The following is a 90187-nucleotide window of genomic DNA, read 5'->3' on the forward strand; positions in this document are numbered from 1 at the left end:
CAGAACATTGGAACGTACGGCTTTGAAATGCAGTGGTCTAACACGTCCGGTCGTTATGGCGGCTGGTTCCACTGGGTGGCAGACGCGGAGATTTAATCATGTACCAACTCACTGAAGACCCCGATGTGATTCGCTGCGTCGTGACCGGCGCGTTCATTCCGCGCGGTCACTACCTGTGGCCGACCGAATGGCTGGAGCAGAACACGCCGCTGCCGGCGTCATCGCCCGGCCTGGGCTTCGAGCTGCACACGCCCGCGCACTACCGCTACACCCGTGATCAGGCATTCGCCTGGATGCGCGCCGAGGCGGTAGAGCGCGGCTACGACAGCATCGAGTCGTGCGCCAGCTACTACAACAGCAGCGTGGCCCGATATCGCGAGGAGGCGCGGGCGATGGTCGCCTGGCGCGATGCTGTGAACCAGGCGCTGGAGCAGCTGGTGCTGGCGCCGCTGGATGGCATCGAGACCTGGGAGCAGGTGCGCGCACTGTTGCCGCGGCCAGAGACGTTCGCCTGGCCAGACAAGGCGGAGCTGCCGCTGGATGGACTGGCACCGCAGCCCGTGACTTGATCCTCACGCGGCGGCAACGGCGCTTGCGGCGAGATGTCAGCCATGTGCTATTCCGCCCAGATCACCCCCGCCTCCCTTAGGACGGCCATGGCCATCGTTGAATAGACCGGCTATCGAGACACGGGGGCGGGTTTGGCGTAAGGAGGTGGGCTTTGCCAGATGATGGATCCGAGTATCGTGGAGGATACTCAAACCGACTGTGAGCAAGAGGATCAACCGTTGAGCGCTTCCATGCTTCCGAGAATTGTCGGTTTCGATGTGCCGCAGCTACATGAGCGCGTCGATTCCTCTACTGATGAGGCCATCATTGCGTTGTTGGATCTTGCGCCAGGAGCCCGCTGGACTGAACTCTTCGTGAGGAAGTGCGAGGCGCTGGCGTCTCAGCTCTCCTTGGCAGAAGTTCGGGTTGAAGGCTCCAGGATCTATTTTTACGGGTCAATCAGCGACTCAAGAGCGCTCGCCGATGCGGTCATGTCCATCGTTCACGTGCTGAATGATCAACTCATGCGAGAAGGGAACGACGCAGCCTCGCGGGAAGAAAACTCCTAGGAGCAAGAGAGGCGCGACCAGCATTGACCTGCAATATCCGCTGCGCCAGGGTGACCACGAAGACTGGATCGGGCCGCAAGTCTGCCCTCGAGGTCGTCCAACCATTCTGCGCGGGTTCCATGCGGATCCCTGACGTAGATGTCACATGCGATCCGGATGACCGGGTCAACCTCATGGCGAAAGCTAACAGCAGGTAGGGCACCAGAGTTGAATACCAAACTCCAGTGGGTGAGCTCGCGTTCGACGTCAACGAAATCCTTGTTCCTCATGCGTTCCATGTTCTGCTCCTATCGGGACTGCACTGTACACCCTTCAGAACATCGGCCTGTTCATGACACTTGTTCATACTTGCGCCAATCCGGCACGGCTGCGTAACGCTCTGGCGAGCACTGTGGGTTGGCAGCAGATGGCTGCATCGGAGTAAGACATGAACAATTCTCCCCAGAACCAAAACGACCGCCCCAACTCGGATGGCGAGAAGAAGCAGCCAGGCCAGCAGGGTCAGGTGGACGGGAACGAGCTTGGCGGTGAAGATCTCGCCGGAAAGCAAGGCCAGCAACAGCAGCAGCCGGGAAGCAAGGAGCGTGAACAGTCGACCCACGGTCAGGACCAAAAGAGCAGTGCTGGTCGCGATAGCCGCCGTTGACGTCTAAGGAGTGGCCGCGCCCAGCGCGGCTCCTTCTGTATCAATAGGAACGTTGATATGTCGTCCCATGCTCAAGCTGTGAACTTGATGACCAAGATCATGTATCAATCGCGCCCGGCGAGCACGACGACGATGGCTCAGTGCCGAACCTGTCACGGAGAGAGTCCTGGAGGGATGGAGTGCGCGCGGTGTTTGACTGAAAAGCTGGGAAGGGTGATCGCCAATCGAGGCGCTGCTCTTTGCTGGCTTGAGTCGTTCCTGAAAGTTCAGCGAGACGAAGCACACGTGTTCATATGTGCAAAGAGAGTTGATGCGTCAGCCTTGTAGCAGTCGCATTCCGGCCTGACATTGCGCAAGCGTATGCTCATTACATCTAGGAGCAACGCTATGAATTTCCCGATATGCATCTACGATCGAACGGGTACTGGGCTCCGGCTTCCTTCCGAGTGGTGGATTGATCTGCAGTCAGATCTCCCCGCTCTAGTGAACGGTAGTGAGCGCATAGATTTGCCACGTTCCTCGAAAGATGAGCGCCCTCGCCTGGATCCTCAAGTTCTCAATGATCTATCCAGACGAATCCGGGGCTCGCAATGGCTAGATTAGATCCAGCTCAACCGCCAGGCGTGCGTTGGCTTTTCTTCCGACTTCGCAGTGGGCAGTCGATCAGCCCGGCTAGGCTAATGTCTGTCTGGCGCGAAGCTACGGAATCAACCGAGTGCGCAGTCCGCCGCGAAATCATTGACGGCGCTGGCTACGTATATGCTCTCTATGCACCCAATGGACTGCGCTCCCCCCGTCGTGTGGAGCTGCGCATGAGAGCACTTCTGGAAGAAGCCGGGTATGCCTTCACGATGGGGAGTTTGGCTGGGAGGCACCCAGCCGACGGCTGAGGTGCGACGCTGATTATGTCACCCGATTTGGCCAAGAAGATTGGCCCTGACAGCATGTGTTGCCGGGTCGTCGAGCCTTAGGACGTGGTCGAATTCGACCAAGCGCGCGTTACTGACCGCTTGACGCTTCCCGCATCCTGCGCATGCGAGCAGGGTGCCTCCTGGCATGGTCTCCAAGCCAGGTGTTTTGGAATGCGTGATGTGTCGGCAGTGGTTGCAGCGGATGCTGATTGTGTTCACGCGTTCGATATTGCCTTCGTCGCGGCGCACCACATGTATATCCAGAACATAGAAAAGACCAGTGTCGGGCATTGCTTAGTACCGAGAACGTTCGTGCATGGTGCATGTCGCTGGGCCTGCATCATGTGACGAAGTTCCGAATTCAGCAACATGCGAACCTGACGCGTTCAGGGCTCGTCCGCCACCTCGCGCTGACATGAATCCGTTGCTAGTAAGCTGGTCCCTCGTCAAGGAGGTGTGCCATGCCCATCAGGGCTGTCGTATACGTGAGCAGCGCTGGCGACGAGATCGCCGGCGACAGGCTGGGCCTGTCCAACGGAAAGCTGGATCAAGTTGTGGACGACGCGGCCCGGTTCAACCGTAATGCTGGGGTTACGGGGGTGCTCCTCTTCGATGGCGAACGGTTCCTCCAGTATCTGGAGGAACCGGAAGACGGGCTTTCGGTGTCCTATTCCCGAGTGCTGGGCGCCAGCAGCCACAACGGTGTTGTCGAGCTGCAGAGGGGCAGGGTGGGACAGCGCCGACTGCCGTTCTGGCCCATGAAGTGGCTTCCCGTGGAGCCGGAAGAGTTGCGGCGATTGGCCCACGCGGACTGGACCCGGTTCAATCAGCGCGGCAACGCGGACGACACGAACGCAACGGCGATGGATCTACTGACAGCGTTCGTGACGCCATTCGCCGTGGCAGCTTAGGAAGGCATGCTCTCGGCGCCTATCTGCTCAGTAAGAACCGTCAGAGATTGTTGGAAGGCGGCAGCGAAGAGCTCGCCGCCGTCATCTTTGTGCCTCTCAGCGATGCTGGGCAGCAGCTGGAGCCACGCTAGGTTCAACCGCTCGGGCTCTGGATGGGTGAGTACAGAAATCCGCAGCGCGTATTCCATTGCTTTCAGATAGCCACGGTGGACTTCAATCGCAACTTCACAGGAGTGGAGGCGGTCCAGAAGTTCAGAGACGGCATCGTTCATTTCGGGTCCTCGGTATCGAGTGGATGGTCGGGCGTTGGGTCGAAGAGCGCCAGTAGTCGTTCACGACGGCATTGCTCAAGCCAGTGATGCCAGATCTCTATTTCATCCATCAATCCTGTGGATCCGCAAGCTGGGCACTTCAGGGTCGTGCCCCTGACGTCCGTATGGAATCCAGCATCGTGGCCCAGTGATGACCTAAGCCCACAGTTCTTGCAGGTTGAGCGCACCTGCTCCAGGCGGATGATTGCGCCATTTGGCGCAAGCAGGGGCAGTATCGAGTGGATCCTGAAGGCATTGGGAGGATGCATAGCCGTGCCGCTGAGGGGCTGGACACGGGGGCAAGGGATATTGCACCGGAGAAGAGCCGTGAGACAGCAGTGTCTACTACATGATGTGAGCCTCGCATCACACCAAGCTCAAGTGGACGCTCGCGCTTACTTCCCTGAGCCTCGTGGCTGGTGGACTCGAAGCGCTCAAGCTGCGATATTTCGCAGAACTTCCGGTTGCTTTCTAAATGAGCATCCTCAACGTTCTGCTCACTCGCGAACACCTAGTCGTCGCTGTAGACACGCTGGCAGAGGATGCCAGGACAGGGGCGCATTCCGCGGGGGCGAAGCTGCTGCTGATCCCTCAGCACAACCTGGTACTGGCCACTCGGGGTTCCACCCAGTTCTTTCTTCGCATATACGAGCTGGCACTGCAGGCCAGCTTCCGTGCGGACTTCACGATGGAGCAGTTGTCCGCCGAGCTGGGGTTGGTGGTGGATCAGCTATGGCCGAACTACGAGAAGGCGGCAGCGGAGGCCGGGCTGCCGCTCGACCAGCTCGGGACCGAGTTGGTGCTGGGCGGCTGGTCGCCCAAGAACGGCCGGATGATGGCCACGGGGTATGCCAAGAGCGACAGTCAGCGCCCGTGTACGGTCCAGGCGATCGACGGGCAGCTGGCGTCCCCCGGGGAGCCGCTCCAGGCTTTGACGCCGAGCATGGCTCAGGCCGATCTCATGGCCCATGCGCGTCTGCAGGCTAGTTACCTCAATGAGCAGATGGGCCGGCAGGTGGCGGGAGGCCGGCTGTTAGCCGGCTTCCTGCAGGCGGGGCAGGCCGTGATCAAAGATCTAGGTGAGCTTTAGATCTTCGGGCGTTAGCCCGGCCAAGGCGAGGATCCTGTCCTGCCTCATCTGCTCGGCCCAGAGAATCCACGCTTGGTCTACGGTCAAAATCCCTGTCACCTGGCATGCCGGACACGTGAGCTCTACCCCTCCTTCCACCTCGGCAAGGCCATATCCTCGGGACATACGTGACTCGTCGCCGCATGAACCGCACTTGGCGTGCAGAGTTTCGACTTGCTCGATCGTTCCGTTGACGCGCAGCAGCGGGCGGATCCGAAGGACCCGGAAAGCTGTTAGGGGTGTCATGTGTCGTGCCTGTAGGGGGCTAGACACGGGGGCGAAGGATTTCGCGCCTGAGAGGAGCCAGATGGGTCAACCATACAGCATGAATCGTTAAGAACTTCGTGCTGGACAAATTCTCTACGACGGATGCTTGGCCGGCAAGCAGCTCAACCCGGAGCGGATCAACTGCGCCACGCCAGTGGCCATCCCAAACGATTCAGACATGTGCCCGGCGCTTCGCAGGATCTGCGACGGCCAGCCGTATCCTTCCGGCCATGCAGTACTCCCACGGCTTCCGCACCGCCCCGATCCCCTCTGGCTGGATCCAGACCGGTGAACGCTGGGCGCTTTGGTACAACGGCCGCGAGACGGCCAGCGTCACGCCCGATGGCGGTCCCGGCGTCCGGCTGTGGATGGAAGGCCAGAAGATGTGGCAGGTGAAGGAAGTGCGCGCGGCCAACGTCCGGCAGGCCAAGCGGTACGCCGAGCGCTGGTGTGCGGCCAGGCTCTATCCCGATCTGCCCCTGCGCCAGGCGGTTGCCCGGCTGACCGACAGCACCGCGATCCAGCCTGAGCCGCCGCTGCCCGGCCTGCCGCCGACCCGTGAGCAGCAGCAACAGGCTCGGCGCCTGGCCGAGGCCGGGGCTGTGGAACTGGCACGAATTAAGGAGGCGCTGGAGCCGCGCCCGCCGCTGAAGGAGACCAAGCCCAGGGCGAAGGATCCGATGAAGGCTAGGGTGAGGGCAGGGCTGCAGCAGATGCGGCGCGGCGTGTAGGCGTCATCCGGCCCGCAGCTTCACCACGTTGCCATCGCGCAGGCCATCGAGGTAATCCGCCCAGACCTGCATCATCCGCACGCGTTCCTGCAGGTGCGATGTGCGGTTGTAGGCCCGGCCGTTGGGATCCTTCACTGCGTGCGCAAGCTGGTGCTCGATGATGTCCGGGCGGAAGTGCAGGACCTCGTCCAGAATCGTGCGAGCCGTCGCGCGGAAGCCGTGGCCGGTCATCATCGTGCGGTCGTAACCCATGTTGCGCAGCGCTGCGGTAACGGCGTTTTCCGACATCGGGCGTTTGGCGTCGCGGGCGCCAGAGAACACCCACTTGTGCCGGCCGGTGATCGGCTTGATGTCCTCCAAGATCTGCAGCGCCTGCCTGGACAGCGGCACCAGGTGTGCAGCACGCATCTTCATCTTGCTGGCGGGGATGGTCCACACGGCCGCGCCGAGGTCGAATTCCTCCCATTCCGCATGCCGCAGTTCGCCAGGACGCAGGAACACCAGCGGCGCCAGCCGCAGCGCCGAGCGGGTAATGGCGGATCCGCTGTATGCCTCGATGGAGCGCAGCAGGCCACCCAGCTGCACGGGGTCGGTAATCGCCGCATGGTGGGCCTCCTTCGGTGGCGCGAGCGCCCCCTTCAGGTCAGCAACGGGATTTCGCTCGGCGCGGCCGGTGGCCACGGCGTACCGCATGATCTGGCCGCAGTTCTGCATGATCCGGTGCGCGGATTCGATCGCGCCGCGGTCCTCGATGCGGCGGGCCACCCGGAGGAAGTCGGGCGCGGTGAGGTCAGCTACAGAGCGCGCCCCGATCCAGGGGAGGACATCGTTCTTCATCCACGCTTGAACCTTCTCCGCATAGCTGGGCACCCAGGGGCGCGTGGCCAGCCACTCATTGGCGATGGTCTCGAAGCTGTCCGAGCCGAGGGCGGAGTGGGCGAGAGCAGCAGCCTTCTTCTGCGCGCCCGGGTCGACGCCTCGGGCCAGCAGCCGGCGGGCTTCGTCGCGGGCCTCGCGGGCGCGAGCCAAGGAGACATCCGGGTACAGGCCGATCGACAGCAGCTTCTCCTTGCCGGCGATGCGGTACTTCCAGCGCCAGCTGCGTGCGCCGGTAGGGGTGAGGTAGAGGTACAGGCCGCCACCGTCGGTGATCTTCCGCGGCTTGTCGCTGGGCTTGGCGCGCCTGATGGCTGCGTCGGTCAGGGGCATTGGGGGTATCGCTTCAGTGGGTGCGGTCGGATACCCCTTGATATACCCCCACCGTCTCATGGATTGAAACGGATTGCCCCGGTCTGCTGCGGACAATAAAAAAGCCCGAAAACCCTTGTGATGCGGGGGTTTCCGGGCTTCTCCGGTCCTTGACGAACCGTTCGTTGGTGGAGGTGGGCGGAATTGAACCGCCGTCCGAAGGCACTCCATCCCCAGCACTACATGCTTAGCTCACCGTTGGATCTCGTCCCCGAACAGCACGGTGCGCAAAGCGCATCCGGGAACCAGCCTGTTGTGTTCTAGTGCCGGACTGACAGGCAGCCGTCCAGCGCGATTCCATGATAGTGACTCTACACCGCGAGCATGGACACAAGCGGTTTCGAGGCTTAGGCCTTAAGCGGCCAGAGCGTAGTTGTCGTCGTTGGCAACTAGAGTTTTGCAGCTGGATTTACGAGGAAAGCTACCCCCTCGGCATGCGCCAGGCGACTTCACAACCCCCGTCGAAACCAATGCACCCCCGGTTTCTTCAAGTTCTGCAAGGTACAAGGCCTGTTCGTGTCGCCACGGCCAGTGCCTGCCCAACGCTGCCAATGCTACGCCAAAACAGCTGAACAGTCACCGTGGCAATCCACAACATGTTGTAGAGCCAGCGGCATAGCGGATTGGTAACGTCATTGGCACGAATTTGCGACACACTGGCGGCGACCATCCGGGCCAGGACAGACACGGAGACTGTGGGTGACCGATGCAAGCCAACAACGCAGCCTGCGGCAACTGATCGGGCCGGTCGGTGCCGACTACCAGCGGCGCGCGCTGCCGCCCGGCTGGGTCTGGGCGGTGCTGGCCGTGTTGCTTGCGGCCACCGGGCTGACCGAACTGCCGGCCACCGCGGCCGCGGCACTGGTTGCCAGCGCGGTGGTGGTGCACTGGTCGCAGCGCGGTCGCATCCATTGGCTGGGCTGGCGCCTGCCGGGCCTGGCGATGTTGGCGGCCCTGCTGTGGGGGCCGGAAGTGCTGTCGCAGTGGTTCGAGCACGGGCTGGCCGTGGCCCTGATGTCGCTGGCCAGCCTCAGCATCGGCGTGCATGTGTGGCAGTCGCGGCAGATGGCGCGGCAACTCCAGGGCGCGGCCGATTCGCTGGATGACGCCCAGTTGCTGGCCCTGCTGCCGGCCGACGCGGCCCAGCTGGCGCAGCGGTGGCGCGCCGGCGATGACCGGCATGCGCCGGAACTGGCGGTGGTGATGCATCTGGCCGTGATGCACGCCGCGCTGGCACCGCGCATGCGAGGGCAGGGCGTGCTGGCGGGGTGACCGGCAGGCAACTCCAGCGCCGACACGACTACGACCCCGACAACGTCTTGCGCAGGTAGATCCGCTCGTGACCGGGTGGGCAATCGGGCAGCCGCCCATAGACGGTGTAGCCCTGCCGCAGGTAGAAAGATTCGGCCTGCCAGTCGAAGGTATCCAGCATCACGTTGCGGGCGCCAAGCTGGCGCGCGGCGGCTTCCGCTTCCGCAAGCAGGCGCTGGCCGATGCCTTGCCCGCGCAGTTCCGGATCCACCCACAGCACATGCACCTGCAGCCAGCCGGCACAGACGTCGGCCAGCACACCACCGCGCAGCGCGCCGTACTCGTCATGCCAGGCCAGGCGGACTGGGGTCTCATCGAGTGAATCGCCGCCGTGGGCCTGGTTGAAGGCCAGCAGGCGCGCGCACAACGTGCGCGTTTCATCGGCGCTGGCAGTCACCAGGGCGCCGATGGGGGCGGTCATGCGTCGCGGTTGCCGCGACGCATCACGCGCTGCTTCTCGATCGCCCAGTCGCGGTCCTTGGCGGCATCGCGCTTGTCGTGGGTCTGCTTGCCCTTGGCCAGCGCGATCTCGAGCTTGATCTTGTTCTTGCTCCAGTACATCGCGGTGGGCACGATCGTGTAGCCATCGCGCTCGACCTTGCCGACCAGCTTGTCGATCTCGCTACGGTGCAGCAGCAGCTTGCGCTCGCGGCGATCTTCGGCCACCACGTGGGTCGAGGCCTGGATCAACGGGGTGATCTGTGCGCCGATCAGGTAGATCTCGCCGCGCTTCACGTAGGCGTAGGCGTCGATGATGTTGCCGCGGCCAGCGCGGATCGACTTCACCTCCCAGCCCTGCAGGGCCAGGCCGGCCTCGAACCGTTCTTCGATGTGGTATTCGTGGCGGGCACGCTTGTTCAACGCGATGGTTTTGTTGGCCGTCGCGCTCTTTGCTTTATCCTTGCCGCTGTTCTTGCTCATTTCCGTATTGTCTCCGATTCGGGCCCGCCCGGTCGATTGCCGAAACGTCCTGTATTCATGCCAACTATCCGCCGCAGCGCCCTGGTCGAACATTCGGCCGCGCGCATGTTCGACCTGGTCAACGATGTCCAGGCCTATCCGAGCCGTTTCCGCTGGTGCTCGGCTGCCCAGATCCTGGAGCAGGGCGAGGACCGCCTGGTGGCGCGCCTTGACCTGGGCCTGGGTTCGTTCAGCACCTGGTTCCAGACGGAAAACACGCTGCGGCGCCCGTACAGCATCGATATGCAGCTGCGCGATGGCCCGTTCAAGCAGCTGCACGGCCGTTGGGAGTTCCATGCGCTGGCCGAGGACGCCTGCAAGGTCACTCTCACCCTGGAGTTCGAACCCAGCTCGCGCCTGCTTGGTCCTGCGTTGGCGCTGGGCTTCCAGAGCCTGGCCGACCGCATGGTCAACGACTTCATCCGCGTCGCCGACGAGGCCTGAGCGATGATCGAGGTCGAGGTGGTACTGGCCTGGCCACAGCGGGTGCTGTCGCGCCGACTGAACCTGGAGGAGGGGGCCACCGTGGCCGACGCCATTGCTGCTGCGGCGCTGGAAGGCAGTGCCGATTGTCCGGCCGCCGCCGTGCACGGCGTCCTGGCGCGTCCGCAGCAGGTGCTGCTGGATGGCGACCGCATCGAACTGCTGCGCCCGCTGCTGGCCGATCCAAAGGACAACCGCCGGCGTCGCGCGCTCGGCGGTTGATCCCGGCAACCCGTCGTTGCGGACGGGCAGGGGGCTCAGCGGCCCTTCTTCTTCTTGTCCTTCGGCAGGTTGCGGCCGAACTGGCGCACGGTCTGCTGGGCCAGGGCCTTGTCGTTGCCCGGGAAGTAGTCGCCTTCCCAGCGGGTCACGGTGTCATTCTCGAAGAAGACCACGAAGTTCTTCACTTCGGTGCGGCCCAGGCGGTTCACGCGCTGGCTGGACGTGTAGTCCCAGCGTTGGGCGTGGAACGGGTCGGGAATGGACGGGGTGCCCAGCAGCGCGCTGACCTGCTGCTTGCTCTGCCCGACCTGCAGCTTGGCCACGGCATCTTCCCGGATCAGGTTGCCCTGATAGATGGGTTGCTTGTAGATGATGCCGCACCCGGTGGTGGACAGGGCGACGGCGGCGACCAACAGGAGATTGCGCATCGGGACTGGCGGTTGGGGAAATCAAACCGATGATACACTCCCGGCGTGCCACCGCGACCCAATCCGAGGCAGCTGGCGCTAAATCGCCAATGAACGGAGACCTATGGAAACCCACGACCTGCGTAAAGTCGGCCTGAAGGTGACCCATCCGCGGATGCGGATCCTGGCGCTGCTCGAACAGCGCAATGCCCAGCACCACCAGCACCACATGACCGCCGAGGACATCTACCGCCAGCTGCTCGAGCATGGCGACGAGATCGGCCTGGCGACGGTCTACCGGGTGCTGACCCAATTCGAGGCCGCCGGCCTCGTGCTCAAGCACAATTTCGAGGGCGGCCAGGCCGTTTACGAGCTGGACCGTGGTGGCCACCACGACCATATGGTCGACGTGGACAGCGGCAAGATCATCGAATTCGAAAGCCATGAGATCGAGGAGCTGCAGCGCAAGATCGCGGCCGATCACGGCTATGAGCTGGAAGAACACTCGCTGGTGCTGTACGTGCGCAAGAAGCGCAAGTAAGCCGTTCCGGCCAGCCGCTAGCGACGAAACCCCGGGCCTGCCCGGGGTTTTTCGTTGATGGGGTCAGAGCCCTTTCCCTTCAGGAGAGGGGGTCGACCCCGGGCGCTCCGCGGGGGCGGACCCCTTGCAACCCAGCAGGATCTCCAGGTCCACCGCCTCGGCCATCGCCCGGTTGCCGGCATCCCCCGGGTGGAGGTGGTCGCCGGAGTCGTAGGGGGCGGCCATCCGCGACGGGTCGGCCGGGTCGCGCAGCGCCGCGTCCAGGTCGATCACCGCGTCGAACGGGCTGTCCGAGCGCAGCCAGGCGTTGAGCTGCTGGCGCAGGGCATCCTTGTCCGGATGGTAGTAATCGTCCAGTGGCGTGCCGGGCAGGGCGCCGGTAAACGGCGGCAACGTGGCGCCGACGATACGCACGCCCCGGTGGCGCGCACGTTCGGCCAGGGTGCGATAGCCCGCCTGCAGTTCGGCCAGCGTCGGTCGGGCCTGGCCCCGGGCGAACGCGGTGCCGGGCCAGCTGATGTCGTTGATGCCGATCAGCACGATGACGCTGGCTACCCCGGGTTGATCCAGTGCATCGCGCTGGAAGCGGGCCAGGGCGGACTCACCCATGCCGTCGCTCAGCAGCCGATTGCCGGAAATGCCCGCATTGACCACCGCCACCCCGCGCGGGGCCAGCCGCGCGGCCAGGTGGTCGGTCCAGCGCTGGTCCTGGTCGAGGCTGGCCGTGGCGCCATCGGTGATCGAGTCGCCGATCACCACCACGCTGCGCGCGCTGGCGTTGGCCTCGACCTCGATACCGGCCAGGAGCAGGCGCGCGGTGGTGCTGCTGGCAGCGCGCAGCATCTGGGCCCGGCTCTGGTCGCCAGCGGCGATCCAGCTGGTCTGGCGACCGTCCCAATGGAACGTCTGGACCGCTGCCGGCCCCGGCACGAAGACACTGACCTGCAGTGCCTGGCGGTCGTCGGTGGCAAGCGCGAGCGGGTCGCTCAGCCGCTCCTGGCCGGGGCCGATCAGCACGCCGGGTTGGCCATCGAAGCTGAGTGGCCGAGGGGCGCCGTCCATGCGTGCGGAGACGCTGGCGGCGCCGATCCGCAGCGGCTGCGTACCGTAGGCATTGCTCAGGCGCACCCGCAACCGTGCACCGCCCAGGCTGATGCGCGCGGTCTGGCGGAACGTCTGGTCGTGCAGCGTGGTCGGGACCAGCGTCGGGAACAGGAAATCCGCGCGCCAGACCGGTTGCGGGCTGGCCTGCCAGCTGGCGACCCAGTGCGCAGTGGGCGAGGCGCCGGCCGCGCCGGACAGGGCGAGCAGGACGGTGGCAGTGAGCTGGCGCAAACGGGTCATCGGTCGGTCCGGAGGAAAGGGACGGCCATGGTGATTCCGGGTTCACCTGTGAACTAGACTGCGCATGGACAATCATCTGTGAACTGGATTCATCGCCATGGCGCGACCCGACATCAACCGATCCGGCGAACTGGAAGTGTTCGTGCGGGTGATCGAGACCGGTGGCTTTTCTGCCGCCGCCCGCAGCCTGGACATGACGCCCTCGGCGGTAAGCAAGCTGGTGGCACGGCTGGAGCAGCGGCTCGGCACGCGCCTGCTGCAGCGCTCCACCCGCCAGCTGCAGCTGACCCCGGAAGGCTGCGCGTTCTACGAGCGTGGCCTGCGCGTGCTGGCTGACCTCGAGGAAGCCGAGCGCTGCGCCAGCGCCCATGCCGAGCCGCGCGGGCGGCTGCGGGTCAACTCCAACGTGCCGTTCGGCCAGCATTTCCTGTTGCCGCTGCTGCCGGCGTTCCTGGCGCGCAACCCGCAGGTGGGGGTGGACCTGACTCTCAATGATGAAGTGATCGACCTGCTGGAGCAGCGCACCGACGTGGCGGTAAGGGCCGGTCCGCTGAAAAGCTCCAGCCTGGTCGCGCGTCGGCTGGGCGCGACGCGGATGATGATCGTGGCCGCGCCGGCGTACCTGCAGCGGCATGGGATGCCGCGCAACGCCGAGGAACTGCAGTCCCACAACCGGCTGGACATCGGTCATGCGCGCGCGATGCAGGGCTGGCCGCTGCTGCAGGACGGGCGCGAGCGGATGGTGCTGCCCAGTGGCAATGCCCGTGCCAGCAACGGCGACGCGCTGCGCCAGCTGGTGCTGGGCGGGCTGGGCATGGCCCGCCTGGCCGCGTTCCAGGTGCAGGACGACATCGCCGCCGGGCGCCTGCTGCCGGTGCTGGAAGAGGCCAATCCGGGTGACCTGGAAGAGGTGCACGCGGTGTTCCTGGGGCAGGGGGGCTACCTGCCGCTGCGGGTGCGCGCCTTCCTCGATTTTCTGGTGGAAAACGTCGACCTGACACAGCCACGGGGGTAATGCCGGCCGCTGGCCGGCAACCTCCCGATCTTCGTCCCCGTGTGTTGGGTTGCCGGCCAGCGGCCGGCACTACCGTCCGGAAGCCGGGCCCACGCGCTGCTCTGCCGGCCTCAGGCCTGCAGCAGCTTGCGTGCGGCGGCGCGCGCTTCCTTGCTCACTTCCACGCCACCCAGCATGCGCGCCAGTTCTTCCTCGCGGGCCTTGCTGTCCAGCTTTTCCACTGCGCTCTGGGTCATGCCTTCCACCGGCGCCTTGCTGACCCGGTAATGGGCGTGGCCCTTGGAGGCGACCTGTGGCAGGTGGGTCACGCACAGGACCTGGCGCTTCTCGCCAAGGGCGCGCAGCTTCTGGCCGACGATGTCCGCCACCGCGCCACCGATGCCGGAGTCCACTTCGTCGAACACCATCGTCGGCACCGCGTCCAGGTCGAGCGCGGCCACTTCGATGGCCAGCGAGATGCGCGACAGTTCGCCACCGGAGGCCACCTTGCGCAGGGCTCGGGGCGGCTGGCCGGCGTTGGCCGCCACCAGGAATTCCACGCGCTCGGCGCCCTGCGGATCGGGTTTGCCGGCATCCTGCGGCTCCAGTTCGATCAGGAACTGGCCGCCGCCCATGCCCAGTTCGGCGATGATGCCGGTGGTGGTGGCCGACAGCTCGGCGGCGGCACTGCGGCGGCTGGCCGTCAGCCGTTCGGCCTGCGTGCGCCAGGCAGCGGCGGCCTTGTCGATCTCGCCGGCCAGGCGCTGCAGGCGCTCGTCGGCGCCGCGCAGCTGCTCCACTTCGGCATGCATGCGCTCGCGCTGCGCGCCCAGCTCGTCCATCGGCACGCGGTGCTTGCGGGCCAGGTCGTGCAGGCGGCCAAGGCGGCGCTCGTTCTCCTCGAACTGCTCCGGGTCGGCGTCGAGATCGTCATGCACGCGGTCCAGCAGCGACAGGGCCTCGTGCAACTGGATCGAGGCGTTCTCGATCAGGCCGTCCACCTCGCCCAGCCGCGGGTCGTGTTCGATCAGGCGCGACAGCTCGTGGCGCACCTGCTGCAGCAGGTCCAGGGCGGAACTGCCGTCATCGCCGTTGAGCTGGTTGCTGGCGGCCTGGCAGGCGCTCAGCAGGGCGCTGGCATGCGCCTGGCGGCGGTGGCTGGCGCCCAGCGCGGCAATCGATTCCGGTTCCAGGTCCTCGCGGTCGAGTTCGCGCAGCTGGTGCTCGAGGAAGCCGATCCGGTCACTGACGTCGCCCTGTTGTGACAGCGCCAGCGATTCATCGACCAGTGCCTGCCAGGCGGCGGCGGCGCGGCGCACCTGGCGGCGTTCTTCCTCGTTGCCGGCGTAGGCGTCGAGCAGGGCCAGCTGCGACGGGCGTGCCAGCAGGGCCTGCTGTTCATGCTGGCCGTGGATCTCCACCAGCCGCGAGGCCAGGTCGGCCAGCTGTGCCAGGGTCACCGGGCGGCCGTTGATCCAGGCCCGCGAGCCACCGTCTGCGCGGATCACGCGGCGCAGCTGGCATTGGTCCTCGTCGTCCAGCTCGTTGTCGGCCAGCCACTGGCGCGCGGCCTGCAGCTGGTCCAGCACGAACTCGGCCGACAGCTCGGCGCGTGCGGCGCCGTGGCGGACCACGCCGCTGTCGGCGCGCAGGCCGGACAGGAAGCCCAGCGCGTCGACCATCAGCGACTTGCCGGCGCCGGTCTCGCCTGAAACCACGGTCATGCCTGGCCCGAACTCCAGTTCGGTGGCGCGGACGACGGCAAAATCCTTGATCGAAAGATGTCTGAGCATGGGTAAGGGGGGTATCAGCAGCCGCGCAACGCTAGCACGCGGGCGCGGGAGGTCCAATGACTTGCCAAGGTGATGCGCCGCCATTATCTAGTGTCCGTGTCTCACAGGTTGATTCCATGCACGGTTCTCCCGACCAGCTTGCCCCGCGTGCGCGCCATCTGCTGCGCACGCTGATCGCGCGTTACATCAAGGACGGTGAGCCGGTCGGCTCGCAGACGCTGGCGCGCGTGGCCGGCCTGGAGGTCAGCCCGGCGACCATCCGCAACATCCTCGGCGACCTGGAAGACCTGGGCCTGCTGGCTTCGCCGCACACGTCGGCCGGGCGCGTCCCGACCGCGCATGGCTACCGGGTGTTCGTCGACAGCCTGCTGCAGATGCAGCCGCCGGGCGAGGGCGAACTGGCCCGCCTGCGCCAGGAACTGGCCGGTGGCGGCAGTACCCAGGCCCTGCTCGGCAGCGCTTCGGAACTGTTGTCGGCGATGAGCCACTTCGTCGGCGTGGTCAGCGCGCCGCGGCGGGAGCAGTTCGCCTTCCGCCAGATCGATTTTGTGCCGCTGGACGGACGGCGGGTGCTGGCGATCCTGGTGTTCGCCGACAACGAGGTGCAGAACCGGGTCATCGAGACCCGCCAGGAGTTTGCGCCGGGCCAGCTGGAACAGGTCGCCAACTACCTCAATGCGCATTTCGCCGGCCTGCCGATGGCCGAGATCCGCACCCGCCTGCTGCTGGAGCTGCACGACGCCCGTTCCGAACTGGAGCAGCTGCTGGCGCACAGCATCGAACTGGCCGAGCAGGCCCTGCAGCCGGCGGCTGACGACATGCTGGTGGCCGGGCAGACCCGGCTGATGGGGGTGCAGGACCTGTCCGACCTGGAACGCCTGCGTGAACTGTTCGAGCTGTTCTCCAGCAAGCGCGAGATCCTGCAGTTGCTGGAACGGACCATCCAGGCTCCGGGCGTGCGCATCTTCATCGGCGAGGAGACCGGGATGATGCCGCTCCAAGGCGTCTCGCTGGTGACCGCCCCCTATACCGCCAACGGCCAGGTGCTGGGCGTGCTGGGGGTGATCGGTCCCAAGCGGATGGCCTACGACCGCGTGATCCCGCTGGTCCAGGCCACGGCCGATGTGCTCGGCGCGGCCTTTTCACCGGCCGGGCGCACGCCGGGAACATCCGACGCTTGAAACGCAGCATCCCGCCCACACTAGGGTGGTTGGAGGCGGAGTTTGACCGCCAGGGACCCAGACATGAACCACGAACAGCCAGATATCGAATCCCAGCAGAGTGCCGCCGATGCGGCCGCCACCGCCGGCGTCAACGACGAAGTCGAGCGCCTGCGCGCCGAAATCGAACAGGTCAAGGCCGATGCCCTGCGTGAGCGCGCCGACCTGGAGAACCAGCGCAAGCGCGTTGCCCGTGACATCGAACAGGCCCGCAAGTTCGCCAACGAGAAGCTGCTGGGCGATCTGCTCCCCGTGTTCGACAGCCTGGATGCCGGCCTGAAGGCCGCCGGCGACGACCCGCACCCGCTGCGCGAAGGCCTGGAGCTGACCTACAAGCAGCTGCTCAAGGTCGCTGCCGACAACGGCCTGGTCCTGCTGGACCCGATCGGCCAGCCGTTCAACCCGGAACACCACCAGGCGATCAGCCAGGCCCCGACCCCGGGTGCCGCCCCGGGCAGCGTGGTGACCGTGTTCCAGAAGGGCTACCTGCTCAACGAGCGCCTGCTGCGGCCGGCGCTGGTGGTGGTGGCCGCTGAGTGATCCCGCGGGGCCGGGCGGCGGACAGACACCGCCACCCGACCCGACGCTGAACGCGCCGGATGACCGGAAACACAGCGTTCGGAGGATGGCTTGAATGTTCCACGAGCCTCCCCCACATCGTATTCATCCACCGGCCGAACGGCCGGACTGACCCCAACTAGCATCCTCAGGAGTCTCCCCCATGGGCAAGATCATTGGTATCGACCTCGGCACCACCAACTCGTGCGTGGCGATCATGGACGGCGGCAAGGCCCGCGTCATCGAGAATTCGGAAGGCGATCGCACCACCCCGTCGATCGTCGCCTACACCAAGGACGGCGAAGTCCTGGTCGGTGCCTCGGCCAAGCGCCAGGCCGTGACCAACCCGAAGAACACCTTCTACGCGGTGAAGCGCCTGATCGGCCGCAAGTTCACCGACGGCGAGGTGCAGAAGGACATCGCCCACGTCCCGTACAGCATCCTGGCCCATGACAACGGCGATGCCTGGGTGGCCACCAGCGACGGCAAGAAGATGGCGCCGCAGGAAATCTCGGCCAAGGTGCTGGAAAAGATGAAGAAGACCGCCGAGGACTTCCTCGGTGAGAAGGTCACCGAAGCGGTCATCACCGTGCCGGCCTACTTCAACGACAGCCAGCGCCAGGCCACCAAGGACGCCGGCCGCATCGCCGGCCTGGACGTCAAGCGCATCATCAACGAGCCGACCGCGGCCGCGCTGGCCTATGGCCTGGACAAGGGCGACAACAAGGATCGCAAGATCGTGGTGTACGACCTGGGCGGCGGCACCTTCGACGTGTCGGTGATCGAGATCGCCAACGTCGACGGCGAGAAGCAGTTCGAAGTGCTGGCCACCAACGGCGACACCTTCCTGGGTGGCGAAGATTTCGACAACCGCGTCATCGAGTATCTGGTTGAAGAGTTCAACAAGGACCAGGGCATCGACCTGCGCAAGGATCCGCTGGCCCTGCAGCGCCTGAAGGACGCCGCCGAGCGCGCCAAGATCGAGCTGTCCAGCGCCCAGCAGACCGAAGTGAACCTGCCGTACGTCACCGCTGACGCGTCGGGTCCGAAGCACCTGAACATCAAGCTGACCCGCGCCAAGCTGGAAGCACTGGTGGACGACCTGATCAAGAAGTCGATCGAGCCGTGCCGCGTCGCCCTGAACGATGCCGGCCTGCGTTCGAGCGACATCAGCGAGGTGATCCTGGTCGGCGGCCAGACCCGCATGCCGAAGGTGCAGCAGGCGGTGACCGAGTTCTTCGGCAAGGAACCGCGCAAGGACGTCAACCCGGACGAAGCCGTGGCACTGGGTGCGGCGATCCAGGGCGGCGTGCTGGGCGGCGACGTCAAGGACGTGCTGCTGCTGGACGTGACCCCGCTGTCGCTGGGCATCGAGACCATGGGCGGCGTGTTCACCAAGATCATCGAGAAGAACACCACCATCCCGACCAAGGCCTCGCAGGTGTTCTCCACCGCCGAGGACAACCAGTCGGCCGTGACCGTGCATGTGCTGCAGGGTGAGCGCGAACAGGCCCGCTACAACAAGTCGCTGGCCAAGTTCGACCTGTCCGGCATCGAGCCGGCCCCGCGCGGCCTGCCGCAGGTGGAAGTGTCCTTCGACATCGACGCCAACGGCATCCTGCACGTGTCGGCCAAGGACAAGAAGACCAACAAGGAACAGAAGGTCGAGATCAAGGCCGGTTCGGGCCTGTCCGAGGAAGAGATCGCGCGGATGGTCGCCGACGCGGAAGCCAACCGCGAGGAAGACAAGAAGTTCCAGGAACTGGTGCAGGCCCGCAACCAGGCCGACGCCCTGATCCACGGCACCCGCAGCGCCATCACCGAGCACGGCAGCAAGGTCGGCGGCGATGTCATCGGCAAGGTCGAGGCGGCCCTGGCCGACCTGGAGACCGCGATGAAGGGGGACGACAAGGCGCAGATCGAAGCCAAGTCGAAGGCGCTGGAAGAAGCCGGCCAGTCGCTGTTCGCTGCGGCTTCGGCCGACCAGGGCGGTGCCCCGGGTGCCGATGCCGGCAATGCCGGCAAGGGCAACGATGACGTGGTCGACGCCGAGTTCACCGAAGTCAAGGACGACAAGCAGTCCTGATCCGGACCGACGCGGGACGCTGCCAGCCAGCGTCCCGTTGTCGCATCAGGGTCCTGACCGCCCACCGGCGTGTCGGGGCGCCCGACGCAAGAGCGGACCTGGTTCCGCTCTTCCGCTTTGACGAATCCCGACGTTCCGGAACCCGATTCACGATATGAGCAAGCGCGATTACTACGAAGTGCTGGGCGTTGCCCGCACCGCCACCGACGAAGAGCTGAAGAAGGCCTACCGTCGCTGCGCGATGAAGTTCCATCCGGACCGCAACCCGGGTGATGCGGCGGCCGAGGCCTCCTTCAAGGAGTGCAAGGAAGCCTACGAAGTGCTGTCCGACGGCAACAAGCGCCGCATGTACGACAGCCACGGCCACGCCGCGTTCGAGCACGGCATGGGCGGCGGCGGTCCGGGTGGCCCGGACATGAACGATATCTTCGGCGATATCTTCGGCAACATCTTTGGCGGTGGCGGCGGTGGTCCACGCCAGGCCCGTCGCGGTGCCGACATCGGCTACGTGATGGAACTGGACCTGGAAGAAGCCGTGCGCGGCGTCGAGCGCCGGATCGAGATTCCGACCCTGGCCGAGTGCGGCGACTGCGATGGCAGTGGCTCCGAGGACGGCAAGGTCGAGACCTGCAACGTGTGCCATGGCCGCGGCCAGGTGCGCATCCAGCGCGGCATCTTCGCCATGCAGCAGGCCTGCCACAACTGCGGCGGCCGTGGCCAGATCATCGCCAAGCCCTGCAAGACCTGCCATGGCAACGGCCGCGTCGAGGAAGACAAGGTGCTGTCGGTGAAGGTGCCGGCCGGCGTCGATACCGGCGACCGCATCCGCCTGCAGGGCGAAGGCGAAGCCGGCCCGGCAGGAACGCCGCCGGGTGACCTGTACGTGGAAGTGCGGGTGCGCGAGCATGCGATCTTCCAGCGCGATGGCGACGACCTGCACTGCGAAGTGCCGATCCGCATCTCGCAGGCGGCACTGGGCGACACCGTGCGCGTGGCTACCCTCGGCGGCGAAGCGGAGATCCGCATCCCGGCCGAGACCCAGACCGGCAAGCTGTTCCGCCTGCGCGGCAAGGGCGTGCGTTCGGTGCGCAGCCGCAGCGAAGGTGACCTGTACTGCCGCGTGGTGGTGGAGACCCCGGTCAACCTCACCAACGAACAGCGCAAGCTGCTCGAGCAGTTCGAAGCCACCTTCGTCGGCGAGGAAGCACGCAAGCATTCGCCGAAGTCGGCGACGTTCATGGATGGCGTGAAGGGCTTCTGGGACCGGATGACGTCCTGAGTTTTTCAACGGAAGCGTTGGGCGGTAGCGCCGGGCCATGCCCGGCGTTTTCGTTTGCGATCATCGGAAAAATGCCGCAGGCGTCTGCCCCAGCTGGCGCTTGAACATGCTGCTGAACGCGCTGGGGCTGTCGTAACCCATCGCCAGCGCCACATCGATGACCTTGTCGCCTACCGCCAATCGTTCCAGGGCAGCCAGCAGCCGCGCCTGCTGCCGCCACTGGCCGAAGGTCATGCCCAGCTCGCTGGCGAAGTGGCGCTGGATGGTTTTCACGTCCACCTCCAGCGCCTGCGCCCAGTCCTGCAGCGTGGCTTCATCGCCGGGGTGCTTCTGCAGGTGTTGGCAGATCCGCAGCAGGCGCGGGTCGCTCGGCGCAGGCAGGTGCAGCGGCAGCACGTCCATGCGGTGCAGTTCGTCCAGCAGCAGGCGCACCACGCGGCCATCGCGGCTGTCCTCGATGTGCTCGCCCTTGACCAGCGTGGCGGCCTGCAGCAGCTCGCGCAGCAAGGGCGACACCTGCACCGCGAACGGCTCGGTCGGCAGGTGCGGGGCGAACGACGGGTCGATGTACAGGCTGCGCATGTGCACGGCGGCGATGCAGTCCACCGCGTGCACCATCCCGGCCGGCATCCAGATCGCGCGGTTCGAGGGCACCACCCAGCGGCCGACTTCCGATCGCACCACCATCAGGCCGGAGATGGCGTAGACCAGCTGGTGGCGCTGGTGCTTGTGCCCGGGAATGTGGGTGCCCACCGGGTACTGGGTGACCCGATAGGTGACCGGACGGTGCAGGGGAACCTCCCGCCAGGGCGCGGCCGGATCGACGTCGCCGGCGATGTCCTTTTTGCGATAGGGCATGACCTGAACGCGGCAGAAGGGAGGGGAGGGCAACCGTAGCATGCGGGGCTCGCCCCCAACCTGACTGCGTCCATGTCGACCCTGGCTTCTCCCGCAACGACCTCGCGCCCGGTAGCTCCCGGCGTGCTGGCCGCCATCTCCACCTCGCATGTCGTCAACGACATGATGCAGTCGCTGATCCTGGCCATCTATCCGGTGATCAAGGGCGGCTTCAACCTCAGCTTCACCCAGATCGGCCTGATCACGCTGACCTATCAGCTCACCGCTTCGATCTTCCAGCCGTTGATCGGCATGGCCACTGATCGCCGCCCGGCACCGTACTCGCTGCCGATCGGCATGGCCTCGACCCTGTGCGGCATGCTGCTGCTCGGTTTCGCACCGAACTACGCGGTGGTGCTGATGGCCGCGGCCATGGTCGGCATCGGCTCGGCGATCTTCCACCCGGAGGCCTCGCGCATCGCCCGGCTGGCCTCGGGTGGCCGGCACGGTTTCGCGCAGTCGGTGTTCCAGGTCGGCGGCAACTTCGGTACCGCACTGGGCCCGCTGATTGCGGCCGCAGTGATCGTGCCGTATGGCCAGCATGCCGCATCGTGGTTTGCCGGCGCCGCGCTGATCGGCATCGCGCTGCTGACCTATGTCGGCCGCTGGTACGCGCTGCACCTGGGCACCCCGCGCCCGGCCAGCACCGCCTCGATGGCCCCGCGCCATCCGCCGCGCACCGTGGCCAAGGTGCTGGCGATCCTGCTGGTGCTGATCTTCAGCAAGTACTTCTACATGGCCAGCATCGGCAGCTACTTCACCTTCTACCTGATCCACCACTTCGGCATTCCGGTGGCACAGGCGCAGCTGCACCTGTTCGCGTTCCTGGTGGCGTCTGCGGCCGGCGGCTTCCTGGGTGGCCCGCTGGGTGATCGCATCGGCCGCAAGCCGATCATCTGGACCTCGATCCTGGGCGTGGCGCCGTTTGCGCTGATGCTGCCGCATGCCGATCTGCTGTGGACCACGGTGCTGGCGGTGCTGATCGGTTTTGTGTTGTCCTCGGCATTCTCGGCCATCGTGGTCTACGCGCAGGAAATGATGCCGCACCGTATCGGCATGGTGTCCGGTCTGTTCTTCGGCTTCGCCTTCGGCATGGGCGGGCTGGGCGCGGCTGTGCTCGGCCTGCTGGCGGACAAGACCAGTATCGAGTACGTCTATCAGCTGACCGCGTTCCTGCCGCTGCTGGGCATCGTCGCGGCGTGGCTGCCGCCGTCGCGGCCTGCTGCTCACTGAGGAGTTTGGGTTTTGCAGGGCTTGCAGCCCTGCACCTGCCGAAGCAACGTCAACGTCAACAGCAGAAGCTGGCTATCCGTGGGTTGGCGGGGTGGGTGCGGTTACGGGGGACGCCGTAAATACGTCCATGTAGGCTCGGTCGCCGCATCCATGCGGCTCACGCCCCCGCAACCGGACCCACCCCGCCTTCGACAGTTTTCCGCGATCTGTCGGAACAGCTCGTGGGGTCAGATCCGTTTTCCGAAGAAAAACGGATCTGACCCCGATTTATTTCGGTATCCCACAGATGTGCCGACCAACGGTCGGCACCCACCAACAGTCGCGGGAATCTGTCAGAGGCGGGGCGGTGTGGGTGGGCAGGACCGTTGGCGCCATGGATGGCGCCATCGAGCCCCCATGGATGGGTTTACGGCGTGTCCTGACCACCCACACCGCCCCGCCATCCCACGGAATGCGGCTCCTGATCTTGCTTCGGCTTCGCCTTCGGCAGGTGCAGGGCTGCAAGCCCTGCCGAAAACCCCCTTGGGCGTAGAATGCGGTCATGAGCGAATCCCTTGATAACCATCTGGTCCACGGCCGCCGCCAGCGGCCGGATGGGCCGTCGCCGATCGATGTCATCTCGGTCCAGTCGCAACTTGTCTACGGCCATGCCGGCAACAGCGCGGCTGTACCGCCGATGCGCGCACTCGGCGTGCGCGTGGCGGAAATCCCGACCGTGCTGCTGAGCAATGCCCCGTTCTACGACACTACGCGGGGCCGCGTGCTGCCGGTTGACTGGTTCGCCGACCTGCTGCTCGGGACCCACGAGCGTGGCCTGCCGCAGCGCGCCAAGATGCTGGTGTCCGGCTATTTCGGCAGTACCGCCAACGGCGCGGCGTTCGCCGACTGGCTGGACGGGATCCTGCCGGCCTGCCCCCAGTTGCGCTACTGCCTGGATCCGGTGATCGGCGACACCCACACCGGGCCCTATGTGGAACCGGGCCTGGAAGCGGTCTTCGCCGAACGCCTGTTGCCGCACGCCTGGCTGGTGACGCCCAATGCCTTCGAACTGAATCGCCTGACCGGCATGCCGGCGCTGGCCGAGACCGATGCCATCGCCGCCGCGCGCACGCTGCTGGATCGTGGCCCGCACTGGGTGATCGCGCACAGCGTGGGCGGCAACCCGGGTGAACTGGTGACCCTGGCCGTTGGCCGCGAGGAGACCTGGCGCTGGACCTCGCCACTGCTGCCGGTGGACGTGGCCGGTACGGGGGATGTGCTGATGTCGCTGGTGGTGTCCTTCCTGCTGCGCGGCGAATCGATGCAGCTGGCCATCTCGCGGGCGATCGCCGGCACCCACGCGGCGCTGGAGGCGACCCTGGACAACGGCTTCGAGGAATTCGACGTGGTCGCCGCCGCGCCGGCGGCGCTGGCCGAAGGAACGCGCTTCCGCGCCGAACGCGTGGCATGAGCGGCCTGGATCCCCGCACGCCGCGCGCGGTCGGCATCATCGGCAGCGCTGGCGCCTACGGGCGCTGGCTGACCCGCTTCTTCCAGCAGCACATGCAGCTGCAGGTGATCGGCCATGATCCCGCGGACCCGGACTCGCACACGCCGGAGCAGTTGCTGGCGCAGGCCGATGTGCTGGTGTTCTCGGCACCGATCCGGCACACGCCGGCATTGATCGCCGAGTACGTGCGGCAGTCGGCCGGCCGCGAGCAGGGCAGGCTGTGGCTGGACGTGACCTCGGTGAAGGAAGCACCGGTACAGGCGATGCTGGACTCGCAGGCCGAAGTGGTCGGCCTGCATCCGATGACCGCGCCGCCGAAAGCACCGACGCTGAAGGGCCGGGTGATGGTGGTCTGCGAAGCTCGGCTTCAGCATTGGCAGCCCTGGGTCGACACGCTGTGCGCGGCGCTGCAGGCCGAGTGCGTGCGGGCCACGCCGCAGCACCACGACCAGATGATGGCGCTGGTGCAGGCGATGGTGCATGCCACCCATCTGGCCCAGGCCGGCGTGCTGCGGCAGTACCAGCCGCAGCTGGGTGACCTGGCCGCGATGATGCCGTACCGGTCGGCGTCGTTCGAACTGGATACCGCGATCATCGCGCGCATCCTGTCGCTCAATCCGGCGATCTACGAAGACATCCAGTTCGGCAATCCCTACGTGGCGCCGATGCTGGAACGGCTGGTCGGCCAGCTGCAGGCGCTGCGGGCGCAGGTTGCGCAGGGCGATGACAGCGCGCGGGCTGGATTCCGCGAGCAGCTGCTGTCGGCCAGTCGCAGTGCCTTCGGCGAGCAGGCGCTGGCTGACGGCAACTACACCTTCGAACGCGTGGGGTATCTGCTGGCTGACCTGACCGAGCGCAACGCGCTGTCGGTGCACCTGCCGGAAGACCGGCCCGGCTCGCTGCGTGCGCTGCTGAATGTGTTCGAGCAGCATGGCGTCAGCCTGGCGTCGATCCATTCCTCGCGCACGCCCGGTGGCGAGGTGCACTTCCGCCTTGGGTTCGTGGCCGGCAGCGATCCGGGGGCGATCACCCGCGCGGCCGCCGAGGTGGACGCCAGCGGCATCGGGCGCGTGTTGGGCTGACCACATTCATCCACAGGCGGTGTGGATGGATGCTGAGCAAACATGTGGATAACCGCGTGCGGCCCTTGGCGGGCAAGGCTGTCAAGATGGTTGGTCAAAAATTGATCACGCTTTTTGCAGGGTCGAGTCATGCTCGACTGCCCTTGGCAAAAAGCGAGTCGACGAGGGGCGACACCTACCCAGAGAGGGGCGATAAAGCCAGTGCCCACCAAGGTGGGCACCCGCCAGGCGGGGTGGCAGTGCTAGATCGTCAGCCTCAGCTCACCACCGCTGGTGGTGAACTCGCGGCCATTTCGCACCAGATGACGGCCATCATCCAGTTCATAGCGAGGCGTGGCTTCGGAATGGTGCCCGCTGCCATTCGCCTCGGGCTTGAACTCGATGATGATGTGGCTTTCGCCATTGCTGTCGACGGCAGGGAACTGACGGAACGACATCGTGGACCTCCTTCAGCGGATGCTGCTGATGCGAGGCCAGCTTGGTCCGGCCGATGTTAGCCGGCCGTCATCAATCGATGAACTGCAGGCGTGCCAGTTCAGCGTACAGTCCGCCTTGGGCCAGCAGCTGCGAATGGGTGCCTTCGGCCACGATGCGGCCCTGGTCCATCACCACGATGCGGTCGGCCTTCAGCACGGTGGCCAGGCGGTGGGCGATGACCAGCGTGGTGCGGCCAGCCATCAGGCGCTCCAGTGCCTGTTGCACGCCATGCTCGCTCTGCGCATCCAGTGCGCTGGTGGCCTCGTCCAGCAACAGGATCGGCGCATCCTTCAGCAGCGCGCGGGCAATTGCCACGCGTTGCTGCTGGCCGCCGGACAGGCGGGCACCGCGCTCACCCAGTTCACTGTCGTAGCCCTGCGGCAATGCGCGCAGGAAACCATCGGCCTCGGCCGCACGTGCGGCCGCCTCGACCTCGGCGTCGCTGGCCTGCAGGCGGCCGTAGCGGATGTTGTCGCGTGCGCTGGCCGCGAACAGCGTCGGCTGCTGCGGCACCAGCGCAAGCTGCGCGCGCAGTTCGGCCGGGTCGACCTGGCGCACGTCGATGCCATCCACGCAGATGCGACCGCTGGCCGGGTCGTGGAAGCGCAGCAGCATCGACAGCACCGTGCTCTTGCCGGCGCCCGACGGGCCGACCAGGGCCACGGTCTCACCCGGGCGGACATGCAGGTTGAAGTGGTCCAGCGCGGCCTGGTCCGGGCGCTGCGGATAGTGGAAAACCACCTCGTCGAAGCGGATTTCACCCCGGAGCGGTTGCGGCAGCGCAAGCGGCTGCGCCGGCGCACGGATCTCGATGTCTTCCTGCAGCAGTTCGCCGATGCGGCCCATGCCACCGGCCGCACGCTGCAGCTCGTTCCACACTTCAGCCAGGGCGCCGACCGAGCCGCCGCCGATCAGCGCGTACAGCACGAACTGGCCCAGCGTACCGGCGCTGAGGCGCCCGTCGATGACATCGTGCGCGCCCAGCCACAGCACGCCGACGATGGCGCCAAACACCAGCAGGATGGCGCTGGCGGTGACCAGCGACTGCGCACCGATGCGGCGGCGCGCGGCACCGATGGCATCGCCCAGCGCCTTGTCGAAGCGGCCGCGCTCGTAGGGCTCGCGTGCATGCGCCTGCACCGTGCGGACCGCGCCCAGCGTCTCGCTGGCCAGGCTGTTGGCATCGGCGATGCGGTCCTGGCTGCTGCGCGCAACTGCGCGCAGCTTGCGCGCGCCGATGATGATCGGCAGCACCGCCAGCGGGATGCCGAGCAGTGACCACGCGGCCAGCCGCGGGCTGGTGACGAACAGCATCGCCAGGCTGCCGACCACGGTCACGCTGCTGCGCAGGGCCACCGACATGGTCGAGCCGACCACGCTGCGCAGCAGCTCGCTGTCGGCGGTCAGGCGCGAGACCAGCTCGCCGCTGCGGCTGCGGTCATGGAAGCCGGCGCCGAGCTGGATCAGGTGTGCGTACAGGCGGCTGCGCAGGTCGGCGACGACCTTTTCGCCCAGCAGCGATACGAAGTAGAACCGCGCGGCCGTTGCCAGCGCCAGCACGACCGCCACCAGCATCAGCAGGGCGAAGGCACGGTTGATCTGGCCCCCACTGCTGAAGCCATGGTCGATCATCTGCTTCACTGCGGGGGGCAGGCTCAGCGTGGCCGCCGACGATACCGCCAGGGCCAGCAGCCAGGCGGTGAACAGTCCACTGTGGCGGCGCACGAACGGCCACAGCGTGCGCAGGCTGCCGAGGCGGCGCAGCGGCGGGGGCGAGGCGGCGGCGTCGTCCTTGTCAGTCATCCTGGTGGTCGTCCTGTATGCGGATACGGTCACGGGTGGCGTCGCGCAGTCGGATTTTCAATGCGTCGACCTGATCTGCCGGCAATTCGATCCGCAGGCACACGCCATTGGCATCGAACCGTTCATCGCGCTTTTCGGCGCCGAAGGCGGGCAGGGTGGCATGCAGGGTCCCCAGCTCCTCGAACCCGGCCAGCAGCTGCAGCCGGGCCATCGCCACCAGCGGCAGGCGCGGCGCGATGCGCAGGCACTCCGCAGCGGCGCCGCCGTAGGCGCGCACCAGTCCGCCGGCGCCGAGCTTGATACCGCCGAACCAGCGCGTCACCACCACCATCACCCGGTCAAAGCCCTGGCCGTCAATCGCGGCCAGGATCGGACGCCCGGCCGTACCGGCGGGCTCACCATCATCACTGGAGCGGTAGTCCTGGCCGTGGCGGTAGGCCCAGCAGTTGTGGGTCGCATCGGCGACCGCCACCTGCTGCAGGAACGCCAGTGCCGCCGCAGCACCGTCGATCGGCGCGGCGTGTGCAATGAAACGGCTGTGTTTGACTTCCAGCGTGTGGCTGACCGGCTGGGCAAGGGTATCGAGCATTCCCGCCATTCTACGGGGTTGCCACAGGTGCCCGCCCGTTTCAGTCGTCCAGCAGCGGACGCAGGTCGCGCGGCAGGCGGGCCTCCGGATACTGCTGCACATAGCGCTCCAGGCTGGCGCGGGCCAGGTCGCGCTGGCCGTCGTCGCGGCGCGCGCGGATCTTCTGCAGCCACTGCCGCCGGGGCAGCCTGGCATCGGCGTCCACTTCGGCCTGCACGGCATCGGCAGTGAGTCCGGCGTCGCTGCCGCGCCGCATGACGCCCGGTGCGGAGCGGCTCGGGGCCGGCCGCTTCATCGAGGTGACCTCGACCCGATCCAGTGACTGGGCCCGTTCGGCATCGGCAGCGCTGGCCACAGCCGCTTCGGCGCTGCGAGCTTTCAGCGCGCCCTCCGGCGCTGGGGCCAACACCGGCGCAGGCACCAGGTAAGCCGCCGGTGCGGCAGGTGCGGGCGGTGCCGCTGCCGGCGCAGGCGCGGGAGCCGGTGCGTGAGGCAGCGCGGCAAATGAGGTATCGGCGGCGACGTCCGCCGCCTTGGCTCGCGCTGCTGGTTGCGCGGGCGGTGCTGGAGCGTCGGCGGCCTGGGCCGGTGCAGGTTCTGGCGCGTGCGCGACGGCCGGCGTTGCGGGTGCCGGTGCAGCAGCCGGCGCGGCCATCGGGGCTGCCTGCGCCGGTGCGGGTTCCACAGCGGCAGCGGTCGATTGATCGGCGGCACGGCTGTCCGCGCGCTGCGTCGCGGCCGCGTCATCGGCTGCCACACGGGGTGCTGCGATCCCGGCTTCAGCCGCAGGAACCGGCGGGGGCTCCGGGCGCAGCTGCCAGGCGATGCCGATGGCAAAGACCATCGAGGCGGCGATGCCGAATACGGCTGGCCAGCGCGGACGCGGGCGCGGCGCGCGTGGCGCCTCCGGTGAGGCAACAGCATCGGCGGGCGGCGCGTCCACGGCAGCGCGTGCGGCGGCCAGGATCGCCGCGTCCAGCGCGGCCGGTGGGCCCTGTTCGGCGCGGCGGCCGAGCAGGCGCGCCAGCTCGCGTTCTTCCGGCGTCAGCGGTTCGTCTCGGTTCATGCGTTCAATCCCGCACGCAGCTTGTCCATCGCATAGCGCAGCCGCGATTTCACGGTTTCCCGGCCTACGCCGGTGATCTGGCCGATCTCCTCCAGGCTCAGTTCCTGATCCAGCCGCAGCTGCAGCACTTCGCGCTGCTCGGGCGGCAATTGCTCCATCGCCCGCTGGATGCGGCGACGTTGTTCGAATTCGGAAAGCTCTGCTTCCGGCGTCTGTCCATCCTCGATCGCGGCCAGGCGCAGGTCGGCGTCGGCCGGTGCGGCAGGGCGATGGCGCGCCGCGCGCCAATGGTCGTTCAGCCGGTTGTGGGCGATGCGGAACAGCCAGGTGCTGAATGCGGCTTCAGGCTGCCAGCCGGCGCGCGCGCTGATCACCCGCTGCCAGACGTCCTGGAAGATCTCCTCGGCCAGCGCGGTGTCGCGTAGCTGCCGCAGCAGGAAGCCGAACAGGCGCTTGCGATGGCGGGCGTACAGGCTTTCGAACGCGCGCAGGTCACCACCGGCCCAGGCCAGCATCAAGGCTTCATCGGTTGGCAGTGCGCTGGCTTCCACGGCGTACAGGGTAAGGCCTGCGGGCGGTGGCGCATAGCCGGTGACGGGGGCGGGCAGGGCGAGGTTCATGGCGTGGAAGCGGCTGCGGACAGCAGGAAAAACGTACGGGCGCACGATTCGGGGTTTACGGGCTTCCATTGCCCCCCGGGTGGCGCGCTATGCTCGGCGGCTCAGGGGAGGCGACGCACAGACGGCGCCAAGAGATTGTCATTTGTCCACGCACGTTGAACCGGCGGAAGAGCCACCACACGAGGCCGTGCTGAGCACGGCGCTGGTGCGCGCATTGCATGCGCTGCTGCCGGATTCGGCCGTGGTCCGCGTTGGCTGGGACGACCCTCAGCTGGGGCGCGGCCAGGGGGGCTGGCCGGCGGTCGTGGCGGCCGGCGCGTTCGCTTCGCCCGGCGTCGGTGACGGCTGCCATGGCTGGGACTATGACGGCGCCCGCCTGCAGTTGTCGGTGGAAGGTGCCGTGCCATCGGCGGCCTGGTGGGGGCTGGCCCGGCAGGCCATTGAACTGGCCCTGCAGCGTGGCCGCCAGGCCGGGCAGATCAAGGCGCTGGAAGAGGCCGAACGGTTGCAGCAGGCGCTGTTCCAGATTGCCGATCTGGCCGGCGCCGACCTGGAAATGTCGGAGATGCTGCGCCACGTGCACGGCGTGCTTGGCACGCTGATGTACGCGGAAAACTGCTACATCGTCGAATACGACGATGTCCGCGACCAGATCCGCTTCCTGTACTTCGCCGACCAGGTCGACGACTTCGTCGCCGATCCGGCGCAGAGCCATGCTGCCGAAGAAATGCCGCGCAGCCTGACCGTGGCCCTGCTGCGTCACGGCAAGCCGCTCAGCGGGCCCTCGCGCGAGCTGCTGGCGCGCGTGGTCGAGCAGGAGCACGATCCGCAGCGCGGCCCGGAGAGCCTGGACTGGCTGGGCGTGCCGATGCTGCGCGATGGCCGGGTATGCGGCGCCATCGTCGTGCAGAGCTATGAGCTTGCGGCCCGCTATGGCGAGGCCGAGCGGGCACTGCTGGGCTTTGTTGCCCAGCACGTGCAGACCGCGATGGATCGGCGCCAGGCGCAGGTCCGGCTGGAACAGCAGGTGGAGCGGCGCACGCTGGAGCTGCAGCGCGCCAACCACAGCCTGCAGGAGGAAGTGGCCGAGCGCCGTCGCGCCGAGCAGCTGCAGACCGCGCTGTACAACATCGCCGAGATGGCGATGTCGGCCGACAGCCTGGCCCAGTTCTACGGGCAGGTACACGGTGTGGTCGGGCGCCTGCTGGATGCGCGCAACTTCTACATCGCGCTGGTGAACGAAGCCGGCAACGGCCTGGACTTCGTCTATTCGGTGGATGAGCACAACGCCAGCCGTGCGCCGCGGTCCTTCAGCCGCGGCCTGACCGAGTACGTCGTGCGCAACCGGCGGCCCCTGCTGGCTTCGCGCGCGCAGATCGATGCGCTGCTGGCCAGCGGCGAGGTGCGCGAGTCCGGTGCACGTTCGCACTGCTGGCTGGGCGTGCCACTGCTGCGCGATGACGAGGTGGTCGGCGCGATCGTGGTGCAGAGCTACAGCGAGAACAGTGTCTTCAGCGTGCACGACCAGCGCCTGCTGACCTTCGTCGCGCAGAACATCGGAACCGGCCTGGCGCGCCAGCGCGACCAGCAGCGGCTGCGATCGGCGCATGCCGAGCTGGAAAAGCGCGTGGAGGAACGTACCCGCGAGCTGGCCGAGGTCAACGAAAAGCTGCTCGGGCAGATCGGCGAGCGCCTGCGGGCCGAGCAGCGCCTGACCCATCAGGCCATGCACGATGCGCTGACCGGCCTGCCCAACCGCCTGCACCTGCTCGATCGCCTGCAGGATGCGCTGGCGCTGGCCAAGCGTGAGGGAGGGCCGGTGTTCGCCGTGCTGTTCCTCGACCTGGACCGCTTCAAGCTGGTCAACGACAGCATTGGCCACGCTGCGGGTGATCGCATGCTGGTGGAAGTGGCCAAGCGCATCGTATCGATGGCCGGCCCGGAGGACGTGGTCGCGCGGCTGGGGGGTGACGAGTTCGCGGTGCTGCTGCACTGTCCGCAAGGGTTGGCGCAGGCGCTGGATTTCGGCCAGCGCTTGTTGCTGGCATTGCAGGAATCGATATGGATCGCCGGGCGCGAGCTGTTCCCGTCCGGCAGCCTGGGCATCGCGCTGTGGAATCCGCGTTACCGCACCGGCGAGGAACTGCTGCGCGACGCCGATGCGGCGATGTACCGGGCCAAGGCGCAGGGCCATGACCGCTGCGCGATCTTCGACGAGGACATGCGTGAGCAGGCCATGCGCAGCCTCGACCTGGAAGCCGACCTGCGCCGTGCGATCAACAACCGCGATTTCGTGCCGTTCTATCAGCCGATCGTGCGCCTGTCCGATGGCGAAGTGGTGGGCCATGAGGCACTGCTGCGCTGGCAGCATGAGCGCCGCGGCCTGCTGCTGCCGGGCGCATTCCTTGAGCTGGGCGAGGAAAGCGGCCTGATCGAACAGGTTGACTGGCTGATCTATGAGCAGGTCATCGCCGGCCTGGCCGAAGGCGGGCAGAGCTATGTCTCGGTGAACGTATCACCCCGCCACTTCCGCTCGGCCGAGTTCAGCGGCCGCCTGTTCGGCCTGCTCGACGCATGTGGTGCCGATCCGCGTCGCCTGCGCCTGGAGATCACCGAGGTGGCGCTGCTGGACGATGGTCCGCACACGCTGCGCATCCTGCAGGGCCTTCGCGAGCGCGGCATCCAGGTGCAGCTGGACGACTTCGGCACCGGCTTCTCGGCGCTGTCCTACCTGCACCGTTTCCCGATCAGCACGCTGAAGATCGACCAGAGTTTCATTGCCGGCCTGCATGGGCCGGAAGTGCAGAGCACGCGTGCGCTGGTCGAAGGCGTGCTGTCGCTGGCACGCACGCTGGGCATTGAAACCATCGGCGAAGGCATCGAAACCGAGGCGCAGCGGCAGACGCTGCGCGAGCTTGGCTGCGACTATGGCCAGGGCTACCTGTTGGGCCGCCCGGCACCGAAGGCGCGCGCGGTGGCCTGAGCCGCCGCGCGACGTTGCTTCACCGCAGGGCGGAGCGACGCTTCTCGTCGATCCACTTCGAGGCCTGGGCCGGCTGGTAGTTCTGCATCCACGCCAGCATGTCCTCGATGTCCGAGCCGTACCACAGGTCCTGGCGCTGGTCCGGATGCAGGAAGCGCTCTTCCACCATGCGATCGATCATGCCGATCAGCGGGGCGTAGAAGCCCTCCACATCGAGGAATGCGCATGGCTTGTTGCCGATGCCCAGCTGTCGCCAGGTCAGCATCTCGAAGATCTCTTCCATGGTGCCGAAGCCGCCGGGCAGGGCGACGAAACCGTCGGCAAGATCGAACATGCGCGACTTGCGCTCATGCATCGAACCGACAATCTCCAGTTCGGTCAGGCCGCGATGGGCCACTTCCCAGTCGGCCAGCTGGCGCGGAATGACGCCGGTCACCTCGCCGCCGGCGGCGAGCACGGCATTGGCCACGGTGCCCATCAGGCCGACGTTGCCCCCGCCATACACCAGGCGCATGCCGTCGCGGGCAATGCGATCGCCCAGGGCAATGGCGCGTTCGGTGTAGGCCGGCTTGCTGCCAGCGTTGGAACCACAGTAGACGCAGATCGACTTCATGGGGGTTCTTGTCTCTTGGTGCGGAAACGAAAACGCCCCGTCGCCGACCGCAGAGCGGCCAGGGACGGGGTGTCCTTGGATTATGGGCCCTTCTGTAGAGCCGAGCCATGCTCGGCTGCGCTTCGTTCAGATCGCGGCAAAGGCTGAGTCGAGCATGGCTATGCCGGTCGTCCTGACCGGCACCCTTCGGGCCGTCGCCAGCGACGTTGGCAGCGGCTCCTGCCGCTGCCTTCGGCTCCACGCAAGTGGGCGCTTACGCGGCAGCGGCCTGCTCGCGGCGCGGACCTTCACGCAGGGCGCGGCCGACCATGCCCACCAGCAGGTCCAGCTCCTCGCTGTCCATGCCGAAGTGCGGGGTGAAGCGCAGCGAATTCTCGCCACCGTGGATCACGTTGATGCCGTGCTGGCGCAGCCATTCCTCGGTGGAGTTGGCGCCGTAGCACTTGAACTGCGGCGCCAGCTCGCAGGAGAACAGCAGGCCGGTGCCCTGCACCTTGGTGATCAGCCCGCCCAGTTCGGCCTTCAGCTGCTCCAGCTTGCGCACGGCCTCGGCGCCACGTTCGGCGATGTTGGCGCGCACCTGCGGGGTCAGCTGCGCCAGGGTGGCGCAGGCCACGTCCAGCGCACGCGGGTTGCTGGTCATGGTGTTGCCATAGATGCCCTTGCGGTAGAGCTGCGCGGCATGTTCGGTCACCGCCAGTACCGACAGCGGGTACTGCGCGGCGTTGAGCGCCTTGGAGTAGGTCTCCATGTCCGGCGGGTCCAGGCCTTCGAAGCCTGGGTAATCGACCACCGAGAGCACGCCATGCGCACGCAGGCCGGCCTGGATCGAGTCCAGCAGCAGCAGGCTGCCATGCGCACGGGTCAGTTCGCGGGCCACGGCATAGAACGCCGGCGGCACCGAACGGCCCGGGTCGCCTTCGCCCATCACCGGCTCTAGGAACACCGCCTCGATGAACCACTGGTTGCGAGCAGCGTCCTCGAACACCTTGCGCAGGCCGGCCTCATCGTACGGCGCCACGGTGATCACCGAGTCCTCGCCGCGGTAGCTGGCCAGGTGCTGCATGTAGCTCTTGCGGCTGGAATCGGAGTACAGCGCCGGGCGGTCGGTGCGGCCATGGAAGCTGCCCTTGACCACCACGCGCTTGATCGTCGCGCCGGCATGCCGGGCGCCCGGGTCGGTCTGCAGCTTGGCATTGACGTCGGCGATGCGCGCGGCCAGGCCAACGGCTTCGGAACCGGAGTTCAGGCACATGAAGCGGGCGAACGGGCAGCCGCCTCGGCGGTGGCCGATCTCGGCGCGCAGCGCGGTGATGAAGCGCTGCTGCGACAGGCTGGGGGTCATGATGTTGGCCATCACCTGCGGGCGCGCCATCGCCTCCAGCACGGCGTCCGGGGTATGCCCGAAGCCGAGCATGCCGTAGCCGCCGGCGTCGTACAGCACGGCACCCTTCAGGGTGACCACCCACGGGCCGCGCGCGGCCAGCGCCACGTACGGGGTCACCGCATCGTCGGCATAGAAGTTGACGAAGCCGTCCTGCATCGCATCGACCTGCGCCTGTTCGTCCTGTGCCAGCAGCGGCCCCAGGCCGGCCTGCACGCGCGCGAATTCCTCGGCGGCGGCGTCCACCGCGGCGACCAGCTGCGGGTGGCGGGCGGACAGGGCAGTCAGGGTCGCGTCGTCCAGGCCGGTGGTAAGGCGGGTGCCGGGCTGGTCGCGCAGGGGGGCGAGGCGTTCGATGAAGCTCATTGCAGATCTCCTGAAACGATGGGTCGCACGGGTCTTCAAAAGCAAAACGCGCGTCATCACGCGCGCTTGGGGGCAGGCTCGTGCAGCGGACTTCCAACTCGATGCTAGCACTTGTTTTTTTGCGCGATAACCCCGCAGAAACCTGCTGCATAGCAGCATTTTGCGCGACGTTCGCCGTGAAGCATGCCGGCTCGCGGACGCTGCACGTACAATGCGCGCCATTGTCGACCTGTTGCCGCCCACTGCCTTGAAGAAGTCCGATTTCCACTACGACCTGCCGGCCGAGCTGATCGCGCAGGCTCCCCTGGCCGAACGTTCCGCCAGCCGCCTGCTGCTGGTGCCGCCGGCCCCTGCGGCCTTCACCGATCTGCAGGTGCGTGACCTGCCGTCGCTGCTGCAGCCGGGCGACCTGCTGGTGTTCAACGACACCCGGGTGATCCCGGCGCGCCTGTTCGGGCAGAAGGCCAGCGGTGGCCGCGTGGAAATCCTGATCGAACGCCTGCTCGGCGGCCAGCAGGCGCGTGCACAGGTCGGTGCCAGCAAGTCGCCCAAGGCCGGCAGCCGTATCGCGCTCGATGCCGGTGGCGAAGCCGAAGTACTGGGCCGCGACGGCGAGTTCTATGTGCTGCAGTTCCATGTGCCCGAATCCCTGGAGCAGTGGCTGCTGCACGCCGGCCGACTGCCGCTGCCGCCGTACATCCAGCGCGAGCCGGGCGTGGACGACCGCGAGCGCTACCAGACCGTGTTCGCGCGCGAAGTCGGCGCTGTGGCGGCACCGACCGCCGGCCTGCACTTCGATGAACCGCTATTGGCCGCACTGAAGGACAGGGGCGTGGAGTTCGGCCACGTCACCCTGCACGTGGGCGCAGGCACCTTCCAGCCGGTGCGCGCCGATGACCTGAAAGACCACGTGATGCACCGCGAGTGGCTGAACGTCGGCGCCGAACTGGTCCAGCAGGTGCGGCGCACGCGCGCCGCCGGCGGCCGCGTGATCGGCGTCGGCACCACCGTGGTGCGCGCGCTGGAAAGCGCGATGCGCGATGGCGAGCTGCTGCCGTTCGCGGGTGAAACGCAGATCTTCATCACCCCGGGTTACCGCATCCGCAGCGTCGACGCGATGGTGACCAACTTCCACCTGCCGGAAAGCACGCTGCTGATGATGATTTCCGCGTTCGCCGGCAAGGAGCGCGTGTTCGAGGCTTACCGGCACGCGATCGAGCAGCGCTACCGCTTCTTCAGCTATGGCGACGCGATGCTGCTGTTCCCGCAGGCGGGGTAGGGCGCCTGCGGCATCTGCCTGTGGTGGGTGCGCACGGTGGGTGCGTACCTGCCGGAACCCGGGAGGAAAGCCACGCACGGCGTGGCTCCACAGCCGGTCCGTTCAGGCCTGAATGGGCGGCCGCCCCGGTTTTGGGAGACAATGGGCGACTATTTGCCTGAACGACCGCTCCATGTCCCGACTGCAGTTCCAGCTCAAGACCCGCGACGGCCGTGCCCGCCGTGGCCGCCTGACCTTCCCGCGTGGCACGGTGGAAACGCCGGCGTTCATGCCGGTGGGGACCTATGGCTCGGTCAAGGGCATCCTGCCGGACCAGGTGCGCGCGCTGGGCGCCGAGATCATCCTCGGCAACACCTTCCACCTCTACCTGCGCCCGGGCCTGGACATCATCGCCGACCACGGCGGGCTGCACGGCTTCTGCCGCTGGGATGGCCCGATCCTGACCGATTCCGGCGGTTTCCAGGTGTTCTCGCTGGCCCACCGCCGCAAGATCACCGAGCAGGGCGTGACCTTCGCCTCGCCGACCGACGGCGCCCGGGTGTTCCTGGGGCCGGAAGAGAGCATGAAGATCCAGAAGGTGCTCGATTCGGACATCGTGATGATCTTCGACGAGTGCACCCCGTACCCGGCCACCGAGGACGTCGCCCGCCGCTCGATGGAGCTGAGCCTGCGCTGGGCCCAGCGCAGCCGCAACGCGCATGACGAGCTGGGCAACGACGCGGCCCTGTTCGGCATCGTCCAGGGCGGCGTGCACACCGACCTGCGCAGCCGCTCGGCCGATGCCCTGCAGGCGATCGGCTTCGACGGCTACGCCATCGGCGGCCTGGCCGTGGGCGAGCCGGAACACGAGCGCAATGCCATGCTCGACCACCTGGACCCGGAGCTGCCGGGCGACCGCCCGCGCTACCTGATGGGCGTGGGCCGGCCGGAGGACCTGGTGGAAGGCGTGGCCCGCGGCGTGGACATGTTCGACTGCGTGATGCCGACCCGCAACGCCCGCAACGGCCACTATTTCACCTCGTTCGGCACCGTCCGCATCCGCAACTCGCAGTACGCGCGCGACATGGACCCGATCGAGCCGGGCTGCGGCTGCGTGGCCTGCACCGGCGGCTACACCCGGTCCTACCTGCGCCACCTGGACCGTTGCAACGAGATGCTGGCGCCGATGCTGGGCACCCTGCACAACCTGTTCTATTACGAAAAGCTCATGGCCGACATCCGGGCCGCGATCGAGGCGGGAACCTTCCTGGCCTTCCGCGAGTCCTTCTACGCGGCACGCGGGGCAGTGGCCCCGCCGCTGTAACCCGGACGCCCCCTGCCAAACGGCCCAAGGACGAACGCCCGGGGCCGTGGCATACTTCAAGGCTGACCCAGATCCGCGGTCGCGACCGTGGCACCTGATGGTGCCGGGGCGCCGCCCAACCAAAGGACCAACGATGAACCTGCTTGCTTTCCTGATTCCCGCCGCCCACGCCCAGGCCGCCGGCGGCCAACCGCAGGGCATGGGCCTGACCACGCTGCTGTTCCCGATCATCCTGATCGCCATCATGTACTTCCTGATGATCCGCCCGCAGATGAAGCGGCAGAAGGAGCACAAGGCGATGCTGGAAAAGATCAAGCGCGGCGACGAAGTGCTGACCAACGGCGGCATCGCCGGCAAGGTCACCGACATCGGCGACCACTTCATCACCGTCGAAGTGGCCGACAACGTGCGCATCCGCGTGCAGAAGGGCGCTGTCGGCAGCGTGCTGCCGACCGGCACCCTGGATTCGGCCAAGTAAGCCACTCCCTTTCCGAAGCACAACCGCGGCGCCGGGGATGGCGCCGCGCGGGACCCAAGCAATGCTCGAATTTCCACGCTGGAAGTACGTCGTCATCCTGATCGTACTGGCGCTCAGTGCGCTGTACGCGCTGCCCAACATCTACCAGAAGGACCCGGCCATCCAGATCACCGCCAACCGTGGCGGGCAGATCGACGATGCGCTGCGCGACCGTGTGCTGGCCGACCTGAAGAAGGCCGGGGTCACTGCCATCGGTGCCGAAAAGGAAGGGGAAAGCCTGATCGTCCGCCTGCCGGACCTGAAGTCGCAGTCCGCGGCCAGCGATGCCCTGCGCGACACCGTCGGCGAGAAGTACACGGTGGCCCTGAACCTGGCCTCGACCGTGCCGGACTGGCTGGCCCGGCTGGGCGGTCGCCCGATGGTGCTCGGCCTGGACCTTCAGGGTGGCGTGCACTTCGTGCTGCAGGTCGACCAGAAGGCCGCCCTCGACAAGCGCCTGGATGCCTACACCGAAGACGTGCGCAGCACCCTGCGTGACGCCCGCATCGCCTACCAGTCGGTGGAGCGCCGTGCGGACAACAGCATCGTGGCCAACCTGAGCCCGTCCGCCGGTGACGACGCCGCGCAGCGTGCCCGTGCCGCCCTGGTCAAGGCACAGCCGACGCTCGGCTATGACGTCAGCGGCAACCGCATCACGGTCACCGTGCCGGAGACCGAGATCACGCAGATCGCCAACGGCGCCATCGAGCAGAACATCAACACCCTGCGCAACCGCGTGAACCAGCTCGGCGTGGCCGAGCCGATCATCCAGCGCCAGGGTGCCGACCGTGTGGTCGTGCAGCTGCCGGGCGTGCAGGACACCGCCGAAGCCAAGCGCATGATCGGCGCCACCGCCACCCTGGAGTACCGCGCGGTGGTCGAGGGCAATGCGCAGGACGCCATCAATTCCGGCCGCATCCCGCCGGAAGCGAAGGTCTACCAGCAGCGTGACGGCCGCGGCCCGATCCTGCTGAACAAGCGCGTGATCGTCACCGGTGACCAGATGGTCGGCGCGCAGGCGGTGACCGATTCGAACAGTGGCTCCCCGGCCGTCAGCGTGACGCTGAACAATGTCGGTGGCCAGCGCATGTTCGACTTCACCAGCGCCAACGTGAACAAGCCGATGGCGGTGGTCTATACCGAACGCGTGCCGACCGTGACCGTCGTCGACGGCCAGGAAGTGCGTGGCTTCAAGGTCAACGAGGAAGTGATCTCGGTGGCCAACATCAACGGCGTGTTCGGCAAGAACTTCCAGACCACCGGCCTGCAGAAGAAGGAAGCCGAGGACCTGGCCAAGCTGCTGAAGTCCGGCTCGCTGGCCGCGCCGATGGACTTCGTCGAAGAGCGCGTGGTCGGCCCGAGCCTGGGCGCCGAGAACGTCAAGAACGGCATGCGCGCGGTGGTGTTCGCGTTCCTGTTCACCCTGGTGTTCTTCAGCATCTACTACCGCATGTTCGGTGTGATCACCTCGGCGGCGATGCTGTTCAACCTGCTGATCGTGGTGGCGGTGATGTCGCTGTTCGGCGCGACCATGACCCTGCCGGGCTTCGCCGGCCTGGCGTTGTCGGTGGGCCTGTCGGTGGACGCCAACGTGCTGATCAACGAGCGCATCCGTGAAGAACTGCGCGCCGGCGTGCCGGGCAAGACCGCGATCGTGACCGGTTACGAGCGTGCCTCGGGCACCATCCTCGACGCCAACCTGACCGGCCTGATCGTCGGTGTGGCGCTGTTCGCATTCGGTACCGGTCCGCTGAAGGGCTTCGCGCTGACCATGATCATCGGTATTTTCGCCTCCATGTTCACTGCGATCACCGTGTCGCGTGCGCTGGCGACGCTGATCTACGGCCGTCGCAAGAAGCTCCAGAACGTGGCCATCTGACGGGACGACACGCACAATGAAACTGTTTCCGCTGCACATCCTCCCGAACGACACCAAGATCGACTTCATGCGCTGGCGCCATGTCGCCATGGCAGTCACCATCGTGGTGTTCCTGGCCTCGGTCGCCATCATCGGCATCAAGGGCTTCAACTACGCACTGGACTTCACCGGCGGCACCCTGATCGAAACGCGTTTCGAGAAGGCCGTGGACGTCGAGCAGGTCCGCGCCAAGCTGGAGCAGAACGGCTTCGACGGTGCCCAGGTGCAGAGCGTCGGTGGCAATACCGACCTGCTGATCCGCCTGGCGCCGCACGGCGAGCATGCGCCGGGCACCGGTGATGCCGCTGCCGAGGACAAGGCCACCGCCGCGGCCGTGGTGAAGGTGCTGTCCAGCGCCGACAACCAGGCCACGGTGATGAGTACCGCATTCGTCGGCCCGCAGATCGGCAAGGACCTGGCGAAGAACGGCCTGTACGCCACCATCTTCATGCTGGCCGGCTTCCTGATCTACATCGCGGTGCGCTTCGAATGGAAGTTCGCGGTCACCGCCAGCATCGTGGCGATGTTCGACCTGATCGTGACGGTCGCCTACGTGTCCCTGCTGGGCCGTGAGTTCGACCTGACCGTGCTGGCCGGCCTGCTGTCGGTGATGGGCTTTGCGATCAACGACATCATCGTGGTGTTCGACCGCGTCCGCGAGAACTTCCGCAGCCTGCGCGTGGACTCGATGGAGGTGCTGAACCGTTCGATCAACCAGACGCTGTCGCGTACGGTGATCACTGCGGTGATGTTCTTCCTGTCGGCGCTTGCCCTGTACCTGTACGGCGGTGCGTCGATGGAAGGCCTGGCCGAGACGCACATGATCGGTGCGGTGATCGTGGTGCTGTCCTCGATCCTGGTCGCGGTGCCGATGCTGACGATCGGCTTCCTGCGCGTCAGCAAGCAGGACCTGCTGCCGAAGGCGAAGGACGTCGAGGCCCTGGCCCGTCGCCCGTAAGCATCTGCTGCATGCGGCACACAGAGAACCCCGCGCACGCGGGGTTTTTTGTGTGCAGGGCTTGCAGCCCTGCACCCGCGGTAGTGCCGGCCGCTGGCCGGCAACAGCAACAGCAACAGCAACAGCGTGCCTTCCGTGGGTTGGTGGGGCGGTGCCGGAGTGCGGGGACGCCGCAAGTACGTCCGTGTAGGCTGAGCAGCCGCATCCATGCGGCTGACACCCCGCACTCCGACACCGCCCCACCTTCGACAGGTTCACGCGGCTGTAGGTAGGTGTCGACCTTGGTCGGCACATGTGTCAGATATCGAGTAATCAAGATGGGGTCAGATCCGTTTTCCAGAGGAAAACGGATCTGACCCCCAAGAACTGTCCTGACGGATCGCGGAAAACTGTCGAAGGCGGGGTGGGTCCGGTTGAGGGGGTGTGAGCGGCATGGATGCCGCGACCAAGCCCCATGGACGGGTTCACGGCGTCCCCCTCAACCGGACCTACCCCGCCAACCCACGGGAACCCAGCTTCTGATGTTGCTGTTGAGGTTGCCGGCCAGCGGCCGGCACTACCGCAGGTGCAGGGCGCAGCCCTGCAAAGCAAACCCCACCCTACGCCAGCGTCGGTTGTGCAATCGTCCCCCGCGCACTACGATCCTGCGGTTCGCGCGCGCAGGCGCGCCCGTATTCCTGCTGAGCGCCCCGTGCGCCGCATCTGCCAACCCGAGGTATCCATGGTCATCAAACCGCGCGTCCGCGGCTTCATCTGCGTCACCACCCACCCGACCGGCTGCGAGGCCGCGGTCAAGCAGCAGATCGACTACATCCGCGCGCGTCCGCCGATCCAGAACGGCCCGAAGCGGGTGCTGGTGATCGGGGCCTCCACCGGTTATGGCCTGGCCGCACGGATCACTGCTGCGTTCGGCAGCGGCGCCGCCACGCTGGGTATCTTCTTCGAACGCCCGGGCACCGAAACCAAGCCGGGCACTGCGGGCTGGTACAACTCGGCCGCATTCCACAAGTACGCTGACGAAGCCGGCCTGTACGCCAAGAGCATCAACGGCGACGCCTTCTCCGATGAGGTCAAGGCCAAGGCCATCGAGATGATCAAGGCCGACCTGGGCCAGGTCGACCAGGTCGTTTACAGCCTGGCCGCACCTCGCCGCAAGCACCCCAAGACCGGCGACATCATCAGTTCCACGCTGAAGCCGATCGGCGAACCGATCACCCTGCGTGGCCTGGATACCGACAAGGAAGTGATCACCGAGACCACCCTGCAGCCGGCGACTCCGGAAGAAATCGCCGGCACCGTCGCAGTGATGGGCGGCGAGGACTGGCAGATGTGGATCGACGCACTCGCCGATGCGGGCGTGCTGGCCAATGGCTGCACCACCACGGCCTTCACCTACGTGGGCGAAGAGATCACCCAGGCGATCTACTGGAACGGCTCGATCGGCGCCGCCAAGAAGGACCTGGATACGAAGGTGCTGGGCCTGCGCGAGAAGCTGGCGAAAATCGGCGGCGATGCGCGCGTGTCGGTCCTGAAGGCCGTGGTGACCCAGGCCAGCTCGGCGATTCCGACGATGCCGCTGTACCTGTCGCTGCTGTTCAAGGTGATGAAGGAGAAGGGCACCCACGAAGGCTGCATCGAGCAGCTCGACGTGCTGTACGACATCCTTTACGGCGGCAAGGCCGACGGCACGGCGGTCGAACGCCTGCGCCACGACCTGGTCGATGGCGACGGCCACACCGTTGCGCTGGTCGATGAGGAAGGCCGCCTGCGCGCCGATTACAAGGAAATGGCCGCGGACGTGCAGGGCAAGGTGGTTGCGCTGTGGCCGCAGGTGACCAACGAGAACCTGTACGAGATCAGCGACCTGGCCGGCTACAAGGCCGACTTCCTGCGCCTGTTCGGCTTTGGCGTGGACGGCGTCGACTACGAGGCCGACGTCAATCCGGACGTGAAGATCGACAACCTGGTCGACATGACCTGATCAGCGAAAAGGCCGGCGAACGCCGGCCTTTTCTTTGGGTAGTGCCGGCCGCTGGCCGGCAACCCTGGGTACCAAAGGCTGCCGGCCAGCGGCCGGCGCTACCTCGGTCACCCGAACTCGAAGCCCATCTCCGGCAGTGCCGGGCCGACGAAGTCGCCCTGCACGTAATCCACGCCGGCACTGAACAACAGGGTCATCGAGTTGGCATCGCTGACGAACTCGGCAATGGTGCGGATGCCCGCTTCCTGTGCGCGCGCGGTGATCTGGCTGACGCGGTCGATGTTCTCGCGGGTCGCGGCCAGATCGCTGGTGAAGCCGCGGTCCAGCTTGAGGAACTGCGGCTGGAAGTGGGCCAGCAGCTGGAACGAGTCCAGGCCCGAACCGAACTGCTCCAGGCCGATGCGGCAGCCCAGTGGCGCCACTTCAGCGAGGAACTGCTGCGCACTGCGCAGGTGGGTGAATACCTTGGCTTCCGGCGCATGCAGCCACAGCCGTTCGCCCGGCACGCCCTGCGCCTGCAGCTCGCGGCGCAGGGTGGCGATCATCTGCGGGTCATCGAACGATTCCGGCGTGACCTTCACCAGCACCTGGGTGGCATGGCCCGCGCGTGCGCGCTCACCCAGCACTGCGATCGCCTGCGAGACCACCCAGCGGTTGATGTCGGCCAGCAGCCCGTGTTCCTCGGCGATGCCCAGGAACGCGGTCGGGCTCAGCAGCTCACCGTTGTTTTCCAGGCGCAGGTAGGCCTCGTACAGCTCCAGCGGCTCGCCCTGCAGATTCAGCACCGGCTGGTAGTGCAGCTGGAAGCCGTCGCCGGCCAGTGCCTCGCGGATGCGGGCGACCCAGCGCAGGACGCGCTCTTCCTCGACCCGGTCGGCAGCGGCCGGATCGAAGATGCGGCAGGTGTTGCCCAGCTCAGCGGCGGCCTGCGTGCATTCGCTGGCGCGCGCCAGCACCTGGCCGATGCTGGCGATCTTCTCGCCGACCTGCACGCCACCGATGCTGACCGTTACCGTGGCCGAACGTGCGCCGATGCTGAAGACATGCGCGGCGTAGGCCTCGCGGATGCGCTCGGCCAGCGCCACGGTCTGCGCGTAGGGCCCGGCCTGCAGCACGGCAAAATTGTGTTCACCGAAGCGGGCCAGCTGCGCGTCCTCGCCGACCACGTCGGCCAGCAGCCCGGCAAGGGCGCCGATCAGGGTGTCGGCCGAGGCCAGGCCGATGTCCGGCAGCAGGCGTGCGTAGTGGTCCGGCTCGATCAGCAGCAGGCCGAACTGGCCTTCGCTGCGCCCGGCCTGGGCCACTGCGCTTTCCAGCTGCAGCATGAAGGTCGGGCGATTGAGCAGGCCGGTGACCTGGTCGCGCTGGCGCAGGTCCTCGACCTCGCGCGCCAGCTCGGGGTCGAACTCCATGCGGCGGCGGAGCACCACCTGCAGGCAGGACTCGCCCTCGTAGGTGGCCGCGGCAAATTCCATCGTCGCCGGGAACGCACTGCCATCCTGGTGGCGCGCGTCGAGCTGGTACTGCGGCGGCGGCGCCTCGCCACGGCTGAGGCCCTTCAGCAGCTGCTTGAAGCCCTCCACGTGCTGGGCCGCGACCATGTCCAGCAGCGAGATGCCCTCGATGTCGTCGAAGTGCTCGTAACCGAACATCTCCAGGTAAGCGTCGTTGGCACGGATGTGCATGCCTTCATGCACGTAGGCGATCGGGTCGCGCGAGGAGGCGATCAGTGCGTCGCAGCGGCGCTCGGTCTCGCGCATCTGCGCCTCGATCCGGCGCAGGCCGCGACGCGCCTGCAGATCGACCCATTGGTCGCGTACCACGGCGAGCAGGTGCTCGGGGCGCTGGCGCAGGGCCAGGGCGCGGATGCCGTGGCTGCTGGCCTGCACCAGCTCGTCCTCGTCGATGCGCTCGGCCAGCAGCACCAGTGGAATGTCCTTGCCGCTGGCGGCGATGTGCTGGGCGGCCAGCTGCAGCGGGATGCCCTGGGACGGCGAGGCCAGCACCAGGTCGATGGCCTGGCTGGCCAGCACCTGGGCCAGCTCTGCCGCATCCTGCGGGCGCCACGGGCGTACCGCGATGCCGCTGTTGCGCAGGGTGCTGACGATGGCTTCGGCGTTTTCGCCGCTGTCATCGACAATCAGCAGGCGGATGGTGATGTCGTTCGCGTTCTGCATGCACTGCTCCCCAATCTGCAAATCTAGATACACGATGCGCGGCGAACCGTCCATGCGCGCGCCCCCGGCACGCATCGAACGGCGATGTGGTTCACACCACGCTGCCGGCAGCGTGGCCGCTGGCCCAGGCCCACTGGAAGTTGTAGCCGCCCAGCCAGCCGGTCACGTCCAGCACCTCGCCGACGAAGTGCAGGCCGGGCACGCGCTTGGACTCCAGGGTCGAGGATGACACTTCGGCCGTGTCCACGCCGCCCAGGGTGACTTCGGCAGTGCGGTAGCCTTCGGTGCCGCTGGCCACCAGCGGGAACGCGCCCAGCAGCTGCGCAGCCTGGCGCAGCACCGGCTCGTCCAGCTGACGCACCGGGCGGTCCGGCAGCCAGTGCTCGCACAGGCGCTGCGCCAGCCGCTTGGGCATCACGTCGCCCAGCACGGTGCGCAGCTCGGCGGCGGGCCGCTCGCGCTTCATCTGGCGCAGCCACTCGCCCGCATCCTGGCCCGGCAACAGGTCCAGCTCCAGCGCATCGCCGGGCTGCCAGAACGACGAAATCTGCAGGATGGCCGGGCCGCTCACGCCGCGGTGGGTCAGCAGCATGAAGTTCTGGAAACTCTTTCCGTTGCAGCGCGCCTCGACCGGCAGTGCGACGCCGCTGAGGTCGGCCAGCCGCTCCTGGTGCTTGCCGCTCAGCGTCAGCGGGACCAGCCCGGCGCGGGTCGGCAGCACCTGGTGGCCGAACTGGCGGGCCACCTCATAGCCAAAGCCGGTAGCGCCCATGCTGGGAATCGACAGGCCGCCGGTGGCAACCACCAGCGAGGCGCAGTGGAACAGGCCCTGCGTGGTGTGCACGCGGAAACCATCGCTGCCGTGCTCGATGCGCTGCACGCTGCAGTCGGTCCGGATCTGTACGCCGGCCGCCTGGCATTCGTCGACCAGCATCTTCACGATCTGCTTGGACGAGACATCGCAGAACAGCTGCCCCAGTTCCTTTTCGTGATAGGCAATGCCGTGCTTGTGCACCAGCTCGATGAAGTGCCAGGGCGTGTAGCGTGCCAGCGCCGACTTGCAGAAGTGCGGGTTGGCCGACAGGAAATTGGCCGGTGTGGTGCCGGTGTTGGTGAAGTTGCAGCGACCACCGCCGGACATCAGGATCTTCTTGCCGACCTTGTTGGCATGGTCGATCACCTGCACCTGGCGGCCGCGCTGGCCGGCGGTGATCGCGGTCATCAGCCCGGCGGCGCCGGCACCGATGACCACCACGTCGCAACGGATCGTACTCATGCCTGGGCGCGCTTGCGCCAGTTGGGGATCACGTCGAACTGGTTCTGATCGTTCAGCAGCTGCACCTCGCCGTCCTGGATCAGCACGCTCCAGCGCATGGCGCGCTGGATCTGCTGGCCCCAGCGCTCGACGAAGTCACCGTCCAGATCGACCACCGAGAGATTGTCGAAACGTGCCAGGCCCTTGCCCTGCTTGTTCCACCAGATCTCCGAAGCATTGCCGCCGTAGTTGACCACCTGCACCTGGCGGCTGCGGTTGCTGGCCTTGCGGATGCGCGATTCGTCCGGATGGCCCAGGTCGATCCACTGCAGGATGTCGCCGGTGTAGTCGTGTTCCCACAGATCCGGCTCATCGTCGGTGCTCAGGCCGCGACCGAATTCCAGGCGGTCGCCGGCGTTCAGCGCGAAGGCGAGCAGGCGCACCATCAGGCGCTCGTCGGTTTCGGACGGATGCTGGGCCAGGGTCAGGTTGTGGGTCGCGTAATAGCCGCGATCCATGTCGCTGATCTGCAGTTCGGCCTTGCGGATGGTGGCGGTAAGAGCCATGGGTGATCCGTGGACTAAAGACGACAATGATAGAGGTTTGCCGCAGGGGTGTCCGTGGCTGGGCTGTCTGCAGGCCGTCAACGGTGGCACTCTGGTGCTCTTTCCCCCGTGGCCGGAGTGGATGCGATGTGCTTGCCCAGCCGGTTGCAGCTGCCGCCTGGCCCCTGGGCCATCCTGCTGGAGGGCCTGTGCGCGCGTTTCCCGCGCATCACGCGCGCGCAATGGCAGGATCGCTTCGCGCGCGGCCGCGTGCTGGACGCGCAGGGCAGGGTGCTTGCGCCGGATACGCCGTGGAAGGTAGGCCTTGAGATCCAGTACTTCCGCGAGGTGGCCGACGAGCCGTCGATTCCCTTCGCCGAGACCATCGTGCATCTGGACGCGCACCTGCTGGTGGCCGACAAGCCGCACTTCCTGCCGGTGACGCCGGCCGGCGCGCATGTTCGCGAGACCCTGCTGGCGCGACTGGTGGCCCGCACCGGCAACACCGATCTGGTGCCGCTGCATCGGCTGGATCGGCTGACGGCCGGGCTGGTGCTGTTCTCGACCCAGCGGGCGTCGCGCGATGCCTACCAGCGGCTGTTCCGCGAGCGACGCATCGAAAAGGCCTATGAGGCCCTGGCGCCGGCGCTGCCAGGGGTCGCGTTTCCGTTGCGGCGCGACAGCCGGCTGGTACCGGGCGAGCCCTTCTTCCGCATGGCCGAAGGGCACGGCGAGCCCAACGCACGCAGCCGGATCGAGCTGATCGAGGCCGACGGCCCGATCTGGCGGTACCGCCTGCTGCCGGAAACCGGCCGCAAGCATCAGTTGCGCGTGCACATGGCGATGCTGGGCGCCCCGATCATGGGCGACGACCTGTACCCGCAGCTTCGTCAACGCCCTGCGGACGCGGCCGAGGCTCCGCTGCAACTGCTGGCGCAGGGCCTGGCCTTCGATGACCCGTTGGACGGGGCGCGGCGGGTCTTCAGCAGCGGGCGCCGCCTGCGCTTGCCGCCCGAGGGCGGCTAGGCGCTTAGCGACCGGGGCGACGCGCCAGCCAGCGGTCCAGTTCGGCGGCGAACAGCTGCCGGTCACGCGGCCCCAGCGGCGGCGGTCCGCCGGTCTGTACCCCGGCGCCGCGCAGTTCCTCCATGAAATTGCGCATCGAGAGCCGCTCGGCCATGTTGTTCGGCGTGTAGAGCTGGCCGCGCGGGTTGAGCGCCACGGCCTTCTTTTCCAGCACCAGTGCGGCCAGCGGGATGTCCTGGGTGACCACCAGGTCACCGGCGCCGACCCGCTCGACGATGGCGCTGTCGGCCACATCCAGCCCCTGCGGTACCTGGATCGAGCGCAGCCAGCGCGACGGCGGGGTGCGGATCCACTGGTTGGCGACCAGGGTCAGCTCGATCCCGACCCGTTCGGCGGCCCGGAACAGGATGTCGCGAATGACGGTGGGGCAGGCGTCTGCGTCCACCCAGATGCGGGGAGACGCGTGTTCAGCGGGGATTTCAGCTTCAGTCATTTACCCAGTGTAGGGTAGGAAAAACCTGAATGGGGGCTCGGGGTTAGCCGCGAAAGGCTGCCAGCCCTTGCCACGCCTAGCGGGCGAGGTGTTCCGATGAACGCCGGGGCTATCGCTTTTTGCAGAAAACACGCGTATCGTGCGACCCACTGTGTTTGCTAGGGTCACCGTGAATCGTGGCCTGGTGCAGTTGATCTCACGATCCGCTCATCGATCCGCTTTACCAACGCCTGCAACTCAGTCTCGGCCCCGATACCCGGTGGCTGCGATTTTTTTCAACATGTGTTTCAGGAGTTAGTAAAAATGTCTGAACGTCAGACCGGTACCGTCAAGTGGTTCAACGACGCCAAGGGCTTCGGCTTCATCACCCCGGAAAGCGGCCCGGACCTGTTCGTGCACTTCCGCGCGATCCAGGGCACCGGCTTCAAGACCCTGCAGGAAGGCCAGAAGGTTACCTTCATCGCCGTCCAGGGTCAGAAGGGCATGCAGGCTGACCAGGTGCAGGCGGTCTAATCCGTCTGCTACCGTTGGGTAGCCAGAACGCCGGAAGCGAAAGCTTCCGGCGTTTTTTATTGCCCGCTGTCCTTGCGGCGTCGAGCCGCGCCTGAGTGTTCTCAACGCCAGTCGAGCATGGCTCGACTCTACAAAGGGCATGCACTGCGCGCGGTACGATGTGGCCCTTCCCAAGGATCATCCCCATGCGCATCGTCCACCATCTTGAAAACTCCCGCTCACTGCGCGTGCTGTGGATGCTGGAGGAGCTGGGGCTGGACTACGAGCTGCGCCGCTATCCACGCGATCCGAAGACACTGCTGGCACCGCCGGAGCTGCGCAGGGTGCATCCGCTCGGCAAGTCGCCGGTCCTGCAGGATGGCGACCTGGTGCTGGCCGAGTCTGGCGCGATCCTGGACTACCTTGCGGACCGTTACGACACCCAGCGCCAGCTGTCGCCATCGCCGATGCCGGCCGACGGGGCCGAGCGCTTGGCCTATCGCTACTGGCTGCACTACGCCGAAGGCTCGGCAATGCCACCGCTGTTGCTGACCCTGGTGATGGGGCGCATCCGCAACGCGCCGATGCCGTTCTTCGCCCGCCCGATCGCGCGCAGCATCGCCGACAAGGCCGAGCGCGGCTTCATGGGTCCGCAGCGGCGCCTGCACCTGGACTGGATGGAGCGCCGCCTCGCCGAAAGCCCCTGGTTCGCGGGCGAGCGCTTCAGTGCGGCCGACATCCAGATGAGCTTCCCGATCCAGGCCGCTGCCGCGCGAGGCGGTGGCCTCGACGACAAGCCGGGGCTGCGCGGCTTCCTCAAGCGCATCGGTGAACGCCCGGCCTACCAGCGGGCCGAGGCCCACGGCGGCCACCTGCAGGCGCTCAGCGGCAATTGAGGCGGGCGGCCGTCGCCCCCATCTTCAACGCCATGGATACCGACAGCCTTCGTTTCGACAACCGCCTGCTGCGCACCCTGCCGGGCGACGCCGAATCCGGCCCACGCCGTCGCGAGGTGCTGGGCGCGGCGTGGTCGCCGGTGATGCCGACGCCGGTGGCGGCGCCCACGCTGTTGGCCTGGTCGGCTGACGTGGCCGCGATGCTTGGCCTGCCCGCCGCCGAAGTCCAGAGCGAAGGCTTTGCGCGTGTGTTCGGTGGCAATGCCCTGTACGCCGGCATGCAGCCGTGGGCTGCCAACTACGGTGGCCACCAGTTCGGTCACTGGGCCGGCCAGCTGGGCGATGGCCGCGCGATTTCGCTGGGCGAACTGGTTGCACCCGATGGCCGCCACTGGGAGCTGCAGCTGAAGGGGGCCGGGCCGACGCCGTACTCGCGTGGTGCCGACGGGCGGGCCGTGCTGCGTTCGTCGATCCGCGAATTCCTGTGCAGCGAGGCGATGCACCACCTGGGCGTGCCGACCACGCGTGCGTTGTCACTGGTCGGCACCGGCGAGGACGTGGTGCGCGACATGTTCTATGACGGCCACCCGCGTGCGGAGCCCGGTGCCATCGTTTGCCGGGTGTCGCCGTCGTTCCTGCGCTTCGGTTCGTTCGAACTGCCGGCGTCGCGTGGTGAAACCACGCTGCTGCAGCAGCTGGTCGATGCCTGCATCGCGCGCGACTTCCCCGAGATTGAAGGGCAGGGCGAGGCGCGTTACGGCGCGTGGTTCGCGCAGATCGCAGTGCGGACCGCCGAGATGATCGCGCACTGGATGCGCGTCGGCTTCGTCCATGGCGTGATGAACACCGACAACCTGTCCGTGCTCGGCCTGACGTTGGACTACGGCCCCTACGGCTGGGTCGAGGACTTCGATCCGGACTGGACGCCCAACACCACCGATGCTCAGGGGCGGCGCTACCGCTTCGGCACGCAGCCGCAGGTGGCGTACTGGAACCTGAGCCGACTGGCGCAGGCGCTGTCGCCGCTGTTTGCCGACGTTGCGCCGTTGCAGGCAGGCCTGGCGGCCTATGCGTCCACCTTCTTGGCCTGCACGCGCCGCGATGCCGCAGCGAAGCTGGGGCTGGCGGCCGCCGACGATGACGACCTGCAGCTCTACCAGCGCTGGCAGCAGCTGATGCAGGAGGGCGCCATGGACATGACCCTGGCCTGGCGCGCATTGATGCGGCTCGATCCGGTGGCACCGGAGGCAGCGTTGCTCGACGCCGTCTACTACGACCAGGCGCGCCAGCAGGCGGTGCAGGCGCCGTTGCAGCAGTGGCTGCAGGACTACGCGGCGCGCCTGCGCAGCGATCCACTGTCGGCCAGCGAACGCCTGGCGAAGATGACAGCGGCCAACCCGCTGTACGTGCTGCGCAACTGGCTGGCCCAGGAGGCCATCGATCGCGCCGAGCAGGGCGACCTCGGCGGTGTGCACGCACTGCAGGACGTGCTGCGCGATCCATACACCGAGCGCGCCGGCCTGGAGCACTTTGCCGGCAAGCGGCCGGGGTGGGCCGACCACCGCGCCGGCTGCTCGATGCTGTCCTGCAGTTCCTGAGCGTTCGGCCGGGCGCCGGCCGGCGCCCGCAGAAACAACAACAGGCCTTCGACGGGCGTTCGTGATCTGTTGCGATCGCAGGCAGATTTCATCCGCGCAAGGCGCGCATCTGCTGGCCGGCACCGCAGTCGACGGCGTCGCTGCGCGGCCCGCCTACAACGATGGTCGTACCCGTTAAGTTCGATATTCGCACGCATAGTCGATTATCGCACTTGAATGGTGCGGTGCGATAAACCTAATTTCACTCCACAGTTTCGTAGCAGTCCAAGCGATCCACCCCTGGCGGGGCGAGGGCAGCAGCCGGTCCGGTGCTGAAGCCAGGTGCAGGGGAAGGCCGCCGGATGTCCCTTCACCTGTGCGGAGTGTTCGCATGTCCCGTTGTCTGTCCGTTGTTGCCCTGTCCCTGCTTGCCGTGTTGCCGACGCTGGCGCTGGCCTACCAAGCCGAGCCACCGCGCGCGCCGCTGCAGGTGCTCCGCGTGGATCGCTACGCCGATGACGCCAACGCCGGCTCGTTGCGTTGGGCGATCACCACCGCCAATGCCGATCCGGGCCGCTACCGCATCGAGATCGACGCCGTCGGCGTTGCGCCCTACGTCATCAGGCCGGCCTCGCCGCTGCCGGAGGTCAAGGGTCCGGTGCAGATCATCGGTACGTCCTGGGCGCGCGACGGCCAGTACATCGCCATCGATGGCTCGGCCTACGTCACCGGCAGCGGTACCGATGCCTGCCCTGGCGCCGAGCCAGGGCAGTCCGGCACCAATGTGCGCACAACCACGCTGCCGGGCCTGGTCCTGCGGGATACCCAGGGCGTGGAACTGGCAGGCCTGGAAATCCGCAATTTCTGCATCGGCGTGCTGGTCAACCGCTCCAGCCAGAACGAGATCCATGACAACCGCATCGTCGCCAACAAGGGCGGTGCCGGCATCATGCTCACCGGCGATGACGGCAAGGGCCAGTCCACCGCGACCACCACGGTGCACAACCGCATCGTGCGCAATGTGTTCCTCGACAATGGCGATGGCCTGGAGCTGACCCGTGGCGCGGCCTGGAACCTGGTGGCCGACAACCTGTTCCAGTCCACCGCGGCCAACCCGGAGCCCTCGCAGGGCATCGAGATCCTGTGGGGCAACGACAACACCGTGGTTCACAACCGCTTCGTGGACTACTCCGACGGCCTGCAGATCAACTGGGGCAACCGCAACTACATCGCGGCCAATACCTTCACCGGGAACTCGCTGGGCCTGAGCATCACCGGCAGCGGCAACGTGGTTGACGGCAACACCATCACCGGCAACGGCATTGGAATCGGCGTGCGCCCACAACCGGTCAGTGCGCCGAACCGCTTCACCGCCAACCGCATCTACGGCAACGGCCTGCCGATCGAGCGCTGCGAAGCCGGCGGTGCCTGCGTGAAGGGCCAGCCGCGGGGGGCCATCGTGTTCGGCGTGCCGGGGCTGGAACATGCCAGCTTCGTCGGTTCACGCGGTCGCGGCGTCGACAGCGATCCCGCCCGGCGCGCGCGCATCTGCACGGCTGCCGGCCAGGCCGACTGCCAGCCCTTGCCGAACCTGGGACAGGCCGCGCCGACGTGGGTCGACGTGCGCGGCGAGGGCGCGCAGCGCCAGTTGAGCGGTCGTTTCCACGGCGTGCCCGACACCCGCTACCAGGTGGAAGTGTTCGGCAACCGCGCCGCCGGCGGCAGCGAGGCCGAATGGATGCTGGGCAGCGTGGAAGCGCGTACCGACGCGCAGGGGCAGGGCCGCTTCACCTTCCCGCTTGCTGCAGCCGTGGATGCTGCCGTGGCCGGCAGCGTGACCGCCACGGTCACCTCGGCGCAGGGCGCCACCTCCCCCCTGAGCGCGCCGCTGTCGCTGCGCTGATCCCCTCTACGAGACTGCGATCATGACACGTCCCACATCCGTTGCCCTGGGTATCCTGGCCACTGCGCTGCTGCCGGCGCTGGCCTGCGCGCAATCGAGCAACCGTTACGAAGGCAGGACCCTGACCGGCGATTGGGGCGGCACCCGCACCGACTTGTTCGAGCGTGGCGTCGCCTTCCGCGGCGACTACGTGGGCGAAGCCATGGGCGTGGTCGATGGCGGCTACGGCGAAACCGGCGCGCGCTACGCGCAGCAGGTGCGCGTGGGCATGGACCTGGACATGGGCCGGTTGGCCGGCTGGAGCGGTGGGGCGTTCCACTTCACCCTCAACGACCGTCGCGGCCGCAGTACGTCGGCCGACCTCGTCGGCAACCGCTTCCCGATCCAGGAAGCCTACGGTGGCCAGTACACCCGGCTGACCGAACTGAGCTACGACCAGACCTTCAACGCCGGCCAGTCGTACTACAAGCTCGGCTACTACGCGATGGGCAACCAGTTCGGCCTGCACAGCCTGCTGACCCATTTCGTCAACGCCGCGTTCTGTGCGCACCCGTTGGCGATGTCCGGCAACAGTGGCTGGTACAACTACCCGGTGGCGCGCTGGGGCGGAGAGTTTGCCCAGCAGGTCAGCCCGGCAGTGAACGTTCGCGCCGGCTGGTTCCAGGTCAATCCGAACCTGGGCGGCAACATCGAACGCAATGCCTTCCGTCCGTTCGCCTCGGGCACCACCGGTTCGCTGTTCCCGGTCGAAGTGACCTGGACGCCTGCCAAGGGCAGCCGCTACGCCGGCGTCTACAAGTTCGGCGGATACTACGACACCTCGCGCGTGGCCCAGCGTGGGCTGGACACCTCGCCGACCACCGGTCGCCATGGTGCCTACGTCCTGGCCGAGCAGCGCCTTACGCAGGAGTCGGCCGACCCTTCCCGTGGCCTGACCGCGTTCGCGCAGTACATGGTGTCGGACCGGCAGACGGCGCAGATCAAGCGCTGGTATGCGCTGGGCGGCGTCTACCAGGGCATCGGTCGGCGCGCGCAGGACAGCATCGCCCTGGGCTACGTGGGCGCCGACATCAACAACCGGCTGGTCGATGCGCGACGGGCCGCGTTGGCCGACGGTGGCGTGCCCATCGATTCGCCGCTGTACCACCTCAGCCAGGCCGAGGAACTGTTCGAACTGTCCTACAGCATCCAGGTGAATCCGTGGCTGATGATCCGCCCGGACGTGCAGTACATCGTCAACCCGGGCACGTTCAACTACAGCGGTACCGACAACGCCTGGGCCGTGGGCGTCCAGGCCAAGGTGACCTTCTGATGGTCGCGCGCTCCATTCCTGCTTGGGTATCTGCCATGAAGATTCCGTTTGCCTCGGTCTTCCTCGCCGGTGCGCTGTGCGCCGGGTCCGTACCGGCCCTGGCCGCGCCCCCGCCGGCGCTACTGCAGGTGGGTTCGCTGCGCATCGGCGAAGGCAGCCCCCGCACCATCGTGCCGATCACCGGTGCCACCGCAGACCTCGCCCTGCAGCAGGCGGCCGCCATCGCCGCCAGCAAGGCCACCGACATCGCCGAATGGCGCATCGACTACCTGGACATCGCCGCCGATGGCCAGGCGCTGGTGGCGCTGGGCAAGCGGATCCAGCAGACGCTGGCGGGCAAGCCGGTCATCGTGACCTTCCGTACCAAGGCCGAAGGCGGCGCAAGGCCGATCAGCGATGCCGACTACGGCGCGCTGTACGCCACGCTGCTGCGGGCAGGCGTGGCCCAGCTGATCGACGTGGAGATGTTCCGCGACCCGACGGTGGTAAAGGCGCTGGTAGCGCAGGCGCACAAGGCCGGGGTGAAGGTGGTGATGTCCAGCCATGACTTCCACGCCACCCCGCCGCGCGAGGAGATCGTCGCGCGGCTGCTGAAGCAGCAGGCACTGGGTGCAGACGTGCTGAAGATCGCGGTGATGCCGCGCGATGCCGGCGACGTGCTGGCCCTGCTCGACGCCACCTGGCAGGTGCGCCAGCAGAGCGACAGGCCGTTGCTGACCATGTCGATGGGCGGCACCGGGGTGGTCTCGCGGCTGGCCGGCGAGACCTTCGGGCAGGCGCTGACCTTCGGCATGATCGGCACCGCCTCGGCGCCTGGCCAGGTCGAGGTTGATCGCCTGCATGACGTTCTGCAGGTCATCCACGCCTCCAGCCAGGCCGGTCACTGAGACCTTCGCCGCCAGACGTTCCACCGCACCATGCTGTTGCAGGAAACCGTGCCATGAGCCATGCCCCCGCCGCTGCACCCTCGCTCATCCTGGAACGGATGAGTCCTTTCCAGTGGACCGCCATCGCCATCTGCGTGCTGTTGAACATGCTCGATGGCTTCGATGTGATGGTCATGGCTTTCACCGCGCCACATGTGTCGGCGGACTGGGCGCTGTCGGGCAAGGTGCTGGGGCTGATGCTCAGTGCCGGACTGGTCGGCATGGCATTGGGATCGTTCCTGCTGGCGCCGCTGGCCGACCGCTGGGGCCGGCGGCCGATGATCATCTGCTGCCTGCTGATCCTGACCAGCGGCATGGCGCTGTCGGCGCTGGCGGCCAATGCGTGGCAGCTGGGCGCGCTGCGCGTGTACACCGGCATCGGCATCGGCGGCATGCTGGCCGGCGTGGGCGTGATCACCGCCGAATACGCCAATGCCAAGTGGCGCAGCACGGCGGTCGCATTGCAGGCCACCGGCTATCCGATCGGAGCCACCGCCGGTGGCCTGCTGGCGGCGTGGATGCTGGAGCACTGGTCCTGGCACAGCGTGTTCCTGATCGGTGCCGCGGCATCGCTGCTGTGCATTCCGCTGGTGCTCACGTGCCTGCCCGAATCGCTGGACTTCCTGGTTGCGCGTCGCCCGCCCAACGCGCTGCCGCGGCTGAATGCACTGCGCGCGCGCATGCGCATGCCGGAACTGCCGGCCCTGCCGCCTGCCGCCGTGCGTACGGGGCAGCGGCAGGGCTATGCGGCGCTGTTCGTGGGTGATCTGCGCCGGGTCGCGCTGCTGATCGCACTGGCCTTCTTCCTGCACATGTTCGCATTCTATTTCGTGCTGAGCTGGACCCCGAAACTGCTGGTCTCGGCCGGGGTGTCGGCACAGCAGGGCATCACCGGTGGCGTGCTGCTGAACCTGGGCGGCATCGTCGGCGGCAGCCTGTTCGGCTGGCTCGCTTCGCGCTGGTCGCTGTCGAAGTTGACCGCAGGCGCGCTGCTGCTGGCCATGGTGTCGATGCTGGGCTTCGCTGCCTTCAACACGCGGCTGGGCGTCGCCTTCCCGTTGGCCTTTGTGATCGGCGCGGCGCTGTTCGCGGCGATGGCTGGCCTGTATGCGGCCGCGCCAGTGGTGTTCGCCGCCGACGTGCGGACGACCGGCCTGGGCTGGGCGATCGGCATCGGCCGCGTCGGCGCGATTCTCTCGCCGCTGACCGTAGGCGTGCTGGTCGACCGCCACTGGCAGCCTGCGGCGCTGTATGTGCTGTGCGCGCTGCCACTGCTGCTCGCGGCCTGGGCGTGCCTGGGCCTGCGCGTAGGCGTGGGACAGAAAAGGCGCTGAACCCCATGCGCTACGCATGTCATGCAATGTGCGATTATCGAATCACATGTCCGAATATCGCATTGACCGGGCGAGGTGACATGGCGACCATGGCCGGGTTGTGTTTTCCCTTCGCAGTGTCCCCGCAGTACGCCGGTGATGGTCGCCGGCCGCGTGGGCAAGGAGCAATGCAGTGATCGACAAGACTCTGGCCAGCGTGGAAGCAGCGGTGGCCGATATCCATGATGGTGCCACGGTGATGATCGGTGGCTTCGGGACCGCCGGCATGCCCGACGCGCTGATCGATGCGTTGATCACACAGGGCGCGCGCGAACTGACGATCATCAACAACAATGCTGGCAACGGCGATACCGGGCTGGCGGCATTGATCAAGCACAAGCGCGTGCGCCGCATCGTCTGCTCGTTCCCGCGCCAGGCGGACTCGCAGCACTTCGACGCCGCTTACCGCGCCGGCGAGATCGAACTGGAACTGGTGCCGCAGGGCAACCTGGCCGCGCGCATCCACGCCGCCGGTTCCGGCCTGGGCGCGATCTTCACCCCCACCGGCTATGGCACCGAGCTGGCCCAGGGCAAGGAGACGCGCGAGATCGATGGCCGCCAGTACGTGCTGGAATACCCGCTGCACGCGGACTTCGCGCTGATCAAGGCTGACCGCGGTGACCGCTGGGGCAACCTGGTGTATCGCAAGACGGCGCGCAACTTCGGCCCGCTGATGGCGATGGCCGCACGCTGCGCCATCGCGCAGGTGCGTGATGTGGTGGCGCTGGGCGAACTGGACCCGGAGGCGGTGGCGACCCCCGGCATCTTCGTGCAGCGCGTGGTGCAGGTTGCAGCCGAAGGAGTGCAGGCATGAACAGGCTCAGCCGCGAACAGATGGCCGCGCGCGTGGCGCGTGACATTCCCGAAGGTGCCTACGTCAACCTGGGCATCGGCCTGCCGACCACGGTGGCCAACTTCCTGCCGGCCGACAAGGAGATCTTCCTGCAGTCGGAGAATGGCCTGCTGGGCATGGGGCCGGCGCCGGCCCCGGGCCACGAAGATCCGGACCTGATCAACGCCGGCAAGCAGCCGGTCACCCTGCTGACCGGCGGCTGCTATTTCCACCATGCCGACTCGTTCGCGATGATGCGCGGTGGTCACCTGGACATCTGCGTCCTCGGTGCTTTCCAGGTGTCGGCACACGGCGATCTGGCCAACTGGAGTACCGGTGCTGCCGACGCGATCCCCGCCGTGGGCGGTGCCATGGACCTGGCCATCGGCGCCAAGCAGGTCTTCGTGATGATGGATCTGTTCACCAAGCACGGTGAAAGCAAGCTGGTGTCCGAATGCAGTTACCCGCTGACCGGGCTGCGCTGCGTGTCGCGGGTGTATACCGATGTGGCGGTGTTCGACCTCGGTGCCGATGGCGCGACCGTGCTGGAAATGGTGGACGGCATGGACATCGAACAGCTGCGTGAACTGACTGGCCTGCCGCTGGCACTGCCCGAGGGAGCCTGAGATGAGCCTGCACGAGACCTACATCGTTGATGGCATCCGCACCCCGATCGGTCGTTACGGCGGCGCGCTGTCCGGCGTGCGTGCCGACGACCTCGCGGCGATGGCGCTGAAGGCACTGCTGGCACGCCATCCGCAGCTGGACCCGGCGCTGGTCGAGGATGTCTACCTGGGCTGCGCCAACCAGGCCGGTGAAGACAATCGCAACGTCGCCCGCATGAGCCTGCTGCTGGCCGGCCTGCCGGTGACGGTACCGGGCAGCACGGTCAACCGGCTGTGCGGTTCGGGGCTGGATGCGATCGGCACCGTGGCCCGTGGCATCGCCGCAGGCGAACTCGGCCTGGCCATCGCTGGCGGTGTCGAATCAATGTCGCGCGCGCCGTTCGTGATGGGCAAGGCGACCTCCCCATTCGCCCGTGACCAGCAGATGGAAGACACCACCATGGGCTGGCGTTTCATCAATCCGCGCCTGCGCGAACTGCATGGCGTGGAGACGATGGGCCAGACCGCCGAGAACGTGGCCGAGCGGCAGGGCATCAGCCGCGAGGACCAGGATGCGTTCGCCCTGCGGAGCCAGCAGCGGACAGCGGCCGCGCAGGCGCGTGGCTTCTTCGACGGCGAGATCGTGGCGGTGGACGTGCCGGGGCGCAAGCGCGGCGAAACCGTGACCGTCGACCGCGATGAGCACCCGCGCGGCGATACCACGATGGAAGCGCTGGCCAGGCTGAAACCGCTGTTCCGTCAGCCGGGCACGGTCACCGCCGGCAACGCTTCGGGCATCAACGACGGCGCCGCCGCACTGCTGCTGGCGTCCGGTGCGCAGGTGAAGGCGCTGGGCCTGTCCCCGCGCGCACGCGTCCTCGGCTTTGCCAGCGCCGGCGTGGAGCCGGCCATCATGGGCATGGGCCCGGTGCCGGCCAGCCGCAAGCTGATGGCCCGCCTGGGCCTGTCCATCACCGATTTCGATGCCATCGAACTGAACGAAGCATTTGCCTCGCAGGGCCTTGCCTGCATGCGCGAGCTGGGCCTGCCCGATGATGCCGCGCACGTGAACCCCAATGGCGGTGCCATCGCCCTGGGTCATCCACTGGGCATGAGCGGTGCGCGCCTGGCGCTGACCCTGCTGCGCCAGCTGGAATCCAGCGGTGGACGGCGCGGCCTGGCCACGATGTGCATTGGCGTGGGGCAGGGCGTGGCCCTGGCCCTTGAACGCGTGTGAGTCACCCCGCGACCCCGTAATCTGCACGACAGCTGCGGCCTGCGGGCCGCTCGCCAACAGGAGCACGCCATGAGCGATCCCACCGAACTGCGCGGCTACCGCAAGCCGTATCCCGGCAGCCAGCCGCCGCGCATCCATCTGCCCTATGCCTCCACTGCGCTGCGCGGGCCGGGCACCGACCCGATCGCCATCCCGGTGACGCTCTCGGAAGTGACCGGCCCGCGCCTGGACCGGATCACCCTCGGGGCGCATGCCGCCGACCTGACCGCAGGCTTCGCCGGGCAGCCCCAGGGCGAACGCATCATCGTCAGTGGCCGCGTGCTGGACGAGAATGGCCGTCCAGTGCGCAATACCGTGGTCGAGGTGTGGCAGTGCAACGCCGCCGGCCGCTACCTGCACAAGGGCGACCAGCACGACGCGCCGCTGGACCCGAACTTCAAGGGCACCGGCCAGGTCCTGACCGACAGCGAAGGCCGCTACCGGTTCACCACCATCAAGCCCGGTGCGTACCCGTGGCGCAACCACTACAACGCCTGGCGGCCGGCGCACATCCATTTCTCACTGCATGGCGATGGCATCGGCCAGCGCCTGGTCACGCAGATGTATTTCCCCAACGACCCGTTGCTCGCGTTCGATCCGATCTACAACTGCGTGGACGATGCCAATGCGCGCGAGCGCATGGTGTCCTCGTTCGATTGGGAAAACACCGCCAACGAATTCGCGCTGGGCTACCGCTTCGACATCGTGTTGCGCGGTCGCAAGATGACCGTCTGGGAGTAAGACCATGAGTTTCCAATCCACTCCGTGGCAGACCGTGGGCCCATACTACCGCCTGGGCCTGGAGCCGCTGTACCGCACCGACATCGCCCCGGCTGCCGCGCGCGGTGAGCGCGTGGAAGTGCAGGGCCAGGTGTTCGATGGCAATGGCGTGCCCGTGTCCGATGCAGTACTGGAAATCTGGCAGGCGGATGCGCAGGGCATCTATGCCCATGCCGAGGACCCGCGTAGTGACGACCACGACCCGGCGTTCGATGGCTGGGGCCGGGTGCCCACCGACGAGCAGGGTCGCTTCGCCTTCAGTACCGTCAAGCCGGGGCGCGTGCCGGGCCTGCGCGGCGCGCCGCAGGCGCCGCATCTGATCGTGCTGGTGTTCATGCGCGGCCTGCTGCAGGCCGCCCGTGGCCGTATCTACTTCAGTGACGAGACCAGCAACGGCGAGGACGGCATCCTGGCGCTGGTACCTGCAGAGCGCCGCCACACCCTGGTCGCGCAGGCGCAGGGCAGCGGCCTGTACCGCTGGGACGTGCACATGCAGGGCCCGCACGAGACGGTGTTCTTTTCCTATTGATCACGGCGCCCTCGACGCGCCTTCCGGCCACTCCACGCCCGCGTTCGGCGGGCGCGGGTAAGCTGTGGCCACCCATGATGGACTGCACCGATGAGTCACTCCCCAACGCTGCTGGGCGGTCTGTTCGGCGACCCCGCCGTCGACGCTGCGTTCACCGACGAGGCGCGCCTGCAGGCGATGCTGGATGTTGAACGCGCGCTGGCCCGTGCGCAGGTGCAATGCGGGGTGATTCCCGCTGCGGCGCTCGCCCCGATCGAAGCAGCCTGCAGCGCGGACCTGTACCCGCTGCCGGCGCTGTCGGCAGCGACGGCCCTGGCCGGCAACCCGGCCATTCCCCTGGTGAAGGCGCTCACCGCGCAGGTCGCGGCGCGCGACGCCGAAGCCGCGCGCTGGGTGCACTGGGGCGCCACCAGCCAGGACATCATCGATACCGGCGCGATGCTGCAGCTGCGCGCGGCCGTCGGCCACGTGCGGGCGCGCCTGCAGGTCCTGTGCACCGCGCTGGCGCGGCTGGCCCAGGCCGAGCGCGGTACCGGTCTGCCCGGGCGTACGCTGCTGCAGCAGGCAGTGCCGGTGACGTTCGGGCTGAAGGCGGCGGGTTGGCTGGATGCCCTGCAACGCAGCCAGCGTCGCCTGGAGGGACTTGCCGACGATACCCTGGTGCTGCAGTTCGGCGGTGCAGCCGGCACGCTGGCCTCGCTGCAATCACGAGGACTGGACGTGGGCGAAGCGCTGGCCGATGAGCTGCAGTTGCCGCTGCCGGCGCTGCCCTGGCACACCTCGCGCGATCGCCTGGCCGAGCTCGGCAGCGTGTTCGCGCTGCTGGCCGGCAGCCTCGGCAAGATCGCTACCGACATCGTGCTGCTGATGCAGTCCGAGGTGGCCGAAGCGTTTGAGCCGGCGGGCGAGGGCAAGGGCGGATCGTCGGCGATGCCGCACAAGCGCAATCCTGTCGGCTGCGTGGCGGCCATCGCCGCCGCCACGCGCGTGCCGGGCCTGCTGTCCACGCTGTTCAGCGCGATGCCACAGCCGCACGAGCGCGCGGCGGGGCAATGGCACGCGGAGTGGGACACCGTGCCGGAAATCGTGCGGCTGTGTGCCGGCAGCCTGGCCCAGGTGTCCGTGGTGATACAGGGCCTGCAGCTGGACCGCGCGCGCATGCGCCAGCACCTGGACAGCCATGGTGGCCTGCTCTATGCCGAGGCGGTGGCGGTCACCCTGGGCGAGCGCATCGGCAAGCAGGCCGCGCACGCCCTGGTGGAACGCGCGGCCAAGCAGGCGCTGGCACAATCGCAGCATCTGCGCGAGGTGCTGGGGCAGATGCCGGACGTGTCCGCGCAGCTGTCTGCTGCGCAACTGGATGCCCTGTTCGCTGCCGACAGCTGGCGTGGCATGGCCGATACCTGGATCGACCGCGTGCTCGCGCGCGGCTGACCGTCACGTTGACCGCTGGAGCACGCATGCCCTTCCTCGATCTCCCCCAGCATCGCCTGCACTACCGGACCGAAGGCCGAGCCGACGGGCCATGGCTGACGTTCTGCAATTCGCTGGGCACCGACCTGGGCATGTGGCAGCCGCAGGTCGAGGCATTGGCCGCCCACTACCGCATCCTGCGCTACGACCGCCGCGGCCACGGCCAGTCCAGTGCACCGCCGGGCCTGTACACGGTGGCCGAACTGGGCGCGGACGTGCTGGCCCTGTGGGATCACCTGGGCATCGAGCGCAGTCACTTCTGCGGGCTGTCGATCGGTGGCCTGACCGGGCAGTGGCTGGGCGTGCACGCCGGTAACCGGCTGCGCACGCTCACCGTGGCGGCCACCGCGGCGAAGATCGGCACGCTGGAGGGCTGGCAGGCCCGTATCGCCCAGGTCCAGCACGATGGACTGCTGCCGCTGGTCGATGGCACCCGCGAGCGTTGGTTCACGGCTGCCTTTGCACAGACCCACGCCAGCCAGGTTGAAGACATTCTGCAGCGCTTCCTCGCTACCCGCGTCGCCGGCTATGTGGGCTGCTGCAACGCGGTCGGCACGGCCGACTTCCGGGAGGCGCTGGGGCGCATCAGCGTGCCGCTGCTGGCCATTGCCGGCGACGAGGATCCGGTGTGCGTCCCCGCCGAGCTGCAGGCGATCGCCCACGGCGTGGCCCATGGCCACTATGCGCAGGTGCCTGGCCGCCACCTCTGCAACGTGGAATCGCCGCGGGCCTTCACCGATGCACTGGCCGCGCATCTTTCCGTGCAGCACTGACCTTCGCTCAACAGGTAGACCCCGATGGACGAACAGGAACGTTACGAAGCTGGCCTTGCGGTACGCCGCCAGGTGCTGGGCGAGGCCCATGTGGAGCGCTCGCTGGAAGCCCGCACCGACTTCACCGCCGAATTCCAGGAATTCATCACCCGCACCGCATGGGGCACGGTATGGACGCGCGAGGGCCTGCCGCGGCACACGCGCTCGTTGCTGACCATCGTGATGATGGTGGCGCTGGGCCATGACGAGGAGTTCAAGCTGCACATCCGCGCGGCCCGCAACAACGGCGTGACGCCGGAGCAGATCAAGGAAGCGCTGCTGCAGGCTGCGATCTACTGCGGTGTGCCTGCGGCCAACCACGCCTTCGCGCTGGCCAGGCCGATCCTGGAAGAGCAGGCTTCGGAACGGTAGTGCCGGCCGCTGGCCGGCAACCTCCTGCACATCGGCAAGGCCGGCCGCTGGCCGGCACTACCAGATTCAGTGCAGTTCAATTCAACAGCGTACCGAGGCGTTGCGCGGCTTCGCGCAGGCGGGGCAGCAGCTGGGTCTGCATCACGCCCAGGCCAATGCGGCCGGCCTGGGTGCCGATGTTCAGCGCGGCGACCACTTCGCCGCTGCGCGAACGCACCGGTACCGCGATCGAGCGCAGGCCGATCTCCAGTTCCTGGTCGACCAGCGAAACGCCTTCGCGTCGCACCTTCTCCAGCAGTTCAAGGAAGTCCTCCATGCGCGTGACCGTGCGTTCGGTGCGCGGCCGCAAGGGAGTGCGTTCCAGATAGCCTTCGAGCGTGTCGCGCGGCAGTGCGGCCAGCAGCACCCGGCCCATCGAAGTGCAATACGCGGGCAGGCGGCTGCCCGCACGCAGGCCGATGGACATGATGCGCACTGTCTCCGCGCGGGCGACATACAGGATGTCATCGCCATCGAGCACGCCCAGCGAGCACGATTCGTGCACGTCATCGCGCAGCGCATCGAGTACCGGCTGCGCCGCAGCGGTCATCGAGGACGACGCAACGTAGGCGCCCCCCATGCCCAGCACACGCGGCAGCAGCACGTAGCCACGTCCCTGCTCACCCACATAGCCGAGCTTTTCCAGCGTGTACAGGACGCGTCGCACCGCTGCGCGCGAGATGCCGGTGTCACTGCTGATCTGCGACATGGTGACTTCGCGCGGATGCTGCGAGAAAACGCTCAGCACGGCCAGGCCGCGGCCGAGCGAGGTCATGAAATCCGGGTCCCCCTGGTTTTCCTGGATCTGCTGCATCAGCTCATGGGCCAGGCCGCGATCCCGCGGTGGCGCAGGGGGGCGCTTGGTGCTACGGCTGGGAGGAACGGCAGGCATGGCAGCAGCTTTCATCAGGTTCGACCTTGAATGGTAAGCGCTCGAACCCGCAACCGGTACCCACGGGGCGCGGCCAGGCAGGCCGCGCCCCGTGGCAGGGGCTACGTGCGCTTCGGCAGCGCGTAGGCGATCACGTAGTCGCCACGGTCTGGCGACTGGCGCGCGCCGCCGGCGGAAATCACCACGTACTGGCGGCCCGTCTTCGGCGAGACGTAGGTCATCGGTGTGCCCTGGCTGCCCACAGGCATGCGGGCCTTCCACACTTCTTCCCCGGTTCGGCTGTCGAAGGCGCGCAGGTAGTAGTCCTGGGTGCCGGCGAAGAACAGCAGGCCCGACTGCGTAGCCAGCGACCCGCCCAGCGTCGGCATGCCGATCGGGATCGGCAGGCGCATCTTGATGCCCATCGGCCCGGTGTCCTTCACCGTGCCCACCGGCACCTGCCAGACCAGCTGCCGGGTAGCCAGGTTGATCGCCGACATCGTGCCGAACGGCGGCTTCTGGCAGGGAATGCCCAGCTTGGACAGGAAGCGGTCGCGCAGCGAGCCGTACGGCGTACCGGTCTGCGAGGCCGCGCCCATTTCCACGCCGCCGGCACCGCTGGTCATCTGCGCGCGGGGGATCAGTCGGGTCCACAGGCCCAGGCGCATGTCGTTGACGAACAGGTAGCCCGTGGTCGGGTCGACCGAAGCGCTGCCCCAGTTCATGCCTCCCAGCGAGCCCGGCCACTGCAGCGCCAGATCCTCGCCCGGCGGCGTGTACATGCCGTCGTAGCGGAACTGCTTGAACTGGATGCGGCACAGCATCTGGTCGATCGGGGTAGCCCCCCACATGTCCGACTCGGTCAGCGTTTCGGCGCCGATCTGCGGCAGGCCAACCGACAGCGGCTGGGTGGCGGCGTAGCGCTCGCCTTCGGCGTTGCCCTGCGGCGCCGGAATGTCGCGTACTTTGCTGATCGGTACGCCCGTCTGCCGGTTGAGCATGAAGATCTGGCCCGCCTTGGTGACCTGCAGCAGTGCCGGCAACGTGCCGCCCTTGCCGTCGGGCACGTCGACCAGGGTCGGCTGTGCGGGCAGATCGTAGTCCCACAGGTCGTGGTGGACGGTCTGATAGACCCAGCGCTCCTTGCCGGTGGCCACGTCCAGCGCGACCACGGCCGAGCTGTACTTGTCATCCTGCGGCGTGCGCTCGCCCGCCCACTGGTCCGGGGTGGTATTGCCGGTGGGCAGGTAGACCAGGCCCAGTTGCGGGTCGTAGGCCATCGAGGTCCATACGTTGGGCGTGGCGCGCGTGTAGTGGATGGACGGATCCAGCGGCACGTCCGGGGTTTCCCGCGACAGATCCCAGACCCAGGCCAGCGCGCCGCTGCGCACGTTGTAGGCACGCACCACACCGGACGGCTCGCCCACTTCAATGTTGTCAGCCACCCGGCCGCCGACCACGATCAGCTCGCCGGCGACCAGCGGCGCAGCGGTCAATGTGTAGAAGCCCGGCTTGATCTCGCCCATGCCGGTCTTCAGGTCAACCACGCCGTTGCTGCCGAAGTCCGGGCACAGCGCACCGGTCTTCGCATCCAGCGCGAACAGGCGCGCATCGATGGAGGTCATCAGGATGCGCTGTTCGCACAGCGCCGCGCCGGTGCCGGTCGTGGCGGGGGCCGGCAGCGGTGCCGGGGTCGCGGCAACGGCTGGCGCGGTGGTCGCATCGAAATAGCCCAGGCCGCGGCAGCGCTGCCAGTTCGGTGCAGTGGCCTTGGGGTCGAAGGCCCAGCGCTGCTTGCCGGAGTCGGCATCGATGGCGATCACCTGGTTGTGCGGGGTGCACAGGTACAGGGTGTCGCCGATCTGCAGCGGGGTGTTCTGGTCTTCGGCGCCGAAGCCGTTGCTTTCCGGCACGTCACCGGTGCGCGCGGTCCAGGCGACCTGCAGCTCCTTCACATTGGCCGGGGTGATCTGGTCCAGCGCGGCAAAGCGGGTACCTGCCGTGGTGTTGCCCCAGTGCATCCAGTCGCGCTGCTCGGCACCCTTGGCCACCGGTACCACCGGCGGCGTCGCACCCTGCGCAGTCTGCAGCGGTCGGGGTTGGAACGCCGACAGCGCCGTGCCCAGCAGGCCGACGAGCAGCACGGCGGCAACGCCATAGGCGCCGCGGCCGGCCACCTGGCCGCGGCTGCGACGCAGCACCGGCCACGCCAGCGCGACCAGAAGGGCCAGCACCGCCGGCATCACCAGCCGCGATACCAGCGGCCAGAAATTCCAGCCCGCATCGACCAGTGCCCACGGCAGCGTGGCCAGGAAGGCCAGGCCATACAGCAGCGCACCGCTCGGCCGGCGCAGCACCAGCAGCAGGCCGGCCACCGCCGACACCGCGCCCATCAGCAGGAAATACCAACTGCCCCCCAGCTGTACCAGGCGAACCCCGCCGACCAGCAGCGCCAGGCCGAACAGCGTCACCAGGATGCCGAGCAGGACCACCAGCACACGGCACAGGGCCGGAACCTTCGTCGTCTCGTCCACGTTGCATGAACCTCATTGCAGTAACCCGCGCGCAGGCGGGGAAAGGCCCGCGCGCGCAGAGCGTGGCGGGGACCATCGGCATCCCGGGCGGCTGCGGGCCGATGAAGGCGGGCAGGCGTCGGCCTGCTTATGGCGCAGGCTGGGTGAATGACCGGTTAGGGCGATTATCGCACGCGTGTGCGATTTTTGGCGTGACGGCACGTGGCCATTGATGGAACGCATTGGCGCGCAGGTACCGGGAACGGGCAGCGCGCGAGCGAACCGGTTACCCTATGCCGCCATACACGCTGGTAGCTGCAATGACCGACGCCACCATGGCCGTCTCCGCCTGGTCCTCCCGCCTGCGCGACATCGCCGACTTCCCCAAGCCCGGCATCCTGTTCAAGGACATCATGCCGATGCTCGCCCACGGCGAGGATTTCCGCGGCGCGATCACTGCGATGGCCGATCGCTGGCGCGACCAGAAGCTGGATGCCGTGGTGGGCATCGAATCGCGCGGTTTCATCCTCGGCGCCGCGATGGCGCTGGAACTGGGGGTGGGCTTCGTGCCGGTGCGCAAGCCGGGCAAGCTGCCCGGCCAGGTGCTGCGCGAGGAATACACGCTCGAATACCGCAGCGACTGCATCGAGGTGCATGCCGATGCGCTGCCGGCCGGCGCGCGCGTGGCGATCATCGACGATGTGCTGGCCACCGGCGGTACGCTGGTCGCCGCACTGTCGCTGGTGCGCCGCCTGGGTGTGGATGTGGTCGGTGCCGGCGTGCTGGTCGAGCTGGACGGCCTGGGTGGCCGCGCGCGCTGGGAAGCGGGCCTGCCGCTGCACACCGAACTGGTGTTCTGATCAGGGGCTGGGTGCCAACCGGGGTTGGCATCCACCCTGGCGAATGGCCGGGAGCCGGTCGTTGCCAACCGTGGTTGGCAACGCGGCTTCAATCACATCATCCGCACGCGGAAGCGACGGCCCTTGATCTTGCCGGCCTCCAGCCGGGCCACGGCCTTGTTGGCCTGCTCGCGCGCGATCGCCACATAGGAGCGGGTCGGGAAGATCGCGATCTTGCCGATGAACTTGGCTGACAGGCCGGCGTCGCCGGTCAGCGCGCCGAGGATGTCACCCGGGCGCAGCTTGTCGGTCTTGCCACCGTCGATCCGCAGGGTGCGCATCGCGGCCTGCGGCAGTTCGGCCGGGCGCGAGGTCGCCAGCGGCGTCTTCTGCCAGTCCAGCGGCTGCCCCATCTGCGCTTCAATCGCTTCGGCGCGGGTCTTCTCGCGTCCGGCCACCAGGCTGATCGCCAGGCCGCTGGCACCGGCACGGCCGGTACGGCCCACGCGGTGCTGGTAGCTCTCCACGTCGGTCGGCAGTTCGTAGTTGATCACTGCGGCCAGCGCTTCCACGTCCAGGCCGCGTGCGGCCACGTCGCTGGCCACCAGCACGTTGCAGCTGCGGTTGGCCAGCAGCAGCAGCACCTCCTCGCGGTCGCGCTGTTCCATGTCACCGTGCAGGGCCAGTGCGGAGAAGCCGAACTGCTGCAGCGAGTTGGCCACTTCGTCCACGTCCTTGCGGGTGTTGCAGAACACCACCGCCGATTCCGGCGCGTACTTCAGCAGCAGGCCGGCCAGCGCCTTCTGGCGGTGCGCCGGCTCAACCTCGCAGAACAGATGGCGGATGGCGGGGGCCTGGTCGGCGCCTTCCACAGTCACTTCCACCGCCTCGCGCAGCAGGTCACGTGCCATGGCGCGGATGCTGTCGGGGAAGGTGGCGGAGAACAGCAGGCTCTGGCGATCCCTGTGGGTGCGGCCGGCGATCTCGCGGATGGGCTCCTCGAAGCCCATGTCGAGCATGCGGTCGGCCTCGTCCAGCACCAGCGTGCGCACCGCGCCCAGATTCAGCGCGCGCTTGCGCGCCAGTTCCTGCACACGGCCGGGCGTACCGACCACCACGTGCGGGTCGTGGCCCTCCAGCGAGGCCAGCTGCGGGCCCAGCGGCACGCCACCGACCAGCAGCAACAGCTTCAGATTCGGAATGCCGGTGGCCAGCTTGCGGATCTGCTTGCCGACCTGGTCGGCCAGTTCGCGGGTCGGGCACAGGACCAGTGCCTGCACGCGGATCATGCTGGGGTCGATGGCCTGCAGCAGGCCCAGGCCGAAGGCGGCGGTCTTGCCGCTGCCGGTCGGCGCCTGCGCGATTACATCGCGGCCGTCCAGGATGGCCGGCAGGCTCTGCGCCTGCACGGGGGTGAGAGTGGTGTAGCCGAGGGCGTCCAGGCCAGGCTGCAGGGCCGGGCTCAGCGGCAGGGTCGAAAAGTCAGTCATGGCGCATTGTACCTGCCTGCGTGGCCCGTCCCGCCTGATGGGGTGGGGGGCGGCATCCACGCATGGCGTGGATCTCCGGCGCGATGCCGGCCCGGGTCGGCACGCGCCCGCTCAGCCCAGCACCGCCAGCACACCCTGGTGGATCGCCAGGCCACCGAACAGCAGCCAGGCGAACAGGATCAGCGCCAGCAGCAGCGGCTTCAGGCCCGCCTGGCGCAGCGCCGAGACGTGGGTGGTCAGGCCCAGCGCGGCCATCGCCATCGCCAGCAGCACGGTATCCAGCTGCACCAGCCCGGCCTGCAGGCCGGCCGGCAGCAGATGCAGCGAGTTGAGACCGGCCACCGCCACGAAACCGAACGCGAACCACGGCACCACGATGGGCGCTTTGCTGCCGTCGGCGCTGGCCTTGCCGCCACGCGCCAGCCACAGCGACAGCGCGACCAGGAACGGCGCCAGCAGCATCACCCGCACCATCTTGGTGATCACCGCGGTGTCGGCCGCTGCTTCGTTGACCGCGCGGCCCGCCGCCACCACCTGTGCCACTTCATGCACCGTCGCGCCGGTGAACAGGCCGTACTGCCGTGCGTCCATCGTCAGCCAGCCGTGCGACTGCACCAGCGCATACAGCGCCGGGTACAGGAACATTGCCAGCGTGCCGAACACCACCACCGTCGACACCGCCACCGTGACCTGCGCCGCGCGGCCGCGCACCACCGGCTCGGCGGCCATTACCGCCGCCGCGCCGCAGATCGCGCTGCCGGCGCCGATCAGCATCGCCGCTTCGCGTTCCATCCTGAACACACGCATGCCGAGCCAGCAGGCCAGCCCGAAGGTGCTGGCGACCACCAGCACGTCCATCAGCACACCGCCAAAGCCAACGTGGCCGATGTCCTGGAAGGTCAGGCGCAGGCCGTACAGCACGATGCCGGCGCGCAGCAGCCAGTGCTTGGAGAAGCCGACACCGGCCGCGCTGCCCGGTGCCAACCGCGGGTAGACGGTGTTGCCGACCACGATGCCGGCGACGATGGCCACGGTCAGCGCGCTCAGGCCATGCGCCTGGAGCCAGGGAAGCTCGGCCAGGTACAGCGACGCCGCCGCGACCAGGCCCACCAGCAGCAGGCCGGGCAGGCGAGGCTGCCAGCGTTGGCGCAGGGCGGGCAGGGACCAGGAGGAGAGAGCGGGGGCGTTCATGGCAGGGCAGGGCTGGAGTGATGGGGCAAGCGTGCGCCCCAGCCGTTGACCTGTAAAACGAATAATATGAGTGAAATCTACCTGTCCAGAAGGTAACGGCCATGCGCCTGACGTTGCGCCAGCTCCAAGTCTTCGTGGCCATCGCCGATCACGGCAGTACCACGGCTGCGGGCCAGGCCATCGCGCTCTCGCAATCGGCCAGCAGTGCCGCCCTGCAGGAACTGGAGGCGCATTTCGGTACTCCGCTGTTTGACCGCATCGGTCGTCGCCTGGCCCTGAACGGCCATGGCCGCGCACTGCTGGAGCCGGCGCGCAGCCTGCTGGTCAATGCCGCCGATCTGGAGCGGCAGCTGGCCGCCGGTGGCGACCCGTCGCAGGGGGCACCGCTGCGGCTGGTACTGGCCGCCAGCACCACCATCGGCAATTACCTGCTGCCGCCGCGCATCGCCGAGCTGCTGCGGCACGCCCCGCAGGCAGAGGTCGACCTGCGCATCGACAACAGTGCCGGGGTGGTCGCCGCCGTGCAGCGCCTGGATGTGGACGCGGGCCTGATCGAAGGCCCCTGCCACGAGCGTGGCCTGCAGGTGACCGCCTGGCAGCAGGACCCGCTGGTGATCGTGGCCGCCGCCGATGCCCGCGCACGCTGGTCGCTGGATGAACTGCGCCGCGCACGCTGGCTGTTGCGCGAACCGGGTTCCGGCACCCGCGAAGCGGTCGAACAGGCGTTGCTGCCGCACCTGCGCGGCTTCGCGCAGACCCTGCAGCTGGGCAACACCGAAGCGATCAAGCAGGCCGCCATCGCCGGCCTCGGCCTGGCCTGTCTCTCGCGCCATGCGCTGGAAGAGCCGCTGGCCCTGGGCCGCCTGCGCGTACTCGAGACTCCTCTGCCGCCCCTGCAGCGCACGCTCTGGCTGGTACGCCACCCAGGCAAGCACTGGCTGCCGGGGTTGCAGGCGTTGCTGGGGGAGGTGGGGTAGCCGGGATCGGTCTCACACTGCGCGCATTCCACGACGGGGTCAGAGCCCGTTGCCGACCAACGGGATCCGACCCCTGCCGTCCCACAGGAAACCAGCGTTTGACGTTGCCGTTGAGGTTGCCGGCCAGCGGCCGGCACTACCGCGGGTGCCGGGTGCAACCCGGCCGGGGCCCCAACCCGTACAATGTCCGGATGCCTCTGATTACTCTGCAGAACGTCGACTTCAGCGTCGGCGGCCCGTTGTTGCTGGAAAAGGCCGAACTGTCGATCGAGCCGGGCGAACGCATCGCCCTGATCGGCCGCAACGGCGCCGGCAAATCCACCCTGCTCAAGCTGCTCTCCGGCGACCACAAGCCCGATGACGGCGAAGTGCGCGTCCAGCAGGGCGTGCGCGTCACCCGCCTCGAGCAGGAAGTGCCACACGGCGCGGCCGGCTCGGTGTTCGACGTCGTTGCCGATGGCCTGGGCGAACTGGGCCAGTGGCTGGCCGAGTTCCACCACCTCAGCCATGCCGAGGTGTTCGATGGCGAAGCCCTGGGCAACGTGCAGGCCAAGATCGACGCCGCCAACGGATGGGGCCTGGACCAGCGCGTCAGCGAAACGCTGACCAAGCTCGACCTGGACGGCGAGGCTGAGTTCGGCCGCCTGTCCGGCGGCATGAAGCGCCGCGTGCTGCTGGCCCGTGCGCTGGTCTCCAGCCCGGACGTGCTGCTGCTGGACGAACCGACCAACCACCTGGACATCGAAGCCATCGACTGGCTCGAAGCGTTCCTGAAGGGCTGGAGTGGCAGTGTAGTGTTCGTCACCCACGACCGCCGCTTCCTGCGTGCACTGGCCACCCGCATCGTCGAGATCGATCGCGGGCAGGTCACCAGCTGGCCCGGCGACTGGGCCAACTACGAGCGCCGCCGCGAGGAACGGCTCAATGCGCAGGCGCAGGAAAACGCGCGCTTCGACAAGCTGCTGGCGCAGGAAGAAGTCTGGATCCGGCAGGGCATCAAGGCGCGCCGCACCCGCGACGAGGGCCGCGTGCGCCGCCTGAAGGCGATGCGCGTGGAGCGTTCGCAGCGCCGCGATCTCAGCGGCAACGTCAAGATGGAAGCCGCGCAGGGCATCAGCTCCGGCAAGAAGGTCATCGACGTCAAGGACATTTCGTTCGCCTTCGGCGAGCGCACCATGGTCCGCGACTTCACCACCACCATCATGCGCGGTGACCGCATCGGCCTGATCGGCCCCAATGGCAGCGGAAAGACCACGCTGCTGAAGCTGCTGCTGGGCGAACTGCAGCCGGCCAAGGGCGAAGTCAACGCCGGCACCAACCTGCAGATCGCCTATTTCGACCAGTACCGCGCGGTGCTGCGCGAAGACTGGAGCGCGATCGAGAACGTGGCCGAAGGCCGCGATTTCCTCGAGTTCAACGGCAAGCGCAAGCACGTGCATGCCTACCTGCAGGACTTCATGTTCACCCCCGAGCGCGCGCGTGCGCCGATCACCCGCCTGTCCGGTGGCGAGCGCAACCGCCTGCTGCTGGCCAAGCTGTTCGCGCAGCCGTCCAACCTGCTGGTGATGGACGAACCGACCAACGACCTGGACGTGGAAACCCTGGAGCTGCTGGAAGAGCTGCTGGGCGAGTACACCGGTACGCTGCTGCTGGTCAGCCACGACCGTGACTTCATCGACAACGTGGTGACCTCCACGCTGGTGATGGAAGGCGACGGCGTGATCGGCGAGTACGTCGGTGGCTACAGCGACTGGCAGCGCTATGCGGCCAGCGTGGCGGCGCCTGCGGCGGCTACGGCCGCCAAGCCGGCGGCCGCTGCACCGACTGCGGCGGCGGCTGCGACTCCCGCCGCGCCCAAGCGCAAGCTGGCCTACAAGGAAGCGCGCGAACTGGAACAGTTGCCGAAGACCATCGAGAAGCTGGAAAGCGACGTCGAAGGGCTGACCTCGGCGATGAACGATCCGGCGTTCTATACCCGCAGCAGCGCCGAAGTGACGGCGCACACCCAGCAGCTGGCCAAGGTGCAGGCCGAGCTGGATGCCGCCTACGCGCGCTGGGAAGAGCTGGAAGGCTGAGCGTTGACCGGCGCCAGCGGCTGCGCCGATTGATCGGATGGAGAATCAGTAGATCCACGCCATGCGTGGATATCCGGATCTGTGCGGACCAACGGTCCGCACCCACCAATCAACGGTCCGTGCGGACCGAGGTCCGCCCCTACCGGGGGGGCCGGCGGTCATTTGACCCCGTGCAGATCCCGCAGCTGGCTCGGCCGGCTGCCGAAGTACGCCGCCAGATCGGCGATGTCCTGATCACTCAGGTCCTTCGCCTGCGGTGTCATCAGCGCATGCTGGCGATCACCGGCGCGGTAGGCCTGCAGCGCGTGTGCCAGGTAGTCACCGTACTGCCCACCCAGCTTGGGGTAGGTCGGGTCGATCGGTGCGTTGCCGTCGGCGCCATGGCAGTCGATGCAGCTCTGGTTGGTGGCCTTGCCCTTCACCTTGGCGCGGGCTTCGCCGGCGGCCTCGCGGCCGGTCGGCAGGCCGGCCGAGGACGAAGAACCGTGCTCGCCGCTGGCATGACCCGGGTCGGCGGCGGAGGTCTCGCTGTTTTCCACCTGCGACTGTGAACAGGCCGCCAGCAGCAGGGCAACGGACAGGGCGATGGCGTGACGCATCGGATGCGCGGCTTTCGACATGGGCGGGCCTTACTTGACGGTGGACAGGTAAACAGAGAGATCGGCGATCTCCTGTTCGCTGAAACTCATCGACTGCGCCTGCATCGTCGGATGCCGGCGCTTGCCCTGGCGGTACTCGGTCAGGGCCTGGGCCAGGTACTGCTGGGTCTGGCCGCCGATCTTCGGCACCCGGTAACTGGGATAGGCGTTCTTGTAGCCGGTAATGCCATGGCAGCCCTGGCACGTGTAGGCCAGGACGCGCCCATTGTCGAAGTTGCCGGTGGGCGCGGCAGGCGCAGGCGCCGCAGCGGGAGCCGGGGCCGGGGCAGGCGTGGCGGGAGCAGGAGCAGGAGCGGGCTGTGCGGCGGCCCCAAGGGGCAGGAGGACGGCCAGAGCGAGACAAGCGGCGAGCGGCTGCGGGCGCATGGTGTCGTTTCCGGGGATTCGGGTCTGGTCGTTCCGGCGTGGGGTACGGAACGACCCGAGTATAGCCTCAGGTTTCATCTAGCTGAAATGGGGTCGGGCCGACCGGCGGCGTGAAGGCACCATGACCTTTGGGATATGGTGTTGCCGTGAAGTGGTGCATTACTTTGCTACCACACCTGTCCACGCATCCTCCAGGGACCTGACGATGTCGCACCCAACCCTCCTGTCCGGCCGTCGCAGCGGAATCTGCGCTGCCGCACTGCTGATCTCCACCTCCCTGCTGCTGGGCGGTTGCGCCGCAGGGCCCAATTCTGAAGCCAAGGCCGCCGAGACCAAGGAGGAAAAGAAGGTCGATGCGGTCCCGGTCGAGGTGGCGGTGGCCAGCCATCGCGCGGTCGCGGCCAGTTACACCGGTACCGCCGCACTGGAGCCACGCGCCGAATCGCAGGTGGTCGCCAAGACCTCCGGCGTGGCACTGGCGGTGCTGGTCGAGGAAGGTCAGCGGGTCACCGCCGGCCAGCCGCTGGTGCGGCTGGACCCGGACCGCGCGCGCCTGGCGGTGGCACAGAGCGAAGCGCAGATGCGCAAGCTGGAAAACAACTACCAGCGCGCACAGAAGCTGGTCGGCCAGCAGATGGTCAGCGCCGCCGATGTCGACCAGCTGCGTTTCGATCTGGAAAACGTCCGCGCGCAGTACCGCCTGGCGACGCTGGAACTGTCCTACACCACCGTGGTCGCACCGATTTCCGGCGTGATCGCCTCGCGCTCGATCAAGACCGGCAACTTCGTGCAGATCAATACGCCGATCTTCCGCATCGTCGACAACTCGCGACTGGAGGCGACGCTCAACGTGCCCGAACGCGAGCTGGCCACCCTGCGCGCCGGCCAGCCGGTGACCCTGGCGGCCGACGCGCTGCCGGGGCAGAGCTTCACCGGCACCGTTGACCGCATTGCGCCGGTGGTGGACTCGGGCAGTGGCACGTTTCGCGTGGTCAGCGCCTTCGACGGCGCAGCACACGCACTGCAGCCCGGCATGTTCGGGCGCATCCGCATCGACTACGACCAGCGTGCCGATGCGCTGGTGGTGCCGCGCCTGGCGTTGCTCGACGACGGTGAGCCGGCGGTGTTCCGCGTGCGCGAAGGCAAGGTCGCACGGGTTCCGGTCAAACTGGGTTACGCCGAGGGCCCGTGGGTGGAGATCCGTGATGGCCTGGCGGCCGGTGATCAGGTGGTCACCGCCGGCAAGGTCGCCCTGCGCGACGGCACTGCGGTGCAGGTGATTGCCGACCCGAAGGCGAAGACGGTCGCAACGGCCGCCAAGCCGGCAGCCAAGGCCGGGAGCACGCAATGACCGCCCCGGGCCACGACCACGGTGCCTCGCCGGCGAGCGACGGCGCCGCCGCCGGCATGCGCGGCGGCCTGGTGGAGTTTGCCACCCGCCGCCGCGTGACCATCGCCATGTGCACGGTCACCCTGCTGCTGTTCGGCCTGATCGCGCTGGGCAACCTCAAGGTCAACCTGCTGCCGGACCTGAGCTACCCGACGCTGACCGTGCGCACCGAATACACCGGTGCGGCGCCGACTGAAATCGAAACCCTGATCACCCAGCCGGTCGAGGAAGCGGTCGGCGTGGTCAAGAACCTGCGCAAGCTGAAGTCGGTCTCGCGCACCGGCCAGAGCGACGTGGTGCTGGAATTCGCCTGGGGCACCAACATGGACCAGGCCAGCCTGGAGGTGCGCGACAAGATGGAAGCGCTGAACCTGCCACTGGAGGCCAAGGCCCCGGTGCTGCTGCGCTTCAATCCGTCCACCGAGCCGATCATGCGCCTGGTGCTGTCCAACAAGGTCGCGCCGGCCAGCGATGCCGACGCGGTCCGCGAGCTGACCGGCCTGCGCCGCTATGCCGATGAAGACCTGAAGAAGAAGCTGGAGCCGGTCACCGGCGTGGCGGCAGTGAAGGTCGGCGGTGGACTGGAGGACGAGATCCAGGTCGACATCGACCAGCAGAAGCTGGCGCAGCTGAACCTGCCGATCGACACCGTCATCAAGCGCCTGAAAGACGAGAACATCAACATCTCCGGCGGCCGCCTGGAGGAGGGCTCGCAGCGCTTCCTGGTGCGTACCGTCAACCAGTTCGCCGACCTGGAGGAGATCCGCAACCTGCTGGTGACCACCCAGGGCTCGAACGGCAGCGCGGCCGACTCGGCATTGCAGCAGATGTTCAACATTGCTGCCTCGACCGGTTCGGCAGCGGCCATCGCGGCGGCTTCGGCGGCGCAGAGCGCATCGTCAGGTGCGGGCTCCAGCGTCGTCGCCAACGGCGTGCCGGTGCGCCTGAAGGACGTCGCCACCGTGCGCCAGGGCTACAAGGAGCGCGAAGCGATCATCCGCCTGGGCGGCAAGGAGGCGGTCGAGCTGGCCATCTACAAGGAAGGTGACGCCAACACCGTGTCCACCGCCGAAGCGCTGCGCAAGCGGCTGGAGCAGATCAAGGGCACGTTCCCGTCGGACGTCGAGCTGACCACCATCGAGGACCAGTCGCGCTTCATCGAGCACGCCATCGCCGACGTCAAGAAGGATGCCGTGATCGGTGGCCTGCTGGCGATCCTGATCATCTTCCTGTTCCTGCGCGATGGCTGGAGCACGTTCGTGATCAGCCTGTCCTTGCCGGTCTCGATCATTGCCACGTTCTTCTTCATGGGCCAGCTCGGGCTGAGCCTGAACGTGATGTCGCTGGGTGGCCTGGCATTGGCCACCGGCCTGGTGGTGGATGACTCGATCGTGGTGCTGGAGAGCATCGCCAAGGCCCGTGAGCGTGGCCTGGGCATCCTGCAGGCGGCGATCGCCGGCACCCGTGAAGTGAGCATGGCGGTGGTCGCCTCGACCCTGACCACCATCGCGGTTTTCCTGCCGCTGGTGTTCGTCGATGGCATCGCTGGGCAGCTGTTCCGCGACCAGGCGCTGACCGTGGCGATCGCCATCGCGATCTCGCTGCTGGTGTCGATGACCCTGATCCCGATGCTGAGCTCGCTGAAGGGACGGCCGCCGCTGGCGTTCCCGGAAGAGGCACCGAACGCAGCGTGGCAGCCGCAGAAACGCTGGCAGAAGCCGGTCGCCCTGGGTCGCCGTGGCGTGGTCGCCAGCGTGCGCTGGGGCTTCTATGCGCTGGCCTGGCTGGTGGTGCGCCTGTGGCGTGGCGTGGTGGCGGTGGTCGGGCCGGTGATGCGCAAGGCCAGTGACCTGGCGATGAAGCCCTACGCCGGTGCCGAGCGCGGCTATCTGCGCCTGTTGCCGAGCGCATTGGCACATCCGGGCAAGGTGCTGGGCGTGGCCACGATCATCTTCGTGGCGACCATGGCGCTGGTACCGATGCTCGGCGCCGACCTGATCCCACAGCTGGCGCAGGACCGGTTCGAGATGACCGTGAAGCTGCCGGCCGGCACGCCGCTGAAGCAGACCGACGCGCTGGTGCGTGAGCTGCAACTGGCGCATGGCAAGGGGGAGGGCGTGGCTTCGCTGTACGGTGTCAGCGGCAGCGGCACCCGCCTGGACGCCAGCCCCACCGAGAGCGGCGAGAACATCGGCAAGCTGACCGTGGTGATGGCCGGTGGTGGCAATGCCCAGACCGAGGCGGCAATCACCGAGCGCCTGCGCGGCACCATGAGCCAGCATCCGGGCGCGCAGGTCGACTTCGCGCGGCCGGCGTTGTTCAGCTTCTCCACGCCGCTGGAAATCGAGCTGCGTGGGCAGGACATGGCGACCCTGGAAGTGGCCGGCCAGCGCCTGGCGGCGATGCTGCGCGGCAACGCCCACTACGCCGACGTGAAGTCGACGGTGGAGGAGGGCTTCCCGGAAATCCAGATCCGCTTCGACCAGGAGCGCGCCGGTGCGCTGGGCCTGACCACCCGCCAGATCGCCGACGTGGTGGTGAAGAAGGTGCGTGGCGACGTCGCCACCCGCTACAGCTTCCGTGACCGCAAGATCGACGTGCTGGTGCGTGCCCAGGAAGGTGACCGCGCCAGCGTGGACAGCATCCGTCGGCTGATCGTCAACCCGGGCAGCACCCGCCCGGTGACTCTGGACGCGGTGGCCGACGTGGTCGCCACCACCGGCCCCAGCGAGATCCATCGTGCCGACCAGACGCGGGTTGCGGTGGTGTCGGCCAACCTGCGCGACATCGACCTCGGCGCGGCCATGCGCGAAGTGCAGCAGATGGTGTCCGAGCAGCCGCTGGGCGCGGGCGTCGGCCTGCACATCGGTGGCCAGGGCGAGGAGCTGGCGCAGGCGGCGAAGTCGCTGATCTTCGCCTTCGGCCTGGCGATCTTCCTGGTCTACCTGGTGATGGCCTCGCAGTTCGAGTCGCTGCTGCATCCGTTCGTGATCCTGTTCACCATCCCGCTGGCGCTGGTCGGTGCGATCCTGGCGCTGATGCTGACCGGAAAGCCCATCTCGGTGGTGGTGTTCATCGGCCTGATCCTGCTGGTCGGCCTGGTCACCAAGAACGCGATCATCCTGATCGACAAGGTCAACCAGCTGCGCGAGGCCGGTGTGGCCAAGCAAGAGGCGCTGGTGGAAGGTGCGCGCTCGCGCCTGCGGCCGATCACCATGACCACGCTGTGCACGCTGTTCGGCTTCCTGCCGCTGGCGGTGGCGATGGGCGAGGGTGCTGAGGTGCGCGCGCCGATGGCGATCACCGTGATCGGTGGCCTGCTGGTGTCGACCCTGTTGACCCTGCTGGTGATCCCGGTGGTGTACGACCTGATGGATCGTCGTGGCGATGCCTACTATCGCGAGCGCGGCCGCAAGCATGCCGGCGCAGGGCTGCACGGCGCTGAGGGCGGCGCGGCAGGCGTGGAGGAACCGGCATGAGTGTTGCCGAGTTCTCCATCCGCCGCCCGGTCACCACCATCATGTGCTTCGTGTCGCTGGTGGTGATCGGCCTGATCGCTTCGTTCCGGCTGCCGCTGGAGGCGCTGCCGGACATCTCCGCGCCCTTCCTGTTCGTGCAGATTCCGTATACCGGCTCGACCCCGGAGGAAGTGGAACGGACCATCATCCGTCCGGTCGAGGAGTCACTGGCGACGATGACCGGCATCAAGCGGATGCGTTCGTCGGCGACGTCCGAGGCGGCATTGATCTACATCGAGTTCAGCGACTGGGACCGCGACATCGCCATTGCCGCGTCCGACGCGCGCGAGCGTATCGACGCGATCCGCAGCGACCTGCCCGACGACCTGCAGCGCTACAACGTGTTCAAGTGGTCCAGCAGCGACCAGCCCGTGCTGAAGGTGCGGCTGGCCAGCACCACCGATCTCACCACTGCCTATGACATGCTCGACCGTGAGTTCAAGCGGCGCATCGAGCGCATCCCGGGCGTGGCCCGCGTCGATATCACCGGTGCGCCGCCGAACGAGGTGGAGATCGCCATCGACCCGAACCGGCTCAACGCGCATGGGTTGAGCATCAACGAGCTGAGCGAGCGCCTGCGCACGCTGAACTTCTCGATCTCGGCCGGGCAGATCGACGACAACGGCCAGCGCGTGCGCGTGCAGCCGGTGGGCGAGATCACCGACCTGCAGGAAATGCGCGACCTGGTGATCAACGCCAAGGGCATGCGCCTGGGTGATATCGCCGACGTCCGCCTGAAGCCGGCGCGGATGAACTACGGGCGCCGCCTGGACGGCAACCCGGCCGTCGGCCTGGACATCTTCAAGGAGCGCAGCGCCAACCTGGTGGACGTCTCGCGTGCGGCGTTGGCTGAGGTCGAGGCGATCCGCGCGCAGCCGTCGATGCGCGACGTGCAGATCAAGGTGATCGACAACCAGGGCAAGGCGGTAACCTCCTCGCTGCTGGAACTGGCCGAAGCCGGTGCGGTCGGCCTGATCCTGTCGGTCACCGTGCTGTTCTTCTTCCTGCGCCACTGGCCGTCGACGCTGATGGTGACCCTGGCTATTCCGATCTGCTTCACCATCACCCTGGGCTTCATGTACTTCGTCGGGGTGACACTCAACATCCTGACCATGATGGGCCTGCTGCTGGCCGTCGGCATGCTGGTCGACAATGCGGTGGTGGTGGTCGAGAGCATCTACCAGGAGCGCGAGCGCATGCCGGGGCAGCCACGGCTGGCCTCGATCATCGGCACCCGCAACGTGGCCATCGCACTCAGCGCCGGCACGTTGTGCCACTGCATCGTGTTCGTGCCGAACCTGTTCGGCGAGACCAACAACATCAGCATCTTCATGGCACAGATCGCGATCACCATCTCGGTCTCGCTGCTGGCCTCGTGGCTGGTCGCGGTCAGCCTGATCCCGATGCTGTCCGCGCGCATGGCCACGCCCAAGCTGGTGCACTCGCAGACCGGCCTGATCGCGCGCCTGCAGCGCCGCTACGCCCGGCTGCTGGACTGGTCGCTGCACCACCGCGGCTGGAGCCTGCTCGGCATCCTGCTGGTGGTACTGGTCAGCCTGGTGCCGATGAAGCTGACCAAGGTCGACATGTTCGGGGGCGAGGGCGGCAAGGACATCTTCATCGGCTACATGTGGAAGGGCGCCTACACCTACCGGCAGATGTCCGAGGAAGTGGCGCGGGTGGAGAACTGGATCGACCAGAACCGCGAGCGCCTGCACGTGAAGCAGGTGTACTCCTGGTACAGCGAGCAGGAGGGCAGCTCCACGGTGGTCACCCTGGACGAGAAGTACGCCAAGGACATCAAGGCGCTGCAGGAAGAGTTGCGCAAGGGCCTGCCGAAGTCCGCCCGCACCGACTATTTCGTCGGCAACCAGGGGGGCGATGGCGGTGGTGGCGGCAACCAGGGCGTGCAGGTGCAGCTGGTGGGCGACTCCAGTTCAATGCTGCAGGAGATTGGCCAGGAAGTGGTGCCGTTGCTGGCGCAGCGTGCCGAGCTGCGTGACGTGCGCATCGACAACGGCGAGAAGGGCGGCGAGCTGAAGGTGCGCGTCGACCGTGAGCGTGCCGCAGCGTTCGGCTTCAACGCCGAACAGGTGGCCAGCTTCGTCGGCCTGGCGCTGCGCGGTGCCCCAATGCGCGAGTTCCGCCGCGGTGACAATGAAGTGCCGGTGTGGGTGCGCTTTGCCGGCGCCGAGCAGAGCAGCCCGGAAGACCTGGCCGGCTTCAGCGTGCGCACCGGCGATGGCCGCAGCGTGCCGCTGCTGAGCCTGGTCACCGTGGACGTCGGTTCATCGGCCACCCAGATCGGCCGTACCAACCGTCAGACGACGTTGACCATCAAGGCCAACCTGGCCGAGAAGGTCACCGCGCCGGACGGGCGCAAGGCGATCGAAGCCGTGCTCAAGCCGATGAACTTCCCGGCCGGCTATGGCTTCACGTTTGACGGCGGCGACTACGGCAACGACGACGAAGCCATGCAGCAGATGGTGTTCAACCTGCTGATCGCACTGGTGATGATCTATGTGGTGATGGCGGCGGTGTTCGAGTCGCTGCTGTTCCCGGCGGCGATCATGAGTGGCGTGCTGTTCTCGATCTTCGGCGTGTTCTGGCTGTTCTGGATCACCGGCACCTCGTTCGGGATCATGTCCTTCATCGGCATCCTGGTGCTGATGGGTGTGGTAGTGAACAACGGCATCGTGATGATCGAGCACATCAACAACCTGCGGCGCAGCGGCATGGGCCGCACCCAGGCGCTGGTGGAAGGCTCACGCGAACGCCTGCGCCCGATCATGATGACGATGGGCACGGCGATCCTGGCGATGATCCCGATCTCGCTGACCGATACGCAGATGTTTGGCAACGGCCCGGAGTATTCGCCGATGGCGCGCGCGATTGCCGGCGGCCTGGCGTTCTCGACGGTGGTCAGCCTGCTGTTCCTGCCGACGATCTACGCGGTGCTCGATGACCTGCGCACTGCCGTGACGCGGCTGATCCGCCGTGCGCGTGGCCTGGAGAGGGTAGAGCCGGGCGCTGCCCGGCTGCAGTGATCGAGCGTGCTCGGCCGTAAGCAGCACCAACGTGTTGTGGTGTGGGGGAGGCCGGTCGTAGTGGGGCGGCCTCCCCCTTTTTTTGCCGGGCATGGCGCGGCGTTACCCATCACTGCATCGCGGCGTCGCTCGAGCAGGGGTTAAGGCATAGCAAAGCCCGGCTGATCTTCGCGACCTGAAGCATAGTGCCAACCAAGGTTGGCACCTACCGGTAGCGCCGGGCCATGCCCGGCGGAACCATCAGCCTGCCACCTTGCCCCACACCTTGAACGTGGTCAGCCACAGGCCGAGCATGCTGCCGATGTTGGTCAGCATGAAGGTCAGCACCACGCGGGTGACGCGGTTGCGGTACCAGCCCTTCAGGCTCTGCGCATCGTCGCGCAGCTTCAGGAAGTCTTCGTAGGCCGGCTTGCGCAGCCGTGCTTCCACCAGCGCCGAGAAGGCGCCGGTCGGGATGCTCAGGCGGAACGGCTTGAACGGGGCCACCGCGATCGCGGTGAGGATGCTCAGCGGATGGCCGCCGGCCAGCAGGCAGCCCAGGCCCGCCAGGCCGCCGGTGTACATCGCCCAGGTCGCCAGCAGTTCGGTGCCCACGCCCAGACCGCCGCGGTAGAAGCCCACGCCGATGCCGGTGGCCACGATGGCCAGGATGCCGAGCGTGAACCACGGAATGTTGCGCTTCTTCGGCACCGCCTCCAGCTCGGCGCGCAGCGGTGCCGGGGCCTCGATGTCGGTTTCCAGGTAGCGCGCGAGACCCGCAAGATGGCCGGCGCCGACCACCGCCAGCACTTCAAGCTGCTGCGGGGTGTGTTCCTCGCGCAGGCGCGTGGCCATGTAGCGGTCGCGCTCGCCGATGATGGTTTCGTACAGCGCCGGGCTCTCGCTGGCGAACTCACCAAAGCTCGACTCCAGCATGTCGCCCTGCTTGAGCTTCTCGATCTCGTTCTCGCCCACTTCTTCCGACGAGAACAGGCCCGCGCCCAGCCCGGCAACCAGCTTCAGCTTGCCGAAGAAGCCCAGCCGTTGCGACGCACGACGGAAGGTCAGGCCGACCTCGCGGTCGATCAGGTGCACCGGCAGGTTGCGCTCGCGGGCCAGCTCCACCGCACGCTTCAGCTCGGCACCGGGTTCGATGTCGAGCTGTTCGGCCAGGCGGCGCTGGTAGGCGGACAGCGCCAGGTTGGCCGCAAACAGGGCCACGCGGCCCTTGCGGATCACTTCGACCAGATCAAGCTTGGCCAGCGTGTCCGGGTCGCTCAGCGCCTGCAGGCGCTGCGGGTCCAGCTCGACAGCCACTGCATCGAAGCGGCCGCTGTCGATGGCTTTTTCCACGGCCTCGACGCTGGCGCGTGAAACGTGGGCGGTGCCCAGCAGGGTGTAACGCACGCCGTCGCGTTCGACAACGCGCACCGGCTGGCCGGCGAACAGGTCGTCACCGGTCTCGGGAAGGGTTTCGGTCATGGGTTCATTCATTGGAAGGTGCGGTGTCGGCGCCGTCGCCGAGCGCGCGCTGCATCTGCACGGTATCCAGCCAGCGGCCATGCTTGCGGCCGAGGCCACGGAACACGCCCACCAGCTCGAAGCCGAAGCGTTCGTGCAGCTTGATTGAAGCGGTGTTGGTCGGTTCGCCGATCACCGCCACCATCTGCCGGTAGCCACGCGCCACGCAGGCATCGATCAGCGCCTGCAGCAGGCCGGTGCCGACGCCCTTGCCCTGGAAGCGGGCATCGACGTAGACCGAGTTCTCCACGGTCCACTGGTAGGCCACGCGGGTGCGGTAGGTGTTGGCGTAGGCATAGCCGGCCACCTGGCCATCGATCTCGGCGACCAGGTAGGGGAAGCCGCGATCGACGATGTCGCGCATGCGGCGCAGCATCTCGGTCGCGTCCGGGATGTCGTACTCGTAGGTGTTGACGAAGTCGGTCACTTCCACCGCGTAGATCGCGGTGATCGCATTGATGTCGGCAGGGCCGGCATCACGGATGAGGACGGCCATGCGCGGGCTCCGGCTCAGTCGATGTAGCGCTTGAGCAGGTCGCCGTAGGCATCGATGCGGCGATCACGCAGGAACGGCCAGATGCGGCGCACGTGCTCGCTGCGCTGCAGGTCGACGTCGCACAGCAGCACGGTGGCCTCGGTGCCGGCCTCGGCCAGGAATTCGCCCTGCGGGCCCAGCACGTGGCTGTTGCCCCAGAACTGGATGCCCGAAGCACCCAGCGGCGAAGCCTCATGGCCGACGCGGTTGCAGCTCAGCACCGGCAGGCCATTGGCCACGGCATGGCCGCGGTGGCTCAGTACCCAGGCGTCGCGCTGGCGGGTCTTCTCGTCCTGCACATCGTCCGGGTCCCAGCCGATCGCGGTCGGGTACAGCAGCAGCTCGGCGCCGGCCAGCGCCATCAGCCGCGCTGCTTCCGGGTACCACTGGTCCCAGCACACCAGCACGCCCAGGCGGCCCACCGAGGTATTGATCGGCGTGAAGCCGATGTCGCCCGGGGTGAAGTAGAACTTCTCGTAGAAGCCCGGGTCGTCCGGGATATGCATCTTTCGGTACTTGCCGAGCAGCGTGCCGTCCTTCTCGAACACCACGGCGGTGTTGTGGTACAGGCCGGCAGCGCGGCGCTCGAACAGCGAGCCGACCAGCACCACGCCATGCTTCTTCGCCAGCGCGCCCAGGCGCTCGGTGCTCGGGCCCGGAATCGGCTCGGCCAGGTCGAACTCATCCACCGACTCGTGCTGGCAGAAGTACGGACCGTTGTGCAGTTCCTGCAGCAGCACCAGCTTGGCACCCTGCGCAGCCGCCTCGGCCACGCGTGCTTCGATCACCGCCAGGTTGGCGGCGGCGTCACCGTGGTTGCGCTCCTGGATCAGGGCGACGGTAAGGGGGCTGCGCGAGTTCATGCGGGGCGTTCCTGCGGGGGAAAACCTGCATGTTAGCGCGGATGGACGGCGGCGGCGTGTCGCGCGCTGAATGGGTGATGGTCGTGCCGGCCGCTGGCCGGCATCCCCGTCAATCCATCGGGCATTGCCTGATTGCCGGCCAGCGGCCGGCACGACCTTTTCTCAGACCTTCAACAGCCCTTCCGGCAGCTGCATGGTGATGCAGTGCAGGCTGCCGTTCTGCCAGATCAGCGAGCGGCAGGGCACCTGCACGATCTCGCGGCCCGGGTAGGCCTGCGCCAGCACGTCGCGGGCCAGGTCGTCGGCCGGGTCGCCATAGGCCGGCATCAGTACCGCGCCGTTGACGATCAGGTAGTTGGCGTACGACGCGGCCAGGCGACGGCCTTCGTCGATCACCGGCCGGGCCCACGGCAGCGGGAACAGGCGGTACGGCTGGCCATCCTTGGTACGCAGTGCCGCCAGTTCGTTGCCCATCGCCTGCAGTTCGGCGTAGTGCGAGTCGCGCTCGTCGTCGCAGGCCTGGTAGACGATGCTGTCGGTCGAGGCGAAGCGGGCGAGGGTGTCGATGTGCGCGTCGGTGTCGTCGCCTTCCAGGTAGCCGTGGTCCAGCCACAGCACGCGGTCCTGCTGCAGCCAGTCGGCGAGGTCGGCGCTCAGGCTGGCGCGGTCACGGTCCGGGTGGCGTTCGTGCAGGCACTTCCAGGTGGTCAGCAGGGTGCCTTCGCCGTCGGTCTCGATGCCGCCGCCTTCCAGCGCGAACGGAATGCTGCGCACCGGCGCATCGTTGAACACGCCGGCCTGGTCGAGTACGCCCACCAGCTGGTCATCCAGGGTGGCGTCGAACTTGCCGCCCCAGCCGGTGAAGCGGAAGTCCAGCAGCTGGAAACCGCCGTCGGCGCGGCGCAGGGTGATCGGGCCGGAGTCGCGCAGCCAGGTATCGTCGTAGGCGGCCGTGGTGAAGTGGACCTTGTCCATGTCGATGCGGTTGGAACGCAGCCGCATTTCGGCATAGGTCTCCACATCGTCGTCGGCCACGCAGATCAGCACCGGCTGGAAGCGGGTGATGGCCGCGACCAGGGCGATGTAGGTCTCTTCCACCTGGCCCAGGCGGTCGGCCCAGTCGGTGTCGGCGGTGGGCCAGGCAATCAGGACGCCGCTCTGGGCTTCCCACTCGGCAGGAAAACGAAGGGTCTGGTTCATGGTCTCGCTACACAGGCCCGCCCACGGCGGGTAAGGGGATCAACGGATCGGCGGTTTCGGGCCGATTTCGTTCGGGTCCGCCTGGTTGGCCACCACGTCGATCACCTTCTGCTTCTCGAAGTAGACGGTGAACTGCGGGTACACCCAGCGGTTGATGGTCGGCCATTGCCGCTTCTGCCCGCCGCGCGGCTGCAGCTGCTCGCTGGGCGCGCCGAACTGCGCCTGCACCTGCTGCATGCTCTGGCCGCGCACGGGCCGGGCGCCGGCCGGCTTCTCGCGGGCACGGTCGACAAGCAGGGTATCGGCCAGTGCCGGTGTGGCGGCGGCCAGGGTGGCCATCACGGCCAGGGCGGACAGGTAACGCTTCATCTCGATCTACTCCCCAGTGGTCAAGAAAGGCGATTACAGCAAAAACGGCAGGAAAAAGCCGCATAAACAAAAAACCGCCCGAAGGCGGTTTCTTGCATCGGGTCGGCCCCGCGTAGGGCCCGCCGCAGCCAGGAGGCTGTGAGGCTTAGCGCTGACGCGCCTTGAAACGCGGGTTCGACTTGCAGATGACGAAGATCTTGCCACGACGACGCACGACCTTGCAGTCACGGTGACGGGCCTTCGCCGACTTCAGGGAGGACAGGACTTTCATGGCATACCTCGGCGTAAACAGTAGTTGTTCGGGTGGAGCGTGGCCGCGATATGCGAAAGACAATCGGCAGTTGACGCTCGTTCAAGCCCGCCATTCTACCGGGCTTTTCCTCATGGTTTCAAGTGGTTGGACAAAAGATCCCGCGCGGGGCGTCTGGCAGGGGCTAGAATGGCCTCTTCACACGCTCTGGGACCCCCATGAATCCACTCGCTCCCGTCCTGACCATCGACGGCCCATCCGGGGCCGGCAAGGGTACCATCAGCCGCATCATCGCGCGCAGGATGGGCTGGCATTACCTGGATTCGGGCGCGCTGTACCGGGCGGTGGGCGTGGCCGCGAGCTGGGCCGACATCGACACCTCCGACGCCTCGGCGCTGGTCCGCTGCACCTTCGACACCCACGTCCAGTTTGTCGAGCAGGGCGATGCCATGCGGGTCATGGTCAATGGCACCGACGCCACCGACGAGCTGCGCCTGGAGACCACCGGCGCGCTGGCCTCGGCGATTGCGGCCATTCCGGAGGTCCGGGCCGCCCTGAAGGAGCGCCAGCGCGCATTCAGGGAGCTGCCCGGCCTGGTCGCCGACGGCCGTGACATGGGCACGGTGATCTTCCCGGACGCCTCCTACAAGGTCTTCCTGACCGCCAGTGCCGAGGAGCGCGCCGAGCGCCGGCATAAGCAGTTGAAAGACAAGGGGGTTTCTGTTAGCTTTGATGACCTCCTGCGCGAGATCATGGCCCGCGACGCCCGTGATGCCCAGCGTACCGTGGCGCCCCTGAAGCCGGCAGACGATGCTGTCCTCATCGACACCACAGGCATCGGCATCGATGATGTCGTTGCCCGAGTGATGGATCTGCTTCCGGTTCCGGCTGCCTGATCCGTTCGCGCGGGAGCACTGCCAGCAGCATCGGCGGTGGTCGCGCATAGCAATGCTGTACCCGCTCCGTCGCGCAATGATGCGTGGCGGTTTTCCTACTACACACGACCTGCGTTTCCGGGGTCGACCAACAGGCGGGCGGTCGCCATTACCCTGAAGGGGACGCCACCGACCCATGTGTCCAACAGAGTAAATCTAATGACCGAATCATTTGCCGAACTGTTTGAAGCCAGCCAGGCCAACCTGGCCAAGCTGAAGCCGGGCGCCATCGTCAGCGGTACCGTTGTTGAAGTCCGCGGCGACGTCGTGGTGATCAACGCTGGCCTGAAGTCCGAAGGCATCGTGCCGATCGAACAGTTCCGTAACGACGCTGGCGAAATCGACGTCGCCGAAGGCGACATCGTCAAGGTCGCCCTCGACTCGATCGAGAACGGCTTCGGCGAAACCGTCCTGTCGCGCGAGAAGGCCAAGCGCGCGATGGTGTGGGACGAGCTGGAAGAAGCGTTGGAAAAGAACGAAACCATCACCGGCCGCATCAGCGGCAAGGTCAAGGGTGGTTTCACCGTGGACATCAAGGATGTCCGCGCCTTCCTGCCGGGTTCCCTGGTCGATGTGCGCCCGGTGCGCGATCCGGCCTACCTGGAAGGCAAGGAACTCGAGTTCAAGCTCATCAAGCTGGACCGCAAGCGTAACAACGTCGTGGTCTCGCGCCGCGCTGTCGTCGAAAGCGAGCACTCGGAAGAGCGCGAGCAGCTGATGGACAAGCTGCAGGAAGGCGCGATCCTGAAGGGTGTCGTCAAGAACCTGACCGATTACGGCGCGTTCGTGGACCTGGGCGGTATCGACGGCCTGCTGCACATCACCGACATGGCGTGGAAGCGCGTGCGTCACCCGTCGGAAGTCGTGAACGTCGGCGACGAGCTGGACGTCCGCGTGCTGAAGTTCGACCGCGAGCGCAACCGCGTTTCGCTGGGCCTGAAGCAGCTGGGCGAGGATCCGTGGGACAACATCGGCCGTCGTTACCCGGCCAACAGCCGCGTCTTCGGCAAGGTCTCCAACGTCACCGATTACGGTGCGTTCGTTGAGATCGAGCCGGGCGTCGAAGGCCTGGTGCACGTCTCCGAGATGGACTGGACCAACAAGAACGTCAACCCGTCCAAGGTTGTGCAGGTGGGTGACGAAGTCGAAGTGATGGTGCTGGACGTCGATGAAGAGCGTCGCCGTATCTCGCTGGGCATGAAGCAGGTTGCCGCCAATCCGTGGGAAACCTTCGCTGCCACCCACAAGAAGGGTGACAAGGTGTCGGGCCAGATCAAGTCGATCACCGACTTCGGCATCTTCATCGGCCTGGACGGCGGCATCGATGGCCTGGTCCACCTGTCCGACATCAGCTGGAACACCACCGGCGAAGACGTCGTTCGCAACTTCAAGAAGGGCGATACCCTGGACGCCGTCGTCCTGGCTGTCGATCCGGAGCGCGAGCGCATCTCCCTGGGCGTGAAGCAGCTGGAGCAGGATCCGTTTGGCCAGTACATGGCGGCCAATCCGAAGGGCTCCAAGGTCGAAGGCGTGGTGAAGGAAGTCGACGCCAAGGGCGCGATCATCGAGCTGGCTGACGGCATCGAAGGTTACGTCTCGGCCCGCGACATCGCCAACGAGCGCGTTGACGACGCCACCCAGCACCTGAAGGTCGGCGACAAGATCGAAGCCAAGTTCGTGGGCATGGACCGCAAGGGCCGTACCCTGCAGCTGTCGATCAAGGCCAAGGACGACGCGGAAATGCGCGAAGTGCTGGAGGAATACCAGTCCTCTTCGGCTTCCAGCGGCACCACCCAGCTGGGCGCGCTGCTGCGTGCGCAGCTGAACGGCAACAAGTCCGAGTAATCGGCCTTAGGCTGTTTGTTGTTTCCTGGACGG

Annotated in this window: 81 protein-coding genes and 1 other RNA gene; 50 read left to right on the forward strand and 32 right to left on the reverse strand. The window is 67.2% G+C overall.

Annotated features, from left to right (window positions below):
- The first annotated feature begins 98 nt into the window (after positions 1–98).
- The 5 genes from AC5P9C_RS17180 to AC5P9C_RS17200 all read left to right on the forward strand — a co-directional run bounded on the left by AC5P9C_RS17180 (position 99) and on the right by AC5P9C_RS17200 (position 3586).
- Entirely contained in the window at positions 99–569 is a 471-nt protein-coding gene (locus tag AC5P9C_RS17180) for a hypothetical protein (RefSeq protein WP_495205226.1), read from the forward strand.
- A 219-nt stretch (positions 570–788) separates the two neighbouring features.
- A complete protein-coding gene (locus AC5P9C_RS17185) occupies positions 789–1118 on the forward strand; it encodes a hypothetical protein (RefSeq protein ID WP_231109344.1) in 330 nt (109 codons plus the stop codon).
- A 427-nt stretch (positions 1119–1545) separates the two neighbouring features.
- Positions 1546–1764, forward strand: coding sequence for a hypothetical protein (locus AC5P9C_RS17190; protein ID WP_478405829.1), 219 nt, complete (start codon positions 1546–1548; stop codon positions 1762–1764).
- 590 nt (positions 1765–2354) lie between these two features.
- A complete protein-coding gene (locus AC5P9C_RS17195) occupies positions 2355–2654 on the forward strand; it encodes a hypothetical protein (RefSeq protein ID WP_103282859.1) in 300 nt (99 codons plus the stop codon).
- A 482-nt stretch (positions 2655–3136) separates the two neighbouring features.
- Positions 3137–3586, forward strand: coding sequence for a BLUF domain-containing protein (locus tag AC5P9C_RS17200; protein ID WP_495205227.1), 450 nt, complete (start codon positions 3137–3139; stop codon positions 3584–3586).
- Here AC5P9C_RS17200 and AC5P9C_RS17205 read toward each other — a convergent pair.
- Positions 3583–3858, reverse strand: a complete 276-nt coding sequence (locus AC5P9C_RS17205; RefSeq protein ID WP_312559303.1) for a hypothetical protein — start codon at positions 3856–3858, stop codon at positions 3583–3585. The two genes, AC5P9C_RS17200 and AC5P9C_RS17205, sit on opposite strands and share 4 nt — an antisense overlap.
- Positions 3859–4372: 514 nt before the next feature.
- On the opposite strand from AC5P9C_RS17205, the gene AC5P9C_RS17210 reads away from it, so the two are divergent.
- Positions 4373–4987, forward strand: coding sequence for a hypothetical protein (locus tag AC5P9C_RS17210; RefSeq protein ID WP_312559301.1), 615 nt, complete (start codon positions 4373–4375; stop codon positions 4985–4987).
- Positions 4988–5523: 536 nt separating this feature from the next.
- Complete coding sequence (locus AC5P9C_RS17215; RefSeq protein WP_495205228.1) at positions 5524–6024, forward strand: hypothetical protein; 501 nt, start codon at positions 5524–5526, stop codon at positions 6022–6024.
- A gap of 3 nt (positions 6025–6027) precedes the next feature.
- Here AC5P9C_RS17215 and AC5P9C_RS17220 read toward each other — a convergent pair whose 3' ends face one another.
- Both AC5P9C_RS17220 and ssrA read right to left on the reverse strand, forming a co-directional pair.
- Complete coding sequence (locus tag AC5P9C_RS17220; protein WP_495205229.1) at positions 6028–7233, reverse strand: tyrosine-type recombinase/integrase; 1206 nt, start codon at positions 7231–7233, stop codon at positions 6028–6030.
- A gap of 165 nt (positions 7234–7398) precedes the next feature.
- Positions 7399–7752: a transfer-messenger RNA gene (gene ssrA / locus AC5P9C_RS17225) on the reverse strand.
- A 219-nt stretch (positions 7753–7971) separates the two neighbouring features.
- Between ssrA and AC5P9C_RS17230 the strand changes: the two genes are divergently transcribed.
- Positions 7972–8544, forward strand: a complete 573-nt coding sequence (locus AC5P9C_RS17230; RefSeq protein WP_343543792.1) for a hypothetical protein — start codon at positions 7972–7974, stop codon at positions 8542–8544.
- A gap of 28 nt (positions 8545–8572) precedes the next feature.
- Here AC5P9C_RS17230 and AC5P9C_RS17235 read toward each other — a convergent pair whose 3' ends face one another.
- Both AC5P9C_RS17235 and smpB read right to left on the reverse strand, forming a co-directional pair.
- On the reverse strand, positions 8573–9004 hold the full coding sequence (locus tag AC5P9C_RS17235) for a GNAT family N-acetyltransferase (RefSeq protein ID WP_154330422.1): 432 nt from the start codon (positions 9002–9004) through the stop codon (positions 8573–8575).
- The gene (gene smpB, locus AC5P9C_RS17240) at positions 9001–9504 is read right to left on the reverse strand and encodes an SsrA-binding protein SmpB (RefSeq protein WP_049470305.1); all 504 of its coding nucleotides are present in this window, start codon (positions 9502–9504) and stop codon (positions 9001–9003) included. The genes AC5P9C_RS17235 and smpB overlap by 4 nt, the downstream gene beginning before the upstream one ends.
- A 57-nt stretch (positions 9505–9561) precedes the next feature.
- Between smpB and AC5P9C_RS17245 the strand changes: the two genes are divergently transcribed.
- On the forward strand, positions 9562–9987 hold the full coding sequence (locus AC5P9C_RS17245; protein WP_053463290.1) for a type II toxin-antitoxin system RatA family toxin: 426 nt from the start codon (positions 9562–9564) through the stop codon (positions 9985–9987).
- A 3-nt stretch (positions 9988–9990) separates the two neighbouring features.
- A complete protein-coding gene (locus AC5P9C_RS17250; protein ID WP_343543790.1) occupies positions 9991–10248 on the forward strand; it encodes an RnfH family protein in 258 nt (85 codons plus the stop codon).
- Positions 10249–10283: 35 nt separating this feature from the next.
- Here AC5P9C_RS17250 and AC5P9C_RS17255 read toward each other — a convergent pair whose 3' ends face one another.
- Positions 10284–10676: an outer membrane protein assembly factor BamE gene (locus AC5P9C_RS17255; RefSeq protein ID WP_049470299.1), complete on the reverse strand. Its 393-nt coding sequence runs from the start codon at positions 10674–10676 to the stop codon at positions 10284–10286.
- A gap of 103 nt (positions 10677–10779) precedes the next feature.
- On the opposite strand from AC5P9C_RS17255, the gene fur reads away from it, so the two are divergent.
- Complete coding sequence (fur, locus tag AC5P9C_RS17260; protein WP_014646807.1) at positions 10780–11196, forward strand: ferric iron uptake transcriptional regulator; 417 nt, start codon at positions 10780–10782, stop codon at positions 11194–11196.
- Positions 11197–11259: 63 nt separating this feature from the next.
- On the opposite strand, the gene AC5P9C_RS17265 is transcribed toward fur, so the two are convergent.
- On the reverse strand, positions 11260–12540 hold the full coding sequence (locus AC5P9C_RS17265; protein WP_343542278.1) for a GDSL-type esterase/lipase family protein: 1281 nt from the start codon (positions 12538–12540) through the stop codon (positions 11260–11262).
- Between the two features lie 97 nt (positions 12541–12637).
- Here AC5P9C_RS17265 and AC5P9C_RS17270 point away from each other — a divergent pair, with 97 nt between their 5' ends.
- Complete coding sequence (locus tag AC5P9C_RS17270) at positions 12638–13555, forward strand: LysR family transcriptional regulator (RefSeq protein ID WP_064238229.1); 918 nt, start codon at positions 12638–12640, stop codon at positions 13553–13555.
- Positions 13556–13665: 110 nt separating this feature from the next.
- On the opposite strand, the gene recN is transcribed toward AC5P9C_RS17270, so the two are convergent.
- Positions 13666–15327 carry a DNA repair protein RecN gene (gene recN / locus AC5P9C_RS17275; RefSeq protein WP_343542280.1) on the reverse strand — a complete coding sequence of 554 codons (1662 nt, stop codon included), beginning with the start codon at positions 15325–15327 and terminating at the stop codon, positions 13666–13668.
- Positions 15328–15443: 116 nt separating this feature from the next.
- On the opposite strand from recN, the gene hrcA reads away from it, so the two are divergent.
- The 4 genes from hrcA to dnaJ all read left to right on the forward strand — a co-directional run bounded on the left by hrcA (position 15444) and on the right by dnaJ (position 20470).
- Positions 15444–16508 (forward strand): heat-inducible transcriptional repressor HrcA, encoded by a 1065-nt coding sequence (hrcA, locus tag AC5P9C_RS17280; protein WP_103282845.1) that lies wholly within the window; start codon positions 15444–15446, stop codon positions 16506–16508.
- 63 nt (positions 16509–16571) lie between these two features.
- On the forward strand, positions 16572–17087 hold the full coding sequence (gene grpE, locus AC5P9C_RS17285; RefSeq protein WP_019661244.1) for a nucleotide exchange factor GrpE: 516 nt from the start codon (positions 16572–16574) through the stop codon (positions 17085–17087).
- 181 nt (positions 17088–17268) lie between these two features.
- Positions 17269–19191, forward strand: coding sequence for a molecular chaperone DnaK (dnaK, locus tag AC5P9C_RS17290; protein WP_343542283.1), 1923 nt, complete (start codon positions 17269–17271; stop codon positions 19189–19191).
- Positions 19192–19345: 154 nt separating this feature from the next.
- Positions 19346–20470 (forward strand): molecular chaperone DnaJ, encoded by a 1125-nt coding sequence (gene dnaJ, locus AC5P9C_RS17295; RefSeq protein WP_049470284.1) that lies wholly within the window; start codon positions 19346–19348, stop codon positions 20468–20470.
- 60 nt (positions 20471–20530) lie between these two features.
- On the opposite strand, the gene AC5P9C_RS17300 is transcribed toward dnaJ, so the two are convergent.
- Positions 20531–21328 (reverse strand): AraC family transcriptional regulator, encoded by a 798-nt coding sequence (locus AC5P9C_RS17300; RefSeq protein WP_049470282.1) that lies wholly within the window; start codon positions 21326–21328, stop codon positions 20531–20533.
- A gap of 72 nt (positions 21329–21400) precedes the next feature.
- On the opposite strand from AC5P9C_RS17300, the gene AC5P9C_RS17305 reads away from it, so the two are divergent.
- The 3 genes from AC5P9C_RS17305 (at position 21401) to AC5P9C_RS17315 (ending at position 25171) form a co-directional block, all read left to right on the forward strand.
- Positions 21401–22600 carry an MFS transporter gene (locus tag AC5P9C_RS17305; RefSeq protein ID WP_049470279.1) on the forward strand — a complete coding sequence of 400 codons (1200 nt, stop codon included), beginning with the start codon at positions 21401–21403 and terminating at the stop codon, positions 22598–22600.
- Between the two features lie 541 nt (positions 22601–23141).
- Positions 23142–24050 carry a pyridoxal kinase gene (gene pdxY / locus AC5P9C_RS17310; RefSeq protein ID WP_049466422.1) on the forward strand — a complete coding sequence of 303 codons (909 nt, stop codon included), beginning with the start codon at positions 23142–23144 and terminating at the stop codon, positions 24048–24050.
- Entirely contained in the window at positions 24047–25171 is a 1125-nt protein-coding gene (locus AC5P9C_RS17315; RefSeq protein WP_414615140.1) for a prephenate dehydrogenase, read from the forward strand. The genes pdxY and AC5P9C_RS17315 overlap by 4 nt, the downstream gene beginning before the upstream one ends.
- Positions 25172–25413: 242 nt before the next feature.
- Here the strand turns inward: AC5P9C_RS17315 and AC5P9C_RS17320 are convergent, their stop codons facing one another.
- The 5 genes from AC5P9C_RS17320 to AC5P9C_RS17340 form a co-directional block, all read right to left on the reverse strand.
- Positions 25414–25608, reverse strand: coding sequence for a hypothetical protein (locus AC5P9C_RS17320; protein WP_049466425.1), 195 nt, complete (start codon positions 25606–25608; stop codon positions 25414–25416).
- A gap of 70 nt (positions 25609–25678) precedes the next feature.
- The gene (locus AC5P9C_RS17325) at positions 25679–27451 is read right to left on the reverse strand and encodes an ABC transporter transmembrane domain-containing protein (RefSeq protein ID WP_057493793.1); all 1773 of its coding nucleotides are present in this window, start codon (positions 27449–27451) and stop codon (positions 25679–25681) included.
- Positions 27444–28040 carry an IMPACT family protein gene (locus AC5P9C_RS17330; protein WP_057493792.1) on the reverse strand — a complete coding sequence of 199 codons (597 nt, stop codon included), beginning with the start codon at positions 28038–28040 and terminating at the stop codon, positions 27444–27446. The genes AC5P9C_RS17325 and AC5P9C_RS17330 overlap by 8 nt, the downstream gene beginning before the upstream one ends.
- Before the next feature lie 40 nt (positions 28041–28080).
- Positions 28081–29106 (reverse strand): hypothetical protein, encoded by a 1026-nt coding sequence (locus AC5P9C_RS17335; RefSeq protein ID WP_329851057.1) that lies wholly within the window; start codon positions 29104–29106, stop codon positions 28081–28083.
- Positions 29103–29621, reverse strand: coding sequence for an RNA polymerase sigma factor (locus tag AC5P9C_RS17340; protein WP_231353173.1), 519 nt, complete (start codon positions 29619–29621; stop codon positions 29103–29105). Before AC5P9C_RS17340 ends, AC5P9C_RS17335 begins: the two co-directional genes overlap by 4 nt.
- Before the next feature lie 247 nt (positions 29622–29868).
- Here AC5P9C_RS17340 and AC5P9C_RS17345 point away from each other — a divergent pair, with 247 nt between their 5' ends.
- Complete coding sequence (locus AC5P9C_RS17345) at positions 29869–32709, forward strand: bifunctional diguanylate cyclase/phosphodiesterase (RefSeq protein WP_057493790.1); 2841 nt, start codon at positions 29869–29871, stop codon at positions 32707–32709.
- Positions 32710–32728: 19 nt separating this feature from the next.
- On the opposite strand, the gene AC5P9C_RS17350 is transcribed toward AC5P9C_RS17345, so the two are convergent.
- Positions 32729–33322 carry an LOG family protein gene (locus AC5P9C_RS17350; RefSeq protein WP_049464410.1) on the reverse strand — a complete coding sequence of 198 codons (594 nt, stop codon included), beginning with the start codon at positions 33320–33322 and terminating at the stop codon, positions 32729–32731.
- Between the two features lie 253 nt (positions 33323–33575).
- Complete coding sequence (locus AC5P9C_RS17355; protein ID WP_329851054.1) at positions 33576–35072, reverse strand: aminotransferase class III-fold pyridoxal phosphate-dependent enzyme; 1497 nt, start codon at positions 35070–35072, stop codon at positions 33576–33578.
- A gap of 211 nt (positions 35073–35283) precedes the next feature.
- Here AC5P9C_RS17355 and queA point away from each other — a divergent pair, with 211 nt between their 5' ends.
- The 6 genes from queA to fabV all read left to right on the forward strand — a co-directional run bounded on the left by queA (position 35284) and on the right by fabV (position 43028).
- The gene (gene queA / locus AC5P9C_RS17360; RefSeq protein ID WP_088475965.1) at positions 35284–36351 is read left to right on the forward strand and encodes a tRNA preQ1(34) S-adenosylmethionine ribosyltransferase-isomerase QueA; all 1068 of its coding nucleotides are present in this window, start codon (positions 35284–35286) and stop codon (positions 36349–36351) included.
- Between the two features lie 172 nt (positions 36352–36523).
- Positions 36524–37654, forward strand: coding sequence for a tRNA guanosine(34) transglycosylase Tgt (gene tgt / locus AC5P9C_RS17365; RefSeq protein ID WP_049464416.1), 1131 nt, complete (start codon positions 36524–36526; stop codon positions 37652–37654).
- 133 nt (positions 37655–37787) lie between these two features.
- On the forward strand, positions 37788–38132 hold the full coding sequence (gene yajC / locus AC5P9C_RS17370; RefSeq protein ID WP_005416201.1) for a preprotein translocase subunit YajC: 345 nt from the start codon (positions 37788–37790) through the stop codon (positions 38130–38132).
- Between the two features lie 61 nt (positions 38133–38193).
- Complete coding sequence (secD, locus tag AC5P9C_RS17375) at positions 38194–40050, forward strand: protein translocase subunit SecD (protein ID WP_014646827.1); 1857 nt, start codon at positions 38194–38196, stop codon at positions 40048–40050.
- 16 nt (positions 40051–40066) lie between these two features.
- Positions 40067–41047: a protein translocase subunit SecF gene (gene secF, locus AC5P9C_RS17380; protein ID WP_014646828.1), complete on the forward strand. Its 981-nt coding sequence runs from the start codon at positions 40067–40069 to the stop codon at positions 41045–41047.
- Positions 41048–41768: 721 nt separating this feature from the next.
- Complete coding sequence (gene fabV, locus AC5P9C_RS17385) at positions 41769–43028, forward strand: enoyl-ACP reductase FabV (RefSeq protein ID WP_049464419.1); 1260 nt, start codon at positions 41769–41771, stop codon at positions 43026–43028.
- 107 nt (positions 43029–43135) lie between these two features.
- Here fabV and AC5P9C_RS17390 read toward each other — a convergent pair whose 3' ends face one another.
- The 3 genes from AC5P9C_RS17390 to AC5P9C_RS17400 all read right to left on the reverse strand — a co-directional run bounded on the left by AC5P9C_RS17390 (position 43136) and on the right by AC5P9C_RS17400 (position 47026).
- Positions 43136–45205: an EAL domain-containing response regulator gene (locus AC5P9C_RS17390; RefSeq protein ID WP_053463571.1), complete on the reverse strand. Its 2070-nt coding sequence runs from the start codon at positions 45203–45205 to the stop codon at positions 43136–43138.
- A gap of 91 nt (positions 45206–45296) precedes the next feature.
- Positions 45297–46481 carry a BaiN/RdsA family NAD(P)/FAD-dependent oxidoreductase gene (locus AC5P9C_RS17395; RefSeq protein ID WP_049464420.1) on the reverse strand — a complete coding sequence of 395 codons (1185 nt, stop codon included), beginning with the start codon at positions 46479–46481 and terminating at the stop codon, positions 45297–45299.
- Entirely contained in the window at positions 46478–47026 is a 549-nt protein-coding gene (locus AC5P9C_RS17400; protein WP_049464421.1) for a YaeQ family protein, read from the reverse strand. The genes AC5P9C_RS17395 and AC5P9C_RS17400 overlap by 4 nt, the downstream gene beginning before the upstream one ends.
- 126 nt (positions 47027–47152) lie before the next feature.
- Here AC5P9C_RS17400 and AC5P9C_RS17405 point away from each other — a divergent pair, with 126 nt between their 5' ends.
- Positions 47153–48031 (forward strand): pseudouridine synthase, encoded by an 879-nt coding sequence (locus AC5P9C_RS17405; protein ID WP_288431766.1) that lies wholly within the window; start codon positions 47153–47155, stop codon positions 48029–48031.
- Positions 48032–48035: 4 nt separating this feature from the next.
- Here AC5P9C_RS17405 and AC5P9C_RS17410 read toward each other — a convergent pair whose 3' ends face one another.
- A complete protein-coding gene (locus AC5P9C_RS17410; protein WP_057493784.1) occupies positions 48036–48524 on the reverse strand; it encodes a YaiI/YqxD family protein in 489 nt (162 codons plus the stop codon).
- Positions 48525–48827: 303 nt separating this feature from the next.
- On the opposite strand from AC5P9C_RS17410, the gene AC5P9C_RS17415 reads away from it, so the two are divergent.
- From AC5P9C_RS17415 to pcaC, 15 genes are all read left to right on the forward strand, one after another.
- A complete protein-coding gene (locus AC5P9C_RS17415) occupies positions 48828–49037 on the forward strand; it encodes a cold-shock protein (RefSeq protein ID WP_005416210.1) in 210 nt (69 codons plus the stop codon).
- 185 nt (positions 49038–49222) lie between these two features.
- The gene (locus tag AC5P9C_RS17420; RefSeq protein WP_053463268.1) at positions 49223–49912 is read left to right on the forward strand and encodes a glutathione S-transferase family protein; all 690 of its coding nucleotides are present in this window, start codon (positions 49223–49225) and stop codon (positions 49910–49912) included.
- 32 nt (positions 49913–49944) lie between these two features.
- Positions 49945–51510: a protein adenylyltransferase SelO gene (locus AC5P9C_RS17425; protein WP_130768177.1), complete on the forward strand. Its 1566-nt coding sequence runs from the start codon at positions 49945–49947 to the stop codon at positions 51508–51510.
- Between the two features lie 370 nt (positions 51511–51880).
- The gene (locus tag AC5P9C_RS17430; protein WP_130768176.1) at positions 51881–53392 is read left to right on the forward strand and encodes a right-handed parallel beta-helix repeat-containing protein; all 1512 of its coding nucleotides are present in this window, start codon (positions 51881–51883) and stop codon (positions 53390–53392) included.
- Positions 53393–53414: 22 nt separating this feature from the next.
- Complete coding sequence (locus AC5P9C_RS17435; RefSeq protein WP_053506436.1) at positions 53415–54704, forward strand: carbohydrate porin; 1290 nt, start codon at positions 53415–53417, stop codon at positions 54702–54704.
- A 35-nt stretch (positions 54705–54739) separates the two neighbouring features.
- Positions 54740–55591 (forward strand): type I 3-dehydroquinate dehydratase, encoded by an 852-nt coding sequence (gene aroD / locus AC5P9C_RS17440; protein WP_414615139.1) that lies wholly within the window; start codon positions 54740–54742, stop codon positions 55589–55591.
- Positions 55592–55644: 53 nt separating this feature from the next.
- Positions 55645–56964, forward strand: coding sequence for an MFS transporter (locus tag AC5P9C_RS17445; RefSeq protein ID WP_167522416.1), 1320 nt, complete (start codon positions 55645–55647; stop codon positions 56962–56964).
- A 172-nt stretch (positions 56965–57136) separates the two neighbouring features.
- Complete coding sequence (locus tag AC5P9C_RS17450) at positions 57137–57817, forward strand: 3-oxoacid CoA-transferase subunit A (RefSeq protein ID WP_074726051.1); 681 nt, start codon at positions 57137–57139, stop codon at positions 57815–57817.
- On the forward strand, positions 57814–58461 hold the full coding sequence (locus tag AC5P9C_RS17455) for a 3-oxoacid CoA-transferase subunit B (RefSeq protein ID WP_074726050.1): 648 nt from the start codon (positions 57814–57816) through the stop codon (positions 58459–58461). The genes AC5P9C_RS17450 and AC5P9C_RS17455 overlap by 4 nt, the downstream gene beginning before the upstream one ends.
- A 1-nt stretch (position 58462) precedes the next feature.
- Entirely contained in the window at positions 58463–59677 is a 1215-nt protein-coding gene (pcaF, locus tag AC5P9C_RS17460) for a 3-oxoadipyl-CoA thiolase (RefSeq protein ID WP_414608186.1), read from the forward strand.
- A gap of 69 nt (positions 59678–59746) precedes the next feature.
- Positions 59747–60457: a protocatechuate 3,4-dioxygenase subunit beta gene (pcaH, locus tag AC5P9C_RS17465; RefSeq protein ID WP_049464439.1), complete on the forward strand. Its 711-nt coding sequence runs from the start codon at positions 59747–59749 to the stop codon at positions 60455–60457.
- 4 nt (positions 60458–60461) lie between these two features.
- Positions 60462–61025, forward strand: a complete 564-nt coding sequence (gene pcaG, locus AC5P9C_RS17470; RefSeq protein ID WP_074726049.1) for a protocatechuate 3,4-dioxygenase subunit alpha — start codon at positions 60462–60464, stop codon at positions 61023–61025.
- A 90-nt stretch (positions 61026–61115) separates the two neighbouring features.
- Positions 61116–62459 (forward strand): 3-carboxy-cis,cis-muconate cycloisomerase, encoded by a 1344-nt coding sequence (locus AC5P9C_RS17475; RefSeq protein WP_074726048.1) that lies wholly within the window; start codon positions 61116–61118, stop codon positions 62457–62459.
- Positions 62460–62485: 26 nt separating this feature from the next.
- Positions 62486–63271 (forward strand): 3-oxoadipate enol-lactonase, encoded by a 786-nt coding sequence (pcaD, locus tag AC5P9C_RS17480; protein WP_053463258.1) that lies wholly within the window; start codon positions 62486–62488, stop codon positions 63269–63271.
- 24 nt (positions 63272–63295) lie between these two features.
- Positions 63296–63682, forward strand: coding sequence for a 4-carboxymuconolactone decarboxylase (pcaC, locus tag AC5P9C_RS17485; RefSeq protein WP_049464447.1), 387 nt, complete (start codon positions 63296–63298; stop codon positions 63680–63682).
- 76 nt (positions 63683–63758) lie between these two features.
- Here the strand turns inward: pcaC and AC5P9C_RS17490 are convergent, their stop codons facing one another.
- Together AC5P9C_RS17490 and AC5P9C_RS17495 are read right to left on the reverse strand one after the other, a co-directional pair.
- The gene (locus AC5P9C_RS17490; RefSeq protein WP_150827408.1) at positions 63759–64613 is read right to left on the reverse strand and encodes an IclR family transcriptional regulator domain-containing protein; all 855 of its coding nucleotides are present in this window, start codon (positions 64611–64613) and stop codon (positions 63759–63761) included.
- Between the two features lie 101 nt (positions 64614–64714).
- A complete protein-coding gene (locus AC5P9C_RS17495; protein ID WP_495205230.1) occupies positions 64715–67126 on the reverse strand; it encodes a membrane-bound PQQ-dependent dehydrogenase, glucose/quinate/shikimate family in 2412 nt (803 codons plus the stop codon).
- 299 nt (positions 67127–67425) lie between these two features.
- Between AC5P9C_RS17495 and AC5P9C_RS17500 the strand changes: the two genes are divergently transcribed.
- Positions 67426–67965 carry an adenine phosphoribosyltransferase gene (locus AC5P9C_RS17500; RefSeq protein ID WP_495205231.1) on the forward strand — a complete coding sequence of 180 codons (540 nt, stop codon included), beginning with the start codon at positions 67426–67428 and terminating at the stop codon, positions 67963–67965.
- A 92-nt stretch (positions 67966–68057) separates the two neighbouring features.
- Here the strand turns inward: AC5P9C_RS17500 and dbpA are convergent, their stop codons facing one another.
- Entirely contained in the window at positions 68058–69434 is a 1377-nt protein-coding gene (gene dbpA / locus AC5P9C_RS17505; protein WP_074726046.1) for an ATP-dependent RNA helicase DbpA, read from the reverse strand.
- A 111-nt stretch (positions 69435–69545) separates the two neighbouring features.
- Entirely contained in the window at positions 69546–70625 is a 1080-nt protein-coding gene (locus AC5P9C_RS17510) for a YeiH family protein (protein ID WP_343543936.1), read from the reverse strand.
- A gap of 101 nt (positions 70626–70726) precedes the next feature.
- Between AC5P9C_RS17510 and AC5P9C_RS17515 the strand changes: the two genes are divergently transcribed.
- Positions 70727–71602, forward strand: a complete 876-nt coding sequence (locus AC5P9C_RS17515) for a LysR family transcriptional regulator (protein WP_049464458.1) — start codon at positions 70727–70729, stop codon at positions 71600–71602.
- A gap of 191 nt (positions 71603–71793) precedes the next feature.
- Positions 71794–73677, forward strand: coding sequence for a ribosomal protection-like ABC-F family protein (gene abc-f / locus AC5P9C_RS17520; protein ID WP_329851029.1), 1884 nt, complete (start codon positions 71794–71796; stop codon positions 73675–73677).
- 158 nt (positions 73678–73835) lie between these two features.
- On the opposite strand, the gene AC5P9C_RS17525 is transcribed toward abc-f, so the two are convergent.
- Positions 73836–74297: a c-type cytochrome gene (locus AC5P9C_RS17525; RefSeq protein WP_049464462.1), complete on the reverse strand. Its 462-nt coding sequence runs from the start codon at positions 74295–74297 to the stop codon at positions 73836–73838.
- 9 nt (positions 74298–74306) lie between these two features.
- Complete coding sequence (locus AC5P9C_RS17530) at positions 74307–74702, reverse strand: c-type cytochrome (RefSeq protein ID WP_343543305.1); 396 nt, start codon at positions 74700–74702, stop codon at positions 74307–74309.
- A 205-nt stretch (positions 74703–74907) separates the two neighbouring features.
- Between AC5P9C_RS17530 and AC5P9C_RS17535 the strand changes: the two genes are divergently transcribed.
- Genes AC5P9C_RS17535 through AC5P9C_RS17545 form a run of 3 tightly spaced genes read left to right on the forward strand, consistent with a single transcriptional unit; the run spans position 74908 to position 82657 of the window.
- Complete coding sequence (locus tag AC5P9C_RS17535; protein ID WP_064238278.1) at positions 74908–76053, forward strand: efflux RND transporter periplasmic adaptor subunit; 1146 nt, start codon at positions 74908–74910, stop codon at positions 76051–76053.
- A complete protein-coding gene (locus AC5P9C_RS17540; protein ID WP_414615138.1) occupies positions 76050–79571 on the forward strand; it encodes an efflux RND transporter permease subunit in 3522 nt (1173 codons plus the stop codon). Before AC5P9C_RS17535 ends, AC5P9C_RS17540 begins: the two co-directional genes overlap by 4 nt.
- The gene (locus tag AC5P9C_RS17545) at positions 79568–82657 is read left to right on the forward strand and encodes an efflux RND transporter permease subunit (protein WP_414615137.1); all 3090 of its coding nucleotides are present in this window, start codon (positions 79568–79570) and stop codon (positions 82655–82657) included. Before AC5P9C_RS17540 ends, AC5P9C_RS17545 begins: the two co-directional genes overlap by 4 nt.
- A gap of 240 nt (positions 82658–82897) precedes the next feature.
- Here AC5P9C_RS17545 and AC5P9C_RS17550 read toward each other — a convergent pair whose 3' ends face one another.
- The 6 genes from AC5P9C_RS17550 to ykgO all read right to left on the reverse strand — a co-directional run bounded on the left by AC5P9C_RS17550 (position 82898) and on the right by ykgO (position 87395).
- Complete coding sequence (locus AC5P9C_RS17550) at positions 82898–84118, reverse strand: TraB/GumN family protein (RefSeq protein WP_414615136.1); 1221 nt, start codon at positions 84116–84118, stop codon at positions 82898–82900.
- Between the two features lie 4 nt (positions 84119–84122).
- On the reverse strand, positions 84123–84653 hold the full coding sequence (locus tag AC5P9C_RS17555) for a GNAT family N-acetyltransferase (protein WP_057493768.1): 531 nt from the start codon (positions 84651–84653) through the stop codon (positions 84123–84125).
- A gap of 14 nt (positions 84654–84667) precedes the next feature.
- Entirely contained in the window at positions 84668–85555 is an 888-nt protein-coding gene (locus AC5P9C_RS17560; RefSeq protein WP_343542898.1) for a carbon-nitrogen hydrolase, read from the reverse strand.
- A gap of 162 nt (positions 85556–85717) precedes the next feature.
- Positions 85718–86755 carry an agmatine deiminase family protein gene (locus AC5P9C_RS17565; protein ID WP_343542897.1) on the reverse strand — a complete coding sequence of 346 codons (1038 nt, stop codon included), beginning with the start codon at positions 86753–86755 and terminating at the stop codon, positions 85718–85720.
- A gap of 39 nt (positions 86756–86794) precedes the next feature.
- Entirely contained in the window at positions 86795–87094 is a 300-nt protein-coding gene (locus AC5P9C_RS17570) for a hypothetical protein (protein WP_414615141.1), read from the reverse strand.
- Positions 87095–87269: 175 nt separating this feature from the next.
- Positions 87270–87395 carry a type B 50S ribosomal protein L36 gene (ykgO, locus tag AC5P9C_RS17575; protein WP_005409283.1) on the reverse strand — a complete coding sequence of 42 codons (126 nt, stop codon included), beginning with the start codon at positions 87393–87395 and terminating at the stop codon, positions 87270–87272.
- A 197-nt stretch (positions 87396–87592) separates the two neighbouring features.
- Between ykgO and cmk the strand changes: the two genes are divergently transcribed.
- Both cmk and rpsA read left to right on the forward strand, forming a co-directional pair.
- Positions 87593–88270 carry a (d)CMP kinase gene (cmk, locus tag AC5P9C_RS17580; protein WP_343542894.1) on the forward strand — a complete coding sequence of 226 codons (678 nt, stop codon included), beginning with the start codon at positions 87593–87595 and terminating at the stop codon, positions 88268–88270.
- Positions 88271–88468: 198 nt separating this feature from the next.
- Positions 88469–90154 (forward strand): 30S ribosomal protein S1, encoded by a 1686-nt coding sequence (gene rpsA, locus AC5P9C_RS17585; protein ID WP_005409285.1) that lies wholly within the window; start codon positions 88469–88471, stop codon positions 90152–90154.
- Positions 90155–90187: the final 33 nt, after the last annotated feature.

Source organism: Stenotrophomonas sp. YJH_SMC_10 (assembly GCF_059371555.1).

Bases quoted from the DNA above. Each gene is read 5' to 3' on its own strand.
- AC5P9C_RS17190 (WP_478405829.1), top strand. From the start codon at position 1,546: ATGAACAATTCTCCCCAGAACCAAAACGACCGCCCCAACTCGGATGGC.
- ykgO (WP_005409283.1), bottom strand. From the start codon at position 87,395: ATGAAAGTCCTGTCCTCCCTGAAGTCGGCGAAGGCCCGTCACCGTGAC.
- hrcA (WP_103282845.1), top strand. From the start codon at position 15,444: ATGCACGGTTCTCCCGACCAGCTTGCCCCGCGTGCGCGCCATCTGCTG.
- AC5P9C_RS17475 (WP_074726048.1), top strand. From the start codon at position 61,116: ATGAGTCACTCCCCAACGCTGCTGGGCGGTCTGTTCGGCGACCCCGCC.
- rpsA (WP_005409285.1), top strand. From the start codon at position 88,469: ATGACCGAATCATTTGCCGAACTGTTTGAAGCCAGCCAGGCCAACCTG.
- AC5P9C_RS17420 (WP_053463268.1), top strand. From the start codon at position 49,223: ATGCGCATCGTCCACCATCTTGAAAACTCCCGCTCACTGCGCGTGCTG.
- AC5P9C_RS17235 (WP_154330422.1), bottom strand. From the start codon at position 9,004: ATGACCGCCCCCATCGGCGCCCTGGTGACTGCCAGCGCCGATGAAACG.
- AC5P9C_RS17265 (WP_343542278.1), bottom strand. From the start codon at position 12,540: ATGACCCGTTTGCGCCAGCTCACTGCCACCGTCCTGCTCGCCCTGTCC.
- aroD (WP_414615139.1), top strand. From the start codon at position 54,740: ATGAAGATTCCGTTTGCCTCGGTCTTCCTCGCCGGTGCGCTGTGCGCC.
- AC5P9C_RS17400 (WP_049464421.1), bottom strand. From the start codon at position 47,026: ATGGCTCTTACCGCCACCATCCGCAAGGCCGAACTGCAGATCAGCGAC.
- smpB (WP_049470305.1), bottom strand. From the start codon at position 9,504: ATGAGCAAGAACAGCGGCAAGGATAAAGCAAAGAGCGCGACGGCCAAC.
- AC5P9C_RS17395 (WP_049464420.1), bottom strand. From the start codon at position 46,481: ATGAGTACGATCCGTTGCGACGTGGTGGTCATCGGTGCCGGCGCCGCC.
- AC5P9C_RS17565 (WP_343542897.1), bottom strand. From the start codon at position 86,755: ATGAACCAGACCCTTCGTTTTCCTGCCGAGTGGGAAGCCCAGAGCGGC.
- AC5P9C_RS17455 (WP_074726050.1), top strand. From the start codon at position 57,814: ATGAACAGGCTCAGCCGCGAACAGATGGCCGCGCGCGTGGCGCGTGAC.
- AC5P9C_RS17180 (WP_495205226.1), top strand. From the start codon at position 99: ATGTACCAACTCACTGAAGACCCCGATGTGATTCGCTGCGTCGTGACC.
- pcaD (WP_053463258.1), top strand. From the start codon at position 62,486: ATGCCCTTCCTCGATCTCCCCCAGCATCGCCTGCACTACCGGACCGAA.
- secD (WP_014646827.1), top strand. From the start codon at position 38,194: ATGCTCGAATTTCCACGCTGGAAGTACGTCGTCATCCTGATCGTACTG.
- AC5P9C_RS17335 (WP_329851057.1), bottom strand. From the start codon at position 29,106: ATGAACCGAGACGAACCGCTGACGCCGGAAGAACGCGAGCTGGCGCGC.
- AC5P9C_RS17415 (WP_005416210.1), top strand. From the start codon at position 48,828: ATGTCTGAACGTCAGACCGGTACCGTCAAGTGGTTCAACGACGCCAAG.
- AC5P9C_RS17325 (WP_057493793.1), bottom strand. From the start codon at position 27,451: ATGACTGACAAGGACGACGCCGCCGCCTCGCCCCCGCCGCTGCGCCGC.
- AC5P9C_RS17570 (WP_414615141.1), bottom strand. From the start codon at position 87,094: ATGGCCACCCTGGCCGCCGCCACACCGGCACTGGCCGATACCCTGCTT.
- AC5P9C_RS17355 (WP_329851054.1), bottom strand. From the start codon at position 35,072: ATGAGCTTCATCGAACGCCTCGCCCCCCTGCGCGACCAGCCCGGCACC.
- AC5P9C_RS17510 (WP_343543936.1), bottom strand. From the start codon at position 70,625: ATGAACGCCCCCGCTCTCTCCTCCTGGTCCCTGCCCGCCCTGCGCCAA.
- cmk (WP_343542894.1), top strand. From the start codon at position 87,593: ATGAATCCACTCGCTCCCGTCCTGACCATCGACGGCCCATCCGGGGCC.
- dbpA (WP_074726046.1), bottom strand. From the start codon at position 69,434: ATGACTGACTTTTCGACCCTGCCGCTGAGCCCGGCCCTGCAGCCTGGC.
- tgt (WP_049464416.1), top strand. From the start codon at position 36,524: ATGTCCCGACTGCAGTTCCAGCTCAAGACCCGCGACGGCCGTGCCCGC.
- AC5P9C_RS17270 (WP_064238229.1), top strand. From the start codon at position 12,638: ATGGCGCGACCCGACATCAACCGATCCGGCGAACTGGAAGTGTTCGTG.
- AC5P9C_RS17200 (WP_495205227.1), top strand. From the start codon at position 3,137: ATGCCCATCAGGGCTGTCGTATACGTGAGCAGCGCTGGCGACGAGATC.
- recN (WP_343542280.1), bottom strand. From the start codon at position 15,327: ATGCTCAGACATCTTTCGATCAAGGATTTTGCCGTCGTCCGCGCCACC.
- AC5P9C_RS17530 (WP_343543305.1), bottom strand. From the start codon at position 74,702: ATGCGCCCGCAGCCGCTCGCCGCTTGTCTCGCTCTGGCCGTCCTCCTG.
- pdxY (WP_049466422.1), top strand. From the start codon at position 23,142: ATGAGCGAATCCCTTGATAACCATCTGGTCCACGGCCGCCGCCAGCGG.
- AC5P9C_RS17245 (WP_053463290.1), top strand. From the start codon at position 9,562: ATGCCAACTATCCGCCGCAGCGCCCTGGTCGAACATTCGGCCGCGCGC.
- AC5P9C_RS17330 (WP_057493792.1), bottom strand. From the start codon at position 28,040: ATGCTCGATACCCTTGCCCAGCCGGTCAGCCACACGCTGGAAGTCAAA.
- pcaH (WP_049464439.1), top strand. From the start codon at position 59,747: ATGAGCGATCCCACCGAACTGCGCGGCTACCGCAAGCCGTATCCCGGC.
- AC5P9C_RS17540 (WP_414615138.1), top strand. From the start codon at position 76,050: ATGACCGCCCCGGGCCACGACCACGGTGCCTCGCCGGCGAGCGACGGC.
- AC5P9C_RS17215 (WP_495205228.1), top strand. From the start codon at position 5,524: ATGCAGTACTCCCACGGCTTCCGCACCGCCCCGATCCCCTCTGGCTGG.
- AC5P9C_RS17410 (WP_057493784.1), bottom strand. From the start codon at position 48,524: ATGACTGAAGCTGAAATCCCCGCTGAACACGCGTCTCCCCGCATCTGG.
- AC5P9C_RS17350 (WP_049464410.1), bottom strand. From the start codon at position 33,322: ATGAAGTCGATCTGCGTCTACTGTGGTTCCAACGCTGGCAGCAAGCCG.
- AC5P9C_RS17340 (WP_231353173.1), bottom strand. From the start codon at position 29,621: ATGCTGGCCTGGGCCGGTGGTGACCTGCGCGCGTTCGAAAGCCTGTAC.
- AC5P9C_RS17315 (WP_414615140.1), top strand. From the start codon at position 24,047: ATGAGCGGCCTGGATCCCCGCACGCCGCGCGCGGTCGGCATCATCGGC.
- AC5P9C_RS17515 (WP_049464458.1), top strand. From the start codon at position 70,727: ATGCGCCTGACGTTGCGCCAGCTCCAAGTCTTCGTGGCCATCGCCGAT.
- AC5P9C_RS17545 (WP_414615137.1), top strand. From the start codon at position 79,568: ATGAGTGTTGCCGAGTTCTCCATCCGCCGCCCGGTCACCACCATCATG.
- AC5P9C_RS17255 (WP_049470299.1), bottom strand. From the start codon at position 10,676: ATGCGCAATCTCCTGTTGGTCGCCGCCGTCGCCCTGTCCACCACCGGG.
- secF (WP_014646828.1), top strand. From the start codon at position 40,067: ATGAAACTGTTTCCGCTGCACATCCTCCCGAACGACACCAAGATCGAC.
- AC5P9C_RS17555 (WP_057493768.1), bottom strand. From the start codon at position 84,653: ATGGCCGTCCTCATCCGTGATGCCGGCCCTGCCGACATCAATGCGATC.
- queA (WP_088475965.1), top strand. From the start codon at position 35,284: ATGCGCGCCATTGTCGACCTGTTGCCGCCCACTGCCTTGAAGAAGTCC.
- pcaF (WP_414608186.1), top strand. From the start codon at position 58,463: ATGAGCCTGCACGAGACCTACATCGTTGATGGCATCCGCACCCCGATC.
- AC5P9C_RS17500 (WP_495205231.1), top strand. From the start codon at position 67,426: ATGACCGACGCCACCATGGCCGTCTCCGCCTGGTCCTCCCGCCTGCGC.
- pcaG (WP_074726049.1), top strand. From the start codon at position 60,462: ATGAGTTTCCAATCCACTCCGTGGCAGACCGTGGGCCCATACTACCGC.
- AC5P9C_RS17535 (WP_064238278.1), top strand. From the start codon at position 74,908: ATGTCGCACCCAACCCTCCTGTCCGGCCGTCGCAGCGGAATCTGCGCT.
- AC5P9C_RS17220 (WP_495205229.1), bottom strand. From the start codon at position 7,233: ATGCCCCTGACCGACGCAGCCATCAGGCGCGCCAAGCCCAGCGACAAG.
- fur (WP_014646807.1), top strand. From the start codon at position 10,780: ATGGAAACCCACGACCTGCGTAAAGTCGGCCTGAAGGTGACCCATCCG.
- AC5P9C_RS17445 (WP_167522416.1), top strand. From the start codon at position 55,645: ATGAGCCATGCCCCCGCCGCTGCACCCTCGCTCATCCTGGAACGGATG.
- AC5P9C_RS17525 (WP_049464462.1), bottom strand. From the start codon at position 74,297: ATGTCGAAAGCCGCGCATCCGATGCGTCACGCCATCGCCCTGTCCGTT.
- dnaJ (WP_049470284.1), top strand. From the start codon at position 19,346: ATGAGCAAGCGCGATTACTACGAAGTGCTGGGCGTTGCCCGCACCGCC.
- AC5P9C_RS17390 (WP_053463571.1), bottom strand. From the start codon at position 45,205: ATGCAGAACGCGAACGACATCACCATCCGCCTGCTGATTGTCGATGAC.
- abc-f (WP_329851029.1), top strand. From the start codon at position 71,794: ATGCCTCTGATTACTCTGCAGAACGTCGACTTCAGCGTCGGCGGCCCG.
- AC5P9C_RS17250 (WP_343543790.1), top strand. From the start codon at position 9,991: ATGATCGAGGTCGAGGTGGTACTGGCCTGGCCACAGCGGGTGCTGTCG.
- AC5P9C_RS17560 (WP_343542898.1), bottom strand. From the start codon at position 85,555: ATGAACTCGCGCAGCCCCCTTACCGTCGCCCTGATCCAGGAGCGCAAC.
- AC5P9C_RS17210 (WP_312559301.1), top strand. From the start codon at position 4,373: ATGAGCATCCTCAACGTTCTGCTCACTCGCGAACACCTAGTCGTCGCT.
- AC5P9C_RS17550 (WP_414615136.1), bottom strand. From the start codon at position 84,118: ATGACCGAAACCCTTCCCGAGACCGGTGACGACCTGTTCGCCGGCCAG.
- grpE (WP_019661244.1), top strand. From the start codon at position 16,572: ATGAACCACGAACAGCCAGATATCGAATCCCAGCAGAGTGCCGCCGAT.
- dnaK (WP_343542283.1), top strand. From the start codon at position 17,269: ATGGGCAAGATCATTGGTATCGACCTCGGCACCACCAACTCGTGCGTG.
- AC5P9C_RS17300 (WP_049470282.1), bottom strand. From the start codon at position 21,328: ATGCCCTATCGCAAAAAGGACATCGCCGGCGACGTCGATCCGGCCGCG.
- AC5P9C_RS17435 (WP_053506436.1), top strand. From the start codon at position 53,415: ATGACACGTCCCACATCCGTTGCCCTGGGTATCCTGGCCACTGCGCTG.
- AC5P9C_RS17490 (WP_150827408.1), bottom strand. From the start codon at position 64,613: ATGCCTGCCGTTCCTCCCAGCCGTAGCACCAAGCGCCCCCCTGCGCCA.
- AC5P9C_RS17320 (WP_049466425.1), bottom strand. From the start codon at position 25,608: ATGTCGTTCCGTCAGTTCCCTGCCGTCGACAGCAATGGCGAAAGCCAC.
- AC5P9C_RS17405 (WP_288431766.1), top strand. From the start codon at position 47,153: ATGTGCTTGCCCAGCCGGTTGCAGCTGCCGCCTGGCCCCTGGGCCATC.
- yajC (WP_005416201.1), top strand. From the start codon at position 37,788: ATGAACCTGCTTGCTTTCCTGATTCCCGCCGCCCACGCCCAGGCCGCC.
- pcaC (WP_049464447.1), top strand. From the start codon at position 63,296: ATGGACGAACAGGAACGTTACGAAGCTGGCCTTGCGGTACGCCGCCAG.
- fabV (WP_049464419.1), top strand. From the start codon at position 41,769: ATGGTCATCAAACCGCGCGTCCGCGGCTTCATCTGCGTCACCACCCAC.
- AC5P9C_RS17425 (WP_130768177.1), top strand. From the start codon at position 49,945: ATGGATACCGACAGCCTTCGTTTCGACAACCGCCTGCTGCGCACCCTG.
- AC5P9C_RS17430 (WP_130768176.1), top strand. From the start codon at position 51,881: ATGTCCCGTTGTCTGTCCGTTGTTGCCCTGTCCCTGCTTGCCGTGTTG.
- AC5P9C_RS17205 (WP_312559303.1), bottom strand. From the start codon at position 3,858: ATGAACGATGCCGTCTCTGAACTTCTGGACCGCCTCCACTCCTGTGAA.
- AC5P9C_RS17195 (WP_103282859.1), top strand. From the start codon at position 2,355: ATGGCTAGATTAGATCCAGCTCAACCGCCAGGCGTGCGTTGGCTTTTC.
- AC5P9C_RS17305 (WP_049470279.1), top strand. From the start codon at position 21,401: ATGTCGACCCTGGCTTCTCCCGCAACGACCTCGCGCCCGGTAGCTCCC.